This is a genomic window from Clostridium lacusfryxellense (genome assembly GCF_018861735.1).
GTDB classification, from domain to species: Bacteria; Bacillota; Clostridia; order Clostridiales; family Clostridiaceae; genus Clostridium_AD; species Clostridium_AD lacusfryxellense.
Window position 1 is genome coordinate 1 of sequence record NZ_JAHLEB010000001.1, and the last position, 115,343, is coordinate 115,343.

Annotated in this window: 108 protein-coding genes, 4 pseudogenes and 1 other annotated feature (1 of these 113 running past the window's edge); of the genes and pseudogenes, 61 read left to right on the forward strand and 51 right to left on the reverse strand. The window is 31.2% G+C overall.

All coding sequences use genetic code 11. The features are described 5' to 3' along the window. The first annotated feature begins 119 nt into the window (after positions 1–119). The 3 genes from KPL55_RS00005 (at position 120) to KPL55_RS00015 (ending at position 2,634) form a co-directional block, all read left to right on the forward strand. Positions 120–1,187, forward strand: a complete 1,068-nt coding sequence (locus tag KPL55_RS00005; protein WP_216304659.1) for a LysM peptidoglycan-binding domain-containing protein — start codon at positions 120–122, stop codon at positions 1,185–1,187. 225 nt (positions 1,188–1,412) lie between these two features. Beyond that, the gene (locus tag KPL55_RS00010; RefSeq protein ID WP_216304660.1) at positions 1,413–1,625 is read left to right on the forward strand and encodes a hypothetical protein; all 213 of its coding nucleotides are present in this window, start codon (positions 1,413–1,415) and stop codon (positions 1,623–1,625) included. Between the two features lie 241 nt (positions 1,626–1,866). Further along, a complete protein-coding gene (locus KPL55_RS00015; protein WP_216304661.1) occupies positions 1,867–2,634 on the forward strand; it encodes an MJ1433 family protein in 768 nt (255 codons plus the stop codon). Between the two features lie 305 nt (positions 2,635–2,939). Here KPL55_RS00015 and KPL55_RS00020 read toward each other — a convergent pair. Further along, positions 2,940–3,347 (reverse strand): annotated as a pseudogene (locus KPL55_RS00020) (NADH-dependent alcohol dehydrogenase); the annotation flags it as partial. A 4-nt stretch (positions 3,348–3,351) separates the two neighbouring features. Continuing rightward, the gene (locus KPL55_RS00025; RefSeq protein WP_216304662.1) at positions 3,352–4,113 is read right to left on the reverse strand and encodes a YdcF family protein; all 762 of its coding nucleotides are present in this window, start codon (positions 4,111–4,113) and stop codon (positions 3,352–3,354) included. Between the two features lie 170 nt (positions 4,114–4,283). Between KPL55_RS00025 and KPL55_RS00030 the strand changes: the two genes are divergently transcribed. Together KPL55_RS00030 and KPL55_RS00035 are read left to right on the forward strand one after the other, a co-directional pair. Further along, entirely contained in the window at positions 4,284–5,423 is a 1,140-nt protein-coding gene (locus tag KPL55_RS00030; protein WP_216304663.1) for a tocopherol cyclase family protein, read from the forward strand. 114 nt (positions 5,424–5,537) lie between these two features. Beyond that, positions 5,538–6,227 (forward strand): hypothetical protein, encoded by a 690-nt coding sequence (locus KPL55_RS00035; RefSeq protein ID WP_216304664.1) that lies wholly within the window; start codon positions 5,538–5,540, stop codon positions 6,225–6,227. A gap of 114 nt (positions 6,228–6,341) precedes the next feature. Here the strand turns inward: KPL55_RS00035 and KPL55_RS00040 are convergent, their stop codons facing one another. The 3 genes from KPL55_RS00040 to gloA2 all read right to left on the reverse strand — a co-directional run bounded on the left by KPL55_RS00040 (position 6,342) and on the right by gloA2 (position 8,683). Continuing rightward, positions 6,342–7,064, reverse strand: a complete 723-nt coding sequence (locus KPL55_RS00040; RefSeq protein WP_216304665.1) for a glycerophosphodiester phosphodiesterase — start codon at positions 7,062–7,064, stop codon at positions 6,342–6,344. 13 nt (positions 7,065–7,077) lie between these two features. After that, positions 7,078–7,998 carry a DNA methyltransferase gene (locus KPL55_RS00045; protein ID WP_216304666.1) on the reverse strand — a complete coding sequence of 307 codons (921 nt, stop codon included), beginning with the start codon at positions 7,996–7,998 and terminating at the stop codon, positions 7,078–7,080. A 298-nt stretch (positions 7,999–8,296) separates the two neighbouring features. Beyond that, positions 8,297–8,683 carry an SMU1112c/YaeR family gloxylase I-like metalloprotein gene (gloA2, locus tag KPL55_RS00050; protein WP_216304667.1) on the reverse strand — a complete coding sequence of 129 codons (387 nt, stop codon included), beginning with the start codon at positions 8,681–8,683 and terminating at the stop codon, positions 8,297–8,299. 310 nt (positions 8,684–8,993) lie between these two features. After that, positions 8,994–9,052, forward strand: a sequence feature (sodium ion sensor (DUF1646 type); this cis-regulatory element may regulate processes involved in with the transportation of sodium ions). 112 nt (positions 9,053–9,164) lie between these two features. On the opposite strand from gloA2, the gene KPL55_RS00055 reads away from it, so the two are divergent. Continuing rightward, positions 9,165–9,302 (forward strand): hypothetical protein, encoded by a 138-nt coding sequence (locus KPL55_RS00055; RefSeq protein ID WP_216304668.1) that lies wholly within the window; start codon positions 9,165–9,167, stop codon positions 9,300–9,302. Between the two features lie 125 nt (positions 9,303–9,427). Here the strand turns inward: KPL55_RS00055 and KPL55_RS00060 are convergent. Continuing rightward, positions 9,428–9,787 (reverse strand): annotated as a pseudogene (locus KPL55_RS00060) (SPL family radical SAM protein); the annotation flags it as partial. Between the two features lie 43 nt (positions 9,788–9,830). Beyond that, positions 9,831–10,454, reverse strand: coding sequence for a GyrI-like domain-containing protein (locus KPL55_RS00065; RefSeq protein WP_216304669.1), 624 nt, complete (start codon positions 10,452–10,454; stop codon positions 9,831–9,833). Between the two features lie 184 nt (positions 10,455–10,638). Here KPL55_RS00065 and KPL55_RS00070 point away from each other — a divergent pair, with 184 nt between their 5' ends. Beyond that, on the forward strand, positions 10,639–13,362 hold the full coding sequence (locus tag KPL55_RS00070; protein ID WP_216304670.1) for a UPF0182 family protein: 2,724 nt from the start codon (positions 10,639–10,641) through the stop codon (positions 13,360–13,362). Between the two features lie 75 nt (positions 13,363–13,437). Then, positions 13,438–13,677: a hypothetical protein gene (locus KPL55_RS00075; RefSeq protein ID WP_216304671.1), complete on the forward strand. Its 240-nt coding sequence runs from the start codon at positions 13,438–13,440 to the stop codon at positions 13,675–13,677. Between the two features lie 525 nt (positions 13,678–14,202). On the opposite strand, the gene KPL55_RS00085 is transcribed toward KPL55_RS00075, so the two are convergent. Beyond that, positions 14,203–15,168, reverse strand: coding sequence for an NAD-dependent epimerase/dehydratase family protein (locus KPL55_RS00085; RefSeq protein WP_216304672.1), 966 nt, complete (start codon positions 15,166–15,168; stop codon positions 14,203–14,205). 36 nt (positions 15,169–15,204) lie between these two features. Continuing rightward, entirely contained in the window at positions 15,205–17,490 is a 2,286-nt protein-coding gene (locus KPL55_RS00090; RefSeq protein ID WP_216304673.1) for a glycosyl transferase, read from the reverse strand. A 421-nt stretch (positions 17,491–17,911) separates the two neighbouring features. Here KPL55_RS00090 and KPL55_RS00095 point away from each other — a divergent pair, with 421 nt between their 5' ends. The 5 genes from KPL55_RS00095 (at position 17,912) to KPL55_RS00115 (ending at position 24,711) form a co-directional block, all read left to right on the forward strand. Beyond that, positions 17,912–19,570: an oleate hydratase gene (locus tag KPL55_RS00095; protein ID WP_216304674.1), complete on the forward strand. Its 1,659-nt coding sequence runs from the start codon at positions 17,912–17,914 to the stop codon at positions 19,568–19,570. Positions 19,571–19,754: 184 nt separating this feature from the next. Further along, the gene (locus KPL55_RS00100; RefSeq protein WP_216304675.1) at positions 19,755–20,324 is read left to right on the forward strand and encodes a hypothetical protein; all 570 of its coding nucleotides are present in this window, start codon (positions 19,755–19,757) and stop codon (positions 20,322–20,324) included. 50 nt (positions 20,325–20,374) lie between these two features. Beyond that, positions 20,375–21,067 carry a response regulator transcription factor gene (locus tag KPL55_RS00105; protein WP_216304676.1) on the forward strand — a complete coding sequence of 231 codons (693 nt, stop codon included), beginning with the start codon at positions 20,375–20,377 and terminating at the stop codon, positions 21,065–21,067. After that, a complete protein-coding gene (locus KPL55_RS00110; RefSeq protein ID WP_376770415.1) occupies positions 21,045–23,183 on the forward strand; it encodes a HAMP domain-containing sensor histidine kinase in 2,139 nt (712 codons plus the stop codon). The genes KPL55_RS00105 and KPL55_RS00110 overlap by 23 nt, the downstream gene beginning before the upstream one ends. Positions 23,184–23,274: 91 nt before the next feature. Beyond that, positions 23,275–24,711: a L,D-transpeptidase family protein gene (locus tag KPL55_RS00115; RefSeq protein WP_312887171.1), complete on the forward strand. Its 1,437-nt coding sequence runs from the start codon at positions 23,275–23,277 to the stop codon at positions 24,709–24,711. A 56-nt stretch (positions 24,712–24,767) separates the two neighbouring features. Here KPL55_RS00115 and KPL55_RS00120 read toward each other — a convergent pair whose 3' ends face one another. The 3 genes from KPL55_RS00120 to KPL55_RS00125 form a co-directional block, all read right to left on the reverse strand. Next, positions 24,768–26,033, reverse strand: coding sequence for a hypothetical protein (locus KPL55_RS00120; protein WP_216304677.1), 1,266 nt, complete (start codon positions 26,031–26,033; stop codon positions 24,768–24,770). Positions 26,034–26,098: 65 nt separating this feature from the next. Next, positions 26,099–26,605: a CBO0543 family protein gene (locus tag KPL55_RS26670; RefSeq protein WP_376770416.1), complete on the reverse strand. Its 507-nt coding sequence runs from the start codon at positions 26,603–26,605 to the stop codon at positions 26,099–26,101. 147 nt (positions 26,606–26,752) lie between these two features. Then, positions 26,753–28,066 (reverse strand): SH3 domain-containing protein, encoded by a 1,314-nt coding sequence (locus KPL55_RS00125; RefSeq protein ID WP_216304678.1) that lies wholly within the window; start codon positions 28,064–28,066, stop codon positions 26,753–26,755. Positions 28,067–28,195: 129 nt separating this feature from the next. Here KPL55_RS00125 and KPL55_RS00130 point away from each other — a divergent pair, with 129 nt between their 5' ends. Both KPL55_RS00130 and KPL55_RS00135 read left to right on the forward strand, forming a co-directional pair. Continuing rightward, positions 28,196–29,281, forward strand: a complete 1,086-nt coding sequence (locus KPL55_RS00130) for a dipeptide epimerase (RefSeq protein ID WP_216304679.1) — start codon at positions 28,196–28,198, stop codon at positions 29,279–29,281. Between the two features lie 89 nt (positions 29,282–29,370). Continuing rightward, complete coding sequence (locus KPL55_RS00135) at positions 29,371–29,736, forward strand: VOC family protein (protein WP_216304680.1); 366 nt, start codon at positions 29,371–29,373, stop codon at positions 29,734–29,736. A 93-nt stretch (positions 29,737–29,829) separates the two neighbouring features. On the opposite strand, the gene KPL55_RS00140 is transcribed toward KPL55_RS00135, so the two are convergent. Both KPL55_RS00140 and KPL55_RS00145 read right to left on the reverse strand, forming a co-directional pair. Next, positions 29,830–30,105 carry a hypothetical protein gene (locus KPL55_RS00140; RefSeq protein ID WP_216304681.1) on the reverse strand — a complete coding sequence of 92 codons (276 nt, stop codon included), beginning with the start codon at positions 30,103–30,105 and terminating at the stop codon, positions 29,830–29,832. Between the two features lie 213 nt (positions 30,106–30,318). Continuing rightward, the gene (locus KPL55_RS00145) at positions 30,319–31,707 is read right to left on the reverse strand and encodes a L,D-transpeptidase family protein (protein ID WP_216304682.1); all 1,389 of its coding nucleotides are present in this window, start codon (positions 31,705–31,707) and stop codon (positions 30,319–30,321) included. Positions 31,708–32,102: 395 nt separating this feature from the next. Between KPL55_RS00145 and KPL55_RS00150 the strand changes: the two genes are divergently transcribed. Continuing rightward, positions 32,103–32,522: a hypothetical protein gene (locus KPL55_RS00150; protein ID WP_216304683.1), complete on the forward strand. Its 420-nt coding sequence runs from the start codon at positions 32,103–32,105 to the stop codon at positions 32,520–32,522. A gap of 52 nt (positions 32,523–32,574) precedes the next feature. On the opposite strand, the gene KPL55_RS00155 is transcribed toward KPL55_RS00150, so the two are convergent. From KPL55_RS00155 to moaC, 13 genes are all read right to left on the reverse strand, one after another. After that, on the reverse strand, positions 32,575–33,027 hold the full coding sequence (locus KPL55_RS00155) for an MOSC domain-containing protein (RefSeq protein WP_216304684.1): 453 nt from the start codon (positions 33,025–33,027) through the stop codon (positions 32,575–32,577). Positions 33,028–33,029: 2 nt separating this feature from the next. Further along, positions 33,030–33,986 (reverse strand): GTP 3',8-cyclase MoaA, encoded by a 957-nt coding sequence (gene moaA / locus KPL55_RS00160; RefSeq protein WP_216304685.1) that lies wholly within the window; start codon positions 33,984–33,986, stop codon positions 33,030–33,032. Between the two features lie 13 nt (positions 33,987–33,999). Beyond that, positions 34,000–34,599, reverse strand: coding sequence for a molybdenum cofactor guanylyltransferase (mobA, locus tag KPL55_RS00165; protein WP_216304686.1), 600 nt, complete (start codon positions 34,597–34,599; stop codon positions 34,000–34,002). A 12-nt stretch (positions 34,600–34,611) separates the two neighbouring features. Next, complete coding sequence (locus KPL55_RS00170; protein WP_216304687.1) at positions 34,612–35,124, reverse strand: 4Fe-4S dicluster domain-containing protein; 513 nt, start codon at positions 35,122–35,124, stop codon at positions 34,612–34,614. A gap of 62 nt (positions 35,125–35,186) precedes the next feature. After that, positions 35,187–36,536 carry a [FeFe] hydrogenase, group A gene (locus KPL55_RS00175; RefSeq protein ID WP_216304688.1) on the reverse strand — a complete coding sequence of 450 codons (1,350 nt, stop codon included), beginning with the start codon at positions 36,534–36,536 and terminating at the stop codon, positions 35,187–35,189. Then, positions 36,537–37,046 carry a 4Fe-4S dicluster domain-containing protein gene (locus KPL55_RS00180; protein WP_216304689.1) on the reverse strand — a complete coding sequence of 170 codons (510 nt, stop codon included), beginning with the start codon at positions 37,044–37,046 and terminating at the stop codon, positions 36,537–36,539. A gap of 29 nt (positions 37,047–37,075) precedes the next feature. Further along, positions 37,076–37,870, reverse strand: a complete 795-nt coding sequence (gene fdhD / locus KPL55_RS00185) for a formate dehydrogenase accessory sulfurtransferase FdhD (RefSeq protein ID WP_216304690.1) — start codon at positions 37,868–37,870, stop codon at positions 37,076–37,078. Then, positions 37,863–38,414, reverse strand: a complete 552-nt coding sequence (gene mobB / locus KPL55_RS00190; protein ID WP_216304691.1) for a molybdopterin-guanine dinucleotide biosynthesis protein B — start codon at positions 38,412–38,414, stop codon at positions 37,863–37,865. The genes fdhD and mobB overlap by 8 nt, the downstream gene beginning before the upstream one ends. Next, positions 38,392–39,606 (reverse strand): molybdopterin molybdotransferase MoeA, encoded by a 1,215-nt coding sequence (locus KPL55_RS00195; RefSeq protein WP_216304692.1) that lies wholly within the window; start codon positions 39,604–39,606, stop codon positions 38,392–38,394. The genes mobB and KPL55_RS00195 overlap by 23 nt, the downstream gene beginning before the upstream one ends. After that, complete coding sequence (gene fdhF / locus KPL55_RS00200; protein WP_216304693.1) at positions 39,606–41,741, reverse strand: formate dehydrogenase subunit alpha; 2,136 nt, start codon at positions 41,739–41,741, stop codon at positions 39,606–39,608. The genes KPL55_RS00195 and fdhF overlap by 1 nt, the downstream gene beginning before the upstream one ends. A 116-nt stretch (positions 41,742–41,857) precedes the next feature. Continuing rightward, entirely contained in the window at positions 41,858–42,208 is a 351-nt protein-coding gene (locus tag KPL55_RS00205) for a Na-translocating system protein MpsC family protein (protein ID WP_216304694.1), read from the reverse strand. A 195-nt stretch (positions 42,209–42,403) separates the two neighbouring features. Beyond that, positions 42,404–42,895, reverse strand: coding sequence for a MogA/MoaB family molybdenum cofactor biosynthesis protein (locus KPL55_RS00210; RefSeq protein ID WP_216304695.1), 492 nt, complete (start codon positions 42,893–42,895; stop codon positions 42,404–42,406). A gap of 33 nt (positions 42,896–42,928) precedes the next feature. After that, on the reverse strand, positions 42,929–43,399 hold the full coding sequence (gene moaC / locus KPL55_RS00215) for a cyclic pyranopterin monophosphate synthase MoaC (RefSeq protein WP_246599243.1): 471 nt from the start codon (positions 43,397–43,399) through the stop codon (positions 42,929–42,931). 126 nt (positions 43,400–43,525) lie between these two features. Between moaC and KPL55_RS00220 the strand changes: the two genes are divergently transcribed. Next, positions 43,526–43,741, forward strand: a complete 216-nt coding sequence (locus tag KPL55_RS00220; protein ID WP_216304696.1) for a hypothetical protein — start codon at positions 43,526–43,528, stop codon at positions 43,739–43,741. A 147-nt stretch (positions 43,742–43,888) separates the two neighbouring features. Here the strand turns inward: KPL55_RS00220 and KPL55_RS00225 are convergent, their stop codons facing one another. Next, complete coding sequence (locus KPL55_RS00225) at positions 43,889–45,211, reverse strand: hypothetical protein (RefSeq protein ID WP_216304697.1); 1,323 nt, start codon at positions 45,209–45,211, stop codon at positions 43,889–43,891. A 304-nt stretch (positions 45,212–45,515) separates the two neighbouring features. Then, the gene (locus tag KPL55_RS00230) at positions 45,516–46,841 is read right to left on the reverse strand and encodes a hypothetical protein (protein ID WP_216304698.1); all 1,326 of its coding nucleotides are present in this window, start codon (positions 46,839–46,841) and stop codon (positions 45,516–45,518) included. A 393-nt stretch (positions 46,842–47,234) separates the two neighbouring features. On the opposite strand from KPL55_RS00230, the gene KPL55_RS00235 reads away from it, so the two are divergent. The 8 genes from KPL55_RS00235 (at position 47,235) to KPL55_RS00270 (ending at position 55,970) form a co-directional block, all read left to right on the forward strand. Continuing rightward, positions 47,235–47,984: a sigma factor gene (locus KPL55_RS00235; RefSeq protein WP_216304699.1), complete on the forward strand. Its 750-nt coding sequence runs from the start codon at positions 47,235–47,237 to the stop codon at positions 47,982–47,984. After that, positions 47,977–48,915 carry an anti-sigma-I factor RsgI family protein gene (locus KPL55_RS00240; protein ID WP_216304700.1) on the forward strand — a complete coding sequence of 313 codons (939 nt, stop codon included), beginning with the start codon at positions 47,977–47,979 and terminating at the stop codon, positions 48,913–48,915. Before KPL55_RS00235 ends, KPL55_RS00240 begins: the two co-directional genes overlap by 8 nt. Before the next feature lie 147 nt (positions 48,916–49,062). After that, a complete protein-coding gene (locus tag KPL55_RS00245) occupies positions 49,063–49,518 on the forward strand; it encodes a hypothetical protein (protein ID WP_216304701.1) in 456 nt (151 codons plus the stop codon). Between the two features lie 159 nt (positions 49,519–49,677). Then, the gene (locus KPL55_RS00250; RefSeq protein WP_216304702.1) at positions 49,678–50,586 is read left to right on the forward strand and encodes a ketopantoate reductase family protein; all 909 of its coding nucleotides are present in this window, start codon (positions 49,678–49,680) and stop codon (positions 50,584–50,586) included. A gap of 134 nt (positions 50,587–50,720) precedes the next feature. Next, positions 50,721–51,854, forward strand: a complete 1,134-nt coding sequence (locus KPL55_RS26675) for a cell wall hydrolase (RefSeq protein WP_376770417.1) — start codon at positions 50,721–50,723, stop codon at positions 51,852–51,854. A gap of 202 nt (positions 51,855–52,056) precedes the next feature. Next, entirely contained in the window at positions 52,057–52,209 is a 153-nt protein-coding gene (locus KPL55_RS00260; protein WP_216304703.1) for a hypothetical protein, read from the forward strand. 193 nt (positions 52,210–52,402) lie between these two features. After that, complete coding sequence (locus KPL55_RS00265; RefSeq protein ID WP_246599244.1) at positions 52,403–54,127, forward strand: ABC transporter ATP-binding protein; 1,725 nt, start codon at positions 52,403–52,405, stop codon at positions 54,125–54,127. Position 54,128: 1 nt separating this feature from the next. Then, complete coding sequence (locus KPL55_RS00270) at positions 54,129–55,970, forward strand: ABC transporter ATP-binding protein (RefSeq protein ID WP_216304704.1); 1,842 nt, start codon at positions 54,129–54,131, stop codon at positions 55,968–55,970. Positions 55,971–55,993: 23 nt separating this feature from the next. On the opposite strand, the gene KPL55_RS00275 is transcribed toward KPL55_RS00270, so the two are convergent. Next, positions 55,994–56,899 carry an AEC family transporter gene (locus KPL55_RS00275; protein ID WP_216304705.1) on the reverse strand — a complete coding sequence of 302 codons (906 nt, stop codon included), beginning with the start codon at positions 56,897–56,899 and terminating at the stop codon, positions 55,994–55,996. 168 nt (positions 56,900–57,067) lie between these two features. Between KPL55_RS00275 and KPL55_RS00280 the strand changes: the two genes are divergently transcribed. Continuing rightward, positions 57,068–58,105 carry an HD domain-containing phosphohydrolase gene (locus tag KPL55_RS00280; protein ID WP_216304706.1) on the forward strand — a complete coding sequence of 346 codons (1,038 nt, stop codon included), beginning with the start codon at positions 57,068–57,070 and terminating at the stop codon, positions 58,103–58,105. 38 nt (positions 58,106–58,143) lie between these two features. Here the strand turns inward: KPL55_RS00280 and KPL55_RS00285 are convergent, their stop codons facing one another. From KPL55_RS00285 to KPL55_RS00300, 4 genes are all read right to left on the reverse strand, one after another. Beyond that, positions 58,144–58,503, reverse strand: coding sequence for a hypothetical protein (locus KPL55_RS00285; protein ID WP_216304707.1), 360 nt, complete (start codon positions 58,501–58,503; stop codon positions 58,144–58,146). 2 nt (positions 58,504–58,505) lie between these two features. After that, positions 58,506–60,869: a hybrid sensor histidine kinase/response regulator gene (locus KPL55_RS00290; protein WP_216304708.1), complete on the reverse strand. Its 2,364-nt coding sequence runs from the start codon at positions 60,867–60,869 to the stop codon at positions 58,506–58,508. A 15-nt stretch (positions 60,870–60,884) separates the two neighbouring features. Beyond that, positions 60,885–61,865 carry a sugar ABC transporter substrate-binding protein gene (locus KPL55_RS00295; protein WP_216304709.1) on the reverse strand — a complete coding sequence of 327 codons (981 nt, stop codon included), beginning with the start codon at positions 61,863–61,865 and terminating at the stop codon, positions 60,885–60,887. A gap of 129 nt (positions 61,866–61,994) precedes the next feature. After that, positions 61,995–63,932 (reverse strand): Cache 3/Cache 2 fusion domain-containing protein, encoded by a 1,938-nt coding sequence (locus KPL55_RS00300; protein WP_216304710.1) that lies wholly within the window; start codon positions 63,930–63,932, stop codon positions 61,995–61,997. A 404-nt stretch (positions 63,933–64,336) separates the two neighbouring features. Between KPL55_RS00300 and KPL55_RS00305 the strand changes: the two genes are divergently transcribed. The 11 genes from KPL55_RS00305 to KPL55_RS00355 all read left to right on the forward strand — a co-directional run bounded on the left by KPL55_RS00305 (position 64,337) and on the right by KPL55_RS00355 (position 77,763). Beyond that, entirely contained in the window at positions 64,337–65,098 is a 762-nt protein-coding gene (locus KPL55_RS00305) for a MurR/RpiR family transcriptional regulator (RefSeq protein WP_216304711.1), read from the forward strand. Between the two features lie 270 nt (positions 65,099–65,368). Beyond that, the gene (locus KPL55_RS00310) at positions 65,369–66,970 is read left to right on the forward strand and encodes an alpha-glucoside-specific PTS transporter subunit IIBC (RefSeq protein WP_216304712.1); all 1,602 of its coding nucleotides are present in this window, start codon (positions 65,369–65,371) and stop codon (positions 66,968–66,970) included. Between the two features lie 17 nt (positions 66,971–66,987). After that, complete coding sequence (locus KPL55_RS00315) at positions 66,988–68,313, forward strand: 6-phospho-alpha-glucosidase (RefSeq protein WP_216304713.1); 1,326 nt, start codon at positions 66,988–66,990, stop codon at positions 68,311–68,313. 59 nt (positions 68,314–68,372) lie between these two features. Next, positions 68,373–69,536 (forward strand): MFS transporter, encoded by a 1,164-nt coding sequence (locus KPL55_RS00320; protein WP_216304714.1) that lies wholly within the window; start codon positions 68,373–68,375, stop codon positions 69,534–69,536. 161 nt (positions 69,537–69,697) lie between these two features. Then, positions 69,698–72,535 (forward strand): sigma-54-dependent transcriptional regulator, encoded by a 2,838-nt coding sequence (locus KPL55_RS00325; protein WP_216304715.1) that lies wholly within the window; start codon positions 69,698–69,700, stop codon positions 72,533–72,535. Positions 72,536–72,889: 354 nt separating this feature from the next. Further along, on the forward strand, positions 72,890–73,300 hold the full coding sequence (locus KPL55_RS00330; RefSeq protein WP_216304716.1) for a PTS sugar transporter subunit IIA: 411 nt from the start codon (positions 72,890–72,892) through the stop codon (positions 73,298–73,300). Positions 73,301–73,349: 49 nt separating this feature from the next. Continuing rightward, positions 73,350–73,826 (forward strand): PTS sugar transporter subunit IIB, encoded by a 477-nt coding sequence (locus KPL55_RS00335; protein ID WP_216304717.1) that lies wholly within the window; start codon positions 73,350–73,352, stop codon positions 73,824–73,826. A 27-nt stretch (positions 73,827–73,853) separates the two neighbouring features. After that, positions 73,854–74,624, forward strand: coding sequence for a PTS mannose/fructose/sorbose/N-acetylgalactosamine transporter subunit IIC (locus KPL55_RS00340; RefSeq protein WP_216304718.1), 771 nt, complete (start codon positions 73,854–73,856; stop codon positions 74,622–74,624). Between the two features lie 23 nt (positions 74,625–74,647). Beyond that, the gene (locus KPL55_RS00345; protein ID WP_216304719.1) at positions 74,648–75,466 is read left to right on the forward strand and encodes a PTS system mannose/fructose/sorbose family transporter subunit IID; all 819 of its coding nucleotides are present in this window, start codon (positions 74,648–74,650) and stop codon (positions 75,464–75,466) included. A gap of 81 nt (positions 75,467–75,547) precedes the next feature. Further along, a complete protein-coding gene (locus KPL55_RS00350) occupies positions 75,548–76,930 on the forward strand; it encodes a sn-glycerol-1-phosphate dehydrogenase (protein WP_216304720.1) in 1,383 nt (460 codons plus the stop codon). Positions 76,931–76,932: 2 nt separating this feature from the next. Next, positions 76,933–77,763: an HAD-IIA family hydrolase gene (locus KPL55_RS00355; RefSeq protein WP_216304721.1), complete on the forward strand. Its 831-nt coding sequence runs from the start codon at positions 76,933–76,935 to the stop codon at positions 77,761–77,763. A gap of 135 nt (positions 77,764–77,898) precedes the next feature. Here KPL55_RS00355 and KPL55_RS00360 read toward each other — a convergent pair whose 3' ends face one another. Continuing rightward, positions 77,899–79,332 carry an aspartate ammonia-lyase gene (locus KPL55_RS00360; protein ID WP_216304722.1) on the reverse strand — a complete coding sequence of 478 codons (1,434 nt, stop codon included), beginning with the start codon at positions 79,330–79,332 and terminating at the stop codon, positions 77,899–77,901. 310 nt (positions 79,333–79,642) lie between these two features. Here KPL55_RS00360 and KPL55_RS00365 point away from each other — a divergent pair, with 310 nt between their 5' ends. Then, complete coding sequence (locus KPL55_RS00365; RefSeq protein ID WP_216304723.1) at positions 79,643–80,080, forward strand: Lrp/AsnC family transcriptional regulator; 438 nt, start codon at positions 79,643–79,645, stop codon at positions 80,078–80,080. Between the two features lie 67 nt (positions 80,081–80,147). After that, the gene (locus KPL55_RS00370; RefSeq protein ID WP_246599245.1) at positions 80,148–81,404 is read left to right on the forward strand and encodes a D-alanyl-D-alanine carboxypeptidase family protein; all 1,257 of its coding nucleotides are present in this window, start codon (positions 80,148–80,150) and stop codon (positions 81,402–81,404) included. Positions 81,405–81,520: 116 nt separating this feature from the next. Here KPL55_RS00370 and KPL55_RS00375 read toward each other — a convergent pair whose 3' ends face one another. Then, a complete protein-coding gene (locus tag KPL55_RS00375; RefSeq protein WP_246599246.1) occupies positions 81,521–82,120 on the reverse strand; it encodes an acetylglutamate kinase in 600 nt (199 codons plus the stop codon). Positions 82,121–82,372: 252 nt separating this feature from the next. On the opposite strand from KPL55_RS00375, the gene KPL55_RS00380 reads away from it, so the two are divergent. From KPL55_RS00380 to KPL55_RS00390, 3 genes are all read left to right on the forward strand, one after another. After that, entirely contained in the window at positions 82,373–84,037 is a 1,665-nt protein-coding gene (locus tag KPL55_RS00380; protein WP_216304724.1) for a ribonuclease J, read from the forward strand. 86 nt (positions 84,038–84,123) lie between these two features. Continuing rightward, positions 84,124–84,510 carry a VOC family protein gene (locus KPL55_RS00385; protein ID WP_216304725.1) on the forward strand — a complete coding sequence of 129 codons (387 nt, stop codon included), beginning with the start codon at positions 84,124–84,126 and terminating at the stop codon, positions 84,508–84,510. A 196-nt stretch (positions 84,511–84,706) separates the two neighbouring features. After that, positions 84,707–85,141, forward strand: coding sequence for a cytochrome b5 domain-containing protein (locus KPL55_RS00390; protein ID WP_246599247.1), 435 nt, complete (start codon positions 84,707–84,709; stop codon positions 85,139–85,141). A gap of 120 nt (positions 85,142–85,261) precedes the next feature. Here KPL55_RS00390 and KPL55_RS00395 read toward each other — a convergent pair whose 3' ends face one another. The 8 genes and pseudogenes from KPL55_RS00395 to KPL55_RS00430 form a co-directional block, all read right to left on the reverse strand. Continuing rightward, positions 85,262–86,113: a thiamine pyrophosphate-dependent enzyme gene (locus tag KPL55_RS00395; RefSeq protein WP_216304726.1), complete on the reverse strand. Its 852-nt coding sequence runs from the start codon at positions 86,111–86,113 to the stop codon at positions 85,262–85,264. A gap of 1 nt (position 86,114) precedes the next feature. Continuing rightward, entirely contained in the window at positions 86,115–87,791 is a 1,677-nt protein-coding gene (locus KPL55_RS00400) for a 2-oxoacid:acceptor oxidoreductase subunit alpha (protein ID WP_216304727.1), read from the reverse strand. Between the two features lie 157 nt (positions 87,792–87,948). After that, on the reverse strand, positions 87,949–88,323 hold the full coding sequence (locus KPL55_RS00405; protein WP_216304728.1) for a desulfoferrodoxin: 375 nt from the start codon (positions 88,321–88,323) through the stop codon (positions 87,949–87,951). Positions 88,324–88,510: 187 nt separating this feature from the next. Continuing rightward, a pseudogene (locus KPL55_RS00410) lies at positions 88,511–89,053 on the reverse strand (glutathione peroxidase); the annotation flags it as partial. 222 nt (positions 89,054–89,275) lie between these two features. Then, positions 89,276–90,694 carry a pyruvate kinase gene (pyk, locus tag KPL55_RS00415; RefSeq protein WP_216304730.1) on the reverse strand — a complete coding sequence of 473 codons (1,419 nt, stop codon included), beginning with the start codon at positions 90,692–90,694 and terminating at the stop codon, positions 89,276–89,278. A 779-nt stretch (positions 90,695–91,473) separates the two neighbouring features. Continuing rightward, positions 91,474–92,571, reverse strand: a complete 1,098-nt coding sequence (locus KPL55_RS00420) for a putative NPN-dependent ornithine cyclodeaminase (protein ID WP_216304731.1) — start codon at positions 92,569–92,571, stop codon at positions 91,474–91,476. Between the two features lie 34 nt (positions 92,572–92,605). Continuing rightward, on the reverse strand, positions 92,606–93,679 hold the full coding sequence (locus KPL55_RS00425; RefSeq protein WP_216304732.1) for a putative NPN-dependent ornithine cyclodeaminase: 1,074 nt from the start codon (positions 93,677–93,679) through the stop codon (positions 92,606–92,608). Between the two features lie 498 nt (positions 93,680–94,177). After that, complete coding sequence (locus KPL55_RS00430) at positions 94,178–95,443, reverse strand: Nramp family divalent metal transporter (protein WP_216304733.1); 1,266 nt, start codon at positions 95,441–95,443, stop codon at positions 94,178–94,180. A 186-nt stretch (positions 95,444–95,629) separates the two neighbouring features. Here KPL55_RS00430 and KPL55_RS00435 point away from each other — a divergent pair. From KPL55_RS00435 to KPL55_RS00440, 3 genes and pseudogenes are all read left to right on the forward strand, one after another. Beyond that, a pseudogene (locus tag KPL55_RS00435) lies at positions 95,630–95,995 on the forward strand (helix-turn-helix transcriptional regulator); the annotation flags it as partial. Then, positions 95,970–96,176, forward strand: a complete 207-nt coding sequence (locus KPL55_RS25855) for a DUF6485 family protein (protein WP_246599248.1) — start codon at positions 95,970–95,972, stop codon at positions 96,174–96,176. The pseudogene KPL55_RS00435 and the gene KPL55_RS25855, both read left to right, overlap by 26 nt. Positions 96,177–96,296: 120 nt before the next feature. Continuing rightward, the gene (locus KPL55_RS00440; protein ID WP_216304735.1) at positions 96,297–96,713 is read left to right on the forward strand and encodes a hypothetical protein; all 417 of its coding nucleotides are present in this window, start codon (positions 96,297–96,299) and stop codon (positions 96,711–96,713) included. A gap of 43 nt (positions 96,714–96,756) precedes the next feature. Here KPL55_RS00440 and KPL55_RS00445 read toward each other — a convergent pair whose 3' ends face one another. Beyond that, positions 96,757–97,377 carry a DUF2238 domain-containing protein gene (locus KPL55_RS00445; RefSeq protein ID WP_216304736.1) on the reverse strand — a complete coding sequence of 207 codons (621 nt, stop codon included), beginning with the start codon at positions 97,375–97,377 and terminating at the stop codon, positions 96,757–96,759. Positions 97,378–97,558: 181 nt separating this feature from the next. Here KPL55_RS00445 and KPL55_RS00450 point away from each other — a divergent pair, with 181 nt between their 5' ends. Both KPL55_RS00450 and KPL55_RS00455 read left to right on the forward strand, forming a co-directional pair. Beyond that, on the forward strand, positions 97,559–97,720 hold the full coding sequence (locus tag KPL55_RS00450) for a hypothetical protein (RefSeq protein WP_216304737.1): 162 nt from the start codon (positions 97,559–97,561) through the stop codon (positions 97,718–97,720). 142 nt (positions 97,721–97,862) lie between these two features. Next, positions 97,863–98,765, forward strand: a complete 903-nt coding sequence (locus tag KPL55_RS00455) for a GGDEF domain-containing protein (RefSeq protein WP_216304738.1) — start codon at positions 97,863–97,865, stop codon at positions 98,763–98,765. A gap of 142 nt (positions 98,766–98,907) precedes the next feature. Here KPL55_RS00455 and KPL55_RS00460 read toward each other — a convergent pair whose 3' ends face one another. Continuing rightward, positions 98,908–99,273, reverse strand: a complete 366-nt coding sequence (locus KPL55_RS00460) for a YopX family protein (protein ID WP_216304739.1) — start codon at positions 99,271–99,273, stop codon at positions 98,908–98,910. Between the two features lie 100 nt (positions 99,274–99,373). Further along, a complete protein-coding gene (locus KPL55_RS00465) occupies positions 99,374–100,153 on the reverse strand; it encodes an alpha/beta hydrolase (RefSeq protein WP_216304740.1) in 780 nt (259 codons plus the stop codon). A gap of 191 nt (positions 100,154–100,344) precedes the next feature. Between KPL55_RS00465 and KPL55_RS00470 the strand changes: the two genes are divergently transcribed. From KPL55_RS00470 to KPL55_RS00485, 5 genes are read left to right on the forward strand one after another with little or no spacing between them, the layout of a single operon-like run. After that, positions 100,345–101,373: a 3-deoxy-7-phosphoheptulonate synthase gene (locus KPL55_RS00470; protein ID WP_216304741.1), complete on the forward strand. Its 1,029-nt coding sequence runs from the start codon at positions 100,345–100,347 to the stop codon at positions 101,371–101,373. 4 nt (positions 101,374–101,377) lie between these two features. Beyond that, positions 101,378–102,655: an L-cysteine desulfidase family protein gene (locus KPL55_RS00475; RefSeq protein WP_216304742.1), complete on the forward strand. Its 1,278-nt coding sequence runs from the start codon at positions 101,378–101,380 to the stop codon at positions 102,653–102,655. 14 nt (positions 102,656–102,669) lie between these two features. Then, entirely contained in the window at positions 102,670–102,798 is a 129-nt protein-coding gene (locus KPL55_RS26225; RefSeq protein ID WP_281418782.1) for a hypothetical protein, read from the forward strand. A gap of 50 nt (positions 102,799–102,848) precedes the next feature. Then, the gene (locus KPL55_RS00480) at positions 102,849–103,817 is read left to right on the forward strand and encodes a methyl-accepting chemotaxis protein (RefSeq protein ID WP_246599249.1); all 969 of its coding nucleotides are present in this window, start codon (positions 102,849–102,851) and stop codon (positions 103,815–103,817) included. Positions 103,818–103,819: 2 nt separating this feature from the next. Beyond that, positions 103,820–104,137, forward strand: coding sequence for an extracellular solute-binding protein (locus tag KPL55_RS00485; protein ID WP_216304953.1), 318 nt, complete (start codon positions 103,820–103,822; stop codon positions 104,135–104,137). A gap of 76 nt (positions 104,138–104,213) precedes the next feature. Here KPL55_RS00485 and KPL55_RS00490 read toward each other — a convergent pair whose 3' ends face one another. Beyond that, positions 104,214–104,816 carry a cupin domain-containing protein gene (locus tag KPL55_RS00490; protein ID WP_216304954.1) on the reverse strand — a complete coding sequence of 201 codons (603 nt, stop codon included), beginning with the start codon at positions 104,814–104,816 and terminating at the stop codon, positions 104,214–104,216. Positions 104,817–104,979: 163 nt separating this feature from the next. Between KPL55_RS00490 and KPL55_RS00495 the strand changes: the two genes are divergently transcribed. Beyond that, entirely contained in the window at positions 104,980–105,612 is a 633-nt protein-coding gene (locus KPL55_RS00495) for a hypothetical protein (RefSeq protein WP_216304743.1), read from the forward strand. Between the two features lie 164 nt (positions 105,613–105,776). Next, on the forward strand, positions 105,777–105,947 hold the full coding sequence (locus KPL55_RS00500; protein ID WP_216304962.1) for a hypothetical protein: 171 nt from the start codon (positions 105,777–105,779) through the stop codon (positions 105,945–105,947). Between the two features lie 81 nt (positions 105,948–106,028). Here KPL55_RS00500 and KPL55_RS26955 read toward each other — a convergent pair whose 3' ends face one another. Further along, positions 106,029–106,184: an alpha-helical endospore appendage domain-containing protein gene (locus KPL55_RS26955; RefSeq protein WP_512699261.1), complete on the reverse strand. Its 156-nt coding sequence runs from the start codon at positions 106,182–106,184 to the stop codon at positions 106,029–106,031. Between the two features lie 219 nt (positions 106,185–106,403). On the opposite strand from KPL55_RS26955, the gene KPL55_RS00505 reads away from it, so the two are divergent. The 7 genes from KPL55_RS00505 (at position 106,404) to KPL55_RS00535 (ending at position 114,539) form a co-directional block, all read left to right on the forward strand. Next, positions 106,404–107,150, forward strand: a complete 747-nt coding sequence (locus KPL55_RS00505; protein WP_216304744.1) for a nitroreductase family protein — start codon at positions 106,404–106,406, stop codon at positions 107,148–107,150. Between the two features lie 22 nt (positions 107,151–107,172). Continuing rightward, a complete protein-coding gene (locus KPL55_RS00510; protein ID WP_216304745.1) occupies positions 107,173–107,763 on the forward strand; it encodes a TetR/AcrR family transcriptional regulator in 591 nt (196 codons plus the stop codon). Between the two features lie 107 nt (positions 107,764–107,870). Continuing rightward, a complete protein-coding gene (locus KPL55_RS00515) occupies positions 107,871–108,851 on the forward strand; it encodes a DUF5692 family protein (protein ID WP_216304746.1) in 981 nt (326 codons plus the stop codon). Positions 108,852–108,972: 121 nt separating this feature from the next. Next, entirely contained in the window at positions 108,973–110,742 is a 1,770-nt protein-coding gene (locus KPL55_RS00520; protein ID WP_216304747.1) for an oleate hydratase, read from the forward strand. 26 nt (positions 110,743–110,768) lie between these two features. Further along, positions 110,769–111,440 (forward strand): hydrogenase nickel incorporation protein HypB, encoded by a 672-nt coding sequence (gene hypB / locus KPL55_RS00525; RefSeq protein ID WP_216304748.1) that lies wholly within the window; start codon positions 110,769–110,771, stop codon positions 111,438–111,440. Between the two features lie 45 nt (positions 111,441–111,485). Beyond that, complete coding sequence (locus KPL55_RS00530) at positions 111,486–114,152, forward strand: FAD-dependent oxidoreductase (RefSeq protein WP_216304749.1); 2,667 nt, start codon at positions 111,486–111,488, stop codon at positions 114,150–114,152. Between the two features lie 45 nt (positions 114,153–114,197). Continuing rightward, positions 114,198–114,539, forward strand: a complete 342-nt coding sequence (locus KPL55_RS00535; protein WP_216304750.1) for a hydrogenase maturation nickel metallochaperone HypA/HybF — start codon at positions 114,198–114,200, stop codon at positions 114,537–114,539. Between the two features lie 109 nt (positions 114,540–114,648). On the opposite strand, the gene KPL55_RS00540 is transcribed toward KPL55_RS00535, so the two are convergent. Together KPL55_RS00540 and KPL55_RS00545 are read right to left on the reverse strand one after the other, a co-directional pair. Next, positions 114,649–114,993 (reverse strand): alpha-helical endospore appendage domain-containing protein, encoded by a 345-nt coding sequence (locus tag KPL55_RS00540; protein WP_216304751.1) that lies wholly within the window; start codon positions 114,991–114,993, stop codon positions 114,649–114,651. A gap of 135 nt (positions 114,994–115,128) precedes the next feature. Further along, on the reverse strand, positions 115,129–115,343 hold the 3' portion of the coding sequence (locus tag KPL55_RS00545; RefSeq protein WP_216304752.1) for an alpha-helical endospore appendage domain-containing protein. The gene runs 82 nt beyond the window's last position; 215 of the gene's 297 nt are visible here — the last part of the coding sequence; the start codon falls outside the window, past its right edge; the stop codon is at positions 115,129–115,131.

A 115,343-nucleotide genomic window follows, 5' to 3' on the forward strand; every position in this document is an offset into this window, starting at 1 on the left:
TAATTAAAATTAATTTATGAGTTGCGAACATTAGTTAAGATATGAGTGATAAGATTCGTAGTTATTATTACTGATTTATTATCAATGCTTACAACTACATTATACGAGGGGGATGAACAATGGCCAAATTTAAAAGTCTTAAAACTGTTTTTTTAGCATCAGCTATAACTATTGGTGTATCAACATTAACATCTCAAAATGTAATTGCAGCAACACCAACTATTCAAACATATACTGTGAAAAGTGGGGATTGCTTATCTTTAATAGCGAAAAATTGCGGAATATCATTAAATGATTTAAGGAAAGCTAACAACAAATGGAATGACTCTGTTTTTCCTGGACAAGTGCTCAAAGTTTCAGGACAAGCTAGTTCTACAGTGCAACAACCGGCGCAATTGCCTAGCAATGCAGCAAAAACATATACTGTTAAGAGTGGAGATTGTTTATCTTCGATAGCGAAACAGTGTGGAATATCATTAAATAATTTAAGAAAAGTTAATGATAAGTGGAATGATTCCATTTATCCAGGACAAGTTTTGCAACTATCAGCAGCAAATAATTCCACACCCCAACCAACTGTACAGCCAGTGACGCAATTGCCTACTAATTCAGTAAAAACATATATTGTTAAGAGTGGAGATTGTTTGTCTTCAATAGCAAAACAGTGTGGAATATCATTAAATGATTTAAGAAAAGCTAATAACAAATGGAATGATTCTATCTCTCCAGGACAAGTTCTTAATTTAACTGGAACAATTACGTCTACACCGGTGCAAACTACTCCAGTGCAAGCAAATTCTGGGTCGATAAAATATACAGAAAGCGATTTAAACTTATTATCAAGATTAATAAGCGCTGAAGCACGAGGAGAATCTTACAATGGTCAGGTTGCTGTAGGGGCAGTAGTTGTGAATAGGGTCAAGAGCAGTTATTTTCCAAATTCAATTAGTGCGGTTATAAATCAACAAACAAATGGTAATTATCAATTTAGTGTAGTAAAAAATGGAAGTATTAATAATCCTGCACATGCAACTTCCTTAAAAGCTGCAGTTGCTGCACTTAGCGGAAGTGATCCAACAAATAACGCATTGTTTTTTTATGATGGTGTAGTTCCAAAAGCGTTGACTTCACCACAACCAGTTTCCGTAGTAATAGGAAATCTAACATTTGTATACTTAATAAAATAATGTATACATATATTTTAAGATGAATTAGTTTTAAGGAATATGTTAAATAAATGCATAATACTGCAGTACATAATAATCCATTTGCGCCTGTGAAAAAATACAGGCGCTTTATTTTGTTAAATGATTATGTTGAAATCCCTTTAACTATATTTTAAAAGAAAATGGGTAAACTATATAAAGTGGTGAGTACATACAGTGTAATTTATAATTGAAGGGAGAATTATTATGAATAAAAAATCAAAAAAACAATCATTGTTTGATGGAGGTTCAACCAGCAATAATGGCGGTGTAAATAGTAGTTTCACTGGTGCAACTTTGATGACTGAAGAAAAATTTGGTAATGAAATTAATGATACCCATCTTTTTAATAGTGTTTCAGGTTCTGATATGTCTAATGAACAAGGCAAAGTTGTTATTAAAAATAAAGGTGAAAAATAAAACTTACGCTAGAGTTAGATGTACTTAGGATGTAGAAAAGGTAAAAATACAATATTTTTGAGTGCAAAATCACATCGATTTTGCACTCTTTCTTGTTGGAAAAATAATCGAACTATAATTTATAGTTCGACTATTTTAATGATCCTGCTAAGACTTAAATTTACATAAACGTTATATGAATTAGACATTAATGTTATAATTATAAATATTAATGTTAATGTTGGTATAGGAGGGTGTAAGCATGAAAAAATTGGATTGGCGTTTAAAGTTTTCGGTATTATTAATAATTTTATCAGTAGGATTATATTCTTTTCACTATTATATTTTTAGGGATGCACATCATATATTTATTTATTTATTAGGTGAATTAGCGTTTTTACCTATTGAGGTTTTATTGGGATCCTTAATTATTGATGGGGTTATTAAAAAAAGAGAGACGGAAACTTTAGTAGAAAAACTAAATTTAATAATAGGTGTGTTTTTTAATGAAGTAGGAACTAATACATTAAAATATTTTACATCAATTGACTCAAATGTTAATGAAATTGCCAATTTTCTTATAGTTCAGCCAAGTTGGGAAGATAGAGATTTTAAAAAAGCATTAGAAAAATGTAAAAACTATGACTATAAAATTGAATTAAACAAAGTTGACTTAAACAAAATGAATGAATTTCTCCTAAATAAAAGGGAGTTTTTATTGAGATTATTAGAAAATCCAAATTTATTGGAACATGAAACTTTTACACATTTGTTAACTGCTGTTTTTCATTTACAGGATGAGTTGTCTTCAAGAAATTTATTAGAGCTGCATGATGATGAAAAAAAACATTTAGAAAATGATATGAAACGTGTCTATCAAGCAAGCACAAGTCAATGGGTTTTGTATATTAAGCATTTGAAAAATACATTTCCATACCTTTTCGTTACAGCACTTACAAATAACCCATTTGATAACATATCAAAGCACACTTATTTATACGTAAAGGGTCAGCCAACATCGTCCAAATAAAATAAGGTACTACTGACCAAGTAGTACCTTATATAAACACTATATTTTTAAATTATATAGTTTGAATAATTAACTCTTCTAAATCTAATCTCGGTCTTTGTGAGGCAATCTGATCGGGATAGCCTATTGGTAATAATGCTACCACATCATATCTTTCATCAAGTTTAAGAACTTCCTTTTTTACTATTAAACATCATAATCCAACAACTTCCAAGACCCAAGTCTACTGCTCTTAAAGCTATATGCTCAAGTGCTATTGCTGCATTTAAATTTAAGTATGATTTTAGGCTTTCCTCATCCATTTCCGTTAAAATCGCAAGACCAACTCCATGAGTAATATCATAAAATGCACTTAACTCATGTTCCATTGCACGAACGCTCCACTCCGTTTCTTTTCCATAACTTAAAAGACCATTTATAGCAAGACTTGAAGTCCACATTAAATTTGATCTTGCTTCATAATTAGTAGGGTCATCCATAGCTTTTTCACCATAATTTATACAAGTTTTAAGAAGGGCTTCTGCCATTCTATTTTGCATATATGCTTCATTAGTGTTACTGAAATATACTTCGAAAATATGACTCATTATATCTGCAGTACCTGCTGCTGTTTGGTTTTTAGGTACTGAGAATGTATTAGTAGGATCTAGTATTGAAAATTTAGGTGCCATACCTGGATTAAATGCGGGTAATTTCTCACTTGTAGAACTGTTTTAACTATTTATCAAATAAATATGAATTTATTACCGCTAAATACTCCCGAGCAAAGCAAGTGGGTACTAACATTGGATGAAGTGGAGCAGGGTAACCATATGCTTTTAATCCCTGCCTTTGGGCTAAGAATTTAGACCTTAATACATGGAAATTATTTGTTACAATGGTTACTTCTATATTTTCTTTTTTATCTACCTTTCTCAAGATTTCAGCAGTAAATTTCATATTTTCAAAAGTATTTACTGACTTTTCTTCCTTTATTATCTGATCTTTTGCTACTCCGTGTTTTATTAAAAATCTTTTCATAGCCTCTGCCTCAGTAATGCTTTCGCCAAAGCCACGTCCACCTGAAACCACTATTTTTACAGTGGGGTTTATTTCAATATATTCTAGGCTAGCATACAGCCTTTGAAAAAGTGCAATTGAAGGAACTTCGCCTCTAAGACCTGCTCCTAATATTATTAAATAATCACTTTTTTGTTTGTTTTTTATTATAGCTGATTGAATAATTAAACTTTCTATAATTACAACAGAAACGAGTACTATTGAAAAACATAATTTTATTACTGTTTTAATCTTGCCGGGTCTTATTAATATATAATCTTTTTTGTTTTTTCTTTGATATAAACCTAGTGTTATTAATAATAATCCCAGAGCTAGATAAAACTCTGCAAAAGTTATAATTCCTCCAAATATTATAGTTCCTATGAAATATAGTTCACATAATATACCGAAAAATAAGTATATCGTCCCTTTAGTTTTCAATATTTATTACCCCCTTTAAAATCTTAATAAAATTCCAATAAATGAAATATTATCCAAATACTTACCACTAGTATAACATTATTTGCTTATCAATTAGAACTCAATTGGTGTAGTATATAAGATATATATCAATTGATTTTAGTAAATATGAAGGCTGGGAGGAGTTAAATTTGAATAAGAGTGATTTAAAACGAAATTTATTTATGCTTAATGGATCATTATCTGAAAAAGGTTATGATTGGTGGTGGCACAATTTTACAGGTTATAATCATGAAACTGGAGAAGCAAAGACTTTTTTTATTGAATACTTTGTATGCAACCCCGCTTTGGGCGGAAATAAGGCTATTTTAGGACAACTTTCAGAAAATCAAGCTAAACATATTAAGCCATCATATGCACTAGTTAAAGTAGGAGCGTGGGGAAAAAATGCTAAGCAGATTCACAATTTTTATCCAATCTCGGAGTTTTCTTGTACTAATAACGTTTTGAATGTAAAAATGGGAGAAAACACATTGAGTGAAACACATATGAAAGGAAAATGTATTATTACATCTAAAGAAGTATTAGATCATCCAGAATATATGTGTGATGCTGGAGTAATGAGTTGGGACATTAATATCAATAAAAAAATTGCTTATAATGTTGGATATGGAGCTTGCGCGCCTTTACGGAAAATGAATGCTTTTGAAATGTTTTGGCATGCAGAGGGTATCAAAACAGAATATGATGGAGTGGTTATTTTAGATGGAGTGAAATATGATATTATCTCTCGAAAATCTTACGGGTATGCAGACAAAAACTGGGGCAGTGATTTTACTTCGCCATGGTTGTGGATTAGTAGTTGCAATATGAAAAGTTTAGTTACCGGAAAAGTCCTAAATAATTCTGCGGTTGAAGCTGGAGGGGGTAGACCTAAAGTGTTAGGTTTAGAGCTAGATAGAAAGGTTTTGATGGGAATGTATTATGAAGGCAAAATGTATGAATACAATTTTTCAAAGTTTTGGACAAACTCGAAAGTGAAGTTTGAATTTAGTGAGGGTGAAGAGATAAACAGTTGGAAAGTGAATGCAAGTAACAAAGATTCAGTTATAGATCTCAGACTTTCGTGTCCTAAAGATGAAATGTTATTAATAAACTATGAATCACCAAACGGTCAAAAACTACACAATAGGTTATGGAATGGAGGTACTGGTTATGGAGAAATTGAGCTATATCAAAAGGAAGGTCAGAAAGTGATTCTAATTGACCGCATAGAAATTAAGAATGTTGGGTGTGAGTATGGAGAGTATTCTATTATAAATGAAGAATAATAGAAATTATAAGAAAATGAGTTTAGATAATCTGCCTGTTATTAAGTATATTGGTAATTAACCGATAATATAATAAGATAAATTAATAACAAGAAGGAGGAAGCATTCACATATATGAATATTATTGGAATTAAAGGGAGCGCAACTTCAAGTTATACAGTTACAAATGATCTACAAAAAACAGATAGTAAAATTAATGAGAATAGCAAAACTTCAAAAGAACAAGCTGTAACACAAGTTTTAGGAACTGATACATTTGTTAAATCTACAGAAAACGATGTGGAAGATACAACGTATAAACTCGTGAAAAAGAAGCTTTCTACAGAAGAAATTAAAGAGATAAAAGTAGAACAAGAAAATGTGAAAATAGAATTTATAAAAAAGTTTATAGCTGATACAATAAATAATCAGAATAAGTTATTAGGCAAATCAACTGAAAATGGGATTAGTGAAATGCCAAAAGAAACTACGGATTTACTCACTAAAATATTTGGATCTGTAGAAAATGCATACCCACAAATGGCAACAACTTCTGAGGGCGCAAAAGAGGCAATAGAAGAAGGCGGCGCATACTCTGTTACCGGGGTAGCGGATCGTATTATGACTATGGCAATGTCAATAGCAGGAGATGATCCTGCCAAAATACAACAAATGAGAGATGCAGTAGAAAAAGGATTTTCAGAGGCTGGATTAGATTTTAATAAGGCGACAAATAGTGACTTACCACAGATTTGTAAAGATACTTGCAGCGAGGTAATGAGTAGATTTGATAAGTTGCTGAATAAAACAAGTACTACTAATTAATTATTTAGTTGATGGAAATAAAAAAAGTATATTTATAAAAATGCCTCAAAATAATTTTGAGGCAATTTTATTTTAGAATAAGTCAAAATCTATTAATTTGGATAGTCGAAGTATTTAATTATTCATTAACTCATGCAGAATATCAGGATAATTAGTGATAATACCATCAACCTTCATATCTAAGAAAAATTTCATCTGCTTTTCATCATTTACGGTGAATACATTTATCTTAACCCTGTGCTTTTGGGACCTTTTTATTACTTCTTCATTTAGTGCATTGAAATGTGGGTGAATAGCATTAGCCCCTAAAGTTTTCGCATAATTATATGGCTTATAAAGCCCCTCCATATATAATACTCCGGTACTAATTTCCTTAGATATTTTATGACACTTAGCCATGGAGTAATGATTAAAACCTGAAAATATAACTTTGCATTCCATCCTATGTTTATGAATTAAATCAATAAGTTTTTGTTCAATGCCTTCATACATAACTATTCCATTTTTAAGTTCAAAGTTAATAATAATATTTTTATCCTTAGTTAATAAGAGTAACTCCTCAACAGTGGGAATTTTAAGTCCTGTAAATTCTTTGCCTTTCCAGCATCCGGCATCTAATTTATTTAGTTCATTATAAGGATAATCCTTCACAAATCCTTTTCCATTTGTTGTCCTATCTACTAATTCATCGTGAATAAGTACTAATACACCATCCTTTGTTAACTGTACATCTGTTTCTATACCGGTGCATCCCATTTCTATTGCTTTTTCAAATGAAAGCATTGTGTTTTCTGGATAATATGCACTAGCACCTCTGTGAGCATAATTTATTGTCATAATATTATCCCCCTTAAATTTTATTTAACTCTTTGGTAAGTTTAAATATACTGACAGCACAAGCTTTCTCTGATATGTCACAAAAGATACCTTTTCTGTTTAATCTTAAGGTCTCGAGTGAAGTGGTACCACCACCCAAGAAAAAATCTCCCACTGTGTCACCCTCATTACTACTTACTTGTATTATTCTTTTTAAAACAGCGTTTGGTTTTGGTGTGTCATAGCTTTGAGCTGTGTCAACTCTACTATATGTGTCCAGCATTTCTGCAGCATTCCACAGGTTACCAACAGGAATGTTAAACGTCTTTCTATAAGGCAAATCATTTATAAGAACAAGTTCTTTACTAGATCCCAGTTCAACAAGTTTAGACTTAGGAACTAACCAATGTTTATCATGTAACCTTGGATTAAAATTAAAATCATCACATTTAAATTCAAAATTTCTACCATCTAAAATACCATTTTCAAATAATGGAACTATTCTAAGTTTATCTCCTTTAATCTCGTTAAAAGTAAAGTTATACTGGTCTTTAGTGTAATACAAAATTACATCCATTTGGCTATCATAGTTTTCAACAAAATCCCTAGTTCCAGAGTGTTGACGGTATATTCTATTTCTAAAATGCTTAAAACCAAAAATTTCATCCAATAATACTCTTATATATGAATCAATTCGCCAATTACAGTGAATATATATTGAACCAGTTTCTGATAAAACTCTGTGCATTTCTTTTAGTCTTGGTCTGTACCAAGAAACGGCTTCTTCTGGTGAACCTAAGTTATCTTTATAATCATCGAATGTTTTACCAGAATTGTATAATATATCACAATATATTAAGTTTACACTATTAGACTCTAGACCGCTTAAGACTTCTATGTTGTCACCTTTATATATTTGTATATGATACTTATCAAATTTCAATTCTATTGCCATATCTGTGTATCCCCCTCAAAACTAATATAGATATATGATTTTATACTTATTCCTTAATAATACCAATTATATCATTATATTTACATTTTAAGTCTATCTATTGAGTTTATCTTACATATAAAAAAAGAGCCGATTAGAATACATCAGCTCTTTTAGGAAGTTATATTAAATTTATATTAATTAAAGGGGGCTCTAATTAAAAAAATCAATTGCTTTCTATATACTTATAATAACAATTCACTGTGTCATTATGGTGACAAAATTAAGAATTAATTGTAAAGAATATGAGATACATAATCTATTTCTCATACAATTCTATAGGTAAATTATCTGGGTCACTAAAGAAAGTGAATTTTTTACTTGTAATCTCATCAATCCTAATCTTCTCAGTGATTATATTTTTATCAGTTAGTTCTTTTATTGCGTCATCAATGTTGTCTACCTCAAAAGCAAGATGCCTTAGTCCTCTTGATTCAGGATAACTCGATCTTTCAGGCGAATTAGGAAAAGAAAATAATTCGATTTGATATTCAGGCCCAACAGCTAAGTCGAGCTTATATGATTGCCTTTCTTTTCTGTATATTTCCTTAATGATTTTTAAACCTAGAATCTGGACATAAAATTCTTTGGATTTTTCATAATTTGAACAGATAATAGCTATATGGTGAATTTTATTTAATTTCATTATTATATCCTCCATGTGTTATATTTTGTAAGTGCTTTTAAAGCAAATAAAAAGAATCGATTAGTTACATCGATTCTCTTAATAGTATATATTAAATTTATATTTAATTAAAGGGGGACTCTAATTAAAAATCAATTATTATCTATGTATTAATTATAACAAGTATTTGTGTCATTAAAGTGACGAAACTAAGAATTAATTGTAAATTATGAGCTATTTTATTTATAATGTTAATAATGTTCTATATATTTAGATGAAAATTGAATTAGTATAGATTTTGTAGTATTATGTATATATAATATTTTTTAGCGGTTGGACAAACTGAGGTCTAGTTTGATTCCGAGAAATTTGTTTCTAGGGTGGGAAACTCTTATTAGAGTTTCCCACCTTTTTTGTTTTTTTATTTTTTAATGCTTAAATTTATTAATAGAATCATTTGGTGTATAAGTGTGTGCATTAAATATTTAATGGAGGTAATAATATGGAGGCCCAAGATATACTTGTAGTTGTTCTTTGCGTAATAATGGTTTCAGGATTTGTTTATGTTAATTTTATTTTTCCAAAACAAGTTGAAAAAGAAAAAAAACTAAAAAAAGAAAATGAGATAAATAAAAAATAGGTGATTAAGTTCTACATAATTAATATATATTAATGACTCCTACAAATACCTTTAATAGGTTTTCACGGGAGTTTTTAATCAAATAAAGAAAGTTGAGTGTTTCCATATCCTAGCGTGTACCCCTTGATGATATCTTCCATTTTATAGAGCAAACCATATAATCGGTGGGAGTTAATAAGTTCCAAAGCACCTCTGGTTAAGCGGTATTCTTTTTCATATGGATTGTAGGGATCACTCATTGAACCTGTAGCAATTACGCCGGTTTTACGTTTGGATTTAAGATCACGTTCAATTATGGATAGGGTATTAACCTTGGCCCTTATTTCATCAAAATTATCTATATGATAACAGTCACTGCGGCTATCACAATAAATACATCCATGGCAACAACCTTTATATATATTCATATTATAATTATGACCAAACCAACGATCATTAGTATTGGAGTAATTAGAGATAATTTTTTTTGCTGGAATAAATCTCATATTACGGAGTTTTCAATTTCAACCTTATACCTCAATTTAAACTTTATACCTCAATTTCAACTTTATACCTCAATACTGTTTTAAGCTTTAGGGGCTCGATTCTACGAGGGTCTGAAAGGTATATTTCTCGATGTTTTAAAGAAATTCTTTTATACCCATTATTATTACAAAACTGATCCATCATTTCAAAGCTTGTGGGCTCAGTAGCGTAGCTTCCTAAATGAAGCATTTGGCAACATAAACCCTCAGCTATCGTAGTATATTCAATTTTATCAAGATAGATGTTTGGCTTTTTATTTTTTGTTTGAGATATAAATTGTTTAAATAAATCGATAGTTAAAAAATCAGGCTGACGTATCATAATTTTATATTTAAAGTTGCTTTTATCAGTGGATGGCAATGTTTTATCAACTAAATCCCATACACCTTCAAGAGGGAATACAGTGTAATCATAATAATCATTAGGAATATTATCGCTTTTGTATGACATCTTCACTGCATAACTAAAACTGTAAAGTGCAGAAGTGGCAAGTGCAAATTGATCGTTATTTGGATCTCCAGTGCCGTTAATTATAACAAAATTTATTGAAGGTACGCGAATGATAGATGGTGTTTTTTTAGGAACATATAAGTCCTTATAAGCTTTTTTATATTCTAATTTAGCCATTATTTATGCCTCTTTTCCTTTTATACTTAAGTTAGTATATCATTTTTAAATTGACAACAGTATGTCATGTTATAAATATTAAATAAATTATAAAGTATTTTATTAAAAGGGTAAATATAGGATATAATGTATACATATAATATGCTAATTAAAAAGTTTTAAAAAATGAATAAGAGGGGATTTTATGAATAAAAAAATGAAATTTGTTATATCATCTGTAATTATAATTCTAATTGTATGTTTATTTTCACTAGGTAGCATAGCTCAATTTGTTATTAATATTGAGTGGTTTAAAAAAGTAGGGTATCTTTCGGTATACTTTACAAAGATACTTACAGTATCTAAACTTATGGTACCTATTTTTATACTAAGTTATGTTGGTATATGGTTATACTATAAGAGCATCAAAAAGAGTATAATCCACTTGAAAAAAGTAGTTGAGGTAAATACAAAAAAAACAGCAATTGAAAATAAGATTTTTATTGCTTCCAATTTAATTTTTTCCTTAATATTTTCTTTTGTTTTTGCATCTACACATTGGAATATGCTTCTTCAATTTATAAATGCAGTTAGTTTTAATGTGAAAGATCCTATTTTTAACATGGATGTATCTTTCTATATTTTCAAACTTCCATTAATAGTATCTCTATATAGATTTGTAATGTCGCTATTAGTATTCATGGTTATTATTAAAGTAGTAGTTTTCTTTGTATTTAAAGCAAAGGATAGTGTTTATGTAGGGAAATTATCAAATCCTTTTCAACATTTCAAGGAATTTGGTAAGGAACTTTATATATTCGAAGGAAGACAGCTTGCAATAATATCTTCACTTATAGCGCTTTTCCTATCACTAGGATTTTTAATAAATTCATTTAATTTAGTGTATAGCCCTAGGGGTGTTGCATACGGAGCAAGCTATACGGATGTTCATGTTACATTACTATTTTATAAAGTATCTATTGTGGCTTGTGTACTTGCAGCAGTAGTAATCTTTATGAGTGTTTTAGGAAAAAAGGTAAAGCCTATAGTAATTTCAATTATTGCTATGATATTAATAAGCGTTGTAGAGGGAATAACAGCAGTTGTAGTTCAAAGCAGTATTGTAATGCCAAATGAAAAGCAATTAGAAAAACCATATATTCAAAATAATATTAATTATACAAAAAAAGCATTTAATATAGATAATATAACTACAACAACATTCAATGTGAAAAACGATTTGAAACAAGAGGATGTTTCAGATAATCAGAAGACGATAAATAATATTAGAATAAATTCAACTAAGCAGGCACTCGAATTTTATAATCAAGTTCAAATATTAAGATATTACTATAATTTTAGTGATATAGATGTAGATAGATATAAAATAAACAATAAGTATAGTCAGGTGTTTCTTGCAGCAAGAGAAATAGATTCAAAATCATTAACTCCAAAGACTTGGCAAAATACTCACATGATTTATACACATGGATATGGTGTTGTAATGAGTAATGTAAATAAAGTTACGCAAGAAGGCCAGCCTGATTTTGTAATTAAAGATATGCCTATTGCAAACAGCACAAATATTAAATTAACTAATCCAAGAATTTATTTTGGTGAACAAACAGATGAGTATGCATTAGTAAATACTAATGTAAGTGAATTTGACTATCCTCAAGGTGAATCTAACAAAATAACAAATTATGACGGGAAAGCCGGAATTGAGATGAATTTGGCTAATAAACTTCTGTTTGCAATAAATAATGGAGAATTAAATTTTCTATTATCTAGGGATATTAAGAGTACAAGTAAAATACTTATTAATAGAAATGTAGTTGAAAGGGCAAAGACTATAGCTCCATTTTTAACTTATGACAAAGATCCATATGTTGTTATAAGTGGAGGAAAATTGTACTATATAATTGATGCTTACACTACATCAACTAAATATCCGTACTCGCAACCACAAGGTGGAGTAAACTATATTCGGAATTCAGTTAAAGTTGTAATTGATGCTTATGATGGAACTACCAATTTTTATATAGCAGATGCAACTGATCCAATTGTGTTAACTTATTCAAAAATGTTCCCTAAGCTTTTTAAGAGTATATCAGATGTTCCCGCTGACTTAAAAGCACATTTTAGATATCCATCTGATATATTTAATATTCAAAGCGCGGTCCTTGGAAAATATCATGTAACTGATCCTGGAGTCTTTTATAGTGGTGAAGATATTTGGGATGTTTCTAAAAATGCAACATCTGTAGGTGGGGAAGTTAAAACTACGGTTCCGCCATACCTTGTAGAAAAATTACCAGGAACAGACAGTGAAGAAATGGTACTTCAACAATATTTTAATATAAAGGATAAATATAATATGACAGCAATATTAGGGGCTAGAATGGATGTGGGAAATTATGGTAAGCTATTCCTGAATAAATTCCCAGCATCAGAAACAACAGTTTATAGTCCGTTCCTATTTAAGCAGAGGATAAGTCAAGATACTACAATTTCAGCTCAGCTTTCTTTATGGAACACAGGTGGGTCTGAAGTGCAGTATGGAGATACCGTAATTTTACCGATAAAGAACTCACTTCTTTATATTGAACCTCTTTATTTAAGAGCTAGTGGGGCAAATAGTATTCCAGAAATGAAAAAAATAATAATTTCTTACAACAGTAAGCTCTTGATGGTAGATAATATTGAAAGTGGATTACAGCAGATATTTAACTTTAAGGCACCAAATACAGTAGTTAAAGGTGGAGAGAGTACTACTACAACTCCATTAAGCGAAACTAATATTAAACAAATTAAGCAGGCAAATGATTTATATAATAAGGCACTTGAAGCTCAAAAAAACCTAGATTGGGCACAATATGGAGAATATATCAAACAACTTGGAACGCTTCTAAAACAATTAGATAAATAAAATATAAAAACAGATACAATTTTATATCTGTTTTTTATAGGATATACAATAATTATATAAAGGGGAAATGAAGTTTTGGAAAAGGATAAACTACAAGGACATATTTTGGAAGTTATTAATAATCAATTGAGGGTTAATAACCCTAAATGTACAAATGAAGTTTTTAAAAAATTAATAGGACTTGGGTATGAAGAAGATATTGCAAAAAAGATGATTGGAGCAATTTTAGTAGGAGAACTATACAATGTTCTGAAAAATGAGGAGCTATTTAATGAAGAAAGGTATAGTAATAATTTACATGAATTATTACTATAATAATCAAGGAAGGTAATATAAATTCTAATTTTTATTTTTAACAAAACAATCATTGGACTGTACTTTTAAAACGTCGGATTCAAGTATAAATTCTGTCACATAACTCCTAATCCTGACTAAGGTGTAATTGGCTAATATTTAATCCTAAGTTTATTGCAGGATTCATTAGAGTACCATCTAAATTAATCAATTTATTAAATTTGATATCGGGGAAGTCAGTTACTAAGTTAGCTATTATTCCACCACCCAAATCTTTTATTGATTGGTGTGTAAAATTAATAAAGGAGTGAGGGTATGAAGTATGAGTATATGGTGATTAGAGTTAAAAACATTCCAAGATTTAATGATACTATAAGGTTACAAGAAGAACTCAATAATTTTGGAGAGCAAGGTTGGAACTTGTAGAATTTGCTTTCCCACCACAAATAGGTAGCGGTTGGATGTCTAAACAAGATATAGATTCGGTAATATTCAAAAGGCAAGTTGAAAACAAAACGAAAGTCTAGCATAAATGCTAGGCTTTCATCATTTTAGATACTTGCTCCACTTGCTTTCGTTTTCCTCATACCACTTTATTGTTTTAATAATACCATCCTCGAGAGTTATTCTAGGACTCCAGCCCAATTCAGTATGAATCTTTGTTATATCAGCAGTAGGTGACCACATTTCATTTTTTCTATATTCTACTGCACCGTATACGGGGATTCTATCTGTTTTCATACTTTTAAATATCATGTCCACATAGTATTTTAGAGGAAAGAGACTTCCACTAGCTATATTGAAAATAGTAGACTTTAATTTGCATTTTGCTGATAATATCAATCCATCAATTATATTTTCAATATAACAGTAATCTCTTAATTGTTGACATGAGGTTAGCTTAACATCTTTATCCTCAAGTATTGATAGTATTATATGAGAAAAAAGCTTATGCCTATCTTCTCCTTCACCAAAAATGCCAAAGGGTCTTAAGGTTATAATATCGATATTGTTTTCTCGGGCAATCTGATGAGCCGTTATAGTAGCGGCGGCTTTAGAGCTTCCATAGATACTCACAGGTTCAGGGTTCATATCTTCCTTCATAAGATCTTTTTTATCGCCATATTCAGCGCAACTGCCTATATTAATAAATCTTTTGCAACAATTGTCTTTTAATGCATTCAAGAGGTTAATGGTTCCTAAAATATTAATATTTGCAGCTTTAATATATTCATGTTGTGCCGAGTTTACGCCGTAAGCCGCTAGATGGAATACCATTTCAGGACATATATCCTTTATATATATTCCAACTTTAGTGTTATCAGTTATATCCACCTCATATATTGAAATGTCCTTTAATTCATCATGAAGTCTCCAGGTTTGGGTTCCCTGTCTTCCTATAACAAATACCTCCGCACCTTCAGTCAATAACCTCTTGACTAGGTGAGATCCCATAAATCCAAATCCACCAGTTACTAATATCCTCTTACAAGTAAGACTGACTTCTTCCATATTCTATACCTCCCGGTTTAAATATGACATATACGATTATAATTCAAATAGGTTTTTAGCGTTAATAACCGGTTGAGAGCTAAATAGTTCTTTTAAATCAACTAGGCCAGATGACTTCAATATTTCCATTGATCTTTGTAAAGCAATTAAATAAGGGGTATATATACTATCAATTATTTCTTTGCTGAAAAATAGGGGATCAAGCTTCCATAAGTCGAAAGTAGATTCATCAAATATATGCATACTTCCAAAATGATAAACTATAAGCTTAGATCCATCAATTTTAATAGTATTATTTTCATTAGAAACTTTATAATTATTATTAATAATTAGGTTCCAAGGAGCTGCATCTATACCTAGGTCATCTAGAATTTTTATACTGTAAAATAAGTTTGGAATCTGATCCAAATATTTCTGATCTCCCCATCTCTCCATTTCGATATCAGGTTCATCGAAGCACCAATCTATACATTTATTCTTCCACCATTCTAATATGGCTAGGCTGCTGACTCTGTTTCTAAATCCTAAAAATCCTGCCTGAAAGCGTCCGTGGATTTTTTCGAATTCAGGATAATCCCTCTGTGGGCAAATTAGTGTATCGTAATTTTTCCATTGATCAAAAATCACATTGGGGTCAGAAAAAAAGAATATATCTGCATCACAATAAACCACAGAATCTATACCGTATTTCTCTAAAATAAAAAGAATCAATGGGGCCTTAATAGTCCAACAATATTCCTGCATACTTCTACCTTGTTTAATGTTAATCAATTGAGCATCTTCTACTTCGTTTACCTTAATAATTGTCATATTTTCGAGTTTCAAATTACTTAAGACATAAAACGAAATTTCATCCATGCAGCACACAAATAAATTAAAATTGTTGACTTTATCTTTTAGTGAAGTATAAAGTGCCATACATTGCAACAAATATTCACTACTTGTTATAGTACAAAAGCTATAAAAATCATTGTAGATAGCCATAGCTAAAGTTAGAGGTGAATATTTAAATAATGTTTGTGCTTCTCTTGGATCCGATCTATTAAATAAACCCTCTTTATTTTCATTTAGATAGGTTTTTATAATATTAATTGCATTTCTTAGGTTTTCAATATATGGTATATAAATATAAGATTTAATGGCTGAACTCAGTGATAAATAATTAAAAGTCCATAAGTCGTAATCATCTTCGTTAAATATTGAGAGACATGCAAAGTGATATGCTATTAACTTATCACCTTCAATAAAAATTTCATTATTTTGCGAGCTAATATTAAAATTATTATTATATATCGTATTCCATGGTGCGGCATCTACTCCCAGATTATTTGAGATCTTTACACTTGAAAACATACCAGGAATTTGGTCTAGATATTTCTGATCCCCCCATCTTCCTGTTTCAGGATCAGGTTGTCCATAACACCACTCAATACATTTCCTATTCCACCAATTAACACAGTTAAGTCCTTGTGTATCCTTTTTAAATCCTATGAAGCCTGCTTGAAATTTACCGTACATGTTGTGAACCCATTCAAGATCTCTTTGAGGGCATAAAAATATTGAAGATTCACCCCATTCATCAAAAACCATCTGTGGATCTGAAAAGAAGAACATATCACTGTCGCAATAAATTATCGAGTGTATGCTAAAATGCATAAGCACATAGCGAATAACGGCAGCTTTTAAAGTCCAGCAATATTCGTTGATTTTTCTGGTGTTTTTTATAGCGAGTAGCTGCTGGTCTTCTAATGTACTTAAATGAATAAGAGAAGCATTTTTAAGATTAATAGTTGAAAGAGAGGAGTAGATATCCTCATCTATACAACAAATCCAAAGATGAAAATTTTTACTGTGCCTTTCAAGCGAATGGTAAAAAGCTAGGATTTTTATTAAATAATCCTTGCTTACTATTGTACAAAAACAACATTGGCTAGAATTTCCTGCGTGGTCGTCTATGACATCTATTTCAGTATATTTTGCTACATCTTTTGCTGTATTGTCTTCAATAGTTTCATTTTTATACTCATATACGTTATCTTCATATACTTTTTCATCTGTTGTATTTATTTCAATAATTTCTTCTTCATGTTTATTATCTTCCTTATAATCTTCTACTTTTACGACTTTTCCTTTGTGCTTATCACTGTGTTTTTTATTAGATTTTTTATCTTTGTTTTTCTTACTGTCGTTATCTTTTTTCTTCTTCTTATCATTATTATTACTATTACTATATTTTTTTGTATCATTATTTTCATTTTTATCTTTATTAGAATTAGAGTTACCTTTAGAAAAGAAATCGTAAATTTCGTCCCAATTATCCATACTTAGTTTACTCCCTTCCGTACCTCATTTCTTAAATTGAATATCAAATAGTTTCGACTTCTGCCGAGTAAATCTATAGCTTGGCCTTTATTATAAAAATTCATCTTAAAAGTAAAAAAGGCTTGTCCTATATTATTATAAAAGTAACCTTTGAGATCATAATATAGTTTGTACTATATAAGTATTCATTATGATTTAATCTGTTACAAGAATCGGAGTTTATTTAAAATAGCATGATAAAACCTTGCTAACCTGCATTGCTACAAACAAAGTAATGTGTATGGTTTTAAGACAGTTTTTAAAATCTGATTGTATACGCTCATTTTGTTTGGATTTATAGTGTAACTATAGCTTTTAATAATTTTTTAAATAAATTATCAAATAAATTATTAAATAAATTTTCAAATGGAGGGTTTTAAAAATGAGATTTAATTTTGATCAAACAATTGATGTAGAAAAAACAAATGCTTATATGGTTGGTGCTGGACTTGCATCAATGGCAGCTGCCATATATTTAATTAGAGATGGACATGTTCCAGGCAAAAACATTCATATATATGAGGAATTAAATGTAACAGGTGGGAGTATGGATGGGAATGGTAATGCCGAGGATGGGTATGTAATCCGTGGTGGAAGAATGTTTGATAGGGAAGCTTATACTTGCACTTTTGGAATTATGGAAAGTATTCCGTCATTAACTGATCCAAAAGTTTCAATACTTGATGAATTTAATGCTTTTAATAAAAAAATTCATACCCATGCAAAAGCTAGATTAATAGATAATGATGCTAACATATTAGATGTATCATCTTTAGGATTTGACCGCGAGGATAGAATGGCGTTAATGGATATAATGATTAATTCTGAAGATTCATTAGGAACAAAAACTATTAAGGAATGTTTCCCGGAAGCATTTTTTAAAACAAATTTTTGGCTTCAATGGACTACGCTTTTTGCATTTGAGACTTGGCATAGTGCAGTTGAACTTAAAAGATATCTTCATAGATTTATCCAAGAATTACCTCGCCTTAAAGATTTATCTGGAATACGTCGTACACCATACAATCAATACGATTCAATGTTATTACCTATGACGGAATGGTTAAAGTCAAAAGGTGTTAATTTTGAATTAAATACAAGAGTAACTGATTTAGAATTTAAACCATCGGATACGCAGACAACAGTTACAGCATTTAAATGCCTTAAAAACGGAAAAGAGAGCAGAATTGAGATTTCTGAAGGTGACCTTGCATTTGTAACTATTGGTTCTTTAACAGCCGGAACAAGCCTTGGGTCAATGACAAAACCTGCAAAAATTAATGACAAACATGTAGGTGGAGCATGGGAGCTATGGGAGAAAATAGCGGTAAATCGTCCTGAGTTTGGGAATCCAAAGGTTTTTGATGAACGCGTTGAAGAATCAATGTGGGAATCTTTCACAGTTACCCTTAAAGATCCAACAATGTATAAGAAAATAATAGAATTCTCAGGAAATCAGCCAGGAACAGGTGCACATATGACATTTAGAGATTCTGCTTGGCTCATGACAATAGTATTGCATAATCAACCACATTTTTTAAGTCAACCTGATGAAATACAAATTATATGGGGCTATTCATTATTCCCATACGAAAAAGGTGATTTTATCAAAAAGAGAATGGTAGACTGTAGCGGTGAGGAAATATTAGCAGAGGTATTATATCACCTAAACTTTAAAGAGGATATGAAGAAGATTATTGAAACATCTATTTGTATACCATGCATATTACCATTTACAACAGCACAATTTTTAACTAGGGCAAAAGGAGATAGACCTCAAAATATTCCAGAAGGTTCAACTAACTTGGCATTACTAGGACAATTTTGTGAAATAGAAGATGATGTAGTATTTACAATGGATTACTCGGTAAGAGGTGCACAAATTGCTGTTTATAAATTCCTAAATCTAAATAAGAGACTTACACCTATTTATAAAGGACAACATGATGTTCGCGTGCTTATTAATTCAGCAATGGAACTTATGAAGGATGATAATTTACGCCAAGAAATAGGCGCACTCAAATCTATGTTATTAAAATAATAATTTAAATAAGAGGGAATTCATTATATAATATGAATTCCCTCTTATTAATTTTAAACAAAATACAGAATTAGGGGCGTTTTATTTATTTCTTAATAAATTTGTAAGAATTATGATAAGTATTTTGTAAAAATAAGCCTGTATAATTAGTAATATCAGATGATTATACTGGGGGTGGAATGAAATGAGAAAAATGGGTCTAATAGTAATTGTTTTAGTGATAACAAGTATAGCAATAATATTTTCAAATAATATCAAGCCAGATACACAAGCGGAAGGTTTAGCTTTAAATACAAATGTATATGATTTTTTAATGATTAAATCAAACCGAATAGATATCTATGAAGAAGCTATAAAATTAAATCAAGGTAGTTCACAAAATACTTGTGTTTATTTTATAGCTCAGCTGCTACGAGAAAATAATCTTAAGGTGCCTACAGAGACAAGCAACACAGAACAAATTATATCTTTACTTAAGGAAAAGGGATTTGAAAAACAAAAGGATTATAAGAAATTAATGCCTGGAGATATATGTTTCACCACAGATGAAAGTGGAAATCAAAGTGGATCTCCATCACATACTTATATATTTATGAAATGGGTAAAGGATGGAAATTACGATTATGCTTATATATGTGATAACCAAGCAAAAGATTATGAGGGGAAAATTTATCACATTCGAAATATAAATGTTATAGCTAAAGCTAATGGTTTTGACAAAGATAAATTTGCTTTCTTCATGAGGAAAAACTGATTGTAAAGTTTCGTCATTAACATATATAATATAGCTAGGGGGTGATAAGGTTGACTAAGTTTAACGTTTTAATTGCTGATGATGAAGATGAAATTAGGGAAGCTATAGAGATATATTTAAAAAATGAAGGTATAACAGTATATCATGCTATAGACGGTATAGAAGCCTTGGAGGTTTTAAAAACAGAAGAAATTCACCTTATATTAATGGATATAATGATGCCTAGAATGGATGGAATTAAAGCTACTTTTAAAATAAGAGAAAGTAAAAACATTCCAATAATAATGCTTTCAGCTAAATCTGAAGATACTGATAAAATACTGGGGCTTAATATAGGTGCAGATGATTATATAACAAAGCCATTTAATCCAATGGAACTTATAGCTAGAGTTAAATCAGGGCTTAGAAGATATACAAACCTTGGTAATTATAAAGAAAGCGATAATGAGATCAATGTACGTGGGCTTATACTAAATAAAGATACAAAAATGGTAACAGTGGATGAAAAAGAAATGAGACTTACAGCCATTGAATATAAAATACTGGAACTTTTGATTTCAAATAAGGGAAAAGTATTTTCAATTGAAGAAATATACGAAAGAGTTTGGGAAGAAACATTTTATAATGGAGAAAACACTGTGTCTGTTCATATAAGGAGAATAAGAGAGAAGATAGAGATAAATCCTAAGGAACCTAAATACTTAAAGGTGGTGTGGGGTATTGGATATAAAATTGAAAAATAGATATACATATATTCTAACCTTTATTATATGTGTTTACATGTTTGCTATTTTTAGTTTGTCAGTAGAAGATATTATAAAAAACAGGGATTATTTAAAAGCTGAGCCGTATTTTACTAGCTCAATGTTCGAAAATGAAATAGCTGGTTATTCTAATAATATACAAGCATTAAATGAAACGTATAAAGATTTTTCTAAAAAGTCTGAGGATGAAAAAGTTACTAGTGAAGAACTAATGTCTTCTAAATCACTTTATGATTCTAATTTTATAAATAAGGAGAATGAAATAAATGAAAAATATAAAAATGATATATTAGAAGCAGAACAAGTAGGGAATAAGAATAAGATTATTAGGCTAAATGATGCAAAAACTAGGGAAATCGAAGAATTTAAAAAGGAAGATACAAAAACTTTAATGGATCTGAAAAAGGAAATAATTGCATATAAAACTGAAGATTATGAAAATATTAAAAAAGCTGTAGAGGGAAAATCTAATATTAAATATTATTTAACTAAAGGGAAAAACAATGTTATGGATACAAATATAGCAGATGTTACGGATATAAATTTATATGTCAAAAACAATGCCTTGTACAGTATCAAGTTTTCCCAGAAATCGTTAGAAAATAATATCCAGATGAATTCAATATATCAGTGGTTAGGAACTAGTGGGGAAATATATTTTATTATTCCTAAAGGTATAAATCAAAATAGTTATACATATAAGAATTATATTTATTCGAATTCTGTTAGGCAAAGGATTATTAAAGAGGTTATTATAGGTTTTGTTGCATTAATTATAGGTATTACTTTTATACTTATATTAAGGAAAAATAATGAGGAAATAGCGTTTATTCAGAAATCAAAAAAATGGTATCAAAAAATACCCTTAGATGTGAAAATATTTATATTTATTTTTTACTTTTTTATAATAAGTTTTTACATGAGTAGAGTGTCGTTTTTTTACAAACCATATAACCTTGGTCACGTTTACATCCTTACAGTTATAGCTATGTACATATTTTACATTTATTTAAATTTTAGGGTGGTGCTTGGTTTTAGAAAAAACAAGCAGCTATTCAGAGATGAGGTGAAAAAATGCCTCTTTAATAATTTATCCAAAAGATGTATAATTTTACTTACAGTAGTATTTGCGGTATCTTTATTGGGCGCAGTGATAACATTAATGGCAGGTTCAATTCTTATAATAATACCAATATCATATGCATTTTGTTACATGTTATTTATAATAATATACTCCTTAAATAAAATTAGGTTTTTTAATAATATTATAAAAGGAACACAGGAAATAGTTTCAGGAAATCTTAATTACAATATAGAAGAGAAAGGGAGGGGCGATCTTTTTCAACTAGCTCATAACATAAACAACATGAAGGCTTCATTCAAGAAGTCTCTTGAAAATGAGATAAAAAGTGAAAGACTTAAGTCTGAACTTATAACCAATGTATCTCACGATCTAAAAACTCCGCTTACATCAATTATAAATTATGTTGATTTGCTAAAAAAAGAAGGATTAACCAAAGAAGAATCGAATGGGTATATAGATATACTAGATAGAAAATCTCAGAGACTTAAAATACTTATAGATGACTTATTTGAAGCTTCTAAGATGGCTAGCGGAGCGGTGCAACTCAATATGGAAAAATTAGATGTGATTGCACTTTTACAGCAAGCATTAGCAGAGCTTGATGAAAAAATAAACAATTCATCCTTAATATTTAAGTTAAAAGTTCCGGGGCAAAAAGTTTATGCTAACTTAGATGGAAAAAGGACATGGAGAGTATTTGAAAATCTAATAAATAATATTTTAAAATATACGCTTCCTAATACTAGAGTATACATTGAGTTATTAGTAGATGGTGACAAAATAATTATAAGTATGAAAAACATCTCATCCTATGAAATGGATTTTGATAATGAAGAAATATTTGAAAGATTTATTAGGGGAGACATGTCTAGAAATACTGAAGGTTCAGGGCTGGGACTTTCAATTGCAAAAAGTATATTAGAACTTCAAGGAGGAAATCTTAGTATTGAAATCGATGGGGATCTTTTTAAAGCTAAGGTAATAGTGCCATTATTTACAGTGGAGGGGTAATAAGATTTATAGGTAGTTAATATAAATGATATGTAGATTAAAGGGGTATGTACTAATTCTACATCTTATTGTAATAAAAGGGGTGGTTAATTTGGAAATCGATGCAGGAGAGTCAGTAGTTGAGCAGGTAGTAGATCCAATAATAGTTCCAATAAAAAAGCATAAGAAAATCGTTATGGGTATTATAATTTGTGTCTGTACTTTACTTGCTATATATTTTGGAATGGCAATATATTTCATGAATCATTTTTATTTTGGATCTTCAATAAACAGCATTAGTGTTTCAGGTGAAATGGTGGGGAAGGTAAATAAACAAATGGCATCTGAAATTAAAACATACAAGTTAAGTATAAAAGAACGAGGAGGTGCAATAGAACAAATTAGTGGAGATAGTGTTGGTTTAAAGTATAATGCGGATGGTGACTTTAAAGAATTTAAAGATAAACAAAATCCTTATAAATGGATGTCAGCAGTTTTTAATACAAATGATTCTAAGATGATAGAAGGGGTCAAATATGATAAGGAGCTATTAAAAAAACAAGTGGATGAATTAGCTTGTTTTGATAGCAGTAAGGTAACGGAGCCTAAAAATCCTAGCTTTAAGTATACAGATAATGCTTATGTTATAGTAGCTGAGATCGCTGGAAATAAGGTTAATAAAGACAGTTTGTATAACAGTGTGGCAGATGCATTACTTAAGGGAGAAACTGCAATAGACTTGAACTCAGGCAATTATTATGTTAACCCACAGTATACTTCAAGCTCTAAAAAAATTGTAGATACTAAGGACATACTTAACAAATACGTATCCTCCAAAATTACCTATACTTTTGGAAAGGCTAATGAGCTTTTAGATGGAGCTATAATAAATAAGTGGCTTTCAGTTGATAAGAATAGTGAAGTCGCATTTAATGAAAAAGAGGTTAAGAATTATGTGGACGTGCTTGCTAGTAAATACAATACAATAGGTAAAAATAGGACTTTTAAAACAACATCAGGAAGAAAAATTAATATCGCTACTGGCGACTATGGCTGGTATATTAATAAAGATAAAGAAACCCAAAATTTAATTTCAATTATAAAAGATGGTAAAAATATAGAAAAGGAGCCCTCATACACTCAAACGGCATTATTTCATGGAAACGATGATGTGGGGAATACCTATGTAGAAATAAATTTGGCAGCGCAGCACTTATGGTTTTATAAAAATGGAGTGGTGATAACTCAAGGAAATATTGTTTCAGGTAAAGCAAGTTCAGCTGAGACAAAAACACCAGGAGGAATATATAAGCTCAAGTATAAAGAAAAAGATGCAACACTTAAAGGTCAAGATTATGCCTCTCCTGTTAAGTTTTGGATGCCTTTTAATGGAGGCATAGGAATTCATGATGCAAACTGGAGAAGTACGTTTGGTGGACAGATATATTTAGCAGGTGGGTCGCATGGTTGTGTAAATTCACCATATCAGTTAGCAAAAGCAGTATTTGAAAATATAAGTCCAGGTACACCAATTGTCTGTTATTATTAACAAGTGAATATGCTGGAAATAGATTAAGAAGGGAATTCATTATATGAATTCCCTTCTTAATCTACATTTGTAGCAATTAATATGACATCATCTATAGTATATCCATGCATACTTTTAAATCTCAAATAATTATTTTTAATCTTCTTATAAAGGTTTCTTGTATATGACATTCTAAAAGGATAGTATTTCTCTATATTTTTAATATATTCTTTACTATATAAGTTATAGTTTTGTGAAATTGCTTCAAAAATAAGGAAAACTAGATTCTTTTTTAGGAACCCCTTCATTTTATAGGATTCATCTGAGGTGAAACCCTCATCTAAATCTATTATCTTAAAAGAAAAATCTAATAGAGCATTGGTAATATTATCTAAAGTCCATTTTCCACAGGTTTCAGAAAACATAGTCATGTGACCATTATTTAGATCATCTTTTGTATCTTGTAAATCATCACAAAATTGAAGTAGTGTTCCATAAGCGAATACAAAATCCGCTTGTGCTACAGATAGTTTACCATTTACTAAATAAGCATCTGCAAGTACAGATGTACCACCTTTTTCAGTGCTTATTCCTAAAATATCCAGCTCGTAAGGTGAGGTTATGACTTTATGTTGAGTAAGACTATTGCATTGAGCAGAGTGTATGCATAAAAGACTTTCGTATAATTTTGTGTATGACGCTCTAGGATATTGATCCTCAATCATCTCAATTAAATTAAATAAGGTTTCTTCATGTGTGTTACTACATTTGATTTTTTTACCTTCCAATCTTAATTTAAATCTTTCATTAATATATTTTTTATCTTGAAAGGATATTTCAGTGTTATCTAAATAATTATCAGTATATGGATAAAGCATACTATAAGCAAAAACAGAAGGTGTGTATTCGACCTTTGTGTTAAAAAGAACTTGGAGTATGTTCATAATCCAAACATTTCTTAAGGCCTGTACCATCTTATCTAAGCTTATAGTATTATCAAATTCTTTAACATTACAAATAAACTTATGTGTTATTAGTGGAAGTGATTTTGAAAAATCACCGTTAATTTCATCTTCAGTAAAACCTGAATCATGGCCAAAAGTTTTTATCATATCCCACAGAGTAACTCTCCAAGCTACTTGTTGATTTTCATCCTTAGGGCATTGTTTTAAGTGAGTAAATAGGTCATTCAAGAACTTATTCATATGTTTTTCTTTTAGAAATTTTTCTTTGAGGCTAAATGTTCCGCTTAAGGCAGGAAAACATTTGTTAGTAGACCACCATAATTTCATATATTTATACTTAAGTTTTTCTACCATATTATATACAACTAAGCTATTCATAATTACCCCCAATATCTACTTTTAAAACAAGGCACATTTTTATATACTAATACTAAGCATATAATTTATCTAATAACTTTATACGGTATTTTTAAAATAAAAAATAAAATATGTGGAATAACCATTGCAATAACCCAAGCATATAATGGTTTTTTATAATGAAGTATTAATATAGGGAACATTATATAATTAAATATAAGGGTGTACCATATATTCCAACCATTAAAATATGAGAAATATCCTAATTTAACAGCTATAAATTCAAAAATTGTATATACAGAAACATAAATAGAAACATGGAGAAATATTTTTGTAATTTTCTTGGGTAAATGAGGAATAAACATCATTATTGTAGATGGATATACGGTAACTAAAAAAAATAAATCTGTAAAGGTATGATTTATAATTACTGATTCATATAACCACAATGGATTATTATAAGTTAAAAAGGCACAAGTTAGACTACCTAAAATAAAAAATAGCGTTGTTGAATAATATTTTTCCCAATTTCTCCAATCACCTAATTTGTAACATATACAAACAGAAAATAACGAAAGAAAGATAAGGTACATTTAAACACTCCCTTTAAATAGAAGATTAATAGACATAATAATATATTATCTCCGATTATTACGTATTTGATTCTGAAATTATCAAAGCTTTCAAAGTAAAGGGAGAATTTTTATTTAACATATAAATAATTTAATTCATTTATAAGTTTATTGGAATTGTACACAGGAAGTGAACTTTTGAATAATAGGTAGGCCACTTGCAGTTAGCAGCTCTATGGTGGATATTGCAACTAGCAATGCATTTCGTGTCTCATAAGAAGAGTCTTTTTTAACACTGTACCCTGAAAAGCTATGAATCATATAATAAGTATCATTATATTTTCCTAGGTACATCATTACATGTCCTTGTTGAAATATTGCGGCACCTGGTTTTAGCTTATCCATTTTAGAGTATCTATCTTTTAATGTGTCGTCTTTATTAAATATAAAAGAATTATCTGTGTTAAAAAAACTGTTTTCCTGTTGATCTGCATTACGTGGAAGTGAAAATCCAAAACATTTATAAACTGCTAGTATAAAGCTGGAACAATCTTTGCCAGAAAATTTATCACCCCAATCGTAGGGTGTATCAATAAATTTAAGTGCTTGATCTATTATGTTATATCTTGTATACGGTAAATTTCCGTAGGTAATATCGTCGCTATTACTTATTATGCCTTCTTTAAAAATAAGTGAACCATCGCTGCCACGTGTTGGAAACTTTACAATATAATTTTCCGGTGAACTGGAGTGATTATTATTTAGGATACATAACCTTGTACCCATTCCGCATTTTATTGTTATAGGAGAAGAGTTTTTATCATTAATTGATAAATTGGTTTCCTTGGATATAACTCTTAGAAAATCTTTCCCTTGTGTATAATCAAAAATTTGTTTTTTATCTTCTGATATTGCTATGTCCTCGGTTTTAATCCAACCAAAATAATTATAAAATTTCACAAAATACCACTTTTTATCAAAACTTTCATGGTAAATTAATAAGGCTTCAAAGGCAAAGCAACCTGTTTCTTGAAACCTATCAAAGTTATTTATTATGCTATGTTCTATAGAAGAAAAAATAGGGGTTTCTATTGGGAAACTTCGAACTGAAGTTTTTCTTATACTCATACCGTACCTAATTTGAGTGCATTTTTTGATGACATCTAAATTAGTATTATGAAAAATCTCTTTAAAATAATCATCGGTGAGTAAATCTCCATTTGAATTATACATATCCTTCTTTGGTAGTTCATATGATTGTATGTATTTTGTTAAAGTAGTAAAAGATATTATATCATCTTCATTAGCTAAATTGTATAAAGAGGTAATCATAGGTTTAAGATTAAGATTGAATTTATGGATAGCATCGTCAGAAAGTATTACTTGTTTTGCATCAGTAATATCATTCATCCAAAAAGAAGTCAAGTTCATAAAATCAGGTAATTTATAATCGCTTTTATACATATTTAAATCCTTATACACATTTACACCCCTCTAGTTAAATCCTTATATATATTATAATGCAAATTAAGAGTATAATCCATAATTAAGATGAATAGTTAAATTATACATATAAAATATAAATTACTTAATTTTAGGGGGACGTGCAATTTGAAAATTATAGATGTAGTGATCGAGTATATTTCAGTGCCATTAAAGAGACCTTTTAAGACTGCATTAAGAACAGTTAATAGTGTAGAAGATGTAATTGTAAAGGTAATAACTGATTGTGGTAATATTGGCTATGGTGAGGCCCCTCCAACGGCTGTTATTACTGGTGATACAACGGGATCAATAGTTAGTGCAATAAATTATGTTATTAAAAAAACTATAATAGGTTTGAGAATAGAAAATTTTGAAGAGCTTATTATAAAATTAAATAAATGTATGGTTAATAATACAAGTGCAAAAGCAGCTGTTGATATTGCTCTTTATGATCTTTATGGCCAATTGTATAAAACACCCTTGTATAAATTACTGGGTGGTTATAGGAAAGAGATAAGTACAGACATAACTATAAGTGTTAATGATCCAATAGAGATGGCGGAAGATAGCGTTGACGCTGTAAGCCTTGGATATAAAACACTTAAAATTAAAGTTGGGAAAGAAGTGGCTCTAGATATAAAAAGATTACAGAAGGTTAGAGAGGTTATTGGACCAGATATAAAACTAAGAATAGATGCCAATCAAGGATGGGCACCAAAAGAAGCAGTTAAGATATTGAGGAGAATGGAGGATCTAGGTCTGGATATTGAATTGGTAGAGCAACCTGTAGAAGCACATGATTTTGAAGGGCTTAAATTCGTTTCAGATAATGTATATATACCGGTTATGGCTGATGAGAGCGTCTTTTCCCCAAGGGATGCGTTAAGAATAATGCAGATGAGAGCAGCAGACCTTATAAATATAAAATTAATGAAAACAGGAGGTATTTATAATGCGCTTAAGATTTGTACTATTGCAGAAATATACGGAGTTGAGTGTATGATAGGTTGTATGCTGGAGGCGAAAGTTAGTGTAACGGCAGCAGCTCACTTAGCTGCTGCAAAAAGTGTTATAACTAAAATAGATTTGGATGGACCTGTTCTATGCAAAGGGGATCCAATTATTGGAGGTGTTATATTTAAAGAAAGCATCATTACTATTGGAGATGGTCCAGGACTTGGAATAACAGGAATTGTCTTTAATGACAGCTAAATATACTAAGCGTCTGGTTAATGCAACTGCTATGGATAGTAGTTTTATTTGGAATTTGATATAATATATTAAAAGGGAGGAATCAAATTATGAAGTTTTGTTGGAGTACATTAATTGTTAAAAATCTAGATGAATCTTTAAAGTTTTATACAGATATAGTTGGTCTTAGTGTGGGTAGAAGATTTAATGCAGGTCCTGGGACAGAAATTGCTTTTTTAGGTGATGGGGAAACAAAGATTGAACTTATATGTAATGGAGATTCGAAGGAAGTCAGCTATGGGCAAGACATTTCCCTTGGATTTGAAGTGAAATCAGTAGATGAAATGATAACTTTTGTAAAAGAAAAAGGTTTAGATATTTATAGTGGACCATTTCAGCCTAATCCACATACAAAGTTTTTTTACGTATTAGATCCAAATGGATTAAAAATTCAATTTGTTGAGAATATTCAATAACATTAAAAATCATAATAAGAATAGAAATATAATAGTTGAAAATAAAAAAAGCTCCAAAGCGTAGAATAGTAAAACTACGATTTGGAGCTTTTTTCATAATGATAACATCCTCTGATCTATCATGTTAAGTAATTTAATACTGTCACTTTCACTAGTTATACATACTGTTTCATGGTTGGATTGTATATCTTGATAATTAGCACAGGCCTTGTCACATCCACATAAAAGAACTACTATATTATAATTAACACCTTGTTTAGCTGTTTCAACGATATCACCTTTTCCAATATGTAGCTTTATTCTTGAAACTACATCGGTTCTATCATAGGTTGGATTACACCCACCACAATATTTAATTCCAATTTTCATTATCATCCCTACTCTCATTAAAATTTTTTTAACTTAAATCTAACATTGAGAGATTACATTGATTCTTATTAACAATATTATAACTTACTAACAATTATTAGTCAATAAAGACTATCAAACGATCGAAAGATAATAGAGGATCGTGCATTAGAGAGATGGAACTCCTCGGTAATACACAATCCTAAATTTATAAATCAAAAATTTTATATGAAATTACTCAAAGTAACAAACAACTGGAGTATCAGCATTTATATTATCATAGATTTTTTGTGCAAGTGCAGGTGGTGAATTTATACAACCATGAGAACCGCCTGTTAAATATATCTGCCCACCGAACTTATTTCTCCAAGTTGCATCATGTATTCCAATACCACCATTAAAAGGCATAAAAACACTTACAGGAGTACTGTAGTTTTCTCCCTTTAATGTTGCATTTTTTGCTTTATATTTTAGCTTATAAATACCTGTTGGTGTTGCACGATCTTTGGTTGGTTTACCAGTAACTACATCTCCGCTTGCTATAAGGTTACCATTTTTATAAAACCACATATGCTGTTTTGTCATATTAATTTCGACATAAGTATTTCCTATATCATTAAGATCATGATTTAAACCTTTTTCTGTATAGCGGGGTTCCTTAGCTATTGTTTGTCCGCTTTTTATAGATACGATTAAATCAGCGACTTCTCCTGCACGTTGAACTTTCCATCCATAATCTCCGCCACCCACTTTTAAGGTTTTTCCGACTGAGGTAGCAAATTCTCTTTCTGTGCCATATGTCTCGTAATGATTATCTAATTCAGTTAGGTAGGTTTTCATTGTAACTTCATCAAATATAATTGTATTGTTTTTGTCAACTGTCAGCCATTTATTTAGTACAGACTTATCTATAACTTGGTTGCCGCTAGCATAAGTATAAGTAATATTTGATGTTATATATTTATTAAGTAAAATTTTAGTAGCTAGAATTTCTTTTGAAGTTGAAGTGTATTTTGGATTTACATAATTATTTTTTAGTTCCAAATCCATTTTTGTTTCTCCGGTAAGAATAGCACTTATTATGTTTGTATATAATTGCTTGCTAGTAATTTTATTTCCCATAACTTCTTTTACAACCACATAGCCATCATCAGTATATTTAAAGTTAGCATTTTGAGGTTCAATTGTTTTCTTGCTATCTATTGCTGAAAGTTTATCAAAACGTGATTTTAATAATTTTTCATCATATGTCACTAATCCAGATATTTCGGAATTTTTTGGATTAAATATTTCATAGAACCACCCAAAAGAATTCTTATTGTCTTCGAGCATTTGAACTTTGCCATTTGAATTATACTTAAGTCCAATGTCTGCAGCCTTAAGTTGTTCTTTAACACCGCCACGTTCATTAAGTTCAAGTGTATAACTTGCATATTTTGTTAATAATTCTTTATCTACCTTATCTACGGTTTTACCAGATGCATTAACACCATTAATTACTGAACCAAAATAAAAATGATTGCTGAAATAAATTGAAAAACTTAAATATAAAGCGAACAGAATAGAAAAAGAAATAATAATTGCTTTCACAGATTTCTTGCGTTTTGTTGTTTGTATTTCCATGAGACACCTCTTTTAATATAAATTTAATTTAAATATGGTAATATTTAATTATATTATAATTCTTTGAACCTTGGATGTATATAACTATTACATGAACGGTAAAAAAACGTACATAAACAGCAGTTTTAATACATTTTTTTACTGTTTATTTATATTGAAAACACAGTTAAGCATTAAATAGGTTTACATACATTTAAAACGTATGCAAACCTAATATATGAATATCTACTATTCTAAAAATTTCTGAAATTTTAAATGAAATGTGAATATAAGATATGCAATATGCATTATACAAAATAAAATACTTATTGATAATTATATACTCTTTATGATCGGATATTATACCAATATGACATTATTATACCATAAATATCTTTACTAGATAGCTAAAAACAATGCATACAGCACAATTAATTATTTATACTACATGGACATGCTCTAACAACCTAAAATATTACATATTACATCAGTTTATAGTTAAGTCGACCACAAATGGTGAAATATTTCCGAGGAAATTAATTGTATTTGTAAAAAACAGTATAATTGAAATTGTTCTTAAAAATAACTTGATTAGTGCAAAGTTTATAAAAGAACTAAATAAATCAACTCCTTACATGTTAGAGAGTATTGAGACCACGTTAGGTGATTATCAAAATGATGAGAAGTATAGAGAAATAACTTTGACCTTAAATGATGGTTGTAATGTAACATTAACTTTTTTAAAAGATGGATATGTTTATTATGGATCTACAAATGTATATTTTAAAATAGATTCTAAAATTTCTAATGAAATATGGAATAAACTAAACAATTAAAAAGCATGGCTTCGGCCATGCTTTTTAATTAAACATACTTGAGATTTTATATTTATTTTGTTGTATTATCTAAATAAATTGAATCTCCATTATTAATAATTCCGCCCTTAATTATCCTTGTAAATATACCTTCCTTAGGCATTATACATTCTCCTACTAATCTTTTAATTTCGCAACCGTTATGACACTCTTTCCCAATCTGAGTGACTTCTTGAATTGTTTCTCCAATTATCAATCTTGTTCCTATTTTAAGTTCATAAAGAACTAACCCCTGGGTAGTTAAATTTTCTGCGAATTTACCATAGGTTAATCCTTTAGCACCTTTAGCTATCATCTTATCTATGCTTTCTGTAGCCAGGAGGCTAACTTGCCTATGCCAATCTCCGGCATGAGCATCATTTTCAAGTCCATGCTGAGTAATGAAATTTCCACTTTTTATTGGATTTTTCACCACACCTTTTTTTTCGCTTATATTAATAGATACAACCATACCTAGTTTTTTCATATTTATCCTCCAATAGCCATCATATTTCGTGATATAAAATCTCCATTTTCTAAACCATGTTCTTTGGGTTTACTCATTATCAAATCGTATATGATTTTTTTTATATCTTCACCATTTCTGTACCTATTAATTAAATTTATTTCCTCATTAGAATGAAGGCATGATTTCACTTTTCCATCAGCTGTTAACCTAATTCTATTGCATTTATCACAGAACTTACATGAGATAGGGTTTATAAGACCTACTCTTCCTTTTCCACCGGGAAGTTTATAGTAAGTAGCTGGAGAAGAAATATCTGTACTCTCAATTTTTATTAAATCTTTATTCTTTTCAAGAACTATAGAGTTAGATTTATATTTTTCTAAAGACCATTTATAAGTTTGTCCAATAGGCATAAGCTCAATGAATCTAACATCTATATCTTCATATTTAGTTAAGCTAACAAAGCTGTTAATTTCATCTTCATTAAAGTCTTTTATCAAGACCACATTCAATTTAATTGGACTAATTCCAACCTTTTTAGCTGCTTCTATACCTTTTAAAACCTCTTTTAGGGATCCACCTCTTGTTATATGATTATATTTTTTATCATCCAAAGTATCAAGGCTTATGTTAACTCTATTAAGTCCAACACTTTTCAAATCTTTAGCATATTTTTCAAGCAAAATTCCATTTGTAGTCATGGCGAAATCTTTAACCTTGTCCATTTTACCTATACTTTCAATTATATTAATTATACCTTCTCTTATAAGTGGTTCACCACCGGTTATTCTTACTTTTTGAGTGCCAAGACTTACAAAAGCTTCAGTTATATCTTTTATTTCACTCAGACTTAAAATCTCTTTCTGTTCTTTTTTTTCACACCCATTTAAAGGCGTACAATATCTGCACTTTAAATTACATAAATCTGTAACAGATATTCTAAGATAGTTTATATCTCTTCCATATGAATCAAGCATACTTTTAAACCTCCTAATTATCCTGTGCATAATTAATGTAACTCTCTAAATCTTGTGTATCATTTAAATTTATAAACATATCTAGACTTCCACTAATTTTTTTCGCTTCCTCCTCATCAATGTAGATGGTATTTATGTTACGAAGTAAGGAGAGCATGGACGTACGTTTTTTATAAATTAATTCTTCAATTTTATGAATTAAGTTTGTAGAATAGAACCCATTAAAGGGTTCTACTCTGTTACCTGTTTTTGTAACACAAGCTTCAACATTATCATTTATTTTTTCTTTCATAAATTTTATATAATCATTATTAATGATGGGCATATCACAGGCGGTTATATAAGTATACTTGCTCGAAGCATTTTTTAGTCCTATATGAAGTCCACCGAGCGGTCCAATATCTTTTATTTCATCACAAACAAGTTTATAGTTAACATCATAATAACTATCTATTTTGTTCGAAACAACAATGATTTCTTCAAAATGTTCGCGTAATTTAAGGACTTGTTCATCTATAAGTCTCTTTTTATTAATTTCTAAAAATTGTTTATCGAAACCCATTCGTGAGCTTTTTCCACCAGCAAGTATTACTGCAGTATTAAATTTATTCATAATATACCGTTATTATAATTCGTTTGATAAAAAAGCTAAATCATTTAAGCTACGAATTCTTTTACCACTTATAGACTCTTTAATTTCATCAGCTTTTACAAGTTTGAGTACAGATGTAGGACAAATCTCAATACAGGCTGGTCCATTTTCGCGGCCACTACATAAATCACATTTGTTTGCTATAACCTTATCGTCTATCATTGCCATTTCTATAGCTCCAAAAGGGCATGCAACAGCGCAGGTTTTACAACCTATACATGTATTTTTGTTAATTGTTACTACACCATCTTTATTAGTTATTGATCCATTAGGGCATACATTTAAACAAGCTGCATTCTCACATTGCCTACATTGAATAGGGCCAGTTACATTTGCTGTTCTTATTATACTTAAGCGTGGATTAAATTCAATGTTTTCTTCTTTTAATAAAAAAATGTTTTCTTTTGAGTGAGCATCAACGCAAGCTATTAGGCAAGTTCTACAACCTATACATCTATCTGGATTTGCAATTACAAAACTGTTCATATTGTGATCTCCTTATTATTTAATTAATTTTTTATATTTTCGTTATTAATATTTTAATTAATCTATATTTTTGTATATTTATATTTGGTATGTAATAAATGATGGGACTTTTCTCCTAAAGGCTCACCTAAAAATTCTTTGTACAATTTTTTTATATGAGGATTTTCATGAGACTTTCGTATTAACATATCACTATCATGCTTATAGAGAGATGCCTTTCTTTTCTCATAGGCTATTTCTCTATCCTCGTCTAAAAGAATTTTAGGTTGTCCGCCTCCGCTTATGCATCCTTGTGGGCATCCCATAACTTCAATAAAATGATAATCGCATGTTCCATCGTTTATACTTTGAATTATTTTATTTGCATTTTTTAACCCACAAACCACAGCAACCTTTAAATCCCAACTTCCTACCGTAACCGTGGCAGTTCTTATTCCGTCATGACCTCTAATAAAATTTAAGTTAACATCATCAATTTTCTCTTTTGTTATTAATTCATATCCTGTTCTTATTGCAGCTTCCATAACTCCACCTGTAGCACCAAAAATTGTTCCAGCTCCAGAATAATCGCCTAGCGGCTTATCAAATTCTTCATCTTTTATATTTGCAAAATCAATAGCAGCATCTTTTATAAGATAAGCGAGTTCTCTTGTAGTTATAACTAAATCTACATCTTTAAATCCACTAGAATACATGTTTTCTCTATCACATTCATATTGCTTACAAGTGCATGGCATAACAGCTACACTGAATATTTTAGAAGGGTCTATGTTTTCAATTTCTGCTCCATAAGTTTTAATTATGACTCCAGCCATTTGCATAGGAGATTTACAGCTTGAGAGATGACTTAATATTTCTGGATGTTGATCTTCTGCATATTTTACCCAGGCAGAGCAACAAGAAGTAAACATTGGCAAATTTTTATTCGAAATGATTCTTTTTATTAGTTCAGTGCCTTCTTCCATAATAGTTATATCTGCTCCAAAACTTGTATCATAAATTCTATCAAAATTTAAGCACCTAAGTGCAGCTGCAAGTTTGCCTGGAGTTAAAGCACCAAGCTCTAAGCCAAAATCTTCTGCGATTGAGACTCTAACTGCTGGAGCACATTGAACCATTTTAATAAGATTAGGATTTTTTAAAGCAGATTTTAATTCATTTAAGCGTCCATTATTATAAGCTGCAAAACTAGGTTCATCATTTTTGTTGTTTTTTAATGAGTAAACACTACATATCTGAACACATTGCCCGCAAAGTACACATAAATCTCTATTAATGCTTTGAGGTTCTCCCTTTGCGCCATCTATTGCATCTACAGGACAGACATCGCTGCAACGTCTGCAACCAGTGCATAATTCTTTATTAATATTTATTATATTTTTATTAGTTTTTATATTTTTATTAGTTAACATTTAAATTTCCTTTCCCATGTTCACTAAACTTAGCAACGCTTTTTTATTGCGATTTTCCTTTAGTTCTTTTAAATTAACTAAAGACAATGCTTTATTAGGACATGCCTCGACGCAGGCGAGTTTACTATTTCCGTTACATAAATCACATTTATTAGCAATGCTTTTATAAGATGTTGATAACTCTATTGCTCCAAACGGGCAGGCTATAGCGCAAGCCTTACAGCCTATACATTCCTGCTCATTTATTACAATTTTATTATCTGTATTTTTTATTGCACCTACTAAACATACCTTAGCGCATGGAGCATCTTCACAATGATGGCATTGAATTGGCATATTTATATTTCCTACTTGGGTTACAAATAATCTTGGCATAATAGGGATTTCTAAATTTCCAACGGTTTTGCATGTATTTTTATTATGTGCAGCTGCGCATGCTAGTTCGCAAACTTTACAGTTAATGCATTTCTTAGCATCTGCAATTACAAAAGAATTTGTTGTTAGTTCCACATCTTTCACACCTTTCTAAACTAATACTACTATAGGTTAATTCGTTCTCCATTTGAGTATATATTCATTTTATTTCCACGTACAAAACCAACTAAAGTTATATTAACTTTCTTAGCCAATGATACAGAGAGGCTTGTTGGAGCTGATTTTGAAATTATAACAGGAATTTGTAATTTAGCAGCTTTAAGTATCATTTCAAGAGATACTCTTCCACTAAGGATAATTATCTTGTCTTTTAAATAAATATCATTTATCAATGCTTCTCCAATTACCTTATCCAGGGCATTATGACGAGCTACATCCTCTGCAATAACCCTAATTTCCACAGCATCACATAATGCAACGCAATGTACTCCACCAGTAGTTTTGAAAACCTCTGAATAATCCAAGTCCTTTGTCATAAAATCATAAATTTTATTTACGTCTAAACGCACATCACTTACTACAGGCTCACAGTTTACCTCGTTTAAAAAGTTTTGAGCTCCAGGCACTTTACTGCTTGTACTTTTTATACTTTCAAGATCTACTTTTTTTGAGTAAAAGCTTTCTCTAGAGGTGTCTTTATTAATAGTTTCGACTTCAACTATTCCTTTTTCTTCATCTAAATCAAAATTAGTAATATCATCCAAACTTGTGATTAGTCTTTCAGTTCTAAGGAAACCTAAGGTTAATTCCCTTAATTTCTCAGGACTACATAACAAGGTTGCTAACTTCTTTTTATTTAGAAATATTGTTAAGGAGTATTCGCATACCAAAAGTTCATCGCATTCATATGACTTATCTTCAACCACTTTAATAACTTTACACGCTATTGTTTTATTCATAATTATGTTCTCCTTTTATTAAATTATTTTCTATAAAATCGCAAATCGTATCAATATCATTTAAGTCTAATAAAGGAATACCAACATCTAATTCTTCATCACTAGCAAGTGCAATAAACTCAGATAACTTGTAATTTGAACTTGTGCATAGGAGGTTAGAATCTACACATTTTCTGTGAACCTCTATTTTAGGATAATTGTTGTTTTTATATCCTTCTATTAAAATAATGTCTATGTCTTTAAAAAGCAGAAGAATTTCATCTATTGGTACTTCTGCTCTTAATTTTTTAATCATAGCCAATTTATTAGATGAGGATATTATTACGTTATCTGCACCAGCTGCACTAAACTTAAAGCTATCTTTGCCTTCCTTATCTATGTCAAACTTGTGAGCATCATGTTTTAAAACACCAACGCTATAGTTTCTAAGTTTTAATTTAATAATTAGTTTCTCAATCAAAGTTGTTTTTCCAGTATTTGATTTTGTGGCTACTATGGAAAGGATTAAAGTTTGTTTATTTTTATTTAAAAATGAATTTTCCATTTATAGCATCCCCTACCTTTACATTTCCACATTCTTTAGGAATAATTATAACTCCATTGGAATTACACATTTCGAGCAGGTGGTTGGAACATTGGGATCCCAATTTATATGCATTGTAAACTCCATCTTCTTTTTTTATATTAACAAACACATATTTTTCTCTTCCGACCTTAGCTTTAAAATCATCTTTAACATATACCTTAAATTCTTCAGCTTCATTTTGCGTATTGCCTATCATAGATTTTATAGCAGGTTTTACGAATTCTTCAAAGGTATTTATTAATGCTTGCGGATTACCTGGCAGAGCAAAAAATAATTTATCATTATATACCGCAAAAGTTAATGGTTTTCCGGGCTTAATAGCAACAGACGTAAATTTAATATCTGCCTTAATTTCGCGCAAAATATCTAATACGAAATCATAGTCGCCAACAGATGCGCCTCCAGAACTTAGGACAATATCTGACTTTTCAAAAGCAAGTAGGATTTTCTCTTTTAAAACTTTTTTATCATCTTTTACTATTCCTACTGAAAATACTTCTGCATTTGCACTTTTTATCAAAGCCTTTAGTGAATATTCATTGCTATTTCTAATTTTGCCTTTTTCAAGGTCACAATTTATATCAAGCAATTCATCACCAGTGATTACTATTCCAATAGTAGGTGACTTATAAACATTAAAAAATTCGTATCCTAGAGAAGCTAAGAGGCCAATTTCTGGCGGCCTTACAAGCGAGCCTTTTTTTAAAGCTATATCTCCTTCTAGAATTTCTTCTCCAAACTTTATAATATTATTATCTTTTTTAACCTGACCGGAAATATAAAGATTGTCCTTATCTGTTGTAACTTTTTCTATTTGTATTACTGCATCGGCACCACTCGGAACCATAGCTCCAGTCATAATCTTGAATGCCTCATTTTCTTTTAAAAACTGAGTGCAATAATCGCCAGCTTTTATTAATGACTTAATCTTAAGTATTACATTTTCTTTATTTTGGGTATCGCAACTTCTTATGGCATAACCATCCATTGCTGATTTATCAAAAGGGGGCAAGTTATCATTTGAGTAAATATCAACAGACAAAACTCTGTTAAGAGAATCAAGTATATATACTTTTTCATCTATACAATTACGCTCTAATAACTTTACCTCATCATTGATTATTTTTTTTGCTTCATATACTTCAATCATTATTTTTGTACCTTCATCTTCCTTTTTATGTTATCATAATCATCCTTAACAGTTTGCTCAGCCAAAACTTGGTTATTAATTTTTTTAACGTTAACTGCGCAATACTTAAATTCAGGAGTTTTAGAAATAGGATCTAAATTACTAGAAGTTAATTCATTGCATGAACCAACCCACCAGTGGTATGTCATGTAGGTAGAGCCTTCCTTTATTTTTTCACTAATAGCTGCCCTTGTCATTACACTTCCACGCCTTGAAGTTACTCGAACTAAGTGTCCTTCTTCTATTCCAAGTTTTTGTGCATCTTTAACACTTATTTGAATATGACCTGGCTCATCCTCGAGAGCTCTTAAGGCACGACAATTTCCGGTCATTGTTCTTACAGAGTAATGTCCAACTTCGCGTACGGTAGATAAACTTAATGGATATTCATCATCTAAGGCTTCCATAGGTGATCTCCATTCACAGGCAAAGAGTTTTCCTTTTCCATTTTCGGTTCTAAATACATTGCCTTCATATAAATATGATGTTCCTTTATGTTCTTTTGTAGGGCAAGGCCATTGAATACTTCCTTGTTGATCCATTTTCTCATAGGTTGCTCCAGTGTAATCTGGGCAAAGATTTATCATTTCATTCCAAATTTCTTCTGAACTATCATATGACATTGGATATCCCATTGCAGTTGATATTTCACAAATTATTTGCCAATCTGTTTTTACATTACCCTTTGGCTCAACTGCTTTTCTAATTCTTTGGAATCCACGATCAGCTGAAGAAAATACTCCATCATGTTCTCCCCAAGAAGTTGCAGGTAAAACTACATCCGCATGTAATGCTGTTTTATTCATGAATATATCTTGAACAATTACTAATTCAAGCTTATCTAAAGTTGCTCTTACCTCAGCAGCATTTGGATCACTTTGAACTGGGTCTTCTCCAAATATATAATATGCCTTAAGTTTATCTTCCTCTAGAACTAATTCGGGTACTTCTGTTAGAGTATGTCCAATATTACCTGAAAGTTTAACACCCCATGCTTTTTCAAATTTAGCTTGTACTTTTTTGTCTGTAACTTTTTGATATCCTGGGTATACATTAGGCAATGCTCCCATATCGCAAGAACCTTGTACATTGTTTTGGCCACGTACTGGTCCAATTCCAACATTAGGTCTACCAAAGTTTCCAGTTAAAAGTGCTATTGAAGCCAGGCCTTTTACAACATCAACTGCTTGGGAAAAGTGGCAAACTCCCATTCCGTAAAGAATAGTTGCGTTTTTTGCCTTTGAATATTCTCTCATGGCCTTTCTTATATCGTTTGCTTTTATGCCTGTAATATTTTCAACATATTCTGGTGTGTATTTTTTTACAAACTCTTTATATTCGTTAAAACCATCTGTAAAGCTGGCAACGTAATTTTCATCATATAAGTTTTCATTAATTAAAACATTACCAAAGGCATTTACTAAAGCCATATTTGTTCCGCCTTTTAATTGGAGCCAAAGATCTGCAAACTTTGTAGTCTCTGTTCCTCTTGGATCAGTTACAATTATTTTTGCTCCTTTTTCTTTAGCTTTAACTATTCTTCTTGCAACTATTGGGTGTGTATCAGAAGGATTATATCCAAATATAAACAATAAATCTGAATTTTCTATTTCTGGAATTGAATTTGACATAGCTCCATCGCCAAGTGAATATGTGAGCCCAGCTACCGATGGACCATGACAGACTCTAGCGCAGTGATCTATATTATTAGTTCCAATTGCTGCCCTCATGAATTTTTGCATTATATAATTAGATTCGTTTCCTGACCCTCTGGCGCAACCAGTTCCCATTATAGAATCAGCACCATATTTTTCTTTGATTGCTAATAGTTTTGTTGATATGAATTTTATTGCCTCTTCCCAGGAAACATCTTCTAAAACACCATTTTTTCTTATCATTGGATTTTTTATTCTTGGAGTTAATATCTCTGGATTGTTTAAAAAATCCCATCCATAATGGCCCTTTAAACATAAATTACCTTCATTAGTTCGACCGTCCGCAGGCTCTGCTCTTATTATTTCTCCATTTTCTACGACAAGGTACATTTGGCAGCCACTTCCACAATACGGGCATACAGTTAAAACTTTTTCTTCCATTATTTTCAATCTCCTTTTATTTGTATATATATTTAAAAAAACAAAAAGCCAGTACAAAGCGTCTAAACGCAAAGTACTGGCTTATTAAAAAGCTAAGATATATCTTTCTTTTATAATCAAACCATAGTTCTATTAATTTTTAATGTAACTGATTTATCCAGGTCCTTAAGGCTAATTACTTCCAATTCGTAGTCGTATGAACCTCCGACTACATCATAAACTTCTTCTAGAAATTCATTTTCTAAATGTGGTTTTACAACTTTCCAATAATCATCAACTATATGTGCAGCGCCTTCTCTTATGAGAATCTTTGATAAATCAGAAAAAACTCCTCTAATTTCTACAGTTATTAAATGATCTTCTATTTTGACCTTAACATTATCTGGTCCTTTTCCTCTATAGTGCTTAACAATTTTTACAGCTAATTTTCTAATCTTCTCTTGTAATTCAATATTTTTATTAATCAAGTTTGCACCTCAATTATAATTTGTTAATGTAGGCTATATTAATCTTAACCCTATAATTTTACTAAGTCAACTGTTTTTCTGCGAAGATTTAGTTATTTAGTCGTTAATGCTGTATTTATAACATTTTGTGACATATTTATATGAAATTATATATTTATTTTATACTTATTAAAATTATTATATATAATTACTTAATTATACTCTAGCACACTCGTTAGTTTCTCCTCGCATGGTTTTAACTGCATGTTCAAGTATTGGAAGAATAACCTCCATGCATTCACTCACAGCCTTAGGGCTACCAGGCATATTAATAATTAAAGTTTTTTTGCGTATGCCAGCGACGGCACGTGATAACATAGCTCGATTAGTTTTTTGCATACTGTATGCACGCATAGCTTCAGGAATACCTGGAACATTACGTTCTATAATATCCATAGTAGCCTCAGGAGTAACATCACGAGGTGCAAAACCCGTGCCACCACTAGTTAGTATAATATCCGCAAGGCCATTGTCAGCAATGCGAGATAATTCTTTAGAAATTATATCTCGTTCATCAGGGACAATTGTTTTATATACGATCTCTGCTTGACCCTTTAAAAGTGATTCCATCATAGGCCCACTTTTGTCTTCTCGTGTTCCGTTATAACCCTTATCACTCATGGTAATGAGTGCAATTTTAATATCCATTTTTTAACCCTCTCCATAGCTTATATTTTATAATTATTTTTTTATAAAATTACCTGATTTGCCTCCGGTCTTTTTTAGTACACAAATCTCACCAATTTCCATTTCTTTATCTACAGCTTTACACATATCATAAATTGTAAGTGCAGCTACAGATGCTGCTGTTAGTGCTTCCATCTCAACACCAGTCTTGTAATCACATTTAACACTAGCAAGGATTCGTACTTTGTTAGGAGCCTGTGCTAAAAGTTCTATGTTAATACCGTTTATAGGTAGTGGATGGCACATTGGTATTAACTCAAAAGTTTTTTTTGCAGCCATAATTCCAGCAATTCGAGCACATGAAAAAACATCGCCTTTGGGTATTTGACCAGTAGTAATAAGAGTGAGCGTTTCTGACTTCATTGTTACCAATGCCTGTGCTAAAGCTTCCCGCTGAGTGATTTGTTTATCACCCACATCTACCATTCGTGCAGCACCTTTTTCATCTAAATGTGTAAGTTCCATTATATTTACCCCTCATTTCTTATTTTTAAATATACTATTATTTATGATATTTAAGCTAATGCATATTTCAAACATATACTCATATTATATATTAAGTATAATAATTTGCAATTAGGTGGTGTAAGATTGACAATTATAGATGATTTAAGCCCAGAGGATTTACTGATTTTAACTAATGCAATTGCTATAGCGTTTTCAAAAGGGAAAAGCGCTGATGAAATAAACGTGCTTGGAAATTTTATTGTTGGCATAGGTTGTTTAATGTTAACTATTGCATCTCAACAACAATACATAGCATCACTAAAAGATCCAAACGCATCTGAAGATACTATTATAGGGTAATAAATTAAGGTCAGTATTCTCTTAAAATATTTTTTTATTTATTAATTAAAAAATACTCCTCCTTGCAATATTAGATAATTAACTTATCTTAATTGTTGCAAGAAAGAGTATTTTATATTTTGGTATCATAAAATTATTTATAGGCTATTATTTTAGTTCCTTTGGAGCATAATTTACTTCGATTTTTTCAATCTTTCCGTCCTTAGTCATAAAGGTAACCTCTTCAAATATTTTTCCGTAAGTATAATATTTAAAGGAGGAGCTAGAATCCTCTTTAGTAGGTTTACCATAAGCTGCAATTACTTGTTCTATAGTGGATTTCTCAGTAATTCCTTTTGGTAGTTCTATAGGAATTACTGCACCATTGTTGTAGTATTGAACATAAGTAGCGAAACAGTTTTTCAAAGGTTCACCCTTCTCACTATAGTTCTGAATTTGAGTCCTTAGCACTTGATTATCTTTTCTTAATTCAACGCCAACTGCACTAGATTTCGCAGCAACTACTTCATCACCATTTGATTGAAGTGCCCAACCATTTTTTACGAGCTCAGCAATAGGTACTGGTAATTTGTAGAAAGTTCCGCCATATTTAAATTGAAAGGATGATAATTCGGCACCAACACTTGTAGGTGCTTTATAATTTGTAACAACAGCAGGCAGTCCTGTATTAACAGTAGGAGCTGTTTCTACTTTCGCAGGTTGTACTAAATTCTCTATATTAATAGAATATACCTTTTTGGTTGTTTTATTGAATGTAATCTCATATTTTGAATAATCACTGGATTTATAGGTTAATTTAGTTATTGTATCTCCCTCGAATTTATCAGAGGGGTTACCATATGCTGCAATTACTTCATCTTGTGAGGAATTTATAGTAATTCCTTTTGCAATGTTGATATTTGTTTTTGGATTTTTATCATCAATTGTGTCTACTGTAATCTGGCCAATATAACACTTTGACAGTGGTAAAACATCTGTGCCCATATTTGCTATACTTACCATCAGCGATTGGTCACCCTTTTCCAAGTTCACTATATTGTATTTGTTTGGATCCATTGTAGTAGTACCAAAGTCTTTACCTATCCATCCGTTTTTTTCGAAATCTGAATAGCTAGCAGGCAAAGCATACTTAATACCATCTATTGATACCTCGTATTTATATAAATCATCAGATATGGGACCTGAAGATGCTGTTGATTGAGCGGTTACAGCTGCGGCTGCGTCCTCGGCTTGCTTCTTTTGATCAGCAGCGACCTTTTGATCAGCAACTTTTTTATCGTCAGCTATTTTTTTATCAGCAATTTTTTTAGTAGCAACTATTTGTGCTGAAACCTTTTTAGCCTCTTCTTTTTTAGCAGCTGATTTTGTGTAAGATGAGATTGTAAAAACTGCGATTATCAAGATTAGTACAACCACTCCAGCTATTAATCCTAGGAGTTTTTTTGGGGTTTTTGGTTTTGGAGTTTCCATTTTTTAACACCGTCTCATTTCTTTTATTATTTAAGAAAGGGGCATAATTACAATATGTTTTATTCAATAGTAGATTTGTATAAATATAATTTCGTATTTTATAAATAAAACATATAATCATGCATTTCTCATTTACAATTTTGTACAAGTAAACTACTTCCTATATTACCAAAATAAATAATAAAATACAAGTAGTGTAAAAACTTAAAAATACTCCTCCTTGCAATATTAGATAATTAACTTATCTTAATTGTTGCAAGAAAGAGTATTTTATATTTTGTTTAGATAGGAATTGTATAGTCTATTAATTTAGTTCCTTTGGTGCATAATCTACTTCTATTTTTACGATTTTTCCGTCCTTAGTCGTAAAAGTGGTCTTTTGAAATACTTTTCCGTAGGTATAATACTTGTAAGAGGAGCTGGTATCCTCTTTAGTAGGTTTACCATAAGCTGCAATAACTTGTTCTATAGTGGATTTCTCTGTTATTCCTTTTGGTAGTTCTATAGGGAGCATTGCACCATTGTTGTAGTATTGAACATAAGTAGCAAAGCAATTTTTTATAGGTTCGCCCTTTTCACTATAGTTCGCTATCTGTGTCCTTAGTATCTGGTTGTCTTTTCTTAACTCAATCCCAAATGCACTAGACTTTGCAGCAACCAATTTATCGCCATTTGACTGAAGTACCCAACCGTTTTTTACGAGTTCAGCAATTGGTACTGGTAATTTGTATAAACTTCCAGCATACTTAACTTGAAAGGCGTATAAATCGTCACCTAAACTTGTAGGTGCCTTATAATTTTTAACAACTGCAGGAAGTCCTGTATCAACAGCGGCAGTTGTTTCTTGATTAGCAGGTTTTACTAAATTTTCTAGTTTAATAGAATATACCATCTTGGTAGTTTTATCGAATGTAATCTCACATTCTGAATAGCTACCGGATTTATAGGTTAATTTAGTAGTTGTAGTTCCTTCGTATTTGTCAGATGGGTTACCATATGCTGCAATTACTTCTTCTTGCGAGGACGTTAAAGAAATTCCTTTTGACATTAGGATGTTTGTTTTTTGATTTTTATTAATTGTTTCTATTGTAATCCGGCCAATATAACACTTTGACAGTGGTAAAACATCTGTCCCCATATTTGCTATACTTACCATCATCGTTTGGTCGCCTTTTTCCAAGTTAACTATATTGTATTTGTTTGGATCCATTGTTTTAGTACCAAAGTCTTTACCTATCCATCCATTCTTTTCGAAATCGGAATAGCTAGCCGGCAAAGCATACTTTATGCCATCTATTGATACCTCATATTTATATAGATCATCAGATATGGGACCTGAGGTAGCTGTTGCCTCAGCGGTTACAGCTGCAGCTGCAGTTGCGGCTTCAGCTTGTTTTTTTTGCTCGGCAGCAGCGGCTTGATCGGCAACTATTTTTGCGTCTGCTGTTTTTTTATCTGCTGTTTTTTTATCAGCAACAACTTTTGCAGCAACAATTTTTGCATTTTCTTTTTTAGCTGCTGATTTTGTGTAAGATGAGATTGTAAAAACTGCGACTAGTAAGATAAGTACAACTACTCCAGCTAATAAGCCTAGAAGCTTTTTTGGGGTTTTTGGTTTAAGAGTTTCCATTTTTAATATCGTCTCATTTCTTTTATTATTTAAGAAAGCGGCATAATTACAATCTCTTTTATCTAATGTTAGATTAGGATAAATATAATACCGTATTTTATAAAAAAACTATATAATCATGCATTTCTCATTTACAGATTTGTACAAGTTAACTACTTCCTATATTACCAATATAAAAGAGAATATACAAGCAGTTTAAAAAATTGAATATGTATTAACTCAATGTAATTCTTTAATGTTTTACATTTTTTTGACTTCACTTTTATATATGATACATGATATGATTTATTTGAGGGATTTCCGCTTTTTTTAACAAAAAAAAATTCTTTAATTATTTTTATACCCTCTTAAAATTAATTGTATTTGCGTATACAGAATATAAGGGGTGGACAAATGAACTTGAAACTTCTCTTCTATAAAAATAAAAAAACGGCAGTAGATTCAAATGAGGAACAAAGTTTTAAATTAGATGATTTATTTCCCGTAAACCGCAGTAAATTTATTGAAGACAATAAAGGTTTCATTTATTCAACTACAATTAAACTGTGCAAAAGGCATTTGATTTGGGAAAATGATGAAGAACTTAGTATAGCCCTTATGGCTTTTAACATAGCCTGCGACAGATATGATAAAACTAAAGGGAACTTTTATGGGTTTGGTAGAGTTATTATTAAAAATGCATTGATAGATTTTTTTAGAAAAAATAAAAATTCTCCTAAATTGTTGTTTGAGAACAATGATGAAAGTGTGGATTATATAGATGGAAAAAATTCTATTAACAATTATGAAATTCAAATAGAGAATCAATTTAGAGTTGATGAAATAAATTTATTTTCTAAGGAATTATTGAAATTTAAAATTGACTTTAAGTCTCTCATTAAATTATCACCATCTCATACGGATACAAGGAATAATTTATTAAATGTTGCATGGTCATGCGCTAGAGAAGAATCAATATTAAGTCATTTGATGGTCAAAAGAAGACTACCAGTTAAAGAAGTAATAATATTAACTGCTACTAATATAAAACTTATTGAAAAATGGAGAATATATATAATTTCTTTAATATTGATAATTATAAACCCAGAATATGTGTATTTGAAATCTTATTTAAATATAAAAGAAGGTGAAATTAATGATTAAAACAGGTATTGTAATAAGTGTTGTGAATAGGAAAGTTGGAATTATGACTTCTAGTGGAGAGTTTGTATATATAAAGGCTAATAATGCATTTCCTAAGGTAGGTGAAATTCACACAGGAGAATTATATAGGAAAAACTTATTGATATATAAATATGCTTTAATTGCAGCTTCGCTAATGTTTATATTTATTTCAAGTGTTGTTGCTTATGATTACTATACTCCTGTTACAACGGTAGTGCTTAGTATTAATCCTTCTGTTTCCCTTGAAGCTAATAGGTGGAATAAAATTATTAGTTCAAAAGCATTAAATTCAGATGGGTTATTAATACTTAATAATATCAAACTAAAGTATAAATCTATAGATGATGGTCTGGAACTTTTAGTTATAGAAGCTAAAACTGAAGATTTTATAAATGATAAATATATAATTGATAAAAAAATTATTAATGTAGATTTTGAAAGCAATAAAAATAGTACAATAGATATATCTAAGTTTAAGAATGTTGTAGATAGTAATAATTTAAGCATAAATATTAATTCGTCTTTAGACACTAATAAAAACATAAATATTACAGCAAATAATAAAAAAATAGACACTTCTAGGTTTAAGAATGGTAGTTACAAAAAAAAGGACTCCACTGAAAACTTAAATATTGAAAATAATACAGTAAAGAAACCCTCACTAAATAGTAATACTAATACAAAGATTATTACTAATAAAAATACAAAAACAAATAAAAATACAAAAACTAAAACAAATAAAAATACAAATACAGTTGAGAAAAAATCCTCTAGAAGTAATCAAGAAGTAAAAAAGAAGAACAACGAAAATATTAATAACCACACCATGGAAAAAAATAAATCTCAAGATGACAGAAACAAAACAATTAGAAATGTAGATAAAAATAATGGTGATAACAAAATTTACTAATTAACATAAAATAAACAAAATAGACATCATATTGACACCTTTTTGGCATCAAAAACCGTTATGATTGGAATATAGAAAGATTACAAATATAGAAAGATTAATAATAAATTATAAAGATTAATAATAAATTATGAGGGGTAAATATTTATGATATATATTTTTTTTAAGAAGAAAATTATAACGGGGTTACTAACAGGCGGAATACTTTTATCATCTGTGAGTATAACTTTTGCTGCAACTCCAAACCCATTAAATATCAATAGAATGCTATCTTTGTCAAATGAGTCCATAAAAATAGGTGATGGAATACATCCTGGTTTAGCTACAAATATTGTAACAGGGAACACTATAACACAAACTGAGGCAAATAGAATTAAAGACGTTCTAAATAAAACAGAGTTTTCAAGAAAAACAAGTTCACAAAAGACTAAAGATCTTACTGAGAGAGAAAAAGAAATATATATAAATAGTAATAAGATAAAACATATAAATCCACAAACAGCCCTTGTAAGTAATGGGACAATAACGCAAGCCCAAGCTGACAAAATTATAATGAAGCAACTATATCTTTGTCAATCTAGAGTGTCACAAAGTTTTCTTTGAAAAAATAGCCTCAAATACATGGAACTAAAATCATAAAACGCTGGTAAAAGGGAATTCATATCAAGATGGATTCCCTTTTGCTATGAGTTATAATATAATAAAAAAAGACATGTAAGAATAGAGTTTACTCTAATACATAATGCCAGGAGGGGTTGTCATATGAAATATTTAATAATTGGTGCAGGTGGCACAGGGGGATGTATTGGTGGGTATTTATCCAAAATCGGAAAAGACGTTTCATTTATAGCAAGGGGTACACATCTAAAGGCTATAAAGGAAAAAGGACTTATTATTCACTCGTTGCAAAATGGTGAGATAAAGCTGGAAAATGTTAAGGCATACGATAGTAACGAAGAGTTTGGAAAGTTTGATGTGATTTTCATATGTGTTAAAGGATATTCATTGCACGAGATTATTTCCACCATAAAGAAGGCTTCTCATGAGAAAACAATTGTAATTCCTATTTTGAATGCGTTAAGTACTGAAAAAAAATTATCGAAGGAATTATCTGGTATAACTGTCCTTGATGGTTGTATTTATATTGGGGCATACATATCAGCACCTGGCGTAATTACACAGGACATCAAGATTTTTAGAGTTGTTTTTGGGGCTAAAGAAAACACAAATGTGGATATGGGTTTGTTATATAAAATTAAGTTAGATCTTGAGCAATCAGGAATTGAGGGAGTTATATCGGATAATATAAGCCGAGATTTATTTAAAAAATTTTCATTTACATCTGCTTTTGCTGCGACGGGGGTATACTTTGATGCTATGGCAGGTGAATTTCAAAAGGATGGAGAATGCAGAGATATGTTTATATTACTGCTTAAGGAATTGCAAAAGATCGCAGTTGTATTAAATATTAAATTGGACACCGATTTAGTAAAAGAAAATCTTGTTATTTTAAGTGGGTTTAGTCTAGATACTACAGCCTCCATGCAAAAAGATCTTAAGACTGGCACAAACAGTGAAAAGGATGAACTAATATTTAACATTGTGCGTATTGCTGAAAAGTATGACATCGACATTCCAAATTATAGAAAGATAGCAGAGTCTTTAAAATGATTAATTAACCAACATAAGTAATTTAAAGAGCCAATATTTGCTGAACCTATCTCTATATGTTATTATATTCAGATGATAAAACTTTTAAACATAATATATTTAAAAATAAAATGTTATGTAGGGGGGATAGAGAATTGAGTAAAAAATTTAAAAAAATAGTTTCAGCAGTAATGGCGATTGGTGTAATTATGTGCGTTAGTTCTACTAGCGTATATGCAGATGTAACCTCAGATAAGGCGAAAATCAAGCAGGTTCAAGCTCAAAGAAACGACCTTGAAAATAAAGTCGAGAGTGTGAATAAGCAGCATAAAATAATTATGTCTAAAATCAGTAGCAATGAGAAGAATATAACTATAACACAAAATAATATTAAACAAACAAAAATAAATATTGTAAAAGCAGAGACTAATATAAAAGCTGAACAGGTTATTTTTGATAAAAGAATGAGAGTTATGTATATGAATGGCACATCAAGCTATATAGAGGTTGTACTAGGTTCAAATGGTATAAATGATTTAATATCCAGAGTGGAAAATATTAGAAGAATAGTAACCTTTGATCAAAATATTATTGATAATTTGAAAACAAAACAGGCAGCAATTAATGTGAAAAAAGAGGCATTAGAGGCAGGAAATATAAAGTTATTAGCTTTAAGAGGTGATAACAAAAAGGATTTAGCTACCTTAATAAAGCAAAAATCAGACCAAGATGTATTATCATCAAAATTAGAAGCTTTGGAAAAGCAGTATGGTGCTCAACTGGTAATAGATGAGGCTATTTTAGTAAGACAAGCTATACAAGCAAGAAAAGCGGCAGAAGAAAAACAAGCGTTAATTAATTCCCAAAAAGCTAAAAAACAAGTAAGTAATACTCCTCAAGCAAATACTCCTATTACTAGCAATTCAAGTGATTTGGACTTGCTTGCTAGATTAATAACTGCTGAAGCAGGAGGAGAATCTTATAATGCTCAGGTTGCTGTAGGCGCAGTAGTTTTAAATAGAGTTAAGAGCAGTAGTTTTCCGAGTTCTATAAGAGAGGTTATCTATCAAAAGACCTATGCTCATTATGAATTTACGCCAGTTCTAAATGGTAATATTGATAGACCTGCATATTCAAGTGCTGTACAAGCTGCAAAAGAAGCACTAAGCGGAAACGATCCAACAAATAATGCACTGTTTTTTTATAGTGGTGGCAAACCTTCAGGCCTTACTTTACCACAACCAGTTTCCATAATAATAGGCAATTTAACATTTATTAATATGTTATAAAACTAAGGGGAGCTCACTTTGTGAACTCCCCTTAGTTTTATACAAATTAGTATATCATATGCTACTGTTTTTAGGGTATAATAGATTAATAAAATAATAAACTATATCTTGCAAATATTAATTGCTGATATTAATGTAGAAGGTAGCAGTTAATTTTTTAAGAATGAAAAATATGTAAAAACAAAAAATGGAGGTAAAGAAAATGAAAAATGATAATTGTAAAAACGTGGAGTTAATGAAAAAAATTATTGAAGAAAAAAAAGCTAAGTCATCAACTCAAAAAAATACTAGGAGAGCACCAACCTTCGGACCACAAAGTGCAGCATCAGGTGGTCAAGGCTTATTTGGTAAATAAATTATAATTATAGTATGGAATATAAATTTAATAAAAATAAGACTGGTAAAAGGGAGTTCATTTATGAACTCCCTTTTATTGTATTTAGCATTGATTAATTATTTTGGATAGATTAAAATTAGTATTAAATACTAATTTTAAAGAGAATAATAGATATAGATTATATATCATTGTAACATGGGGGGGATTTGTTTTGGTTTACTTAAAGGGGTATGCACATAAGTATGGGATGGGATTTTGCACCGCAGTGTTTTTCGTAACACTGGAAGCGTTTTGTGATTTGCTGTTACCAACAATAATGTCTAAAATTGTGGATGTAGGGGTTGCAAGTAAAAATTTAAATTATGTAATTAAAATGGGAATGGTTATGCTCATTATTGCAGGACTAGGGGCAATAGCCGCATGCGTTCGTAATGTTATCGCTAGCCATGTTTCACAAAAGATGGGAGCAGAACTTAGATCTGATTTATTTAAGAAAATTCAAGGATTTTCTTTTGAAAATATTGATAAGTTTGAAGGTGGTACTTTAGTTACACGTCTCACAAACGATGTAACGCAGGTTCAAAATTTTGTAAATGGACTTATGAGGATATTTGTTAAAGCACCAATTGTTGGAATTGGTAGCATTATAATGGCTGCAAGGTTAAACTTACGCTTGTCTATGATTCTCCTGGGTATTGTACCAGTTGTAGCTATTCTTATATATGGAAATATGAAGCTTGGATATCCGTACTTTATTAAGGTTCAGAAGTCACTTGATGGTGTAAATGGGGTAATGCGTGAGTATTTATCGGGGGTAAGAGTTGTTAAAGCTTTTAATCGATTTGAATATGAGATAAAAAGATTTAATATTAAGAATACTTTGCTTACGCAAAATTCCACTGCAGCGATGAAAGTAACATCAATATTTACTCCTATGATTGGACTTGTAGTAAACAGTGGAATAGTATTAGTGATTTGGATAGGTGGCATAAATGTAAACAAAGGTAATATGCATGTAGGGGAAATAATTGCATTTACAAATTATATGACACAAATATTATTTTCACTTATGATGGTATCTAATGTTTTTACAATGTTTGTACGTGCTAGGGCATCTTCGCAGCGTATTAGTGAAGTGTTTTTAGAAAAAGATGACATGATTAACGGAAATGAAATTATGGATGATTCTACCGTTCAAGGAAGAGTTGAATTTGCGCATGTATTTTTTTCTTATAATAAGGATAAAGAGCCTACATTAAAGGATATATCTTTTACTTGCCTTCAGGGAGAAACTGTTGGAATAATAGGATCAACTGGTTCAGGTAAAAGCAGTCTTGTGAATTTAATTCCTAGATTTTATGATACATTAAGCGGAGAAATAAAAGTTAATGGAGTAAACATTAAAACATTAGATATAAAGACCCTAAGAGAGAAGATTGCCGTAGTGCCACAAAAGGCACTCCTGTTTTCTGGCACAATAATAGATAATATAAAGTGGGGGAGTGCTTCTGCAAGTCTTGAAGAAATAAAAGAGGCTTCAATAGTTGCCCAGGCCCATGAATTTATAGATAAACTTCCAGAAGGGTATAATGCAAAAATTGGACAAGGTGGTGTTAATTTTTCTGGGGGGCAAAGGCAACGTGTATCTATAGCAAGGGCGCTTGTAAAAAAAGCTGAGATTCTAATACTTGACGATGCAACCAGTGCAGTAGATACAGATACTGAGGTGAAAATTAGGAAAAGTTTAAAAAAATATGCTAAGAATTTAACTTGTATATTAATAGCACATAGAATAACTTCTGTTATGGGAGCTGATAAAATTATAGTAATAGACAATGGCGAAATAAAAGGCATAGGACGCCACGCGGATCTTTTAAAAAGTTGTGATGTATATAACGATATCTTCATTTCTCAAATTGGAAGGGAGATGATGTAGAATGAAAGATAATAAATATAGAGATAGAAATAATAATGTGGATATGAAATTTACAGGTGGAAGAAGAAATATGTCACCTGTTGTAAAACCTAAGAATTTTAGGAAAACTTTAAGGAGACTTTGGAGTTATTTTGGAGCTGAGAGAAAAACATTAATAATGATATTCATATTTATATTGATTGATTCTGCCATAGTACTTATAGGGCCGTATCTAATAGGGAGCGCAGTGAATGCTATGACGGAGAGTACTGGCGAAGTTGATTTTAATATTTTAAGCATAATAGTAATTGCTTTATTAATATCATATTTGACGGACGCTGCTATAAGTTTATTTCAAGGATTTGCTATGGCGAGTTCCAGTCAAAGGATAGTTAAAACTATGAGAAATAATTTATTTTTAAAACTTCAAAAGCTCCCAATGGCGTTTTTTGATAAAAACAGTCATGGAGATATTATGAGTAGATTATCAAACGATATCGACAACGTTAGTTCCACTATTTCTCAATCAGCAATTCAACTTATGTCAGGGATTATTGCTATAATAGGGTCATTCATTATGATGATAATTTTAAGTCCTATATTAACTGCGGCGAGTTTAATTACAGTTCCTTTAGTATTTTTATTAACTAAATCAATTGCAAAAAGAACGGGGAAGCTTTTTAAAGCTCAGCAAAAGGAACTAGGTAAACTTAATGGACAAATTGAAGAAACTATATCCGGAATATACATTGTAAAAGCTTTTAACCATGAAGATAAAGCTGTGGAGGAATTCAATGAAATAAATCAAAGATTATGCGATGTAGGACTCAAAGCACAAGTTTTATCTGGATTTTTAATGCCTATTATGAACGTTATAAATAACATTGGTTTTGCAGCAGTAGCTGGAGTAGGTGGTGTTCTAGCTGTAGAAAATATGATTACCATAGGTGTAATTGCAAGCTTTTTAAGTTATTCAAGGCAATTCGTACGTCCACTAAATAATATGGCAAATATATTTAATACGCTGCAATCTGCTGTGGCAGGAGCTGAGAGAGTATTCGAAATATTAGATACTCCTGAAGAGACTCAGGACGCCCAAGATCCAAAAGGGCTTAATGAATCCATGGGACATGTACAATTTAATAATGTGTGTTTCGGATATACAAAAGATGTGGAGATTCTTAAAAATATTAACTTTGAAGCAAAACCAGGAGAAAGTATAGCCCTTGTAGGTCCAACAGGAGCAGGTAAGACTACAATTGTAAATTTACTTTCAAGATTTTATGATGTTACAAGTGGAGAGATATATATTGACGGAGTCGATATAAGAAAATATACAAGAGATAGCCTTAGAAGGACTTTTGGTATAGTTCTTCAAGATACTTATCTTTTCTCCGAAAGTATAAAAGATAATATAAAATATGGGAATCTAGATGCAACGGATTTAGAAGTAATAAGTGCAGCAAAAATGGCAAATGCACATGAATTTATAAAAAGACTTCCTAAGGGGTATGAAACACTACTCTCTGAGAGTGGGAGCAATCTTAGTCAAGGACAAAGACAACTTTTAGCCATTGCAAGAGCAATTTTAACCAGTCCATCCTTATTGATACTTGATGAGGCTACCAGCAGTGTTGATACTAGAACTGAACTTAGAATCCAAGAAGCAATGCTTAAATTAATGTATGGAAGAACTAGTTTTATTATAGCTCATAGGCTAAGTACAATAAGAGATGCTAGTAAAATAATGGTTATAGATGATGGTCAAATCATTGAAATGGGAAACCACGCGGAGCTTATTAATAAAAAAGGTAAATACTACAATATGTATTTTAATCAATATAATAATTGTGACGAGGAGTAAGTGACTAAATAATCTTCTGTTAGTTAAATAAAAGCAACAATACCCCATATAAGTAAAAAACTTATTATAATTGTAAAATTATTAACAGTTCCTACAAATCTAGTATCATAATCAAACTCCACTGAGTAAGGAATTACTGTGAAACTTATTGGCAATATAAAACCAAGTAGCATTGTTATTTTGAACATTGTATCTGGTACTAAATTATAAAGAAATATACCAACTCCAAACCCAATCAAATACCTTAAGGCAATTATTTTAGCCATATTTTTCAAGTATTCCTTTTTAAAGGAGAAGCTAAGGTATAAACCGAGAACCAACAATGCAAGGGGCATATTAGCTTTTGATAGAATTCCTGTAATTTCTATAAGTGGCTTTGGAATAGTAAATCCCAAAAGATTAATTGTCAAAGTAATAATGTATGTAAGAAAAGGTATTGAGTGTAGTGTTTTAGAAAAAATATTCTTGTATGAGATTTCGCCTTCGCTACTTGAATAGATGCTTGCAATAATATAACAAACTGCGAAAACTATGAAGGAATTACCCATATCAAACATACCAAAGTATTTAAGACCTTCTTTGCCCCATATTGATTCTACCAGTGGATATGCGAAAAGTCCAATGTTGAAGGAAGGCACCAGCATTGTTAGCATTCCTTTATTTCGTCTGGATTCTTTTCTGAATACAATGATAGCAACTACTGCCATAAATAATCCGTACACAAAGCAGATTACAGGTACAAGTAGAAGCTTTTTGTCTATGGTCATTGTACTAAAAACATTTATTACTATGGAGGGAAGGGTAACATTAAAAATTAACCTTGAAATCACTTCCCCATCGCTTTCCTTTAAGATACCTGTTTTCTTTAATAAATATCCTAATAAAATAATACTTAATGACATTGTAAACTGTGAGTTAATAGTATTCATATGTTTGCTCCTTGTATAAATATTACATCCTTAATATCGTTACATTATAGCATGGAGTAAATAAAAACACATTATAAACATAATTTAATTTTTATAAATTTGATGAAAAATATTCAGAATAAAGGTATAATTAGAATATTATACAAAAGATGATACGGGGTGGTTATATTGGATAATTTTAAAGCTATATCAATAGATGATAATCATATAAATCTTATGCTTCTTCAAAAATATGCAAGAAAGTTACCAATTGACATAGCAAACTATACGGATCCGGTAAAAGCGCTATCGGATGCTTGTGCAAACGAACCTGATATTATTTTTATTGACTATATGATGCCTGAAATGAATGGTATAGAATTTATAAGAGAATTTAGAAAGCAAAATAGTAATACTCCTATTATTATGGTTACCGCGGTTTCTGATGATCAAAAAATAAAAATCGATGCTTTAGAAGCAGGAGTAACAGATTTTTTAATTAAGCCTATTAACTCAATAGAATTTATTGCAAGGACAAGAAATTTATTAGAAATGAGAAAATTCCAAAGAATAGTTCAAGATAAGGCGTTATTATTGCAAGAAGAAGTAAATAAAGCTACACAAAAAATTCTTGAAAGAGAAGAAGAGACTATAATGGTTCTTGGAAAAATATCTGAACTTAAAGACATTGAAACAGGGCATCATATTCTTAGAGTAGCCTACTATTCGAAGCTTTTAGCTACTGAGCTTGGGATGAGTGAAGAGGAAATACAAGTTTTATTTTATGCTTCTCAGCTTCACGATATCGGTAAAGTCGGAACACCAGAAACTATTCTTTTAAAGCCTGGGAAATTAACTTTTGATGAATTTGAGATAATGAAGCAACATGCTGTGAATGGATATAAAATATTGAAAAACACTTCTAGTAAGTATTTAAAGGCAGGTTCAATTGTGGCATTATCCCATCATGAGTGGGTTAATGGAACTGGTTATCCGAAAGGACAAAAAAACAAAGAAATACCTGTATATGGAAGAATACTCGCAATAGCAGACTGTTTTGATGCTCTACTTTCGAAAAGGCCATATAAAGAGCGGTGGTCTTTTGATGAAGCGATGGCTTATATAGTTCATGAAAAAGGAATACATTTTGATTCTGAATTAGTTGATTTATTTATAGCAAAAAAAGATGAAGTTAAGAAAATTGGCGAATCGTTAATGGATTTATAATAGTTAAAGTGGGCACCTTAGAGTGTCCACTTTGACTATTATAGTACTACATTTACTTGAGCAAAGCTAAAAATTATCTTAGCCTTTGAATTAATTAGTAGCTTTGAAAGATTTTCCACATGATCTTTTGAACTAGTGAAATTATCCTGGTTTAATAACCTTTCGAATTGGTCAGCTTCATCAAATACATCTTTAAGTAGCAAATTGGCGGCTACTCCTTTTACGTTATGGATTTCCATTTTTAATTTAATATAATCTTTTTTATAAGAGATTTCATTAAGTCTTTTGCAATGATTGTCCACTTCATCTATATAAGAGATATATAGATCAGTAATATCTTCATAATCTAATTCTAGGCCGTTCGCCAGTCCTTGAATATCATAAATTCCACTCTTCATATTTAGTCCCTCCTGTTAATATAAGCAATCCATTTTTTTGTTTTTTCATGTAATTCACTGACTTTTACAGGTTTACTGATATAGTCATCCATTCCAGCCTCTAGGCATTTCTCTTTATCACCCTGCATTGCATTTGCTGTCATGGCAATTATTGGGATATGGCCACCCTTAACTTTTTCAATCTCTCTAATTTTACGAGTTGCTTCAAATCCATCCAAAATAGGCATTTGACAGTCCATTAAAATAAGAGAAAAATGGTTTAGGGATACCATATCTAAAGCCTCTTGTCCGTTGGATGCAAGTTTTATGATAAGGCCTAGTTTCTTTAATTGAAGTAATGCTAGTTTTTGATTTGTTATATTATCTTCTACAAGTAAAATTGATGTATCTTTTGTTATTTCAAAATTAGAGTCAAAATCATTTTTATTGTAAGAATTTTTATTGTAAGAATTTTTATCATCTTTTAATTTGGATTGTACCTGGGCTTTTTCAAATACAGCAGTGAAGGAAAAAGTCGAGCCTTCTCCAAGTTTGCTTAATAGTGAAATTTCTCCCTGAAGCATTTCCACAAGTTTTTTAGATATTGATAAACCTAGACCTGTACCACCATATTTCCTAGTAGTAGAGCTATCTCCTTGTATAAAAGGATTAAACAACTTGCTCTGAGCTTCCGCCGATATTCCAATTCCGTTGTCTGTAACCTTAAATAATAAAGTCATTGTATTTTCATTTACTTCATTGATATTTGTGGAAATATCAATATATCCTATTTCAGTAAATTTAATAGCATTAGAGATCAAATTCATTAGAATCTGGCTTAACTTATCTGAATCTCCATATAAAAGTGGAATTTCAGGATCTACATAGGTTTTTATTGGTATCATTTTTTCTTTAGATTTTACAGTAAGTATTTCAGCAATGTTTGAAACTACTGAGTTTATATTAAACTCATATGGATTCAAGATCATTTTCCCAGCCTCAATTTTCGAAAAATCTAATATATCATTTATTACACTTAATAATAAGTGACCAGCATCACGCACAACTAATGAAGTACTTTTCTGTTCAATATTTAAAGGTGTGTCTAAGAGTACATCTGTCATTCCGATAATAGCATTAAGAGGAGTTCTTATTTCATGGCTCATATTGGCTAAAAAATTACTTTTAGCGCTATTGGCTGCTATGGCTTCTTCTCTAGCCGAAATCAGTTCTAGCTCTGTTTTCTTTTTATCAGCAAGACTTTCAATAAAGGTATTAAACCATTTAACAAGTTCTCCAATTTCATCATCAGTACCCACCTCTAAACGTAGGTTCAAATCTATTGTTCCAGCCTGAATATCCTTAAAGAGGTCAGTCATTTTATTAACTGGTTGTAATAGCTGTTTAGAATTTAAGAAAGCAGTTAAAGCAGCCATACCTAAGCAGAGAATTAAGGTTAAAAATATAATATTTCTAATCTTAGATGTTTTCATTGTAATTGTATTAATTGGGAGGAAATTAATTAAAGTCCAGTCGCTTTTATCAAATTTCTCATAGGTAACTAACATCTGACCTTTGTTTAAACCATCTATGTTTAAATCATGGGTAAAGCTACTATTATTTTGGGCTAACTTGCTTAGAAGATTTTTATCATTAAGAACCTTTCCAATATAGTCAACACTCGGATGAGTAACTATTCTGTTTTTATTATCGATAACTACGTAAAAAGAGTTATTTTGATTTAAATTGAAATGTTTATTAAGTACATTTACATCATAGTTAATTAGAATTAAACCTAGAGGCTTTTCTTCCATAGTTAAAGGGTCTAGGTCTTTAATCACTTTGGTCACTGTAATCACCTTTTTATATGTAGAAGTGGTGTTTACATTATCCTCAACACCTAGCCATGTAACTGTTTTGGAAGAATCAAGCGCTTCTTTATAAAGCTTATCCTTTAAAGTAGTGTCAACTTGTTGAAAGTTTAAAGTATCACCAATATGATAATGAGAACCTGAATTAGAAAATATATCGATAGATACTAAACCTTTTAGGTTAATATATCCACTAAGTATGGTACTAATTTGAACCTGAGTAACCAATTTCTTATAATCATTAGTTTTATCAGGTTTAATGAGCATACTATTTTTTATGTCCTCATTGCCAGATAGATTAGCAATAAGGCTTTCAACATCTTCCATAATTAAATCCGTATACTGCTTTTCAAGATTTAAGTTTTGATTTGAAGCCATCTTAGCATCCTCAGTAATTATCGAGTTAGATGTAGTATAAGAAATCGATCCGAGTATTATAAGTGGCAATATGCTTATAAGCAAAATATATATAAGAAATTTATACTTAATTGAAAGGCGTGAAAATCTCTTAAACATAAAACCAGCCCCATTCTATTTTACATTATTTAAATTTATAACCTTTACATCTACTAAAGTAACTAAATTCGTTGGTTTTTTTCCGTTAATTAAATCCAAAGCGATTTTAACTCCAGTATAACCTTGTTTTATTGCCTGCTGATCTATAGTATTACTCATTTTACCGTCGGTAATTGCAGTTTTTGCTTCAGAAAGAGCATCGAAACCAGCTATCAATACATCTTCTTTAGGGTTATTCTCGTCTAAATATTGTATAACGCCTAAAGCCATCATATCATTAGCACAAAAAATAGCTCCAATATCATGATTTTCATCAAATAATTTTTTAGCAACTGAATAACCTTCATCTATATTCCAATTTGCGCTTTCTTGATCTACGAGTGTTATATTTTTATTTTCAGCAAAAGCCTTAATTGCTCCTTGCTTCCTTTGTTCACCGTTATCAGCACCGCGAATACCTTCTATAATAATTGCCTTTGTAGGTTTCTTGATTTTATCACTTATGTATTTTGCAGAAAGGTAGCCACCAATTTTATTGTCAACGCTAATGAAAGGAACATTTACAAGTCCCTTCTTTTTAGACAAATCAGGATCTAATCTGTTATCTATATTTACTATAGGTATTTTAGCATCTTGAGCTTTTTTTAATACTGGAATTAATTCTGTGGAACTTCCTGGTGAAATTACAATAGCATCTACCTTGGAAGTTATGGCATCCTCGACAAGGGCAATTTGCTGTTCAATTGAGGTCTCCTTTGCCCCTGTTTTAACAGTTAGCTTTATGCCATACTCACTTTCAGCTTGCCTTGCTCCTTTCTCCATCTCAATAAAAAAAGGATTAGTGAGAGTTTTCATAATTAATAAAATATTTTTCTTTTCAGAGGTTGCCACTGGCAAATTAGTTGTAGTTTTGCTGCTAGAAACTTTTGAACATCCTAATAAAGCAGCTGAAACAAACACAGAAAAAATAATTACAGATATAAGTTTTTTATACATGATGTGGACCCCCTTTATCACTTAGGAATTTGAATATAAAATTCAAGTATTGGTTTGTAAAACAGGGTATAAGTGATTATCGGTATTTATTCAAATGTCTTTACTATCCGTTTAGAATTTCTATAAAGTTTATTCATATATATCAGAAAATTCAATCTGAATTTTTTCACTATTAGTTCTATTCATTAAACCTATTTTTGGATTTTGATTATCATTATCTGAAGTCAGCGTAACAGGCAAACTTATGGTGAATTCTGTACCTTCCTGATACTTACTTTTTACAGAAATGGTGCCTCCATGCATTTCAACTAAAGATTTAACTATAGCAAGGCCTATACCGCTACCTTCATGTGCTCTGCTTAGTAAAGGGTCTACCTGCTTGAATCTTTCAAATATTTGTGATAATTTATCCTCAGGAATTCCTATTCCATTATCTTTCACCGAAATTATAATGTGATTGTCTTTATCGTACACTCCAATTTCAATTGTATCTCTAGGTCTAGTAAATTTAGTAGCATTGGAGATCAAATTAAGTAAAATTCTCTCTAGTTTTTCATCGTCAAAAGCCATGATTTTCTCTTCTATATCTGTATCAAAAATAATTGTCCTAGATATCCCCTCAGCATACGGAATAGTAGAAAGTGCTATTTCCTCAGCGACTTGTACTATATTTTGATTCTTTAAATTAAGTTCCATAAAGTTAGAATCGATTTTGCTAATATCAATTATATTATTTACAAGTCTTAGAAGTCGATAACAATTTTGTTTCATATAATTTGTATATTCGGTTAATTTCTCAACATTAATTGAATTTAGATCTCTGCTTAGATATACAGAAAATAACTGTGCAGTAGAGAAAATTATATTTAAAGGCGTCTTTAATTCGTGGGACATGTTGGCAATAAATTCAGTTTTTAATTTATCATATTGTACTAATTCTTCTATCAATTGCCTATTTTCAGTTAACATGTTGTTAAAACTATCTGACAGCACGCCTATTTCATCTTTATTGTTTATGTCTGAATGAACTGTTAAATCTCCTTTACCAGCCTTCTCCATATATGATTTTAATTTATTAATGGGTTTAACTAAATTATCCGCTAAAAATACAGCTATAATAGCACTTAATAAAATCATCAATAATCCACTAAGTAATGTGGTATACAAAATTGATTCACTTGAGGAGGCTAAGTCATCATAGTTAGCGGTGGTGACAATATACCAATCCCAAGATTTAAAATACATAAAATAACCTAATTTATGAACTCCTTTATGAGTGTACTCAATTAATCCATTTTTACTTGAAATTATCTTTTTAGTGTAATCATATTGGCTTACATTTTTTCCTTTTTCATCAGGATGAAGAATCATATTTCCATTAGAATCTATTATGTAAACATAACCTGTTTTCCCAATTTTAATATCTTTTAAAGTTTTTTCTAAATAATCATTAAGTAGAGTATTCCCTACACCAATAGCCCCTATAACTTTTTTATTTTTATTAATTAATGGTTTATATCTTGACAGTGAATTTTCTTCTCCAATTGATGTTATACCAAGAAATTCTTGATTATTAATTATTTTTTTATAAACTTGTGAGTCGGAAGAGTAGTATGTTCCTTCAATTCTTTTACCATTTTTAGTATGGGTTGTGGATACTCTTATTAACTTATTATTAGCCAATAAAAATATAGAAGCATTAGTGCCTGTAGATTCATGTATAGCATCAACAATCTTAGTGTCTAATGATAGCTTTTGAGAACCGGCATATAAAGCTGGTAAATCATAACTCCCTACTCGTATATTTTGAGTATTAGCTACAGTTATATTACCTAAACTATATAATAACTTCGTAGCAGAATTCAAATCACTATAGGATTTTTCTATAATGGAATTATTTCTTACACTTATCGTAGTATTAATTAATTCTGTTACGGATTTACTTTTTTCTTTAACTTCTTTAAATACAGCATCTTTAGATATATTTCCAATTAAAATTCCTAAAAAACTTACTGATAGGATAATTAATATTAAGTAACTTATAATTAGTTTTATTTTAATACTCATACTTTAAATCGGTCCCCCTTAGATGATAAAGAATATTTTCTATAGTTATATATATTTGTAACAATTCTTTATGCGATATAATTTTAGCATTTAAAGGCAGGTTTGTAAACGCAGTATTATGCATAATTAGGGAAATTAACTTATAATTACCTTAATTTTTCATATATACATGTAATTAAGTTTATTATTTATATATTGATGTTTTTACTTCATAGAAGAGATAGAATGGAAATCATAGAGAGATAGGTGAGGCCGATAGTACACGAAAATCTTTTTATGAGGTATAATAAAATAAAAAAGTGAATGTGAAAAATGAAAAGGTATTCAAGAGTGGAGGGCACCAACAATTCAGACCATAAGGACCAACGTCAGCGTATAATAACATTGAAAGGAGCTCATTTGAAATGCGCTTAGAAGAGCTAGTGAATAAGTATTACGATCAATTAAACCAGAATGATGTTTATATTTGGAGGTATATTGTTAGTAATAAAAAGAAGTGCAGTAAATTAACAATAGAAGAATTAGCCAAGTTATGTAATGTATCAAGAACTACAATATTAAGATTCGCACAAAAACTTTCATTAAAAGGATTTAGTGAATTGAAAATATATCTTAAATGGGAAACATCGGTAGAGGTACAGGTAGAAACAGAAGCTATTAAAACTATATGCAATGGCTATACAAGAGCCATTACTGATATATCCAATAGAGATTTTACTGGTGCATGTAAATTAATTTATGAGGCAAATAGAGTCTTCGTGTATGGATCAGGTGATATTCAAATGGCCGTTGCAAGGCAACTAAAGATGATGTTTTTACATGGGGGAGAGTGTTTATACGATTTTGAAGGGTTATCTATTGATGCAACATTCTTTAAACTAGTAACACCAAAAGATTTAGTTATTTTAATATCTTTAAATGGAGAATCAAGCAAAGTGGTAGAACTAGCTAAAAAAATGAATTTGAATAATGTAAAAATATTATCTATCACAAAACTAAAAGATAATACCCTTGCGAGTTTAAGTGATGAGAGTATTTATATCACAACATCTGAAATAAATTTCGATTGCAATTATAGATCATTTGAATCAACCTCAATTTTATATGTTTTGGCTGAAGTTTTGTTTGTAAGTTACAGTTTGTATAAAAATAATAAGGTTACTTAAAAGATGAATTTCAATGATTGACCATCTCCGAGTAATGTAATAATGAAGTGAGTATAGGAAAACAGTTTCTTTATTTATTAAATAAAGAAACTGTTTTATTTTTTTAGTAATTCTGGAGTAGCTGTGAAATATCACATAAAATGTGATAAAACACAGCTTTTAGTGTAGATGAACTAAAACGGTTACATATGTTGATAACAGGATTAGATGTGATATTATTTACCTATCAAGGTGTCTTGCTAAAAAAAAGGGGAGGTATCAAATATTATTATGATGAAAAAGATTCAACGTTTTGGGGGAGCAATGTTTACTCCAACATTATTATTTGCTTTTGCTGGTATTGCAGTAGGCTTCTCAATCTTATTTAAAAACACAGAAGTTATGGGAAGCTTAGCAGATCCATCGGGAAATTGGTACAAGGTTTGGGATGTTATTGCCTCGGGTTCATGGGCTATATTTAATCAGCTACCATTACTTTTTGTAATAGGTTTACCAGTGGGACTTGCAACAAAGCAAAATGCAAGAGCCTGTTTAGAGGCACTTGTAATTTATCTAACTTTTAATTACTTCTTATCTTCAATACTAACCTATTGGGGTGCAAGTTTTGGAGTTAATATGAAAATGGAAGTTGGGAATTCAAGTGGACTTACTATGATTGCCGGGATTAAAACATTAGATACAGGAATGATCGGAGCATTAATCGTGGCAGGAATTGTAGTTTATATTCATAATAAATATTTTGATACAAATATGCCTGATGTTTTAGGTATATTTAGGGGCTCATCATTTATCGTGATGATAGGATTCTTTCTTATGCTACCACTTGCATTAGCATTTGCTACTCTATGGCCTAAAGTGCAAATTGGAATAAGATCTATGCAGGGATTTTTTATTTCTTCAGGAGAATTTGGTATTTGGGTATATTCTTTTTTAGAAAGAATTTTAATTCCAACAGGATTACACCATTTCATATATGCACCATTTGTATATGATAATGCGGTTGTCCAAGGTGGAACAGCTGTTTATTGGCCAACACATTTAAAAGAATTTGCAACAACTGCAAAATCGTTAAAGGAGATGTATCCAATTGGATTCTCATTGTCAGGTATGACTAAAGTATTTGGTTCAATAGGTATTGCTTTAGCCTTTTATAAAACTGCGAAACCAGAAAAAAGAAAAATAGTTGCAGGTTTAATGATACCGGTTGCATTAACTGCAATATTTACAGGTATCACAGAACCTATAGAATTTACATTTCTATTTATTGCACCAGTACTATTCCTTGTGCATTCACTATTAGCAGCAACTGTTGCTACCATAAGTTTTCATTTTGGTGTTGTTGGAGATTTCGGGGGAGGGCTTATTAACTGGTTTGCACTAAATTGGATACCACTCGGAAAGTACCATTTAAATACGTATATAATACAAGTTATTATTGGTTTGATTTTTTCTGCAATTTGGTACTTTGTATTTGTATTTTTAATTCGAAAGTTTAACTTTAAAACACCAGGGCGTGAAAGTGATGACGAGGAAGCAAAATTATATTCAAAAAAAGAATATAAAGAAATGAAGGAGCAAGAAAAAGGTGATTTATCTAAAACCTCAAAAACTAATAGTAAAAAATCAAAGAACGCGAATTCTGAGAAAGCTGCACTTTTTTTAGAAGCATTAGGTGGTAAAGATAATATTGAAGATGTTACTAATTGTGCAACTAGATTAAGACTTACAATTAAAGATCCATCTATAATTGCTCCATTATCAGTATTTAAAAAAGCAGGTGCATATGGACTTGTTAAGAATAAAGATGCAATCCAAGTTATCGTTGGCTTGTCTGTAGCAACAGTAAGAGAGGAATTTGAAAATTTATTATAATGAAAGAAGGAATAAAAATGAAGAAAAATTCAGTATTAATAGCTGGTGGCGGAAGTACATATACACCAGGAATTGTAATGACATTGCTACAAAATATAAAGGAATTTCCAGTATGGCAAATTAAATTGTATGATAATGATGCTAAAAGACAGAAAACTTTAGCAGAGGCTTGTAAAATTATTATAGCGGAAAGAGCTCCAGAAATTGAATTCTCCTATACAACAGATCCAAAAGAAGCATTTACAGACGTAGACTTTGTTATGGCTCAACTACGAGTTGGGAAGTATGCCATGCGTGAATTGGATGAAAAAATTCCATTAAAGTATGATGTGGTTGGACAAGAAACTTGCGGTGCAGGTGGAATTGCTTACGGTATGAGATCAATTGGACCTATTATTGAAATGATTGACTATATGGAAAAATACTCACCTAATGCATGGATGTTAAATTATTCAAATCCTGCAGCAATTGTGGCAGAAGCAACTAGACAATTAAAGCCGAATTCAAGAATTATAAATATTTGTGATATGCCTGTTTGCCTTGAAGCAATCATGGCAAGGATATTAAAGTTAAACTCTAGAAAAGATATGGAGGTAAGATATTACGGGTTAAACCATTTTGGTTGGTGGACGAGCATAAAGGATAATGATGGAAATGACTTAATGGAAAAAATAAAAGAGCATATTAGAAGACGTGGTTTAACCGAAGATTTACTACCAGGTCAACATAAAGAAGAAAGCTGGCTTGAGGCAATGAGGGCTGCAAAAGATCTCTTAAAAATTGAGCCAACAATGTTGTCTAATACCTATTTGAAATATTATCTAATGGCTGATGAAACTGTTGCCCACTCTAATAAAGAGTATACAAGGGCCAATGAAGTGATTGATCGTCGCGAAAAGGATATTTTTGAGACTTGTAATAATATTACAAAAGACGGATCAGCAAAAAACACTAAAATAACAGCAAGTGAACACTCCTCTTATATTATTGATCTTGCAAAAGCACTTGCTTACAATACAAAAGAAAGAATGTTATTGATTGTTGAAAACAATGGTGCAATCGAGAATTTTGATAAAACTGCAATGGTTGAAATTCCTTGTATCGTAGGTAGGGATGGATTCGAACCATTGGTGGTTGGTACAATTCCAACCTTCCAAAAGGGATTAATGGAGCAACAAGTAGCCGTTGAGAAATTAACTGTTGAAGCTTGGATTGATGGATCATATCTGAAATTATGGCAAGCTATCACAATGTCAAAAACAGTTCCAAGTGCGAAAGTCGCAAAATTAATTTTAGATGATCTAATTTTAGCAAATAAGGAGTACTGGCCAATATTAAAATAATATTTGTAACTAAATATGTTTTATAACTTATAAAATTATTACATTTAGGGAGTAACAAAGTGAAAGAAAAAAAACAAAAATATTTGTATATATTATTATATATAGTTTCATATGTATCATTTTCCTTTGGGATGACTCAGTTTATACCTTTCTTATCAAAAATTGGCTATGATTCAATGGAAAGAGGAATACTGTTATCATCCCTCGCTGTTATGACCATTATATTGCAAATGATATTTGGATTTTTGTCAGATAAATATCGAACAGTTAAGAAATTTATGGTAGCTGCTTTAGTGATTTATGCGGTAGCAGCTTATTTATTTTATGCATTGGAAACACAATATTTTGTTTATCATATGATTGCTATTGGTTTTAGTGGAGGACTCATTAACACTACTTGCGGGTTAAGCGATGCTTGGATACTTTCGAGCAACGAATATTTAAGGGAGCGTCTTTCTTTTATAAAGGCTTTTGGATCCATTGGATGGGCACTGGGAAGTCTTATAATACCAATGATTATTTTTAAGTTTGGATACAAAGGCGCAGGCGACGGAATATTATTTTTATGTATTATTTCAATAGTAATTATGTATTTTATAAAGGATGTAAATAGAACTCATAGTAAGGGCAAAGATAAAGCAGGTATGTCCGATATAAAGCAATTAATTATAAATAGGAAATATAGTTTATTAGTTTTTATTCTTTTCTTAATGTATTGTGCTGTTATAACAAATAATATTGTGGTTGTGGATAAAATGTTAATACTCGGAGCCACAAATTTGCAAATTGGGTATAAATGGTCAATTCAGTCTGTTATAGAGATTCCGACTTATTTATTTGGAGCTTATTTTTTGAAGAATATTAACCATCATCTTTTACTTAAAATCTCTGCAACTGCATTAACAATTCAATTTGTATTGTTTGGATCATGTAATAGCATCACAGGAATTATTATACTGAGTGGGTTTCAGATGTTAACAACACCATTATTACTGATTACTTCGAAAACTCTAATATACAAATTAACTAGCGAGAAAATGAAATCAACAGGGCAATTGTTTGCATTGAGTATTTTTACAGGTTTATCTTCACTTTTAGTGCCGATTTGCGCAGGTACAATAACCAGGTATTCTAATGTTAATATTACACTATTTGTTGCGGCTTTTTTATCAGCAATAGCATTTGTGCTAATAAATGGATTAGAGAAAATGAATAGATATTGAATTTTAAAGAAGTTCAAAGTTTTAAGCTTCGCGACTTAATAAGTAGTTATACCTATTAAGTCGTGGAGTTTTTGTTTTAGTATTAATTCAAATAAAAGAAATAAATTAGTGTAACGTGTGCTACACTACATATAAGAAGGATATTTTGGAGGGCACGAAATATGACGAGAAAAGAAAAGATATATAATGCTTTAAAAGATATATGTACCGATATTACATATGAAAAGTTAAAGGAAGGATTTGCAGGATTTGAAGCAACTATAATAGGAGAACAAGCTAAAGTTAGTAGAAGTAATACTAGTAAAGAATTAAATTGTTTATTACTAGAGAAGTGTGTTGTAAAAATCCACGGCAAACCTGTATATTTTATTGATAGGTTAAAGCTAGAGGAAATATTAGGCTTTAATTTAAGAGATGACCAATTGGATATTAAGTCTATTGATATATTAATTGATTTTAAAAATAAACTTAAGAATAAAGATCAACTTTACACAGATATTTTTAATGATATTATTGGAGCTGACGGAAGTTTGAAACTTGCAATTAAGCAAGCAGAAGCAGCAATACTTTATCCACCCAAAGGGTTACATACATTACTTATAGGAGCTACAGGAGTAGGGAAAAATAACTTCTCTGAAATAATGTACAAATATGCAGTAGAAAGTGGAACAATCAGTAAAGATTCAGAGTTTGTTATTTTTAATTGCGCTGAATATGCAGATAATCCTAATCTTTTATTAAGTCAATTATATGGTTATGCTAAAGGAGCTTTTACTGGAGCTGAAAAAGAAAGAGAAGGGCTTATTGAAAAAGCAAACGGAGGAATTATTTTATTAGATGAAATTCATAGGTTGCCACCTGAAGGACAGGAAATGTTATTTATGCTTATGGATAAAGGCACCTATAGAAAGATGGGTGAGACAGAGGGTACACGAAAATCTAATGTTCGGTTTATATGTGCAACAACAGAAGATATAAATTCATCATTATTGAAAACGTTTATAAGAAGAATACCTATGGTGATAAAAATACCTTCACTTTCTGAGAGAAGCCTTTCAGAAAGGTTTGAATTAATAAAACAATTTTTTAGTGAAGAATCAAAATGTGTTAAAGTTCTAATAAGAGTTCGTAAAGATGTAATAAAAGATTTTTTAGCCTATAACTGTAGAGGGAATATAGGTCAATTAAGAAGTGATATTCAACTTACTTGTGCTAGAGGTTTTTTAGAATATAAAACATCTATGAAAGAGTTTATAGATATAGATACATCATATATACCAGACTATGTTTACGAGGGTATTTTTAATATAAAAGAAAAAAGAAGCGAATTATTGCAATTACTTCAGGATAATTATAATAAATATTATGAGTTTTCACCACATTATGATGATAATCAATCCAATATTAAAAGGGGTTATGATAGGTCAAATCAATTATATAATGAAATAAGTGATAAATATTATTTTTATTCTCAAAAGGGCTATTCTCAAGAGAAAATTAATGAAGTATTAAATACGTATATTGAGAAATATTTAAAGTCGTTATTAACAAAATGTGATGTAGAAAAAAAATCATTTGAAAATAATGAAATATTTAAGATCATTAGCCCCAAAGTTTATTATGCAGTAGAAAAAGCTTTGAAATTAGCGGCGAAAAGATTAAATAAAGAATTTAGTAAAAAAGTATATATAGCATTAGCAATGCATATTAGTTCTTTAATGGAACATATTCAAGGCAGAAGAATAATAGATGATGATGAAATTAATAAAATAGCACTTAACAAACCAGATGAATTTAATATTGCTAAAACAATCCACAATATACTTGAGGAAGAATTAGAAATAAATATTCCTAAGGAAGAAATAGGATTTATAGCTATGTTTTTATACACAGTAGACTCAGATGTACTCGAACAAAATGATAAAGTTTCAGTTATAGTACTCGCGCATGGCGAATCTACTGCTTCAAGCATGATGAATGTTTGTAATAGTTTGCTAGAAACAAATCATTGCAAATCAATTGATATGCCACTTGACCAAAAGGTTGAGGATATACTAGAAAAAGCAATAACATTAGTTAAGGAAATAGATGAGGGTAAAGGGGTATTGATGCTTGTAGACATGGGATCCTTAGTGGCATTTGGTGAGATAATAACAAAAAAGACTAACATCGACACGCGCTGCATTGAAATGGTTTCAACTCCAATTGTTCTTGAAGCGGTTAGAAAAAGTTTATCACCACAAATTACACTTGAAAAATTAATTGATGATTTAGAAAAAATAAGTCCTTTTATGGGTAGATTAATTATTAATGGTCTGGAAAAGAAAATGTTAAAACCTAATGGTAAAACCATTATTACAACTTGTATAACAGGAAGAGGAGCAGCAATTAAATTAGCGCAGTTAATAAAGCAATCAGTACCTGTTGTTGAAGAATACAAAATAAATATAAAACCTATGAATAAAAATGAATTTGAAAAGGATTATAAAGATCATTTAGAAGATATTTTAGCAGTTGTAGGAACTGTGGAGATTAAACTTCCAGGGGTTCCATATATACCTATAGATGATGTGGTTATAGGTGATGGGTTAAGAAAAATAGAGAAGTTAATAACTGGTGAAATATATATAAGTAATGATAAAAATAAACATGTTGAATCTAATGAAATTCTTAAAATACTTAGCGAAGGGTTGACTTTCTTAAATCCTAATAAAGCTTATGAAGTTATTAGTAATTCATTCAAAGAATTAGAAAAGTTAAATATTGTGCGAAATCATGATAGAATAAAAATTGGATACATAATTCATTGTTGTTTTATGATAGAGAGATGCTTAATTAAGGAGTCGTTTCCATACAATAAGGTCGATGAATTAATTAATAGTAATATGAATTTATATAGCTTATTAAAAAAAGTATTAGAACCTGTTGAAGAAATATTTGGAACGGAGATACCTAATTCAGAATTAGGATATTTAATTGATATGTTTGATCTTAGTTAAGTTGCAAATGTTAAATTTGATGAATGTTTTCATAAGGCTTGCATGTGTCTCAAATTAGTAAGATATTTTAAAAATAGCTTATAATTTAATGTTATTATTAAAACACATTTTAAAACACATTGTAATATAAAAACACACTTTAAAATAAGTAAAATTATTTTAAAGTGTGTTTTATTTATTTATTTGCAAACTCACTTAATTTAAGCGGTGTTAGAGAGTAACCAGTAATTTAAATTATTCCTTAATATTAAGTTGGCATAGGTATTGCTTAGTATAAGAGTGTAAAGGTTTAAAAATGATAAGTTTATAATAGATTATGTTTAATAAAATCTTAAAGTGAGTGGGGGTGGTATTGTGATTGGAATATTAGTAGTAACACATGGTAAATTTGCACATGAAATTGTAAAAAGTGGCGAACTTATAATAGGACCTCAAGGTGATTATAAGACACTTGGATTGTTACATGGCGATGATATTGATAAATTTAAAAAAGATGTAGAGCAAGCAGTAAAAAATCTTAACGACGGCGATGGAGTATTAGTATTTGTAGACCTTTATGGTGGGAGTCCTTTTAATGCTACGGCAATAGGTATGCATAACTTATCGAGTGACGTAAACCTTGAGTGTATTATCGGGGTTAATTTGCCAATGATTATAGAAGCGTTTTCAAGTAGAGAGAGCTATAATTTGCTAGAATTAAAAAAATATTGCTTAGAAGTGGGAGTAAATAGTATAAAAGATCTTAAAGAAGAATTGAAGGATTAATTCATTTATATAAAAATTATGTGGAATAAAAAATTAGGAGGAAAAAAATATGCTTAATATTGTGCTTACAAGAATCGATGATAGATTAATTCATGGTCAGGTTGTTACAGCATGGTCAAAAATAACAGAGGCAAATAGGATAATAATAGTTGATGATGAGGTTGCAGAAGAAGCATTTTTGGTAAAGGTTTTAAAAACTGCAGCACCATCTAATATTAAGGTTGATGTCTTTGGCATTAATGAAGCAACAGAAGCTTTAAAAGGAGAGAGCCAAGGAGAAAAACTAATAATTCTTGTTAAGACTCCGAGTGTTGTACTTAGTCTTATAGAGGCAGGAGTGGATATAAAAGCACTAAATGTTGGAGGTATGGGGGCAGGAGTAGGAAGAAAGAAATTTTATAAAAATATCTCAGTTTCCGAATCAGAAAAAGAAGAATTTAAGAAACTTACTGATATTGGTGTAAATGTTTTCATACAAATAGTTCCGGATGCAAAGCAAATTGATGTAAAGAAATTATTAAAATAAGAAATAAATTATATAAGGAGGAAAAGTATGCATGTTACAATTTTACAAGCCTCACTAATTGGTATTTTCTATTATCTTTCATGGAGTCCGTGGCTTATGTACAGTGGTTTTTTTACATTTAATAGACCGCTACTCGCTGGATTTATTACAGGTATAATCTTAGGGAAACCATTAGAAGGAGCAATGATAGGAGCGGCTATAAACGTAATTTATTTAGGATTCATATCTGCCGGTGGTGCTCAAATTGGGGATCCTGCCTTTGCAGGATATGTAGGTACTGCTCTTGCTTTAATTTCAAATTTGGATGCAAAAACAGCAATGGCTATATCAGTACCTCTTGGAACTGTAGCTTCAATATTATGGATAGGAAAGATGACAGTTAATTCGTTTTTTGTGCATTGGGCTGACAAGGAAGTGGAAAAAGGAAACTTAAATGCTGTAGCATTTATAAACGTAGTTCCTCCACAAATACTACTTTTCGCACTTAGTTTTATTCCAGCAGCACTCGTAGTATATTATGGACCAACTGCTGTATCAGGACTTTTAAGTGTAATGAGTCCTCATGTTCTACATGTTTTTAATGTTGTAGGCGGAACGCTTCCGGCCCTTGGAATTGCAATGAACTTAAAATTAATAGGAAATTCATTTACACTTCCATTTTTCTTTTTAGGTACTATATTATCAGTATATTTCAAGATAGATATAGTTGTTATAGCTATAATTGGAACTATACTTGCACTTACTATAGTTAGGATAAAAGGCAGTAATGGAGATGGAGCTAATTCTAATTTAGCATAAAATAAAAGGAGAGGTGGATTGAGATGACACAAAATAAAAAGGTTTTGACTAGGCGCGATATACTTAAATCTTGGATTACGTGGTTTATGTTTGCACAATCTAATTATAACTATGAAAGATTACAAGCTACATCTTTTGCACATTCTATGCTTCCTATTATAAAGAAGCTATATCCAGAACCTGAAGAAGCAAAGGCTGCTGTAAAAAGACATTTAGTGTTTTTTAATACTGAACCAGTTTGTGGATCAGTTATACATGGTATTACTATAGCAATGGAAGAAGAGAGAGCCAATGGTGGGGAAATAAGTGATAAAGGAATAAATGCAATTAAAACAGGTTTAATGGGCCCGGTAGCTGGAATTGGAGATACATTGACTCAAGGTATTATTACACCTATATTACTTGCTATATGTATAGGAATAACAAATGCAGGGAATATAGCAGGTCCGATAATATTTGTTCTAGCTCAGTATGCTATCATGATTACTATTTCACTTACTTTGTGGACCAATGGTTATAAATTGGGCAAAAAAGCTGTAGAAGACATCCTTGATGGTGGGAAAATTAATAAGGTAATTGAAGGAGCATCTATTCTTGGTACGCTTGTTATGGGTGGGCTTGTAGGTAGATTTGTTAATATACAAACTGCTATTGCTTTTAAAGTAGGAACAGTAAAATTTAATCTGCAAAAGGACTTACTTGATAAATTAATGCCTGGTTTAATACCAATTGTAATAACTTTAGGTGTATTGCATTTGCTTAAGAAAGGAGTTTCGCCTATAAAGTTAATGGGAATTCTTATCTTAGGTGGAGCTATTTTAGGAGCAATTGGTGTACTTTAACTGCAATAACCATGTGTTTTAATTAATAAAAAGAATGTAAAAGCTTTAGCTTTAATAATAGGAGTCATGAGAGGAGAATAAATGAAATTAACAAATAAAAATATTAGTAATTTATCCATAAATGATTTAATAGGCAAGAAATTAAATTGTGAATGTGGAAATATGCATAGTATGACTACAAAATATGTTGTAGTAGAGGAAGATGCAATTAATAAATTACCTCAGATAATTGAAGAATTAGGTTATAAGAGCATATTAACTATTTCGGATACTAACACAAATAAGGTAGCAGGAAATAAGGTAAATGAAAGTTTAGCAAAGAGTAAATTAAATATTAAAAACCTAGTATTTGAAACATCAGGTAAAGATCTTGTGCCAAATGAAGAAGCGGTAGGAAAAATATTAGTGAATGCTCCAAAAGGATTAGAGGTTATAATTGCAATTGGTACGGGTACACTAAATGATTTGGCTAAATTCGTTGCATATAAGCTAGGAATTCCAAGTATTGTGGTAGCTACAGCACCTTCTATGGATGGGTTTGCATCAAATGGAGCTGCTCTAATTATAGGTAACCTTAAAATATCATATATAACTGATTGCCCAGAAGTAATTATTGGAGATGTAAATATATTTAAGGATGCTCCTATGGATATGATTACAGCTGGATTTGCAGATATAGTGGGTAAATATTCTGCTTTATGTGATTGGAGACTTAGCCAATTAATAAATAAAGAATACTTTTGTCAAGTTTCATATAATATGGTTGAAAACTCACTAAAAAAATGTATTGAAAATACGTTAGGAATTAAAAATAGAGATAAAATTGCTATTAAAAATCTAATGGATGCATTGGTATTAACCGGAATTGCCATGAGTTATGTTGGAAATTCAAGACCTGCCTCAGGATCGGAACATCACATGTCTCATTATTTTGAAATGATGTTTCAATTCGAGGGTAAGCAGCCCGTATTACATGGAGCAAAAGTCGGGATTTCAACGGTAATAACTATGCAACTACGTGAATTACTCGCTAAAGCTACAATTAATTTTGATGAAGCAATCGTTAAAGCTGAAAATTTTGACCAAGATAAGTGGAAGGAAAATGTTAAGGAGCATTACCTAAGTGCTGCAAAAGGGATTATTGATGTAAATGAAAAAGAACAAAGAAATTCTATTGAAAAAAGAGAAGAAAGAATTAAGTTTACAAAGGAAAATTTGGATAAGATATTAGAAATAATAGAGGATGTACCAAGTGCAGAGGAGATAAAAGAAATACTTAAAAGTGTTGGGGCTCCGTATACTCCCAATCAAGTAGGTATTGATGAAAAAATGCTATTAGATTGTATTAAAATGGCGAAGGAAGTTAGGACTAGATATTCAATATTAAATTTATTATCGGATATTGGCGTTTTAGATGACTTTGCGATCCTTGCTCGCGTCGATATCGAAAAGGAGAACGAATAGATATGATAAATAAAGCACTTGATTCAACTAAAAATGAAAAGGATGTCTTAAAAAAAGTAAAATGCTTTATCCTTGATCTTGACGGTACTGTTTATTTAGGAGACAAAATATTAGAAGGTTCTATAAAGTTTTTACAAGAACTAGCAAAAAATAATATACAGTTTAAATTTTTTACTAATAACTCTTCTAAAAATGCAGAGTTTTATATAAATAGAATTAAAAAAATGGGATATGATTTGAGTGGGGATAAAATGCTTATATCAAACCATGTAATTATTAATTATATAAAAGAAAACATGTCAAATAAGAGAATATTTATCTTAGGGAATGAATATCTGAAAAATGATTTTAGACAAGCTAAAATTAATGTTGTTACTGATAATGCTGATGTCGTTGTTGTTGGGTTCGATACATCACTCGAATATAAAAATGTTTCTAAAGCTTGTACATTCATAAGAAATGGTGCTATCTTTTTAGGTGTAAATCCTGATTTCAATTGTCCAACTGAGGATGGGTTTATACCAGATTGTGGAGCAATATGTTCTATGATTACAGCTTCAACAGGTGTTTTACCAGAATTCTTTGGCAAACCCTCACCGCATACACTAAAGTATGTCCTTAACAACACTGGCTTTAATGAGGAAGAAATTGCTTTTGTAGGAGATAGGCTTTATACAGACATAGCCATTGGAAAAGATAATGATTCTGTGACTATTCTTGTTTTATCAGGTGAAGCAAAACTCGAAGATTTAGATGAATCTGAAATTCAACCTACACTTATTTTTAATTCGTTAGGTGGTATTAGAGATGTATTAGAATCAATTTATATCTAATTACTAAAAAATAGGTAACTAAATGGACTTTGAAGCATTATTTGGAGACGAATTAAAGAAAACTATGAAAGAGTTAAGCAACAATTCTTTCATAGTTTTTGTTTTAGTAATTAAATCATTTTGTTTAAGGAAGGATCACACGGCGCAACTATCAACATTTACTCTCTTATCTACAATTGATGATTTAGTTACTTGTGTCATTGAAATCGGATCTAATATTTCTTCCAATTCTTCTGGAGTTAAAATACCCTCCCTTAAAACAATTACTTTAACTGGAACGCCAGTTTTTAAAGCTGTTTTCGCAATATCGGCTGACCTTTTGTATCCGATATGAGGACAAAGTGCGGTTACTATTCCTATACTGCCGTTTAGGAGTTCTGCACATCGTTCTTTGTTAGCGGTAATTCCAACAATACAATTATCTACGAATGTCGTAGTTGCATTTTTGAGGGTTTCAATTGATTCAAATAAGTTATAGAAAAGAACAGGTTCAAAGGCATTAAGTTCTAATTGACCTGCCTCTGCGGCCATAGTTATTGTAAAATCATTTCCTATAATATTAAAAGCTACTTGAGAAACTACTTCTGGAATAGTAGGATTTATTTTACCAGGCATAATTGATGATCCATTTTGCATTGATGGTAAATTTATTTCGCCTATACCAGTTCTAGGACCACTTGATAATAGCCTTAAATCATTAGCCATCTTAGATAAATTTACAGCGCATGTTTTCAGAGCACCTGATACACAGACAAATCCATCGAGATTTTGAGTAGCGTCTATTAAATCTTCCGCTTGAACCACATTAAAGCCAGTTACTTTTTTAAGGCTTGAAATAATATTATCTAAATATTTTGGGCTCGCATTTATAGAGGTTCCTATAGCTGTGGCACCAATATTTAAAGTAAGCATCTCCTTCTGGGCAGTAATTAACCTATTAATATCGCGTTTTATCATCGAAGAATATGCATGAAATGATTGACCAAGTCTAATTGGAACTGCATCTTGAAGTTGAGTACGACCCATTTTTATAATATTATCAAACTCTAAAGATTTTAATTCAAGAGCATTATAAAGCCGACTAAGCTCTGAAGTAGCTTTTGGTAACAGCTTTAAGATTGTAATTTTTCCAGCGGTAGGGAACACATCATTGGTGGATTGTGCCATATTCACATGATCATTAGGGTTAACAATACTATAATTACCCTTAGCTCCACCAAGCATTTCAATAGCTATGTTTGCAATAACTTCATTAGCATTCATATTTGTAGAGGTGCCTGCACCTCCTTGAATTGAATCAACAATAAATTGATCATGAAACTTTCCAGAAATAATTTCATCACAAGCACTTATAATAACATTCGCAATTTTAGTATCTAACAGAGTGGCATCCCTATTTGTAATAGCGGCTGATTTTTTTATCTGTGCTAGACTTACTATAAGTTCTGGGTGAATTGATTTATTTGTGATATGAAAATTATTAAAAGCTCTTAATGTTTGAATACCATAATAAGCATCCATTGGTACTTTCATTTTCCCTATTGAATCAGATTCTATTCTTGTTTCCATATAAATCCACGCTCCTATTTTTTCGCATTTCTAATATATGCAGATTACCATGGTTTCATATTCATGTAAATGACTATTGGGAAGTTGTGAATAAAAGCTGAAAATAAGCGTGTTGTACTTAATTTAAAGTATATAATGTACAAGTTGAGTTAATTTTATTAAGTAGATATTTATATTAAAAACAATGTTAAGTTAATATATTTAATGTATCTTATAGGATAGTATTGCATATTCGGATCAATGACCTTATTATATTAAGGTGTCTGTAATTAAAAAACTTTAACCATCAATAAAAAAAAGGGGTGAATATATGGATAAAATTGATTTGAAACTTATTGAACTTTTACAGAAAAATGCACGGTATTCACTTAAACATTTAGCTCAAGAGGTATTTTTATCCACTCCAGCAGTGTCGACTCGTGTTTTAAAGCTAGAGGAGGCAGGAGTTATTACAGGATATTCTGCACTTGTTGACCCACTGAAATTAGGTTACAATGTAAAAGCCTTTATAAACTTAGAAATGTCACCAAAACAAAAACCAGAATTTTATCCTTTTGTAGCAACATGTCCTAATGTACTTGAATGTAACTGTGTAACAGGGAAGTATTCAATGCTTATTACAGTCGCTTATCATACAACTGTAGAACTTGATGCCTTTATTAATGAACTTCAGAAATTTGGGAATACACAAACTCAAATTGTGTTTTCTACAGCAGTTGAACATAGAGGGATTGATGTTGCTACATAAGATTAAATTAATATATAAGTCAATTTATAATGCATGTAAATAAATTAATGTAATGGAGAGATGAAAGTTGAAATTTAAAAGATTTTTTGTTTGGATTGTTTTATTTTTAGTATTTTCTACGAGTTTAAATATGACCACTTATGCTAGCGCTGCAACTTCTAATTTACCAGTAATATATGGACAAGCTGCAATTACTGTAGATGTGGCAACTGGTGAAATAATTTACGCTAAAAATGTAGATAAGAAAATGTACCCAGCGAGTACAACAAAGCTAATGACAGCACTATTACTTGCACAGAACAGGGAAAAAACTGATGCTATAAAATATACGTTAAGCGCGAAATCTCAGGAACCGGGTTCACTAAATACTGATTTTCATCCAATTGGACTTGATGAAACAATGTTAGGCGCCGATGTAATGGATGCTCTGTTATTGTACTCTGCAAATGACGCAGCATACATGATTGCAGACAACGTTTCAGGAGATTCTACAAGTTTTATGAAATTGATGAATGATAAGGCAGCGGAACTTAATATGAGCGGAACTCATTTTATAACTCCTAATGGCCTTCACCGTGATGATCATTATAGTACTCCTTATGATATGAGTATACTGGCGAGAGCTTCATTTCTAAATTCTTGGGTAAAAGAGTCCATGAGTAAAAAGGAAAATACTATATCAACATCAAAAGGTACAACATTTAAACTTGAAAATAGTAACAAACTTCTTGGGATAGATGGTTGCATTGGTGGTAAAACAGGATTTACTACACCAGCTGGGAGATGTCTTGTAGCCTTTTTCATGAGAGATGGTAGGGAAGCTATGGGAGTTGTTCTAGGATCGGAGAAGGATGCCTTAGACACTTATGTTTTCAATGATATGAAAGAAATAATTGATTACAGCTATAGCCAACAGAAAACAGTATTACATAGAAGTAATGACATTATAAAAACCGAAACGGTAAAATACAAACCTCTTGGATTTTTAGGACTAGAGAAAACTATTAGCGTACCACTGGTAGCGAAAGAGGAAGTTAGTTATTACAACAATGAAGCAAACAAAAAGGATTTGAAGGAAAATATAAAATTAACCAGTGTTGTAAGCTCTACGCTTAAAGGGAATGAGAGTATTGGAACATTGACATTAACTGAAAAGGGGAAAGTTAAGACTTACAAGCTTTATTCACAGGCTTCGAAAGGAAATCTATTAAAAAATAGTATTCTCATGTATATTACAACTGCCGGAATCATTATTTTATTTTTAATAGTAATAGCTGTAATAATAAGAACTATTAATTTAAATAAGAGAAAAAAAAGAAGATAGTATATAAAAAAATTATTGTGAATTAATAAATAAATAAATAATAAAAAACCTAGCATAATTGCTAGGTTTTTAATTTGTCCATGTTAGCATAATTGATTTCATTTTTATCCCGAAAATTAGTATAGAAATTGTTTAACAATACCCTCTGCCATAACATCAGCCATTTTAAGTGCCTGTTTTTCAATTTCATCATAGTCTGCGATGCTTTGTTCATAATTATTGGTAAGTATGTCAACTGCTTCAGATTTAGTCATTTTTAAGTGTTCATAAAGAATTTTTTTCCAATTTTGCTCAGACCAATAAGGATTAATTCTACCAAGGAAAACTGCGATTTCATCTGCATTTTTATACCAGTTTTTTTCAGCAGCAGCAGCTCCATCCTTATAGCCCGCCTTAGCTGCATTAACAAGCTGCGCAGCTATTACAAGATGACTTGTAAATAAATCACTAAATTGCGAAGCAATTTCATCCCCGTAGAAAGGCTTTAATACTTTCTTAAAATCTATGGGATTTTGAAGAAGTCGATTTGTTACAAAATCTACATCTGGTAAATCTTTTATTATGCTTAGTATAGTCATCCTTGTCCAAACAATATGTTGTTCCCAAAGCATACGCATGACGTTTCTTAAATTTACTTCTGATTTACTAATCCCCATTGAATCAGATCTGTATCTTTGGGCTAACAACCAAGATGCATCATATGGGCACATAAACATTCAAACCACCACTTTCTAATTTATATATTATAGTATGGTTATGAGAACAAAAGGTACCGTTAAATTTAAGATTCACAAGGTAAGGTTATAGCCGGGTTAATCTAAGCTAATACAAAATTTTCTACCTTAGATAATTATAATTTTAAAATTATACAATGAAAAGTCTCCAATTAGGTATTAATTTTATGATTGGAGGTAAAATAAAGCAAATGAGATTAATAATATAATTATTTAAATAAAGGAGAGAATTTCGTGGAAAATGAAGAAAGTATAAAGGTTATCCCTTTAGGTGGCCTTGGGGAAATAGGCAAAAATATAACGGCTATTGAATACGGGGATGAAATCATTGTTATAGACTGTGGCATATCATTCCCCGATGAGGGAATGTATGGTGTGGATTTAGTAATTCCAGATATAACTTATTTAAAAAATAATTCTAAAAAAGTAAAAGGTATTTTTATAACTCATGGCCATGAAGATCATATTGGATCGCTACCATACATTCTAAAACAATTGAATGTACCCATTTATGGGACTAAACTAACTTTAGGTTTAATATCAAATAAACTAAAGGAGCACAATATATTATCTGATTGTGAACTTCATAATGTAAATGCTGGTGAAACAATAGAACTAGAAAATCTTAAAGTTGAGTTCATAAGAGTTACTCACAGCATAGCGGACTCCTGCGCTATCGCAATTCACTCACCAATCGGTGTTATATTACATACTGGTGATTTCAAAATTGATTACACTCCAATTGATGGGTTGGTAATGGATCTTGAACGTATCTCGAATTTAGGTAAAGAAGGCGTACTGCTTCTTATGGCTGATAGCACAAATGTGGAACGGGAAGGGCATACTATTTCAGAAAAAGTAATAGGGAAAACCTTAACTAGAATACTTTCTAATGCGCAGGGGAGAGTAATAGTGGCTACATTTGCTTCAAATATTCATAGAATCCAACAGATTGTAGATGCCTCTGTTAAATATAACAGAAAAATCGTTTTTAGTGGCAGGAGTATGGATAACATCTCACAAGTTGCTATAGAACTCGGATATCTTCATATACCAGAGGATTACATTATAGGGATAGATGAAATGCACAATTTCCCAAATGAGAATATTACAATAATAACTACTGGAAGTCAGGGAGAACCAATGGCGGGACTTGCTAGAATGGCATTTGCTACGCATAGGAGACTTTTCATTGAACCTGAAGACTTATTTATTATCTCAGCATCTCCAATTCCAGGTAATGAAAAGCTTATTTCTAGAGTAATAAATGAATTATTCAAAAAAGGAGCAGAAGTAATTTATGAGGATTTAGAAGAAGTGCATGTATCTGGTCACGCATATCAAGAAGAATTAAAATTAATACACGCATTAGTTCATCCTAAGTATTTTATGCCAGTTCACGGTGAATACAGACATTTAAGGCATCATGCAAAGCTTGCAGAAAAATTGGGTATGAGTGCTAAAGATATATTTACTTTGGAAACAGGTCAAGTATTAGAACTTACAAAGGATGAAGCAAGGCTCGCAGGGAGGGTACATACAGGATCTGTGTATGTAGATGGACTTGGGGTTGGAGATGTTGGAACCGTTGTACTTAGGGATAGAAAGCATTTAGCGGAAGATGGTATGCTCACTGTAGTTGTTACTTTAGAGCGCTTATCTTATAGTATTATTGCAGGGCCAGACATAATAACTCGTGGATTTGTATATGCAAAGGAATCAGATGTTTTGATTAATGAAGTAAAAGAGATTGTTAGGATTGAACTTAACAAATGTTTGGAAAATAAAATTATTGAATGGTCTGTATTAAAATCTAATATGAAAAGGTCGATAGAACGGTTTTTATATGAAAAAACAAAACGTAGACCGATTATTCTTCCAATTATCATGGAAATATAACAAGAGTTAAAACCATTCTAATATTAGAATGGTTTTAATTATTGAATAATGCTGTTTGCATATAAGTACTAATAAAAGGAGAAATTATGGACGATAATAAAATTATGTCGAGTAAACAAGGTACAATTGTATCAGCAGATTTAACCATTGATAAAGCAGAACAAGTGCGAGAATTCTACAAGCATGTGATTGGGTGGGAGCACAGCGAAATTAACATGGGGGATTACAATGACTATTTAATGACAACAAAAGATGGCGTTCCGGTGGCAGGTGTTTGCCATCAACTAGGTAGCAATGCTGGTTTACCTCCTGTATGGATGGTTTATTTTCAAGTTAGTGATTTAAATCAAAGTTTGGAAGCATGTAGAAAACTCGGAGGCAAAGTACTAAGAGAACCTGAGAACTCTACCTGTGGTAGTTTTGGTATAATTGAATACCCTGTAGGCGCAATATGTGGGCTTAGCCAAATGTAAGTGGTCTGGGTATCTAACATACCACCTTCAGAAATAATTATTTTGCTATTTTCAGGGTCCACCAATGTTGTTTCTAAAGAAAAATGATTTATTAATATAATTTTATAAAATAACATGCATATACTTTATAAAGGATCCATATTAAAAGCACATAATTAAAATAATAATATTAAAAACAAGAGGGGGGGATTTTAATATGAACAAACATATCTACAAAATCTATAAAGACGCAGAATTGTGTAAATACAATATGATGTGTGCAAATGAGTTTGAGCATGGGTTTGAAAATGAAAGGTTTTATAGAAACTCACTCAATAAAAAACTTCGTGAAATAAGTTATTTACTAGAAGATGATTCTGAAGTTTTAAGTAATCTACAATTTCAAGATGACGGTTGTCGGCAAAAACAATTTACATTAGAAGAATTATCAAAATATAATGGTGTAAGTGGTAAGCCTGCCTATGTGTCCGTAAATGGGATAGTTTATGATGTAAGTTCAGTTAAAACTTGGGCTGGTGGGGCACATTTTGGTATATCAGCGGGAAGAGACGCAACGGACAAGTTTAATTCCTGCCATGGTTCTTCGGAAATACTAAATACATTACCTAAGGTAGGGGTAATGGTAGGGTAGTAGCAAAAATTGTTCTATTATTATTATTATTATTAGGACATAAAAGGGAGTTCATTAAATATGAACTCCCTTTAGATATAAACAAAATTTAATTTTGAACTAAGTAGATATGGATTTTATCTATACAAAGTCTTGCATAAATTCTTTGATATTTTCTAAATCTATAGACTTATCTATTAGAGCATCCCCTTCTTTTAAAAAATCAATTTTATCATGAAAATCAGGTTTAATTTCTTTGTATAAAATGCCTAGTGGAATTTTGTCATTCCACTCCATGGATCTTTCAATAGCATTAAGTTTATTAGTTTCATCATACCCTTCTTCTAATTTATATACTCTTTTGTTATACCATTGAAATGTATTAATTTTATTAAAACTTACACATGGTTGTAAAATATCTACAAGGGCATATCCCTTGTAATTTATAGCTTCTTCCATTATATGTTTAAGGTGTTCTTTGTCTCCACTAAAGGCTCTTGCTACAAATCCTGCACCTAAGGATATAGCTAGGAGCAGTGGATTCATTGGGGTATTATTTGAACCATAAGGTTGAACTTCAGTTACATGACCAATATCAGAGGTTGGAGATGCTTGTCCTTTTGTAAGTCCATAAATCTGATTATCATGAACAAAATGTGTTATATCAACATTTCTTCTTATATTATGAATAAAGTGATTTCCACCTTCGCCGTATGAATCTCCGTCTCCCGTATCTATTATCACTGTCATATTCTTATTAACAATTTTTGCAGCGGCTGCTGGAGGCAATGCCCTACCATGAAGTCCAGAAAATCCATTAGTGTTTAAATATTGAGGGGTTTTAGCTGCTTGACCTATACCACCCACAATAAGTACTTCGTGAGGTTTTTTGCCTAGAGAAATAAGGGTTTCTTTTAATGCGTCTAATATTGCAGCATCACCGCAACCAGGGCACCAAGCTGTTTCAAATGTAGAAATACTACAATCCTTCATTTTACTTTACCTCCTTTAGTTTATTATATATTTCCTGCGCGGAGATTGGCCTTCCGTCATACTTTAAAATACTACTATTGAATTCAATACCTGTATTTTCACGGATTAATGAAGCTAATTGTCCTGTAGCATTTTGTTCGATATTTATAAGTTTTTTTGCCTTATTTGATTTTTCATTAATTAAACTTACAGGTAATGGCCAAACATCTCCAAAAATTAATGCTGAATATTTGCTTTCACCATCTTCATTTAGAAGTTTTACAGCTTCTTTTATTGGACTATAAAGAGAACCCCAGCCAACAAGTAATACTTCAAAGTCATCTTTTCCAATAAATTCTGGTTCAAGTAATTCTTTCTTTAGAAATTCCATTTTTCTTAGTCTTTTATCATTCATTTGAACTCTAATAGACGCTGATTCTGTAATTTGTCCATACTCGTCATGCTCATCACTATCGACCCTAACAAAATTATGTGATATACCTCCTGGAATTATCCGTGGAGATACTCCGGTTTCTGTTATTTCATATCGTTTATATTCTTTACCATCTAAATAGTCACTATCACTTAGATGTTTTTCTATTTTAATTAAGCTGAAATCAAAAGGTTTTATAGTTCTCTGGCAATCTGCAAGATACTGATCACCTAGAAGAATAACTGGTATCTGATACTTGTCTGCCAAATTAAATGCCCTTACAGTTTGATAAAATGCATCTTCTGGATTTCTTAGAGCAATAACCATTCTTGGAAATTCTCCCTGCGAACATGTGATAACAAATTTAAGCTCACCTTGCTCAGTTCTTGTTGGGAATCCTGTGGTTGGTCCAGGTCTTTGAATTTCTGCAATAACAAGAGGTACTTCAAGCATACTGGACAATCCTATAGCTTCTACCATTAAAGCAAATCCTCCACCAGATGTGCCTGTCATTGACCGAGCACCAGCATAAGATGCTCCGATAGCCATATTAATTGCTGCTATTTCATCTTCAGCTTGTTCTACTACAATTCCAGCTTTTTTGATTTTAGAAGAAAGATAATTCATTATACTAGTAGAGGGGGTCATAGGGTATGCTGAGTAAAATTTACATCCGGCAGCTAATGCTCCTAGGGCTATTGCCTCATTACCATTTACTAATATACTATTGTCTTTATCTTTGGCCTCAATAGGAAATTTAGGTTGGGTTAGAGTATATCCCTCTTTAAAAGCAAGTAAATTTTGAACTGCAATTTCAGGATCAAAGGTTTCACCCAGCAATTCCTCTATATAAGTTAACTTAAGTTTGAAAAGATTCATAATTGCACCAAGTGCAACATTACCAAATACTTTTGGATTTCCAATTTTTTTTGCAATAGTCTTTAGTGGTAGACTAATTACTCTGTCATCATCATATTCAATGGACTCATCAACAATAATGAAGCCATATTTATTAAGATTATCAATATGTAGGGTTATGGTATCAATGTTTAAAGCGATTATACCATCAAGTTTATCGCTATGAGAGTTTATCTCTTCATTACCAAAACGAATCTGAAAAAAGTTATGGCCACCTCTAACACGTGACATATAGTCTTGTAGGGTGAAGGCTTCGAAACCTTTTCTTTTAAGTAGTTTTACAAGCACTGAAGCGATGGTTTCCATGCCTTGACCAGCAGCGCCACCGATTAGAAGATTATAAATCATAAAATCAGCTCCTTTTTATTTGTTGAATGTATAATATAAAATAACAGTCACATCAGTTTAATGATATGACTGTACTTACATGAAACTTCATATTAAGAAAACATTAACTCCCTAAAGATATTAATGTTTTCTTGATGAATTTAATTTGGAAAATATTTTATGCTTTCCATAAGCCGTGAACATTACAATATTCTCGTACACTTAAAACTTCTTCATTTATAATAAACAGAGCTTGAGGTGTCTCACCAGGTTTTAGATGTTTTCTATATAGTTTTTTTGCAGTTTGAACTTCTATCCATTCAATATAATGCTCTTCTAGCATTGGATGTTCAACAGCACGAACTTTAACTAGAACACCACCTTTAACATTTTCAACAACTGGTACATGTTTTTCTTTCGCTGCATCTACAGTATTTTCAACCTGTTTTGTCATTGGTTGTCCACAACATACCAAAACTCCACCACTTTCATGTACAACCTCTACTATGTTACCACAAATTTGGCATTTATATATTTCATTAATATGAGTCATAATTATAACTTCCTCTCTGTATTATAAATTATTTTTTTTTATCTTTTGTATCTTCATATACAAAGTTGCAAGGTTTTCCTTCACAATTTAAAACCTCTTCATCATCTTGGCCAGTATATATTTTTTTATTATTTACATCAGTTTCAGATTTATCCATTATTGGAGCATGCTTATATTTTGATGACTTTAGCAACTTTTCAATATCTGTTGACATAGCCAATGGTTCAGTTGTTGGTTCATATCTTTCAACTATTTCACCATCACTGTCAATAAGAAATTTTGTGAAATTCCATTTAATTGAATTTCCTTCAAGAGATTCAGGGGATTTCTCAGTAAGGATGTCATTAAGTTTCTTTCCAGTTGGGTGGTTAAAATCAAACTCTTTAAAAGTTGTTCCATCTGTAAGGTACTTAAATAGTGGCAAAGCATTTTCTCCTCTAACATCGTTCTTTTCAAACAATGGGAAACTAACACCGTAATTAATTTCACAGAAATTCTTTATTTCACTACTTTCACCCGGCTCTTGATCAGCAAATTGATTGCTCGGAAAGCCAAGTACTTCGAAGCCTTTATCTTTATACTGCTTATAAAGATTCTCCAAACCCTCGTATTGTGGTGTAAAACCACACTTGCTTGCAGTATTAACTATAACAAGCACCTTTCCTTTATAGTGGCCAAGTGATACTTCATCACCGTCGATGGTAATTGCATTAAAATCATAAATTGACATGTATCATCCCTCCATTTTTTTAAGCTCAACAACCAATTTATTCTAAACTGTTTTTCTTATGATAACAAAAGATTTAGAATAGTGTATACAATATAACATACAAAACAGCATATATCAACATATCATACCAAGTAATTGTATTAAACGCGTATTTGAAAGAAATATATATAATTAATTGTAAAATATTGTTGAAATAGTGGGATGAGATTTAATTGTTGTGTTTTAAACTACTTGTATTTTCATCATATTGGTAGTGCCAGACTGACCAACGGGTACTCCAGCAGCAATTATGACAACATCACCTTTTTTTATATATCCAGCGATTAAGCATTTTTCTACTGCATTTGCCATTAATTCATCCGTGGATGTTAATTTTATTGAAATTACAGTCTGAAGGCCAAAATTAATAGATAGACCTCTTGCAACTTTCTTGCTAGGTGTTACAGCAATTATAGGACACCTTGGTCTATATTTCGATACCATTCTAGCAGTATAACCACTTTGAGTTGCTGTTATTATTGCGGATACGTTTAATTTGTCTGCTGTGGTACATGTAGCAAGACTTATAGCATCTGATATATTTTCAAGAGACTCATTGTTTATTTTATCCAAAGCGGATCTGAAATCAATATTTGACTCTGCTTCAATGGAGATATTTGACATTGTTAAAGCGGATTCCAAAGGATATTTACCATTAGCACTTTCGCCACTAAGCATTATCGCATCAGTACCATCAAAAATAGCATTTGCTATATCTGAGGCTTCAGCTCTAGTAGGTCTTGGATTTCTAATCATAGAGTCTAACATCTGGGTTGCAGTTATAACAGGAATACCAGCCTTATTACATTTATGTATTATCATTTTTTGAACTATAGGAACTTTTTGAATTGGTAATTCGACGCCCATATCTCCTCTAGCAACCATAATACCATCAGAAGCTTCTATTATAGCGTCTATGTTGTCAACGCCTTCTTGTGTTTCAATTTTTGATATTATTTGAATATGTTCCCCACCATTTGCATTAAGTATTTTTCTAACATCTAATACATCACCAGCTTTTCTAATGAAAGAAGCGGCTACGATGTCGACACCCTGTTCACATCCAAATATTAAATCTAGTTTATCTTTTTCAGTTACTGCCGGTAGACCAATAGATATGTTAGGGACATTTATTCCCTTATGGTTTCCTATAGAACCAGAATTTAAGGCAGTGCAATTTATCTCAGTACCTTCAATTGAGTCAATTTTAAATTCTAGAAGACCGTCATCCACAAGTAGTGTGCCATTAGCCTTAATGTCATGGCAGAGGTCTTCATAAGAAACAGAACATCTTTCGCTATTTCCTAGAATCTCTTTGCCACAACTAAATACGAATTTTTGTCCCTTATCAATTATGGCGGTATCTCCTATGAAATTGTGAGTTCTAATTTTAGGACCTTTTATGTCAAGCATTATAGCAATAGATTTATTAAGTTTTTCCCTAAGACTTTTTATAAGATCAATTTTTATTTTGTGATCCTCATGTGTACCATGTGAAAAATTAAGTCGAGTAACATTCATGCCTATTTCCATGAGTTTTGTCAATATCTCCTCACTATCGCTAGCAGGACCAATTGTGAAAATCATTTTTGTTCTTTGCATAATTAATATCCCCTTTACTGTTTTAAGTTAATTCGCAAATTATATATTATATTGCAATACACATTAATTATGTGCAATTACAGCGAATTATAACCTTTTACTATTACGTATACATACGCTTGTTTTTGATAGAGACTTTTATTTTATTTAACTAAATTGTAACATAAATAAAGGAACTACAATAAAAATATCATCAGTAATTACCAATTTTTTTGAAGATAAAGACATCTATGCTAAAATGTTGTAAAATAAAAGTAAAGGAATTAAATTGGAGGATCATCAATGATAGATGTAGTGTGCAATCCTTAGAAAGGCACCAATTATTATATTAGATGAAGCAACTGCATCAGTAGATGTTGAGACAGAGAAAGAAATACAAGAGGCTATTGCTCAGCTAGCAGGCACAAGAACAATCGTAGCCATTGCTCATCGGCTTTCTACCATTCAAAATGCAGATTTAATTCTTGTACTTGAAGAGGGAAGAATTGTTCAAAGTGGTAGTCATCTACAATTAATGGAGCATGAGGGTCCATATAGACGTATGAATTTAGTACAAACAAAAAATAACATAGAAGTAAAACAACAAATAGAAGGAAAACAACAAATAGTGATTAATTAGTTCGAAATTAAAATAAAAATACTGCACTTAGGGGGACCCAGTGCAGTATTTTCATTTTTATCAATTTCGATTTGTTTTTATCTTAAGGTGGTACATCTAAATTATAGACAATTTTATAAATATTATTCAGTTTTATTATAAAATAATTGTTACTACTAAATTATTTAATTAATCCATCTGCTACGTTAACGATAAAGTCTTGGATATTTGTAACTAATGTTTTAACTTCTAATGTACCTCTATCGGATAATTTGTTAACAGAGAATTCTTGTATATCTATAGAATATATGTATACTGGCCTAACAATTCCATCTTTTACAGTGTAAGATGGAGTCATGTTTCCTGCAGCTATTGTATGAAGTACTGAGGATAAACATATCAGCATAGTTGCTTTTCTAGTATGTTTTCTCATAGCATCTTGAGATTCATACACATTATCATAAACATTTGGTAACGTATATCTATCACGTACACTACCAGCAAGTACTAAAGGAACATCATTTTCAACGCAAGCTTTTAATATACCATCTTTAACTTTACCTGAATTTATTAGCTCTTTGAGCGACCCAAAGCGTCGAGCATCATTTATTGTTGCAATATAGTTATAATGAGCAGTTTCGCGGGACTCAAAGGTATCTTGACCTGATATTGTTTTGAACATTGCTTTTTCTAAATCGTAAGTAGCCATGGTATTTCCAGATAAAACAGCGTGAACATATCCATTTTCCACTAAGGAGGCAAAGGCAGCTCTTGATTTATCATCTAATGCAATTGAGGGTCCTAAAACCCAAACTATTTTTCCAGCATGTTCTTTTTCATATTGCATAATTTTATATAATTCATCGTAATCTCTAGAGAAGGCTGTTTCTCTTGATCTTCCACCTCTAAATGCAAAGGTGTCTATATCTACGCTATTAATAGCAAAACCTCTAGTATACATATATATACCTTCACTTCCATCTTCGGTTCTTCCTACTACAACCATATCATGAACTTTTAAATTTCTGAATTCAACAATTTGAATAACATTATCACCATTATAATTAAGAAGAACGATTGCTACACTATCCATACGGCTTTCAGTAGCTAGTACCCACTTTCCTTTAATCTTAAAATATTCTGGGTATATTGATAATGCATGATAATTTTTATGAGCAACGCCTTCTTTAGTTACTTCTTCAATTTTACAGTCTGGGGCATTAGCAAGAAAATCTAACGAGAAATCCGGTGGTGTGAACTTCGGCAATTTAAAAGTCATTTAGAATCTCCCCTTAATAATTTAATAATGTATTTTATCGCAAGTTTTTTTGAACATTTACAACAAAATCTTGAACATTTGTAACTATTGTTTTAATAGCTATATATTCTCTAGCAACTGATACTTGATTAACAGCATACTCAGAAATATCTATAGAATAAAAATATACTGGTCTTACTTTTTCATGATCAGCTCTATAAGAAGATGCTAAGTTTGCAGTAGCTACGGAGTGAAGAACCGTTGCAAGACAAATTATTACTGTTGCTTTATCTGTTACTTCTTTCATAGCATCAAGGCCATAAGATATATTGTGATAAACTGATGGAAGTGGACCGTCATCCCTTATAGATCCAACAAGAACTATAGGTATATTCTTGTCTAGACAGGTTTTCATAAATCCATCTTTTATATCTCCTTCATCAAGTAATTCATCTATAGAACCTGCGCGTCTAGCCTCATTTATTAAGTCTAAGTGGTTATAATGACGCATTACAACAGATTCTTGAGTATATATATTTTGACCCAGTGCCGTTTGAAATAATCCACCCTCGAGATCATGAGTTGCCATAGCATTACCAGCCATAAGAGCATTTACATACCCTGTTTGAGCAAGTTCTGATAAAGCTGCTCGTGTATCATAGTCAAAAACCACAGCTGGTCCTAGAACCCAAACTATACACCCATTATTTTGTTTTTCATATTCTAGTAATTCATATAATTCTTTATAATCACTTGAAAATGATGATTCTACAGATCTGCCACGTCTTACCTTTGGCAAGTTATTAAATCCATTAGTATACTTGTATATACCTTCACTTCCATCTTTAGAATTTCCTAAAATAACTTTATCTAAAACTTTAAGGTTTCTAAATTCCACAATTTCTACTGTGTTATTACCTCTAGCAACAGCAGCACATTCTATGGAGGTTTGGGTAGGAAGCACCCATTGTCCTTTAATTTTAAAATATTCAGGAGATATAGAAGTTATTAAGAATCCAGCAGGCGCAACTCCATCTTTTTTAACTTCACTTATTATTACATCAGGAGCGTTTGTAAGAAAATCTTGAGAAAAATCTGGTGGTGTGAACTTTGGTAATTGAAAACTCATTTTAACGTTCCCCTTTTAAAGTAATGTGTTTATTTATTATTCAATTATAGTTATATAGTTATATAGTATAATTATAACATTATGACTGTAAATAGTAAAAATAGCAAAGAGACAGCTGCAAAAAAAAATAAGAAGAGTTCACTTAACGAACTCTCCTTATATATATATATAAATATTTAATTCTTAATTAAGTAAAGAATAGTAATTTTAAAATTAGGTATTTCATTTTGTATTTACATATTTCAAGACCTCCTATTTATAAAATTGAACTAACCTCTAAAAACTTTATAATTTTAATTTGAAACATTGGACTATCCCCTTTCTATAAGCAATTTTTTTAGTTTATCTAATGAGGGTAATTATCTTTGTGGAATCACTTCCACTAGTTGAAGTAATTAAATTATGATGCTTTGTTTATAAAATAATAATACCATAGTAATTTATATTTGTAAAGAATTATTTTTAATTAATAATAAATATTACTTACAGTATTAAAATTTATAATATATAGCTTAATAACAACATTATGTTAAGTGCGGCCACTATAAGTCCTATAACCCAAAGAGTGATTTTATCAAATCTACTGTTAGCATACTTGCCCATAACTTTTTTAGAAGAAGTTAGATATATCTGAAGGAATATAGTTATAGGAAGTTGTATACTTAAGAGCATTTGTGAGTAGATGAGACCTTTAAATGGTTCAGTTATAAAAAATATAACTATTGCAGCGCCAACTAAAGTAATGCCTACACCTAGCTTGGTATGAGTATCATTAATATCATATGGTTCTCCAAACATACCTGCAAAAATACTACCACCGGCCATTCCTGCAGTAACTGATGAGGATATTCCTGCAAAGAGTAGAGCTAAAGCAAAGACAACTGATGCAGTGCTTCCAAGTAATGGCGTTAGCATTTGCTGAGCTTGATTAAGCTGCGTAACTTGAACTTTCTGCGAGAAAAAAGTAGCAGCAGCAATAAGTATCATTGCACTATTTATAGCCCAACCTACTATCATTGAAAAAAAAGTATCCATGAATTCATATTTGAGTTGCTTTTTTATTACATTCTCATCTTTTAGATTCCACTGACGACTTTGTATTATTTCTGAGTGAAGAAATAGATTATGTGGCATTACAACTGCACCTAGAACACTCATTATTACTGGAATAGATCCCGTAGGAAAAGACGGTTTAACCCAGCTTATCATAGCTTTTCCCCATTCGATATGTACAAGGCTTAATTCGAATATAAAAGATATTCCTATTATAGAAACAAAGCCAATAATCCATCTTTCTAGTTTTTTATAAGAATTTGTAAAGAGCATCCACAAAATCAAACATAAAACTAGAACTGTTCCAAGCTTTATAGGTATACCAAATAGCATATTTAAAGCAATAGCACCACCAAGCAATTCTGCAAGGGCAGTAGATACTGCAGCTAGCACAGCAGAGCCAAGCACTAATTTGTTAAGTCCCGGCTTTAATGTGGCAGTAGATGCTTCTGATATGCAACTACCTGTAACAATTCCAAGATGGGCAGCATTATGTTGAAGCACAATAAGCATAATAGTTGAAAGGGTTACCATCCAAAGTAGAGTATAACCAAAATCAGCACCAGCGGAGACGTTTGCTGCCCAATTTCCCGGATCTATAAAGCCTACGGTTACAAGTAACCCAGGTCCGATATATTTTAAGAAATCTAAGGCCATAAATTTAGGTTTATGGCCTTTTTTTGATAGTAGTTTAGTAAATGAAAAACTCATGATAACACATCCGTCCTTTATTATTGTATAACATATATTATATAGTAATTATTAGTTAAATCAACATTAAAGGGCAATTAGTAAAATAAAAACAATATGTTAAATGATTTGTAATATATAAATTGAGATAATAATATGACATAACATTGTCAAGGTTTTATTGTATAATAATTTAGAGGTGATTGTATGCAGATAAATAGGTTATTTGGAATTATATATATCTTGCTCGATAGAAAAGTAGTAACTGCCAAAGAGTTAGCGAAGCACTTCGAAGTATCATCAAGAACGATTTATAGAGATGTTGATACTTTGAGCTCAGCAGGAATACCAATATATGCAACCCAAGGGAAAAATGGTGGAATAACACTATTAGAAAATTTTGTGTTAAATAAATCAGTGCTTTCTGAAAATGAACAGAATGAAATATTAGTTGCTCTTCAAAGTCTTACGGCAACTGGGTATCCAAGTATTGATATAACTCTTTCAAAATTAAGTAGCTTGTTTAAAAAAGGAGATAATAATTGGATTGAGGTGGATTTTACAAACTGGGGTAGGTTGTAAATTAAATCCACATAACCATTCCACAGGGTGTGACCTTTGCATAAAAAAGAACCTTAAAGCTAGGGAAATTCCAAGCTGTTTTTTTAAACTAGTCAATGAAGATATATCTAAACTTAAAGAGTTTACAATTGAAGAATTCGTTAAGTTCTTTATTCAAAACAAAGGGCAATAATTAGGGAGGCGATTGCATAAATATTGAGATATAGAGGAAATTAGAAATTAATGTAGAATTATAGTTTATGAAAACTTAAGAAGTTTAGAGTAGAGTAATATTATTGAGGGGGAGAGGTTAATGTATTATATTTATGTAGTTATTGGGATGGTATTTGTTATTGCTGTGGGTATATTAGTACTAAAAAGTAGATCAAATGATGAAAATGAAAATAACATGAAAATCATGGAAATAATAGAAAAAACCGAATATGTAATTGATATAACCGATAAGTTTACTAAAGATGATTCCAAATATATAAAGCCTATTTTTACCATGGTATCTAATGAAAATGGTACTAAAGTGAAGTCAATATTTGGTAAGGCACTAGATGGAGATGGAGAGATAAATATTAAAGACGCTGAAGGAATCATGATTGACATTATAAATGAGGCGTTAAAAAATAGAGCATTTATGGAGTGTTTTATAGATGGAAATTGTTCAAGTGAAGAAAAACTGATAGCAGATAATCTTAAAAGAGAGACAAAATCTATTTAAATGGGTATTTTAACTGATAAAAGGGAGTTCATATGAACTCCTTTTAAAATAGTTTATCTATATATTTATCATGTACTTTATATAACATAGTTACCGTAATTATAGCACCTGTTAGTGCCCAAAACATATCCCATTGTGCATCCCATTTATCACCCTGAAGACCTAAAAAAGACTCCCCTGATAATGAAGATACTCCCCATTCTATAAGTTCATAAAAGGCACTTAATGATAAACAAATACAAATAACTAAAATACCTAATATTATTCCTTTCTTAAGCTTTAACTTTCGTATTAATATTTCTCGTACAATAAAAGCTGGTATAAGCCCTTGTACAAAGTGTCCTACCCTATCATAATGATTTCTCCTGAGTCCATATACTTCTTTTATCCAATTAAACAAGGGCACATCGCCATATGTATAATGTGCTCCAATTAGCATTAAGCTTATTAGAATTAAAATAAGTATATACACAAAATTTGTGAATCGAAACTTTTTATAAGTGAATATTAATATAATAACCCCTATAAAAACTGGAAAAGCCTCTAAAAGCCATACAAGATAACTTTTAGGTTTAATAGCTGATAAAACAAAAACTATATTAGCTAGTATTAATAAAATAATATGTATTTTACCTGTCTTATTATCTTTTTTAGCTCCATTCATACTTTTATACTCCCATTTCTACATTATATTATCTTCGTTTTCTTATTATATAGGTTTTCCTATTGAAGCTAATCTTTATACCTTTATTTTAAAATTATGTGATAAAAATTATAAGAAATAGTTATATAACAATTATAAAAAGATATATAATGAAAATATCAGTAATTAGGGAGGCGATTGTATGGAAATTGAGGAGGTTATGTTGTATTTAGAGGAGCATGGAAGTGAGCAAAACCGTCGAATTTATTGGAATCACGGTGTGCCAGATCCTAAATATGGAGTTAAAGTATCAGATCTTAAAAAACTTCAAAAGATCATAAAAAAAGATATTGAATTTCTTTAACATATTCAGAATTTTAACTTATTAACTAATATTGCTATAAAATCTAAAATATTATAGATTTTTGTACTTGACGTTGATATAATAAAAATAGCATAAATAACGGCTATACTATTAGGTAACATCTTGAGAAGGGGGGGTATTTATGGGGTCAAGTACAAATGAATTAGTTGAGTTAATTAGTAATATTAAATTTATAGAAAAAACATATGATATGATGAGGATAGTAGATCCAGTAAATAAAAAAATATTAGAGTATGTAGAAAATATAATTACAGAAACAGACATAACTTGTCATAGCTATTGGAATAAAGAAAGTGTCTGCGATAATTGTGTTTCATTAAGGGCATATAAAGAAAATGATGTTTTTATAAAAATTGAATACTATAATGAAAAAATATATATGGTTTCAGCAATACCTGTTACAGTAGGAGACATAACAGTAATTATTGAGTTGTTTAAAGATGTAACTAATAATATGGCTGTGGTAAAGAAAGATAAAGGTGTGGAGGTTGATATTCACGGAATTATAAATCATGTTGATATTCTTCTGTTTAAAGACCATTTAACTGGTGTATATAATAGAAGATTTATAGATGAGAGATTGCCAGTGGATATTATTAATAAATCAGTACATGGTCAAAAATTATCATTAATAATGGCGGATATTGATTTGTTCAAAAACGTAAACGACCGATATGGACATTTGGCGGGTGATTTTATTCTCAAAGAAATTTCAGACGTTTTAGCCAGTTGCATTCGTACAGGGAAGGATTGGGTTGCGAGATATGGTGGTGAAGAGTTCCTAATAAGTCTACCAAAGGCTGATAATAACAAAGCTGTCGAAATTGCAGAAAGAATGAGAAAGAAAATTGAAGATAGTGTTTTTAAATTTGGGGATATAAATATTAGGGTAACAACGAGCTTTGGTGTACATACTTTAGCAGATAATGATAATTCAAGCATATCAACAGTAATTAATTTTGCTGATGCAAATTTGTATAGAGCAAAAGAAGCTGGGAGAAATAGGGTTATGTCCTCATTATAAGAATGCCTGGCCACAGAGATTGTGCAAAGCAATCTATTTGACTAGCTCACTTCCAATATAATATTTGTTAAAATAAATTAAGGAAAGTAAGCTTACTTTCCTTAAAAGTTTTTATAGTATAATTGCTATTTTAAAAAATAGACTATTTGTTATATAAATCTTCATTTTCAAACTTATTGCCTATTACAACTCCCAGCGCTACATCAAGAATACTACGGCTTAATAATCCATCTAATTCTTTAAGCTGGAAATTCACTATGCTTTCATTCCATAATACATTGTAAACCTTAGATGCAATTTCAATATAATCGCCTTCATATACATCAACTCCATTAGCATCAGCTAAGTATACCCATTGGAGCAATTCAAATTCCTCAACTGGTCTCCAAGTCAAACCAGGAAGCTTCACAGCATCTGGAACGAAACGTTGTGAATCAAAAGTCATGCCTTGCAATTTATTCATTTTCTGTTTTAAACCATCCCAAACTCTAAACTTTAATTGCTTCAATTTAAATTACCAGCCTTTCTTTATTTGTCGAATAATATACTTTAATAGTAGCGTATACTGGTATTATATGCAACTAATTGAAAATTAAAGATTTGATTTTTTATTTAAGTGGTAACCACTTTAGTACCTTTTGTATTTGTGCATCCCAATAACCCCATTCATGAATGCCGACGCCTTCTTCATAAGTGTAGTCAAAATCTTTAGATTTTATAAAGTTTTTAAATTTTATATTATCTTCGTATAAAAAGTCCTCAGTACCACAACATTGATACAATTTTGGTTTTCTTGCACAGGACTCTAAATTGCTTGCTAAGAAAAAAAGATCATTTTCACTTCCTTCAAATGAAGAAATATCGCCAAAGATATTTGAGAGCTCCATTTTAAAATCCTCATCTGTTTCACTTATAAGTGAAGTGTTCATATTAAGTGCGCCAGATAAACTTGCACCGGCAGAATATTTATCAGGATATGAAAGCGCTGCTTTAAAAGCTCCATAACCTCCCATTGACAGCCCCGCTATAAAGTTATCTTCACGTAGGCTTGATATAGGGAAAAAAGAAGCGACTATTTCAGGCAATTCTTCTGTAATATAAGTCCAGTATTTGTACCCATGTTTCATATCGGTATAAAAACTCCTGCCAGCGTTTGGCATTACAACAGCGAGTCCCATATCAGCCACATATCTTTCGATAGATGTATTTCTTTGCCAAATTGTTTGGTCATCAGATAATCCATGCAGTAGGTATAAAACCGGATATTTTTCTTTCTTTTTTGAACCAGTCACTCCTATTTGTGTTTTTGTGTTTTGTGGAAGTATAACTGTTATTGAGGTAGATATACCTAAAGTTTCCGAGAAGAAATCACAATGTATTAAAGCCATTAAAATACCACCTTTCATTTTAAAAATATTCATAAAATTTAGAATAAAACACAAATAGACATTATAAAGTACATCATACTACATTTAAACATTAAATTCTACTCGGCATAATGATTAATTTTGTGATATAATTCATTAACAAAATAAATTGTGTTAACATTTTATTTAAAGAGAACGGAGGAAAATAGAATATGAGTATGAAATATATAAAGAAAATACCAACGGCTACAGAAATTATGGAAGAAATGCCTCTACCAAATCACATTAAAGAGATTAAAAAAAATAGGGATATGGAGATAAGGAAAGTTTTTGAGAATAAATCTGATAAGTTTCTCCTTATAATAGGACCATGCTCGGCTGACAATGAGGACTCAGTGTGTGAATACATAGGAAAGCTTGCAGAGGTTCAAGAAAAAGTAAAAGATTCTATTATTATTGTACCTAGAATTTATACAAACAAACCGCGAACTACAGGTGAAGGATATAAAGGCATGGCTCATCAACCAGACATAAATAAAGAACCAGATTTGGATGCAGGATTAAAGGCAATTAGAAAACTTCATTTAAAAGCATTAAGTGAATATCATATGCCTGCTGCAGATGAAATGTTATATCCAGAAAATTATACGTATCTTTCAGATTTATTAAGTTACCATGCAGTTGGAGCTCGCTCAGTTGAAAATCAGCAACATAGATTTACTGTAAGTGGTATTGATATGCCCGTAGGCATGAAAAATCCAACTGGCGGAGATTTAACTGTAATGCTAAATTCAATTAAAGCAGCGCAGATTGAACATACTTTTATATATGGAGGATTTCAGGTCGAAACATCAGGAAACTCACTTGCACATGCTGTTTTGAGGGGCGCTGTGGATTCTTATGGTAGAAATATTCCGAATTATCATTATGAAGATTTAATACATGTTGCTAAAGAATATGAAAAACAGCAACTTCTAAATCCTTCTATTATAATAGATACTAATCATGCGAATTCAATGAAGCATTATGAAGAACAACCAAGAATAGCTAGAGAAGTGTTAATGAGTAGGAAATATGATTCACTACTCAAAAAAATGATAAAAGGATTTATGATTGAAAGTTACCTTGTGCAAGGTAAACAAGATGTAGGGTGTGGTACTTATGGAAAATCTATAACTGATGGATGTTTAGGATGGGAAAGCACCGAAAGACTAATTTATTCTATTGCTGAAAATTTATAATAAAATGAAAAATACTGATTTTAAGTATAAAAATTATTTGCAGATTTTAAAAGAAGAGCTAATACCATCCATGGGGTGTACTGAACCAATTGCAATTGCATTTGCTGCAGCAAAAGCTAAAGAAGTATTAGGATGTGTTCCTGAAAAAGTTATTGTAGAAGTAAGTGGGAATATTATAAAAAATGTTAAAAGTGTTATAGTTCCTAATACAGGCCATTTAAAAGGAATAGCGGCTGCAACAGCTGCTGGGATTATAGGAGGTAAGTCTGATAGGAAACTAGAAGTTATTTCAGATATAACACAGGCGGATAAACAAAAAATTAAAGAATATTTATCGACTTGTTCTATTGAAGTTAAGCATATTGATACACCATTTATATTTGACATACAGATGAATGTATTTTATAAAGATTCATATGTAAAAGTAAGGATTGTAAATTATCATACAAATATTATTTTGATTGAAAAGGATGGTGAGATACTTTACCACAAAGAGACAATTACTTCAAAAGAAGAAGGTCTTAGTGATAAGGAATTACTTAGTGTAGAAGATATTGTTGATTTTGCAGATTCTGTGGATATACAAGATATAGAAGATATTATAGGTAGGCAGATTGAATTTAATTCAAAAATTGCAGAAGAAGGATTAAAAAATAATTATGGCGCGAATATAGGAAGCGTTCTAATTTCAACATATGGCTGCGATGTTAAAGTAAGAGCCAAGGCGAAGGCGGCGGCAGGGTCAGATGCCAGAATGAGTGGATGTGAGTTGCCTGTGATTATCATTTCAGGTAGTGGTAATCAGGGAATGACAGCTTCACTTCCAGTTATTGAGTACGCAAATGAATTAAAAGTTTCAAAAGAAAAACTTTATAGAGCTTTGATTATTTCGGATTTAGTTACAATACATCAAAAAACTGGTATAGGAAGACTTTCAGCATATTGTGGTGCTGTTTGTGCAGGAGCAGGAAGTGGAGCAGGTATTGCTTACCTTTATGGGGGTGGATATAGAGAGATTTCTCATACAATTGTTAATGCATTGTCTATAGTTTCTGGAATGATTTGTGATGGTGCTAAAGCATCATGTGCGGCTAAAATTGCGGTAGCTGTAGATGCTGGAATTCTAGGGTGCTATATGTTTAAGCAAGGCCAGCAGTTTAAGGGCGGCGATGGTATTATAAAAAAAGGTGTTGAAGCTACTATATCAAATGTTGGCAAACTTGCAAAAGAGGGAATGAAAGAAACTGACATACAAATAATCAAAATTATGATTGAAGATTAAAAAGGAGTTCACTTATGAACTCCTTTTTAATTGCTCTATATATTATAACATATCAAACTTTCTCAAATGTCAGATTAAATGTTAATAGGATATCTATTGCAGAATTTAATAATGATGATGTAACCGCTATTAATAGTGATTAGTGATTACACCACTATGAATAAAAGCTAATTTGAAAAATGAATTTGGTATAATGAAAAAATCAATTAGTAAGACAATTTCTAATGTTTCAGGAATGCTTGAAGAAGTAAAGACTTCAACAAATGTTTTGAATATACAAGCTGAAAATTTATTAGGGGCTTCTGAAGAAATGTCATCTTCAGCACAGGATATTAATGAAGCGGTTCAAGGGGTAGCTGTTGCAGCAGGTCAGCAATCTGGTGATCTTATGAATGTAAAAACTTCATTAGATAATTTCGCGGACTCATTAGATAAGATAACTTCATCAATCAACGACGTAAACGTAAATATACACGTCATTAGCACAATGTCTGAGGATAGTAACTCGAAGTTAGAGTTTCTATTTGATTCCACTAAAACTGTAAATGAGTCCTTTGATACAGTTAGGACTAAAGTTATAGAATTAGACAACCATGTTGGACAAGTAAATGACATAACAAATATTATAAATTCAATTGCTGAACAAACCAATTTATTGGCATTAAATGCTGCAATTGAATCTGCCCGTGCAGGTGAGGCTGGTAGAGGATTTTCTGTGGTTGCAGATGAAGTTAGAAAGCTTGCAGAACAATCTAAAATGTCCGCTAACAATATAAGTGGATTAATTTCTAGGATTAATGACGAAGCACGACTTGCGGTGAAGACTACAGATTCAGGTAAAAATAGTTTGAATGATCAAACAGTACTCATTGAAGATTCTATAAAATCATTTACTTTAATATTTAAGGCAATAAATACTATATTGCCTAGTGTTGAAGATATAAAAAAATCAATTGAAAATATAAATGTTGAGAAGGAACTAATTATCTCAAAAACATTAGATATTTCTGGAGTATCAGAAGAAAATGCGGCTTCATCAGAAGAGATAGCAGCTTCAATACAGCAAATAAATACATCGTTTGACGAGGTATCAGAATCAGCTCAAACTCTATCAGACTTAACAAACTCTAGGATGAATGAAGTTAATAAATTTAAGGTGTAGTTATTACTAGACATCTTAAAGAACTTAATAAATATGTAAATTATTACACGGCAAAAACTGGTACTACATTTTCCGAATTAAATGAAGGTAAAAGATGGATTGTTCCTAGTCAAGTAGGATGGGACATGAATCAGAGAATTACAGGTGGGATACCTAAAAATTATGGAGGATTTATGCTAGATAATACTACATTAGTAGCAGATGCTCAGTATATGACTATGCCTAAAGGACTTAGCGCGGATAAAAATGAAGTAGTATTAAAACTAATGAAATGGCTTATGACACCAGAAATGCAGGCAATAACCTATGATAGCGGATAATAATAATAAAACTGCTGGCAAAGTGATTGTCAGCAGTTTTATTATTAAATCCATTATAGTATAAGAAGTCATGCTTCTATTCAGCAGCTTCAGCAATTGCCTTAGTTTCATGAACTGTACCCTTTGGATGCTGAGGTGGAGCATAAATGGAGTACAATTTAAGTGGTTTATTACCTGTATTAATTATGTTGTGCCATTTTCCAGCAGGTATAATAATTGCGAAGTCATCATAGACTTTTTCTTGGAAATACAATCTATCTTTTCTATCCCCCATTTTAACAAGCCCTTCTCCTTCCTCAATACGTAAAAATTGATCAAGGTCTGGATGAATTTCTAAACCTATGTTTTCGCCAACCTTAATGCTCATTAAGGTAAGTTGCAAATGGGTTCCTGTCCATAAAGCGGTACGAAAAGTATTATTTTGCTTAGTAGCTTCATCGATATTTACTACAAACGGTTCTGGGCCATAATCCTTTAATTTAATTAAAACTTCATCCTCTGATTCATCAGTAAAAGGAATATTCTGATTGTTAAGCTGGTTGGAAAAGTTTGAGTTATAAATTGGTTGGTTACCACAGTAAGGGCATGGATACATTTTACAAATATTATACATATTTTGATTATACATTTGATTGTTGATGTAATAAGGGCATGGATATATTTTATTCACATTGCTCATTCCTTTCATATGTTTATAAAATTATCATATGCACTATGTTTAGAGAATGTGATTGTAAGTGATAATATAATGCTGCATAGTATAATGTGAACAATATAGGCAAATAATATAAAAAACTTAAAAAATATTATAAATTATTATATACTTGGGAGTTGATTTGTAAGTGGCAGATATGTGGATGTGTATAAGTAACATAAGAGGCGCTACAGAAGGTAAAGTATTTTCAAGTTATGGGGAGATCTTTCAAGTGATTGATAAAACTAGATTAGCTAGCATGGATAAACAAATAAAATTGTTTGTTAATAAAGAAGAAATCAGTAATTTCTTTAGGAAAATAGAAAATAGCTATTCAGTTTATGGAGTATGGACTATGAAGGGTTGTAATAATTTATTAAGGAAATTACTTAACTTGAAGTTAAAAAAGAAATTAGGTTATAGGAGAGTAAATCTAGATATTTTTGATAATATGACTCTCCATAGAATTTATACAGAATTATTATTATATATTTACAAAGTAAAGTCGGATGAACTCCTCATACAATTTTCTACTATAATAACATATCAATTAGAGTCATTAAACATGATTTATGATAATAAAGATTTAGTTGATTTCGATGAAGAGTTCGAGCAAACAATATTACAATTTAGGAAGATATATGAGTTCTGTAATTCAATAGAAGTGAAAGCTAAATCAATTGAATCTGATTATCGAGGTGAAATAATAAAAAAACTAATGGAAAAAAGAAAAGAGATAAATAAGCTAAATATATTGATGTTAGATGAAATTAGCAAGTGAATTATGAGTGTTAATTTATATTAGTTGTAGGTGCTACTCAAAGGGGCATTTGTGATGTATAATTAATTAGTAAAACAATAAGAAATATCTTTTAAATATATATCGTGAATATTAATTTAAAGGTATCGCTAAATATTAAAAAATAGAAAAAAGTGGGTAAAAATATGAAAAATGATATAAACAAAAATATGGAAATGATGAAAAAAATTATTGAAGAGAAAAAAGCTAAATCTTCTGCGCAAAAAAATTCTAAGAGACCATCTGTCCATGGAACACAAAGCGCATCAGCTGGTAATGGTGGGGGTTTAGTTGGTAAAAATAACAGGGGGCAATAAATTTCATGGCCATTGATGACATGAATAAGGGTAGTTCACTTTTAGTGAACTACCCTTATTCATATTTACAAATATTTAAATTTAATTAAGTAGAGAACAGTAATTTTTAGCCGTTTCTTCTAGCGTAAGGTGTAATAACATTTGGATTTTAATAACATTTTTTAAGGTTTGGTTCACTGTAGAGTCTAAACTAATTAACTCATCAATATTTGTAGCAAGAGCTATTCCACTTTGCATTAAATAGACTTTTTAAGAATCCATATTATAAATATTTGTGTTTAGTTTTAATCACAAGCATTTATAATGTGGATTCTTTTTTAAATAAGATATAAAAACACATCCAAATTCATTCGTCGTTTTACCCTTTTTAGCGGCATTTAAAGTTTATTATGCTATTTGTATTTTAAGGTAATAATAGTATAATAAAGTAAACGTTTATAATGGGGGGATAAGTATATGAACGAGATTTTAAAGCAAATTAAAAATAGAAAATCCATGAGAGTATTTAAAAATAAGCCAATTAAAGCTGAACTTAAAAAAGAGATATTAAATGCAGCATTTGAGGCTCCAACTGCTGGTGCAATGATGCTTTATAGCATACTTGATATTACTGATGAAAAATTAAAGAAACAACTATCAGTAGAATGTGATAATCAACAGTTTATTGAAAAAGCTCCTTTAATACTTATATTCCTTGCAGATTACCAAAGATGGTATGATGCTTTTGATTTGGAAAATTGCAACCCAAGAATACCGGGGGAGGGGGATATTCTTCTTGCTTATAGTGATGCAATAATAGCTGCCCAAAACACAGTGGTAGCTGCAGAATCTTTAGGAATTGGTTCATGTTACATTGGTGATATCATTGAGAATTGTGAAACCATTAGAGCGTTATTAGATCTTCCAGATTATGTTCTACCTGCTGCCATGTTAATTTACGGTTATCCTGTTGATCTTCAAAAGAGTAGAAAGAAACCGGTTCGTTTCGAAGAGCAGTATATAGTGCATGAAAATAAATATCACAGACTAGATAAGGAAGAACATATAGAAATGCAAAGATTAAGAAATGAAAAGGCAGAGTTTATAAATAAAGATATTAGCGAAGATATCAAAGCTCTATGCAACCGTAAGTATATGTCTGATTTTTCACTAGAAATGAACAGATCAGCTTCTGTTTATCTTAGGAAGTTTAGAGCAGAGTAATATATCACTTTAGGAGAAGTTTATGAAAAAGAATGCTAAAGCTGCAATAATTGATTCATTTAAACAATTATTAAACAATAAATCAATAGATAAGATTACAGTGAAGGGAATTTGTGAACATTGCGATGTAAACAGGCAGACTTTTTATAATCACTTTACTGATATTATGAATGTTTTTAAATTCATATTCTTTGAGGAATTATCAATGGAAATTGCACAAAACAGAACCTTCGAAAACTGGGGGAGTGGGTTTCTGGCTACAATGAAGTATCTCAAGAAAAATTCCAAAATGATTCTACATGTATATAATTCTTCTTATTGGTCTGAAGCCAATAACTACCTTACTGACATTTCTACCAGGTTACTAGAGGATGTAGTTGATGAGTGTGTTGATAAAATGGGAGTTAAGTTAAAGGAGAATGATAAACATTTCATAGTAAATTTTTATAGACATGTATTTAATGGGTTAATTATAGACTGGGTAAGTGAAGGAATGGATGAGGAACCAGAAATCATCCTTAAAAAACTTTCAATCATGATAAAGGGAAGTATTCCTCGCTCTGTGGCTACTTTTGTAAAAGAAGAAAAAAAGAATGATTTTTTTAATAGATGAAAGTGTCTAAAATAGACACTTTCATTTTTTTGTCTATTGAAAAGGATTAAATTGGATTATACAATATAGTTATAAAATGCCAATAAATATATTAAGGGGGCAATAATATGTTTGTTTTCAACTACGCAGATGGGGCATCAGCATTAAGTGTATGGGGTGTTTGGATATTTATTTTTATAGCACTTTTCGGTTTTAATGAAGTAGCTCGCAGATGGAAATATATTGGTTTTTTTAGCTTTGTTATTTTACCATTAATGCTTTCAATATTATGGTTTACAGTACTAAGGGATACAACTTATACGGATTGGTTTCATTTAGCAAAGGTGTATTCTTCTACAGCCGGATGTATAGGTTTTTGGTGCATCAGGCATGTTAAATTGAAAAATAAATTGACAGGCAAAGAGTGGAGATTATCTGATAAAAAATGGGCATTATGTTTCCCACCACTTATACTTGCTATCAACATTATGGAGGCGGTAATTCGTGATTTCCAAATCGGTATTCAATACCCCGGTGGAGGAAATTTAGTGGATGAGGCCATGTATGTACTTGGCGGTCCTTGGAATTTCATGAATGGTATAGCAGGTATATTAAACATCATAACTATAACGGGATGGCTTGGAATTTGCATAAAAAAACAGACAGCTAAAGATGGCAGTAAAGATATGTTGTGGACTGATATGTTATGGTTTTGGATAATAGCCTATGACCTATGGAATTTTGCTTATACCTATAACTGCTTGCCAGGTCATGCTTGGTATTGCGGGCTTGCACTACTAATCGCTCCAACCCTTTGTGCATTTACTGTGGGAAAAGGGGCATGGCTGCAGCATCGTGCACAGACCCTTGCCATATGGTGTATGTTTGCACAGACCTTTCCAGCCTTCATTGATAAGGGTGCCTTTGCTGTGGCCTCATCTTACAATAAAGTACCGCTATTTGTATTTAGTTTTGCGGCATTAGCGGTAAATCTATCAGTATTTGTATACATGATTTACAAAGTAGTTAAGACAAAAAGAAATCCTTATCTTGGTGAGCTTTATACAGATTTGAAGGCATATAAGGAAATCAAATCACTTGCGGAATAAATATCATAGTAATATTTAAGTTTGAGAGGTTTATTTGGACACATTGGCCTTTCTGTATATTGTTATCCTCAGAATAAATTTTTATAATATAGTTATAAAGAAATATTAGGAGGTATGTTCAATGTATTATAGCAATGGAAATTATGAGGCGTTTGCTCGCCCCTTAAAACCCGCTGATGTGGATAAAAAATCTGCATATTTAGTTGGTGCTGGTTTGGCATCATTGTCAGCTGCATGTTTTTTGGTTCGAGATGGTCAAATGAAGGGTGAGCGAATTCATATTTTGGAAGAACTTAGTATACCTGGAGGAGCTTGCGATGGTATTAACGACAGTCAAAAAGGGTTTATTATCCGTGGTGGGCGTGAAATGGAAAACCACTTTGAGTGCTTATGGGATTTGTTTCGTTCAATTCCTTCTATTGAGACAGATGGTGTTTCTGTTTTGGATGAGTTTTATTGGCTCAACAAGAAAGACCCAAATTATTCTTTGATGAGAGTAACACAAGGCAGAGGTGAGGATGCTCATACCGATGGAAAGTTTGGACTAAGTGAAAAAGCTTCAAAGGAACTTGTGAAGCTTTTTATGACCCGAGATGAAGACTTATATGATAAGAAGATTTCTGATGTGTTTACAGATGAAATACTAAAATCTAACTTCTGGCTTTACTGGAGAACAATGTTTGCCTTCAGAGATTGGCATAGCGCATTGGAAATGAAACTCTACCTTCAGAGATTTATTCATCATATTGGAGGTCTTCCAGACTTATCCGCTTTGAAATTTACTAAATACAATCAATATGAGTCATTAATTTTACCAATGGTAAAATACCTTGAATCCCATGGCGTTCATTTCCAATATGATACCATGGTAACAAATGTTGTTTTTGATATAAAAAATGATAAAAAGTTAGCTAAGAAAATTGTTTGCATGCATGGCGGCAAGGAAGAATGTATAGAGCTTACTAGAGATGATTTGGTGTTTATTACTAATGGAAGCTGTACAGAAAATTCTTCCCTTGGTGACGATAACAATGCACCCCAGGTTAATAATTCTACGGGTGGGTGTTGGGATCTTTGGAGAAATATCGCAAAGCAATCTTCAGCCTTTGGTAAACCTGATAAATTTTGCACAAATACAAAACAAACAAACTGGGAATCTTCAACAATTACCACACTTGACGATAAAATCCCTAAATATATAGAAAAGATTTGCAAACGTGATCCATTTAGTGGGAAGGTTGTTTCTGGTGGTATCATAACTGTGAAAGACTCGAATTGGCTTATGAGTTATACCCTCAATAGACAGCCTCATTTCAAAGAACAACCAAAAGACCAGATTGTAGTTTGGGTATACGGTCTATTCTCAGAGGTTCCAGGGAATTATATCAAGAAGCCAATGAGTGAATGCACTGGAGTGGAAATTACAGAGGAATGGCTTTATCATATGGGTGTTCCAGAATCTGAGATCCACGATATGGCTACAAAATCGGCTCACTCAATACCTTGTATGATGCCATATATTACTGCATTCTTTATGCCAAGAGCAAAAGGGGACAGACCTAAGGTTGTACCTGATGGAAGTGAGAACTTTGCTTTCCTTGGTCAGTTCGCCGATACACCACGTGATACGGTGTTCACAACGGAATATTCAGTGAGAACGGCTATGGAGGCAGTTTACACATTGCTAGACATAGATCGTGGTGTACCAGAGGTCTTTGCATCATGCTATGATGTCCGAGTACTTTTGGATTCTACAGTAAAGATGATGGATGGAAATAAGCCTGGCGATAAAAAACTACCATTTATCTTTAACTTTGTTAAAAAGCAAGGATTAAAGAAGATTTCAGGAACAGTCATTGAAGATGTATTGAAAAGATATAATATAATCTAACAATTATTAATGGGGGTGAAAATGCTATGGATGTTTATAAAATTCTTGAGATCAAGAAAAGTGTTTTTGAAGACAATGATAGACAAGCGGATTTGCTAAGGGAAGGATTAAAAAAAGAAAAGACATTTTTACTAAACTTAATGTCATCACCAGGTTCGGGTAAAACAACAACGGTTTTAAGAACAATAGAAGCTTTGAGGGATGAAATGAGTATTGGAGTTTTAGAAGCCGATATTGATTCAGATGTGGATGCTTACACTGTTGCACAGACTGATACAAAAGTAATCCAATTGCACACAGGTGGAATGTGTCATCTCGATGCAGATATGACCAAACAAGGTCTAGTAGGGCTTGGCACAGAAGGACTTGATTTTGTAATTTTAGAAAATGTAGGAAATTTGGTATGCCCAGCTGAATTTGACACTGGAGCAGTAAAAAATGCCATGATTTTAAGTGTACCAGAGGGGGATGACAAACCTTTAAAATACCCTTTAATGTTTTCCATTGTTGATGTTCTATTAATTAACAAGATGGATTCAATAGGCTTTTTTGATTTTGATTTAGAAGCCGTCAAAGAAAGTGTAAAAAAATTAAATCCAAATATCAAGGTTATCCCAATCACTGCTAAAACTGGAGAGGGAATAGATGAGTGGGCGCAGTGGATACGCACAGAAGTGAAAAAATGGAACACTATTTAAATCTTTTTTAGAGTAACCAGGTTTCGATTGAAAGGAGAAATAAATGTGGTAAAGAAAAAAGTACTTGAACTGGCCAATAAGATAAATGCTGGGATTACTAGCGGGATAGTAAAAGTAAAACCTACAGATCCAGAATATAGAATTCTAGAGCCCGTTGTTACAGATGAAATGGCAGAAATAGCACTTAAATTAGAAATTCGTAAACCTAAAAGCGTAAAGGAAATTGCAACTCTCTGCGGTAAACCAGCAGATGAGGTAGAAAAAATTCTATTTAAAATGGCAGTTGATGGTGTTATTAAATTAGAAGAGGAAGAAGGTGTTGATAAGTACTTCCTAGAGCTTTATGTTCCTGGTGTTATGGAATACATGGTTGCACATAAAGAAAATGTTGCAAAGTATCCAGTAATCGCTGAGTGTTTTGAAGAATATACAAGAAAATTAGGTGCATTAATGGCAGGAAACATTCCAATAGGAATGGGCGTAATGAGAGTTATACCAATTGAAAGCGCCATTGATGGGGATACAAGAAGAGCCTCTTATGAGGAAACTGCATACCTTCTTAATAAACATGAGGTGTTCTCTGTTGCAGATTGTGCATGTCGTACATCTATGAGAGTTATCGGTCAAGGTTGTGGACATACTGTTGAAGAAATGTGTATTCAGCTTGGACCAGCTGCTGAGTACTATATTCGTACAGGAAGAGGCAGAAAAATCACTAGGGAAGAGGCTATTGCTATTTGCAAGCAGGCTGAAAAAGAGGGTATGGTACATTCTATACCAAATTTATCAGGACCAGGGAATGCTCTTGCCATTTGTAATTGTTGCGGATGTTCTTGCTTTGGTCTTAGAAATACAACCTTCTATAAAAATCCTGATTGGTCAAGGTCAAACTATGTAGCAGTAGTGGATAAAGATAAATGTGTTGCTTGTGGAGAGTGCGTTGAGTATTGCCAAGCCAGTGCGGCAACACTAGGACAAAATTTATGTACAAAGAATCCTGCTCCCGCTCCTAAGGAAAAAGACACACCACGCGATACGAAGTGGGGAAAAGACAAATGGAATTTTGATTATCGTCATCGTAAATTCGTTGAGGAGAGTGGAACAAGCCCATGTAAATCTGAATGTCCAGCGCACATAGCTATCCAAGGGTATATCAAGATGGCATCTCAAGGTAAATATAGAGAAGCATTAGAACTTATAAAGAAAGAAAATCCATTGCCAGCAATCTGCGGACGTATTTGTCCAAGAAAGTGTGAATCTGCTTGTACAAGAGCAGATGTGGATGAAGCAATTGCCGTTGATGATATTAAAAGATTCATTGCAGAACAGGATTTAAATTCTAAGCAGCGTTTTGTACCTGAAAAGAATCTGCCAAAAGCAGAAAAAATAGCTGTAGTTGGGGCAGGCCCTGCGGGAATTTCTTGTGCTTATTTCCTAGCAATTGAGGGTTATAAGGTAACAGTGTTTGAAAAGCAAAAGGTGCTCGGTGGCATGTTAACACTTGGAATTCCGTCATTTAGGTTAGGAAAAGAAATAGTAAATGAAGAAATAGACATTTTGAAAGAATTAGGGGTAGAATTTAAAACAGGAATTGAGATTGGCAAGGATGTTCTTCTTCCAGAACTCAGAAAGAATGGCTACAGTGCATTTTATATAGCAATTGGTGCTCAAGCTGGTAGAAACATAGGTCTTGATGGCGAAAATGCGATAGGGGTAACAACAGGTGTAGATTTCTTACGCAAAGTAGGTTTAGGTGAAGATTTGAAAATGGAAGGACCAGCTATTGTAATTGGTGGAGGAAATGTTGCTATTGATGTTGCCAGAACCGTTGAAAGAATTGGTGCATCAAAAATAGATATGTATTGTTTAGAAAATAGACAAGAAATGCCAGCACTTGAAGAAGAAATTAATGAAGCATTGTCAGAAGACATTGCTATCAACAATTCCTGGGGTCCAAAACGAATTCTTCATGAAAATGGCCATGTTATCGGTGTGGAATTTAAAAAATGTATTTCTGTATTCGATGAAAATAGAAAATTTAACCCTAAATTCGATGAAAATACAACAAAGATTGTTAAAGCAAACAACGTGCTTATATCAGTTGGTCAAGGAATAGACTTAGGCGGATTATTAAAGGATTCCAAAATCGAATTAAATCCAAATAATACAATAAAAGCTGATCCAATCACTTTCCAAACAGGTGAACCTGATGTATTTGTCGGTGGAGATGTATTAACGGGTCCTAAGTTTGCTATAGATGCTATTGCGCTTGGAAAGCAAGGATCAATTTCAATTCATCGTTATGTTCATGGAGATAATTTGACATTATGCCGTGAGAGAGAATATCATGCTCTTGATAAAGAAAACTTAAACATGGATGGTTATGATCGCTTGCCAAGGCAAAGAGCCCTTCATGTAGAGGCAAGCAAAGCAAAAGAAACCTTTAAGGATTTGCGTGTTACATTTACGCAGGAACAAATAAAGAAGGAGACTGAGCGTTGCCTTAGCTGCGGTGCTACATTTGTAGATCAATATCAATGTGTAGGCTGTGGAGTTTGTACTACAAAATGTAAATTTGACGCAATTTCACTTATAAGAAAATATGACAGTTCTGGTTTAGATCTTAAGGCAATGAAACCTGCAGTTATAAAACATGTTATCAAACGTCAAGGGAAAATCGCAGTGAAAAATGCGAAAAAATTATTCTCATAATTAGTATTGATATTCTTTATATTTTGACAAGAGAGGTGAGTTAATTTGCATGAACTGGGAGTTGTATTTGAAATTATAAAAACTGTTGAAAATTTTGCAGAACAAAACCAATTAAAAAAAATCGATACATTGGTTCTTCAAATTGGTGAACTTTCATCGATGATTCCGAGATATATTGAAGCCTGTTACCCAGCTGCAGTGGAGGGTACGGTATTGCAAGATACGAAACTTGAAATTGAAGTTTTACCGGGGAATGGTATTTGCAAAAAGTGTAATAAAGTTTTTAATTTAATTGAGAATAGTAATACATGTCCAAAGTGCGGAAGTAAACATTGGGAGTTATTATGTGGGAAAGAGTTTATGATAAAGGAAATCATTGCATGCTAAAATAATATTTAGAGACTGATAAAAGGGGTGTTCATATTTATGAACCCCCTTTTATCAGTGCGCCCGGAATGGTTGTAGTTTATATATTAAAAACATAATTGTTAAAATATTAAGTTTGACCTCTTATTTCTTCTAGTTTAAAGTGTAATAACATTTGGATTTTAATAACATTTGTTAAGGTTTGGTTAACTGTGGAGTCTAAACTAATTAACTCATCAATATTTGTAGCAAGAGCGATTCCTCTTTGTATTTTTTCGCCTTCTACATTTATTATATGGGCTAATTCTATTTCTTGTAATGCTATTGATTCAATTATATCTGTTACTGCTTGTGATTTACAACGAGGGGTTACACCTTTATTTGAAATATGACATCTTTTGCAATCTTCATCAGAGACCCTCACATTAGGAGCGTGTAAATAATAATAATGGTTTCCACTTTTAATAATATCCATAATATACCTCCATTAAAGGACAATATTTATATGTTATATAATCATCAATTATTTTTTGAAACTATTAATATGGAACCAAGTTTAACTTTAAATTTAAACTTGATCCCCATAAATTGATACAGGTAGAGTCATTTACTAATATTCACACTCAGGTTCTTTTTTTGGAATAAATTTAGCTATCTCTTCTAATTTGAATTGTAATAACATCTGAATTTTAATAACATTTGTTAATGTATCTTTTATTGAAGCATTTAGTCTAACTAACTCATCGATATCACAAGCGAGTTCTTTTCCTTTTTGTATTTTTTCGCCTTCAGCATTTATTATATGAGCGAGTCCTGTCTCCTCTA

Coding starts and splice junctions, on each gene's coding strand:
- KPL55_RS00175 (WP_216304688.1), bottom strand. CDS start 36,536: ATGTTAACTAATAAAAATATAAAAACTAATAAAAATATAATAAATATT.
- KPL55_RS00375 (WP_246599246.1), bottom strand. CDS start 82,120: ATGTTTATGTGCCCATATGATGCATCTTGGTTGTTAGCCCAAAGATAC.
- KPL55_RS00475 (WP_216304742.1), top strand. CDS start 101,378: ATGAAAAATACTGATTTTAAGTATAAAAATTATTTGCAGATTTTAAAA.
- KPL55_RS00245 (WP_216304701.1), top strand. CDS start 49,063: ATGATATATATTTTTTTTAAGAAGAAAATTATAACGGGGTTACTAACA.
- KPL55_RS00310 (WP_216304712.1), top strand. CDS start 65,369: ATGATGAAAAAGATTCAACGTTTTGGGGGAGCAATGTTTACTCCAACA.
- KPL55_RS00120 (WP_216304677.1), bottom strand. CDS start 26,033: ATGAATAGCTTAGTTGTATATAATATGGTAGAAAAACTTAAGTATAAA.
- KPL55_RS00505 (WP_216304744.1), top strand. CDS start 106,404: ATGAACGAGATTTTAAAGCAAATTAAAAATAGAAAATCCATGAGAGTA.
- KPL55_RS00455 (WP_216304738.1), top strand. CDS start 97,863: ATGGGGTCAAGTACAAATGAATTAGTTGAGTTAATTAGTAATATTAAA.
- KPL55_RS00520 (WP_216304747.1), top strand. CDS start 108,973: ATGTATTATAGCAATGGAAATTATGAGGCGTTTGCTCGCCCCTTAAAA.
- KPL55_RS00365 (WP_216304723.1), top strand. CDS start 79,643: ATGGATAAAATTGATTTGAAACTTATTGAACTTTTACAGAAAAATGCA.
- KPL55_RS00170 (WP_216304687.1), bottom strand. CDS start 35,124: ATGAACAGTTTTGTAATTGCAAATCCAGATAGATGTATAGGTTGTAGA.
- KPL55_RS00385 (WP_216304725.1), top strand. CDS start 84,124: ATGGACGATAATAAAATTATGTCGAGTAAACAAGGTACAATTGTATCA.
- KPL55_RS00470 (WP_216304741.1), top strand. CDS start 100,345: ATGAGTATGAAATATATAAAGAAAATACCAACGGCTACAGAAATTATG.
- moaA (WP_216304685.1), bottom strand. CDS start 33,986: ATGCTTGATTCATATGGAAGAGATATAAACTATCTTAGAATATCTGTT.
- KPL55_RS00360 (WP_216304722.1), bottom strand. CDS start 79,332: ATGGAAACAAGAATAGAATCTGATTCAATAGGGAAAATGAAAGTACCA.
- fdhF (WP_216304693.1), bottom strand. CDS start 41,741: ATGGAAGAAAAAGTTTTAACTGTATGCCCGTATTGTGGAAGTGGCTGC.
- fdhD (WP_216304690.1), bottom strand. CDS start 37,870: ATGAATAAAACAATAGCGTGTAAAGTTATTAAAGTGGTTGAAGATAAG.
- KPL55_RS00510 (WP_216304745.1), top strand. CDS start 107,173: ATGAAAAAGAATGCTAAAGCTGCAATAATTGATTCATTTAAACAATTA.
- KPL55_RS00235 (WP_216304699.1), top strand. CDS start 47,235: ATGAACTTGAAACTTCTCTTCTATAAAAATAAAAAAACGGCAGTAGAT.
- KPL55_RS00270 (WP_216304704.1), top strand. CDS start 54,129: ATGAAAGATAATAAATATAGAGATAGAAATAATAATGTGGATATGAAA.
- KPL55_RS00145 (WP_216304682.1), bottom strand. CDS start 31,707: ATGGAAATACAAACAACAAAACGCAAGAAATCTGTGAAAGCAATTATT.
- KPL55_RS00295 (WP_216304709.1), bottom strand. CDS start 61,865: ATGTATAAAAAACTTATATCTGTAATTATTTTTTCTGTGTTTGTTTCA.
- KPL55_RS00055 (WP_216304668.1), top strand. CDS start 9,165: ATGGAGGCCCAAGATATACTTGTAGTTGTTCTTTGCGTAATAATGGTT.
- KPL55_RS00095 (WP_216304674.1), top strand. CDS start 17,912: ATGAGATTTAATTTTGATCAAACAATTGATGTAGAAAAAACAAATGCT.
- KPL55_RS00345 (WP_216304719.1), top strand. CDS start 74,648: ATGACACAAAATAAAAAGGTTTTGACTAGGCGCGATATACTTAAATCT.
- KPL55_RS00400 (WP_216304727.1), bottom strand. CDS start 87,791: ATGATTTATAATCTTCTAATCGGTGGCGCTGCTGGTCAAGGCATGGAA.
- mobA (WP_216304686.1), bottom strand. CDS start 34,599: ATGAATAAATTTAATACTGCAGTAATACTTGCTGGTGGAAAAAGCTCA.
- KPL55_RS00225 (WP_216304697.1), bottom strand. CDS start 45,211: ATGGAAACTCCAAAACCAAAAACCCCAAAAAAACTCCTAGGATTAATA.
- KPL55_RS00210 (WP_216304695.1), bottom strand. CDS start 42,895: ATGGATATTAAAATTGCACTCATTACCATGAGTGATAAGGGTTATAAC.
- KPL55_RS00430 (WP_216304733.1), bottom strand. CDS start 95,443: ATGAGTTTTTCATTTACTAAACTACTATCAAAAAAAGGCCATAAACCT.
- KPL55_RS00300 (WP_216304710.1), bottom strand. CDS start 63,932: ATGAGTATTAAAATAAAACTAATTATAAGTTACTTAATATTAATTATC.
- KPL55_RS00150 (WP_216304683.1), top strand. CDS start 32,103: ATGCATACAGCACAATTAATTATTTATACTACATGGACATGCTCTAAC.
- gloA2 (WP_216304667.1), bottom strand. CDS start 8,683: ATGAAATTAAATAAAATTCACCATATAGCTATTATCTGTTCAAATTAT.
- KPL55_RS00290 (WP_216304708.1), bottom strand. CDS start 60,869: ATGTTTAAGAGATTTTCACGCCTTTCAATTAAGTATAAATTTCTTATA.
- KPL55_RS00015 (WP_216304661.1), top strand. CDS start 1,867: ATGAAAAAATTGGATTGGCGTTTAAAGTTTTCGGTATTATTAATAATT.
- KPL55_RS00260 (WP_216304703.1), top strand. CDS start 52,057: ATGAAAAATGATAATTGTAAAAACGTGGAGTTAATGAAAAAAATTATT.
- pyk (WP_216304730.1), bottom strand. CDS start 90,694: ATGCAAAGAACAAAAATGATTTTCACAATTGGTCCTGCTAGCGATAGT.
- KPL55_RS00140 (WP_216304681.1), bottom strand. CDS start 30,105: ATGAAAATTGGAATTAAATATTGTGGTGGGTGTAATCCAACCTATGAT.
- KPL55_RS00135 (WP_216304680.1), top strand. CDS start 29,371: ATGAAGTTTTGTTGGAGTACATTAATTGTTAAAAATCTAGATGAATCT.
- KPL55_RS00155 (WP_216304684.1), bottom strand. CDS start 33,027: ATGAAAAAACTAGGTATGGTTGTATCTATTAATATAAGCGAAAAAAAA.
- KPL55_RS00515 (WP_216304746.1), top strand. CDS start 107,871: ATGTTTGTTTTCAACTACGCAGATGGGGCATCAGCATTAAGTGTATGG.
- KPL55_RS00230 (WP_216304698.1), bottom strand. CDS start 46,841: ATGGAAACTCTTAAACCAAAAACCCCAAAAAAGCTTCTAGGCTTATTA.
- KPL55_RS00275 (WP_216304705.1), bottom strand. CDS start 56,899: ATGAATACTATTAACTCACAGTTTACAATGTCATTAAGTATTATTTTA.
- KPL55_RS00285 (WP_216304707.1), bottom strand. CDS start 58,503: ATGAAGAGTGGAATTTATGATATTCAAGGACTGGCGAACGGCCTAGAA.
- KPL55_RS00040 (WP_216304665.1), bottom strand. CDS start 7,064: ATGACAATAAATTATGCTCACAGAGGTGCTAGTGCATATTATCCAGAA.
- KPL55_RS00540 (WP_216304751.1), bottom strand. CDS start 114,993: ATGGATATTATTAAAAGTGGAAACCATTATTATTATTTACACGCTCCT.
- moaC (WP_246599243.1), bottom strand. CDS start 43,399: ATGGAACTTACACATTTAGATGAAAAAGGTGCTGCACGAATGGTAGAT.
- KPL55_RS00325 (WP_216304715.1), top strand. CDS start 69,698: ATGACGAGAAAAGAAAAGATATATAATGCTTTAAAAGATATATGTACC.
- KPL55_RS00490 (WP_216304954.1), bottom strand. CDS start 104,816: ATGAGCAATGTGAATAAAATATATCCATGCCCTTATTACATCAACAAT.
- KPL55_RS00035 (WP_216304664.1), top strand. CDS start 5,538: ATGAATATTATTGGAATTAAAGGGAGCGCAACTTCAAGTTATACAGTT.
- KPL55_RS00085 (WP_216304672.1), bottom strand. CDS start 15,168: ATGGAAGAAGTCAGTCTTACTTGTAAGAGGATATTAGTAACTGGTGGA.
- KPL55_RS00010 (WP_216304660.1), top strand. CDS start 1,413: ATGAATAAAAAATCAAAAAAACAATCATTGTTTGATGGAGGTTCAACC.
- mobB (WP_216304691.1), bottom strand. CDS start 38,414: ATGGAAAATTCATTTTTAAATAAAAATAAACAAACTTTAATCCTTTCC.
- KPL55_RS00005 (WP_216304659.1), top strand. CDS start 120: ATGGCCAAATTTAAAAGTCTTAAAACTGTTTTTTTAGCATCAGCTATA.
- KPL55_RS00500 (WP_216304962.1), top strand. CDS start 105,777: ATGAAAAATGATATAAACAAAAATATGGAAATGATGAAAAAAATTATT.
- KPL55_RS00425 (WP_216304732.1), bottom strand. CDS start 93,679: ATGAGTTTTCAATTACCAAAGTTCACACCACCAGATTTTTCTCAAGAT.
- KPL55_RS26225 (WP_281418782.1), top strand. CDS start 102,670: ATGAACTCCTTTTTAATTGCTCTATATATTATAACATATCAAACTTTC.
- KPL55_RS00390 (WP_246599247.1), top strand. CDS start 84,707: ATGAACAAACATATCTACAAAATCTATAAAGACGCAGAATTGTGTAAA.
- KPL55_RS00350 (WP_216304720.1), top strand. CDS start 75,548: ATGAAATTAACAAATAAAAATATTAGTAATTTATCCATAAATGATTTA.
- KPL55_RS00240 (WP_216304700.1), top strand. CDS start 47,977: ATGATTAAAACAGGTATTGTAATAAGTGTTGTGAATAGGAAAGTTGGA.
- KPL55_RS00480 (WP_246599249.1), top strand. CDS start 102,849: ATGAAAAAATCAATTAGTAAGACAATTTCTAATGTTTCAGGAATGCTT.
- KPL55_RS00070 (WP_216304670.1), top strand. CDS start 10,639: ATGAATAAAAAAATGAAATTTGTTATATCATCTGTAATTATAATTCTA.
- KPL55_RS00090 (WP_216304673.1), bottom strand. CDS start 17,490: ATGGATAATTGGGACGAAATTTACGATTTCTTTTCTAAAGGTAACTCT.
- KPL55_RS00045 (WP_216304666.1), bottom strand. CDS start 7,998: ATGGCAATAGAATTGAAATTTGATAAGTATCATATACAAATATATAAA.
- KPL55_RS26670 (WP_376770416.1), bottom strand. CDS start 26,605: ATGTACCTTATCTTTCTTTCGTTATTTTCTGTTTGTATATGTTACAAA.
- KPL55_RS00250 (WP_216304702.1), top strand. CDS start 49,678: ATGAAATATTTAATAATTGGTGCAGGTGGCACAGGGGGATGTATTGGT.
- KPL55_RS00065 (WP_216304669.1), bottom strand. CDS start 10,454: ATGGCTAAATTAGAATATAAAAAAGCTTATAAGGACTTATATGTTCCT.
- KPL55_RS00195 (WP_216304692.1), bottom strand. CDS start 39,606: ATGATTGAAGTATATGAAGCAAAAAAAATAATCAATGATGAGGTAAAG.
- KPL55_RS00315 (WP_216304713.1), top strand. CDS start 66,988: ATGAAGAAAAATTCAGTATTAATAGCTGGTGGCGGAAGTACATATACA.
- KPL55_RS00445 (WP_216304736.1), bottom strand. CDS start 97,377: ATGAATGGAGCTAAAAAAGATAATAAGACAGGTAAAATACATATTATT.
- KPL55_RS00420 (WP_216304731.1), bottom strand. CDS start 92,571: ATGACTTTTAAATTGCCGAAGTTCACACCACCGGATTTCTCGTTAGAT.
- hypB (WP_216304748.1), top strand. CDS start 110,769: ATGGATGTTTATAAAATTCTTGAGATCAAGAAAAGTGTTTTTGAAGAC.
- KPL55_RS00450 (WP_216304737.1), top strand. CDS start 97,559: ATGGAAATTGAGGAGGTTATGTTGTATTTAGAGGAGCATGGAAGTGAG.
- KPL55_RS00100 (WP_216304675.1), top strand. CDS start 19,755: ATGAGAAAAATGGGTCTAATAGTAATTGTTTTAGTGATAACAAGTATA.
- KPL55_RS00355 (WP_216304721.1), top strand. CDS start 76,933: ATGATAAATAAAGCACTTGATTCAACTAAAAATGAAAAGGATGTCTTA.
- KPL55_RS26955 (WP_512699261.1), bottom strand. CDS start 106,184: ATGCAAAGTGGAATAGCTCTTGCTACAAATATTGATGAGTTAATTAGT.
- KPL55_RS00440 (WP_216304735.1), top strand. CDS start 96,297: ATGTATTATATTTATGTAGTTATTGGGATGGTATTTGTTATTGCTGTG.
- KPL55_RS00335 (WP_216304717.1), top strand. CDS start 73,350: ATGCTTAATATTGTGCTTACAAGAATCGATGATAGATTAATTCATGGT.
- KPL55_RS00465 (WP_216304740.1), bottom strand. CDS start 100,153: ATGGCTTTAATACATTGTGATTTCTTCTCGGAAACTTTAGGTATATCT.
- KPL55_RS00305 (WP_216304711.1), top strand. CDS start 64,337: ATGCGCTTAGAAGAGCTAGTGAATAAGTATTACGATCAATTAAACCAG.
- KPL55_RS00395 (WP_216304726.1), bottom strand. CDS start 86,113: ATGAAGGATTGTAGTATTTCTACATTTGAAACAGCTTGGTGCCCTGGT.
- KPL55_RS00340 (WP_216304718.1), top strand. CDS start 73,854: ATGCATGTTACAATTTTACAAGCCTCACTAATTGGTATTTTCTATTAT.
- KPL55_RS00405 (WP_216304728.1), bottom strand. CDS start 88,323: ATGACTCATATTAATGAAATATATAAATGCCAAATTTGTGGTAACATA.